Origin of the sequence: Kitasatospora sp. NPDC088346, from assembly GCF_044740765.1 — a bacterium.
In the GTDB taxonomy this organism is placed as follows: Bacteria; Actinomycetota; Actinomycetes; order Streptomycetales; family Streptomycetaceae; genus Kitasatospora.
Genome location: NZ_JBIURH010000001.1, coordinates 282472 through 393596, shown reverse-complemented (window position 1 = coordinate 393596; position 111125 = coordinate 282472). Strand labels below are relative to the sequence as shown.

Here is a 111125-nt window from a genome sequence, read left to right as displayed (position 1 = left end):
GTACTCCCCCCGCTCGACGTGGATGTTGCACAGCACCAGCCGCCCGTACAGCGCCGCGCCGTCCGTGGCGTGCTTGCTGACGAGGATGCCGTCCAGGGCGACCCGCACCAACCGCTCGCCCTCCGCCGGGTCCAGCTCGTACAGGGCCTCGCCGAGCCGGGCCTGGAGCAGCGGCACCTCCTGCGGGGCGCCGAGCTCCTCGGCCAGTTCGATGGCCCGCCGGTAGGCCTCGGTCGCACCGACGGCGTCCCCGCGCTTGGCCACGTTCTCGGCCATCGAGGAGTACGCCTCGGACATCCCCCAGGTGTCGCCGAGCTCGACGGCCAGGGCCAGCGCCTCCTCGCTGTCCCGCACGGCCTGGTCCAGGCCGCCCACCCAGTCGTTCAGCAGCCGGGCCCGGATCTGCAGCACGAAGGCCAGGTCGGTCGGCCGGCCGTGCCGGCGGGCCCCCGCCACGGCGTCGTCCAGCAGGCCGACCAGCTGGTCGACGCCGCCCGACAGGAAGGCGGCGAACACCCGCAGCAGCGCCGGGAAGCGGTACGACTGCGGCAGCTCGGGCGAGTAGGTGGTCAGCACCCGGTTGGCGCGCTCCGCCGTCTCCGCCTCGCCGAGCGCCGAGAGGTTCCCGGTGAAGCGGGCGACCAGCTGCTGGATGTGGAGCTGACGCCTGGCCTCCTCCAGCTGGACCTGCGGCAGCGGCAGCGGCAGCTCCAGCGGGTCGACCTCCAGCGGCACCGGCGCCGGGGCGTCCCCGGCGAACGGGTCCGGGCCGAGCGCGGCCACCTGGTCGTACCAGGAGTACGCCTCCTCGCGGTAGTTGCGCACCGCCCAGAACCAGCTCATCGCCAGGGCGAGGACCAGCGCCTGCGGCTCGTCCCGGGTGTCGACCGCGCGGCGCAGGGCGGCGCGGATGTTGTCCTGCTCGCGTTCGAGCACGCCCAGCAGGTGGATCTGCCGGGGGCCGCGCAGGCCGCGGTCGGCGGTGCGGGCGAGCTCGCGGTAGGCGGCGGTGTGGCGGTCCGCCACCCGGTCGGCCTCGCCGGAGGCGGCGAGGCGCTCGGCGGCGTACTCGTGGATGGTCTCCAGCATCCAGTACCGGGGCTCCTCGCCCAGCCCGGCCACCACCAGCGACTTGTCGACCAGGGAGAGCAGCAGGTCGGCGATCTCCGCGGCGGGCACCTCGGTGTCGTCGGCGAGGACCTGTTCGGCGCTCTCCAGGGTGCAGCCGCCGGCGAAGACCGACAGCCGGCGCAGGACGGCCCGTTCGCGTTTGTCGAGCAGGTCCCAGCTCCAGTCGACGACCGCGCGCAGGGTCTGCTGACGCGGCAGCAGGGTGCGGGAGCCGGCGGTGAGCAGGGCGAAGCGGCCGTCCAGCCGGTCGGCTATCTGGCGGGGGGTCAGGCCGCGCAGCCGGGCGGCGGCGAGCTCGATGGCGAGCGGGAGGCCGTCCAGCCGGCGGCAGATCTCGGCGCAGGCCTGCGGGTCGTCGGCCGGGTCGAAGCCGGGGCGCGCGGCGGCGCCGCGCTCGGCCAGCAGGCGCAGCGCGGCGGCGTCCGGCAGCGGTTCGACCGGCAGCACCCGCTCGCCGGGGACGCCGAGCGGCTCGCGGCTGGTGGCGAGGACGGTCAGGCCCGGGCACTCCGCGAGCAGCTGGTCGGCGAGCTCGGCGGCGGCCTGGACGAGGTGTTCGCAGTTGTCCAGGACCAGCAGCATCCGGCGGCGGGCGCAGTGGTCGACGATCCGGCGCAGCGGGTCTCGATCGCGGGTCTCGATCGCCTCGGCGACGGCGCCGCCGGTGTGCAGGACGGTCTCGCGCAGGCCGAGTGCGGAGACCACGGCGCCGGGCACGGCGGCCGGGTCCTCCAACGGGGCGAGCTCGGCCAGCCAGACGCCGTCCGGCCAGGCGCCGTCGGCCTGGGCCGCGCGGCCGGCCTCGACCGAGAGCCGGGTCTTGCCGGAGCCGCCGGGGCCCGTGAGGGTGGTCAGCCGGCCGTCGGCCAGCGCCCGGCCGAGGGCGGCCAGGTCGTGGTCGCGGCCGACGAAGCTGGTGAGCCGGGGGCGCAGGTTGCCGCCGGTGCGGGCGGTGCGGGGCACGCCGGCCGGGGCCGGGGGCTCGGTCACTGCGGGGGCGGCCGGGGGCTCGGCCGCCGCGGGGGCGGCCGGGGCGAGCAGCTGGCGGTGCAGGTCCTGGAGGGCGCGGCCGGGGTCGGTGCCGAGCCGGTCGGCGAGGGTGCGCCGGGCGGTCTCGTACTGCTGGAGGGCCTCGGCGGTGCGGCCGTCGTGGTGCAGGGCGCGGATCAGCAGGGCGTGCAGCTGCTCGTCCAGCGGGCGCCGGGCGCACAGTTCGGCCAGTTCGGCGGTGAGCAGGCCGGCCCGGCCGAGGGCGAGGTCGGCGGTGATCCGGTGCCGGCGGGCCTCGTCGTGCTGGGCCTCCAGCCGGGCGGCGGGGCCGCCGCGGTCGGGCAGGTCGGCGAGGGCGGGGCCGCGCCACAGGGCGAGGGCGGCGTGCAGGTCCTCGGCGGCGCGGGCGTGCTCACCGCCGGCGAGGGCCCGGCGGCCCTGGTCGGCGAGCCGCTGGAAGTCGCCGACGTCGCTGGTGCCGCCGGTCAGCCAGTAGCCGGCCGGGCCGGAGCCGACCTCGGCGCGGCCCACCGTGCGGCGCAGCCGGCCGACCAGGGTCTGCAGCGAGGCGACGGAGTCCTGCGGCGGGTCGGCGTCCCAGACCTCCTCGACCAGCAGCTCGGCCGGGACGGGCCGGCCCTGGCGCAGCACCAGGGCCGCCAGCAGGGCGCGCAGCCGGGCACCGCCGAGCGGGACCGGGGTGCCGTCGTCGCGGTGGGCCGTGGTGGTGCCGAGGATGCCGTAGTACACGGGGACCATTCTGGTGGACGTCCGGGCGGCCGTACGCCCTTTACCGCCGCCGGAACGGCTCCGGGCCGCCGAACGTTCACCGGGCGTCGCCCCGGTCGGCGGTCGGGAAGGGTTGTCCGCCCGCCCGGTACCCGGCATGATCGTCCCTCTGCCCGTCCCCCCAGGCCCCCGGAGTCCAGCCGCCATGACCTACGCCACCGCCGACCGCCGCAGCGAGCAGAACCGGATCAGTCCGGTCTTCTGGGTGCTGCTCGCGATCCTGGGCACCTCCGCGTGGGCGGTGGCCACCGGCTACGGCAACGCGCGCTTCGGGGTCTTCCTGTTCGTGGTCGCGGGCTGGATGGTCTCGCTGTGCCTGCACGAGTACGCGCACGCGCGCACCGCGCTGCACGGCGGCGACATCACGATCGGGGCGAAGGGGTACCTGACCCTCAACCCGTTCAAGTACGCGCACGCGGTGCTGAGCTTCGTGCTGCCGGTGGTCTTCGTGATCATGGGCGGGATCGGTCTGCCGGGCGGCGCGGTCTTCATCGAGCGGCACCGGATCCAGGGCCGGCTGAAGCACAGCCTGATCTCCGCCGCCGGCCCGCTGGTGAACCTGGCGTTCGGCGTGGTGCTGCTGGTGCTGGTGGGCGGGGGCGTGTTCGACGACCCGTCGATGCCCAGCCGGTTCGACGGGCACGAGCTGCCGGTGTCGCCGTTCCCCGCGGCGCTGGCGTTCCTGGCGTACCTGCAGATCACCGCGGCGATCCTGAACTTCCTGCCGGTCCCTGGCCTGGACGGCTACGGGATCCTGGAGCCGTGGCTCTCGTACCGGACCAGGCGCGCGGTCGAGCCGTACGCCCCCTACGGGATGCTGGCGCTGTTCGTGGTGATCTGGCAGACCGAGGCCGGCAAGTGGCTGAGCGACCTGACGCTGGGGTTCATGGGCCTGTTCGGGGTGCAGGACTACGTGGTGGCCGTCGGGGACGTGCTGTTCCGGTTCTGGAAGTAGCCCCCGGCGGCACGGCGCGGACGGCCCCGCGGGCGGCCCCACGGACGGCGCGGGCCGTCCGGTCCGTCGGCGCTCAGGCCTGCTGCTCGGCGGCGCGGGCGCGCTCGACCCGGTCCTTGCGGACGTAGAACCAGGCCATGTTGCTGGCGACGCCGGCCATCAGCACCCAGACCACCCCGAACCAGTTGCCCTCCACGAAGGAGACGACGGCCGCCGTGACGGCGAGCACGAGGACGATCGAGGCGAGCAGGGCGTTGCGGGGCATGGCGGAGGCTTCCTGGCCGGGGGCGCCCCGGCGGCGGCCGGGGCTGGGTGGTCACCGCCCATTGTCGCCGAAGGGCCGCCCCGGGCCGGCCGAGGGGGCCCTTCGGGTGGTCGCGGCGGCGCGGGCGTGCGCCGCCGCCGGCGCTCAGATGTCGGTGACCCGCAGACCGGCGTGGGCCTTGTAGCGGCGGTTGACCGAGATCAGGTTGGCCACCAGCGACTCCACCTGGTGGGCGTTGCGCAGCCGCCCGGCGAAGACGCCGCGCATGCCGGGGATCCGCTCGGCGAGGGCCTGTACCAGGTCGGTGGCGGCACGCTCGTCGCCGAGCACCATCACGTCGGTGTCGATCCGCTCGACCGTGCGGTCCTGCAGCAGGACCGCGGACAGGTGGTGGAAGGCGGCCGTCACCCGGGAGTCGGGCAGCAGGGCGGCGGCCTGCTGGGCGGCGCTGCCCTCCTCGGGCTTGAGCGCGTAGGCGCCCTGCTTGTCGAAGCCCAGCGGGTTGACGCAGTCGACGACGATCTTGCCGGCCAGCTCGGCGCGGAGCGCGGTGAGGGTGGCGGCGTGGCCGTCCCAGGGCACCGCGATGATCACGATGTCGCTCTCCCGCGCGCAGGTCGCGTTGTCCGCGCCGCGGACGCCCGGGCCCAGCTCGGCGGCGGCGGCCTCGGCCCGGTCGGCCGTCCGGGAGCCGATGATCACCTGCTGGCCGGCGGCGGCGAGCCGGTAGGCGAGGCCCCGGCCCTGGTCGCCGGTGCCCCCGAGGACACCGACCACCAGTTCGGATACCTCGGGCTGCGCGGGGGTGGCGGCGGCAGCGGGCGCGTTCACTGAATCGGGGTGCGTCATGCGGAAGATCCTGCCAAAGCCGGGGCCGCTGCTCCACGCTGTGCCCCATGGACGCACTGAGAGTTTCAGCACTCCGAGCGGCGTTGGCGGGCAGCGGCTGGCCCGAGTCCGCCCGGGACTTCGGCGGGGAGCTGCACCGTTCGGTGACCGGCCGCGGCGGGCGCGGGCTGCTGCTGGTCGGTACGGCCGGGTACGAGCCCTGGCACCTGGCGGCCCATCTGGGTGACGAGGCCCTGCGGTCGGGCGCCGCCGCGCTGGCCCCGACCCTGCTGCGGCACGTCGTGCCGCCGGGCGCGCCGGACCACCTGGCGCACGGTCTGCGGCGGCTGTCCGAGAGCCCCCGCCGGACGACGGTGCTGGTGGTGGCGCCCGACGCGGCCGACGAACGGCTGCTGGAACGGATCCAGGACGCCCGGCGCGGCGGTGCGGCGGTCTTCGCGCTGGACGGCGGCGAGGAGGAGCTCGGCCCGCTGGCCCACCAGCGGCTGGCCGTCCCGGGTGCCACCGAGGAGCCCTTCGACCTGCTCCAGCACCTGGTCGGCAGCGCCGCCGGGTCGGTGCGCCGGCCGCAGCGGTGGTGGCGGCGGCTGGCGGTCCGGATCACCGCCCCGCCGGCCCTGCACTGGTAAATCGTTTGCCCTCGCACCGACCGGGGCCGATGCTCTTGGGTTGTGACCTCCCCAGAACAGGCCTCCCCGGGGGTCTCCCGTGCCCGGGGGCTGCTGCCCGACCTCACCCCCTGGCGCTCCTCCCGGGACTTCCGGCTGCTGTGGAGCTCCGGGTGCATCACCTCGTTCGGCAGCTTCCTGACGTACGTCGCCGTGCCGCTGCAGATCAAGGAGCTCACCGGCTCCTCGTTCGCGGTCGGGCTGGTCGGCGCCTTCGAACTGGTGCCGCTGATCGTCTTCGGGCTGTGGGGCGGCGCGCTCGCCGACGCGATGGACCGGCGCAAGCTGGTGCTCTCCGCCGAGGCCGGACTGGCCCTGCTGACCGGACTGCTCCTGCTGAACGCCCTGCTGCCGCACCCGCTGCTGTGGCCGATCTACCTGGTCGCCGCCCTGGTCGCGGCGGTCGACGGCCTCCAGCGGCCGGCCCTGGACTCGCTCACCCCGCGGATCGTCGCGCACGACCAGCTGACCGCCGCGTTCGCGCTCAACTCGCTGTACCGCAACGTCGGTTCGGTGGCCGGCCCGGCCCTGGCCGGCATCATCGTGGCCACCGCCGGCGTGCAGACGGCGTTCGCCCTGGACGTGGCCACCTTCGGCGCCTCGCTGCTGCTGCTCGCGCGGATGCGGGCGGTGCCGCCGCCCACCGGCGCCGAGAAACCCTCGGTACGGGCCGTCGCCACCGGGGTGAAGTACGCCTGGAGCCGCAAGGACCTGCTGGGCACCTACGTGATCGACACCTGCGCGATGCTGTTCGCCTTCCCGGTGGCGATCTACCCGTTCTTCGCCTCGGAGCTGCACGCCGACTGGGCGCTCGGGCTGATGTACGGCGCGACCGCGGTCGGCGCCCTGGCGGTCTCCGCGACCAGCGGCTGGACCTCGCGGATCCACCGGCACGGCCGGATGCTGGTGCTCGCCGCCCTCGGCTGGGGCGCGGCGATGGCGCTGGCCGGGGTCGCCCCGAACATCTGGCTGGTGCTGCTCTGCCTGGCCCTGGCCGGCGGCGCCGACCAGATCTCCGGCACCGCCCGCTCGACCATGTGGAACCAGTCCATCCCGGACGCGGTGCGCGGCCGGATGGCCGGCGTCGAACTGCTCAGCTACTCCGTCGGCCCGCAGCTCGGCCAGGTCCGGGCCGGCGGCATGGCGGGCCTGGTCGGGGTGCGCGGCTCGATCTGGCTGGGCGGCCTGGCCTGTGTGGCCGGTGTGGTCGCGCTGACCGCGGCGCTGCCCCGGCTGCTCGCGTACGACGACCGCACCGACGCCCACGCGGCCGCGGTGCGGGCCGAGCACGAGGCCCGTCAGGCCGTCCCGGCGGCCTGATCCCGGGGGCCGGCCCGGCCCGCCGGCGGGCGCGGCCGGGTGGGGTCAGCTCGGCCCGTCCGCGGGTGCGTCGTCCTGCCAGCGCGGGTCGTCCTTCCACTCGCGGTTGCGCTCGGCCGCGGTCTCCAGCGCGCGCCCGGCCTCCTCGCGGCCGGCGTACGGGCCGAGCCGGTCCTTGGCCGGGCACTCCGGGCCCTCCTCCACCTTCTGGTGCTTGATGCAGTAGAACCACTCCCCCGGCTTGCCGGAGCCCTTGCGGCCGAATCCCAACGCCATCGTGCGCCTCCCGTTTCCCTCGTCCCGGCCGGACGGCCGTCGTCGGATCGTCCCGACTGATCATTCCCGGCGCCCCGGCCCGCACACGCGGCCGGGGTACCGGCCGGGTACGGCCGATAGACTCGCCGTCATGGCTCTGGTACCCGGCATCGTGTCCCCCACCCGCAAGGTCCCCGCGCACATCGCGCGCCCGGAGTACGTCGGCCGGCCCGCGCCGACCCCGTACACCGGCCCGGAGGTGCAGACCGCGGAGACGGTCGAGAAGATGCGGATCGCCGGGCGGATCGCCGCCCGGGCGATGGAGGAGGCCGCCAAGCTGATCGAGCCCGGCGTCACCACGGACGCGCTGGACGTCGTCGCGCACGAGTACATGTGCGACCACGGCGCCTACCCCTCGGACCTCGGCTACCGGGGCTTCCCCAAGTCGATCTGCACCTCCGTCAACGAGGTGATCTGCCACGGCATCCCGGACTCGACCGTCCTCCAGGACGGCGACATCGTCAACATCGACGCCACCGCCTTCATCCACGGGGTGCACGGCGACCTGAACGCGACCTACCTGTGCGGCGCCGTCGACGAGGAGTCGAAGCTCCTGGTCGAGCGCACCCGCGAGGCGCTGAACCGGGCGATCAAGGCCGTCAAGCCGGGCCGGCAGGTCAACATCATCGGGCGGGTCATCGAGTCCTACGCCAAGCGCTTCGACTACGGCGTGGTCCGCGACTTCACCGGCCACGGGATCAACACCTCGTTCCACTCCGGCCTGATCATCCCGCACTACGACAGCGAGCGGGCGACCGAGGTGATCCGGCCCGGCATGACCTTCACCATCGAGCCGATGCTGACCCTGGGCACCTACGACTACGAGGTCTGGGCCGACGGCTGGACGGTGGTCACCAAGGACCGCAGGCGCACCGCCCAGTTCGAGCACACCCTGCTCGTCACGGCCGACGGCGCGGAGATCCTCACCCTCCCGTAGCCCACGGCCTGCCGTGGCCCCCGGCGCACGACGAAGGGCCGCCCCCCGCGGGGGCGGCCCTTCGTCGGTCCCGTGCGCGGCCCTCAGCCGATCAGCCACTGCTCCTCGGCGACCGCGCCGACCTCGGTGCAGGCGTCGGTGAGCACGTCCAGGACCCGCAACGGGTCCGGCAGCGGCTGCTCGGGGCCGCGCACCCAGCGCACCTGGGTGCCGTCCAGCAGCGCGGCGGGCGGCAGCAGGGTGTACGAGCCGCGGCAGTGCCAGCGCAGGCCCGGGTGCTCGGACATGGTGTCGGGGGTGGAGTCCAGCGCGCTGGTCCACCACTCGTCCTCGTCGGCGGGGGTGCCGCGGGTGGCGGTGAAGAAGAGGTAGCGGTCCTCGCCGACCACGGCGACCGGGCCGCCGATGCCGAGCTCGTCCAGCCGCTCCAGCGCCAGGGTGCCGGCCTCGGCCGGTACGTCGAGGACGTCGTGGGTGCGGCCGGTGGCGGTGATGAAGTTCGCCTGCGGGTCCCGGGAGAGCCAACGGGCCAACTGCTCCGGGTCGGTGGTCGCCTGGGACTGCCAGGCGAAGGACAGCGGGTGCTGCGCGGGCGCGGGACAGCCGACGCGGTCGCAGGAGCACCGGTGCCCGGCGGGGTGCGCCGCGGGTGCCAGCGGGAAGCCCGCCCGCACCGCCCCCAGCAGCAGATCCAACCGGGTCGCCGCGTCCCCACCCGTGACCTGGCGATCCTGCTGCCGGTCACGCCGCCACCAGGTCGTCCACCTGTTGCTGGCTTCCATCGGGCCCCTTCCGCACTGCCGTGACCTGCTGTGCCTGGTGTGACACAACGACCGACGCAACATCCCACGCAACACCGGATCGCGCCCCAGGCTTCCCGGGCGCCCACCGCGCGGTGCGTCCGCCATCGGCCGGGTGCCGGGATCGCCGGGCGGCCGACGCCGGGGTCACGGTACGGAGGAACGAGAGTTGCGGCTCGGCGGGCAGGCGCACAGGCACCCGGCCCGGCCCGTACGGGGCCCGCGGACCCGGGTGAACCCCGGAGGCGTACAGAGCAGGATAAGGGTGCCGCGACCGTCCGGATGACCGGGGGACGTGCTGCGCCGGTCACATCTGCTGCACACGGCCCGCTCCTTACCGGCACGGGAGCCGCCCGACCCGCACGTACTCTGGACGGCGTGAAGAGCAAGGACACCGCATTCCTCGGCGGGCCGCTGGACGGCAGGGTGCTGCCGATCCTGCTGAACCCGTTCCACAACGTCGGCAGGGTCTACCGGGTGCCGGTGCCCGCGCACGGCGACGTGCCCGCGACCGTACTGGTCTACCGCCGGGCCAAGGAGTTCGACCCCAAGGGGCGCTGGCGCTGGCGCTACGAGTACGTCCCGGAGGGCGACGCCGGGACGGCGGGCGGCTGGGCAGACCGGCTGCCGTGGTCCGGCAGGCCGGCCGGCACCCGGCCGTAGGCCCGACCGCGGGCGCCCGGCCGCGGGTCCCGCCGGGGGGCCTCGCCGGGGGCCGGGGCCCGGTCGTGGGCCCGGCTCACCCCTCCTCGGCGAGGATCAGGTAGAGCTTCTTCTTGGCCTCGGCGAGCACCGCCAGGCCCTGGGCCCGCTGGGCGTCACTGCCGGTCGTCATGACCTGCCGCACGGCGTGGTTGACGGCGGCCATCGCCTCGCCGACCTCCTGCACCGCCTCCCAGTCGATCCCCCGGCTCGCCTCGGCCCAGGGCGACTCGTCGCCGGCCTCCGCCTCGGCCCGGCCGGTCTCGGTCAGGTCGAACAGCCGCTTCCCGGAGACCTCCCGGGCCTGGATCATGCCCTGCTCCTCCAGCAGCTGGAGGGTCGGGTAGACCGAACCCGGGCTGGGGCGCCAGGCGCCGCCGGTCCGCTCACCGATCTCGGTGATCATCTCGTAGCCGTGCATCGGCCGCTCCGTGAGCAGGGCGAGCAGCGAGGCGCGCACGTCCCCGCGCCGCGCCCGGCCGCCGCGCCGGCCGCCACCGCGGCCGTGGCCGCCCCGGCCGTGCCCGCCGAAGCCGGGCCCCGGACCGAACGGGCCGGGCCCGAACGGCCCCGGCCCACCCGGGCCGCCGAACGGCCCGAAGGCCGGACGGCCCTCGAAGCCCCCGCCGAACGACTCCTCGAACTCCGGCCGCCGTCCCCGGCGGCCCATTCCGCGTGTCCGCATTCCTGGGCGCATGAGCGCACCACCTTCCAACTCCGGATACCTCCGAGCGAGGCATCTCGATAACTCAACGATATATCGCTGAGTGTCGGAAGGCAACGGTGTTCGCCCTGCCGCCCGGCGGCGCGCCCCGGACGGCCCGTCCCGCGTCCGCCGCCGCGCGCGCCGCACGCACTACGGTGGCCGCATGGCAGGCGAACGCGATCTCCAGAAGCTGCTCAGCGGGATGCGCCCGGTCCTCAACCCGGGCCGCTACGTGTACTGCACCCTCCCCGGCAAGGTCCCCGCCGGGCTGCGGCCGGTGGTCACGGTCAGCGAGGCCGAGGGCCCCACCGTCGTGGTGGCCCAGGAGGAGGCCGACGCGCTGGGCCTGCCGTACGACTACCTGGCCGCCTGGATCACCCTGCAGATCCACTCCGCACTGAACGCCGTCGGCCTGACCGCGGCCGTGGCCGGCCACCTCGCCGACCGTGGCATCAGCTGCAACGTGGTGGCCGGCTTCCACCACGACCACCTCTTCGTCGGCGCCGACGAGGCGGACCGGGCCGTGGCCGCCCTCCAGGAGCTGGCGGCCCGTCAGCCCTGAGGCGCGGCGGCACTCCGGCGCACCCGAGGGGGCGTCACCCGGACGGCTCCGTCCGATTGCACGCCGGGCCGGGCCGGGCCGAAGGTCGGGTGACAGTCCGGCACGGCGAGGAGGAGCCATGAGCACAGCGACCGGTCCGACCGTTCCGCCACCGGCGAGCAGGCCTCCGGAGAGCGGGAACACCGCCTGGGTGACCGGCCTGGTGCTGTTCGCCGCGGTGGTGATGATGGTCAACGGCGTCCTGGAGATCTTCCAGGGGATCATGGCCATCGCCGACGACGACGTGTTCGTCTCCACCCCCCGGTACGTGTTCCGGCTGGACCTGACCAGCTGGGGCTGGATCCACCTGGTCCTCGGCGTCCTGGTGCTGCTGACCGGCCTCGGACTGCTGCGCGCCTCCGCCTGGGCCCGCTACGCGGGCATCTTCTTCGCGTCGCTGAGCATGCTCGGCAGCTTCCTCTCGCTGCCGTACTACCCGCTGTGGTCGCTGGTGGTGCTGACCCTCGACGTGTTCGTGATCTGGGCGCTGTGCGTCTACCGGGCGGATCCGCTCACCTGAGCGCGGCCGTGGCGGCCGCCGGGACCGGCCGCCTGTGAACCGGCCGCCCGTCACCCCTCCCGCCGGCCCTCCCGCCGACCCGCCGGCCGGGGACCGGCCGCCCGCGGTCTCCGCGCGGCGGCTGCTGGCGCTGGTGCTCCCGGCGGCCGTGGTCGGAGCCGGGTCGAGCCTGGTGCTGATCGGGCTGAGCCGGCTGGCCGCCCGCCTGGAGCACCTGTGGTGGAGCTACCTGCCGCAGCAACTCGGCTTCGGCCCCTGGGACCGCTGGTGGATCGTCACCGTGCTGACCGGCACCGGCCTGCTGGTCGGCCTGGCGGTGTGGAAGCTGCCCGGCCACGGCGGGCCCGACCCGGCGACGCTCGGCCTGGTCGACCCGCCGCAGCCGGTGGCGGTCCTGCCCGGCCTGGCCGTGGTGACGATGCTGGCGCTGGCGGGCGGGGTGAGCCTGGGGCCGGAGAACCCGATCGTCATGATCAACGTGGCGCTGACCTACTGGGCCGGGCGCCGGCTGCTGCCCGGCAGCCCGGTCGCGCTGTGGGTCGCGCTGGCGGCCGCCGGCACCATCGGCGCGCTGTTCGGCACCGCGATCGGGGCCGCGCTGATCCTCTCCGAGCTGCCCGCCGGGCGGAACCTCCCCGCCGCCCTGTGGGACCGGCTGTTCGCCCCGCTGGTCTCCGCGTCGGCCGGGTCGCTCACCACGCTGCTGCTGGTCGGCAACGAGTTCGCCGTCGACCTGCCCGTCTATCCGGCCGCCCGGACCGTCGACCTCGGCTGGGCGATGCTGGCCTCCTCCGCCGGGGCCGCGCTCGGCATGGCGGCGGTGTACGCCTTCGCCCCGCTGCACCGGCTGTTCGGACGGCTGCGGAACCCGGTGGTGACGATCACCACCGGCGGCGTGCTGCTGGGCCTGCTGGGCGCCCTCGGCGGGCACCTCACCCTCTTCAAGGGACTGGACCAGCTCAAGGAGCTCAGCACCGAATTCGACCGGTACAGCGTCTGGGCCCTGCTGGGCCTCGCGGTGGTCAAGGTCGCGGCCCTGCTGGTGGCCGGCACCAGCGGGTTCCGCGGCGGGCGGATCTTCCCGTCGGTGTTCGTCGGCGCGGCACTCGGGTACGCGGGGCACGCCGCCGTCCCGTCCGTCCCGGTCGCCCTCGCCGTCTCCTGCGCGATCCTCGGCGTGCTGTTCGCCGTCACCCGGCAGGGCTGGCTCAGCCTGTTCACGGCGGCGGTGGTGGTGCCCGACAGCCACCTGCTGCCGTTCCTGTGCGTCGCGGCGCTGCCGGCCTGGCTGATCGTCACCGGCCGGCCGCTGATGCTGGTCCGGGCCGGGGCCCCGGCCTGAAGCGGGGCCCCGGCCAGAGGGCCGGGCCGGCGGGACGGGCGAGGCCGGCGGGAGGGGCGAGGCCGGCAGGAGGGGCGAGCGGCCGCTACCTGCCGAGCGCCGCGACACCCGCCTGGGCGAACTGCTCGTCCAGGTCCCCGCTGGGCGCGCCCGCCACGCCGACGGCGGCGATCGGCGCGCCCTTGGCCTGCACCGGGGCACCGCCACCGAGGAAGAGCGTGCCCGGGATGTCCTTCAGGTTGGGCGCCGTGGCCAGGCGCTTGACCAGCTCGGAGGTCGGCGCGTTCCAGGACACCGCCGTGAACGCCTTGCGCTCGGCCGACTCCGGCGACTGCGGCCCGGCGCCGTCGCCCTTCAGCAGCACCCGGGTCACGCCGTCGCGGTCCACCACGGCCACCGAGACGTGCTGGCCGTTCTTCTGGGCGGCGTCCAGCGCGGCCTGCGCGGCCCGGGTGGCCGCCTCGACGGTCAGACCGGTGGTCTCGGTGAGGTTCCGGTTCGAGGCGTCCGCCCGGACCACGGCCGGCGCCTGGCCGGTCTCGGCGCTCGCCGACACCGCGCCCAGGGTGCCGGCGGCCAGCGCGGCCACCGCGACGGCACCGGTCAGGACACGCGACCGGGGGCTCATCTTCTTCATGCTTCGGCTCCTGCTCGAATCGGCGGCGGCAACCGCACCGGCTCCCGCTCTGCACCGATCCTCCGACCGCCGACCACTCCCGCGGATCGGCGGACCGGCCCGGGACGGCAGGCATCATGGAGGACACCGGGGTCAGCCGATCGGCTGATGCGCGGGGCCGCCCGACGGGCCACCATGCGAGAGGAAGAGCTGGTCAGGGACGTACCGGCGGACCGGCACAGCAGGTGAGGAGAGCACGTGGACGACACCGGAGCCCCGGCCGGCGACCCCGACGCGGGGTGGCTGGCCACGGTGATGCGGGTCGCCTTCCTGCTGCTGCTGACCGCCTCCCTCACCCGATTCCTGGCCCACCACTGGCACACCCCCCGCACCCCCTGGGTGATCACGCTCGGCCTCGCGCTGGCCGCCGCGCACCTGCTGCTGCCCACCCGCCGCCCCGGCCCCCGTCCCGGCCGCCGCCCCCGCCCCGCCGAACTGGCCGGCCTGCTCGCGGTGCTCGCCAGCTGGGCCGTGCTCGTCCTGCTGGCACCCAGCTTCGCCTGGTGCGCCGTCCCGCTGATCTACACCGTGCTGCGCGCCCTGCCCACTGCGGCCGCGATCCCGGTGGTCGGGGCGATGACCGCGCTGGTGGTGGCCTCCGAACTCCGGCTCGCCGACGGCTTCGACCCCACCCTGCCGCTGCTGCCGCCCACCGTCGCCGGCCTGGCCACGGCCGTCTTCCTGACCATGGAACGCCAGGCCGGCCGCCAACGCGCCCTGATCGACGACCTCATCGGCACCCGCCGCGAACTGGCCGCCACCGGCCGCCGCGAGGGCGCCCTCGCCGAACGCGAACGGCTCGCCATGGAGATCCACGACACCCTCGCCCAGGGCCTGTCCAGCCAGCAGATGCTGCTCCAGGCCGCCGACCGCACCTGGGAACGGGACCGGGACACCGCGCGCGGCCACGTCCGCACCGCCACCGCCATCACCGCCCGCAACCTGGCCGAGGCCCGCCGCTTCGTCCACGACCTCGCCCCCGCCGAGCTCGCCGACGGCGGCACCCTGGACGCCGCCCTGCACGCCCTCGCCGAGCGGGAGAGCACCGAGAGCGGCCGCCCGGTGCGCTGCCACATCGACGGCGTCCCGGCCCCGGTGCCCGCCGCCGCGCAGGCCGCACTGCTGCGGATCGCACAGGGCGCGCTGGCCAACGTCCGCGAGCACGCCGGTGCCCGGACGGCCGCGCTCACCCTCTCCTACCTCGGCGACCAGGCCGTCCTGGACGTCGCCGACGACGGCTGCGGGTTCGTCCCCGGGAGCCCGCCCGGACCGGACGGCGGGCGCGGCCACGGGCTGCCCGCGATGCGGGCCAGGCTGCGCCAGCTCGGCGGCACGCTGACCGTGGAGAGCGCTCCCGGCGAGGGCACCGTGGTCTCCGCCTCGATCCCGCTGTCCACCCCCGGGGAGCACCGGTGAGCGCGACCGTCCGGCTGCTGGTGTGCGACGACCACGCGGTGGTCCGGGCCGGGCTGCTGGCGCTGCTGGCCAGCGCCCCCGGCATCGAGGTGGCCGGCGAGGCCGGCAGCGGCGAGGAGGCGATCACACTGGCCGCCCGGCTGCGGCCCGACGTGGTGCTGATGGACCTCCAGCTCGGGGACGGCATCGACGGCATCGAGGCCACCCGCCGGATCACCGCGGCCTCCACCGCCACCCGGGTCCTGGTGCTCACCACCTACGACACCGACGCGGACATCACCCGCGCGATCGCCGCCGGCGCCACCGGCTACCTGCTCAAGGCGGAGCGGGCCGAGGAACTGTTCGCGGCCATCCACGCCGCCGCCCAGGGCCGTACCGCGCTCTCCCCACCGGTGGCCACCCGGGTGATGGCCCAGATGCGCGCCCCCGCACCCCAGCTCACCGACCGCGAGCACGACATCCTGGCCCAGCTCGCCCGGGGCCACGGCAACCGCGAGATCGCCCGCGCGCTGTTCATCAGCGAGGCCACCGTCAAGACCCACCTGGGACGGATCTACGCGAAACTCGGCGTCGACACCCGCGCGGGCGCCGTCGCCACCGCCACGGAACGACGCCTGCTGCACTGACCCCCGGCGGCCCGTCTGCCGGTGCCGGCGGCTACCGGAGGGCGGCGCGGCGACGGCCCCTGGCCCGTAGCCGCAGCGCACCGCCCACCAGGGCCCGGACCGGCGCGGGCGGGCGGCGCACCCCGAAGGCCGTCCGCAGCGGCTCGTCCAGCAGCGAGGCGGCCACCGCCGGGGCCAACCGGGCCAGCGGGCCCGGAAGCCGGGACGCCAGCAGGCCTCCGGTCGCCTGCCACAGTGCCCGGCCGGCCTCGCTGGGGGCGAAGCTGCGGCGTTCGAACTCCGCCATCCAGGCTTCCAGGGCGGGCAGTCCGGGGGTGCCGGCGGCATCCGCGGCGGCCGTCGGCCCGGGAGTGCCCGGCAGCCCCAGCGCGTCCGCGAGCTGCCGGTGGAAGGCGTACGCGGCCTCCCGTTCCGCCGCGGTGACCGGCCGCGGACCGTGCGCGTCGACGAACCGCAGCGGGCAGACGGTGAAGCAGGCCAGCACGTAGTGCATCAACTCGGGGGTGATGCCCGGCCGGTCGTGGACGCGGCGCAGTTCGGCGACGACCCGCCGCCCCTGCGGGCTGTCCGGGCCGTGGCCGATCAAGGCGAAGATGGCAGCCCCGGTGGCCTTCCCCCGGGCCTTCGGCGCACCGGTCATCCGGCCGGTGCCGTGCAGCACGGCCGCGATCCCGGGCACCGCGAACGTCCGGACGAACCCCAGGGTGAGGCCCACCCGCGACTCCTCCGGCATCGTCTCCAGGACGAGCCGGGCGTAGGCGTCGCGCGCGCCGGCGGGCGCGGTCACCGGGTCGCCCGCGGCGCGCGGGGTCACCGGGTGGCCCCCGCCGCCGCGGCCAGCGCCTCACCGGTGAGCGGCCCGTGCAGGCAGCGGGCCACCCGCACCAGGTGCGCCCGTTCCTCGGCCGGCGCCGCGTCCAGGCCGGGCAGGACCGCCTGGTCCTCGCGCGCCCGCGGCGCGGCCCCGGCGGCGAGGGCCGCCACCGCGGACCGCAGCGCCACCGCCACCGTCAGCGCCGCGCGTTCCGCCACGTCCAGGCCGGCCCGCTCGGCGACACCGGCGGCGGCGTCCAGGACGGCCGGGTCGACCCACGGACGCAGGGTCAACTGCCCGTCCCGGATCTCCAGTCCGCGGCGGGCGGTGCGCCACTCCAGGTCGCGGACGGCGAGGCGCTCGGTGCGGCGCGAACCGGGTGCCTCCAGCGCGAGGCGGCGGTCCGCCCGGTAGACCAGGTCCCAGAGCGGGCGCAGCGCCCGGTAGTCGCGGCGGCGGCGCAGGAAGGCCGCACCGGCCGGACCGGCGAACCCGGCCGTGATGAGCACCGCGCCGGCGGCGGCGAACACCGGGCCGAGGCCGGTGCTCAGCCAGTCCAGTCCGGCCGTGCCGGCGGCGGTCGCCCCGATCGCCACGATCTTGCACAGCACGTACCCGCAGGCGGTGCGGCCGCCGAAGGCGATCAGCCGGATGCCGCGGCGCAGCCAGCCCTCCGGCAGCCTCGCCGCGTGCCCCAGGCAGACCCGGGCGATGTCGAGCAGCGCGAACGCGAACAGGCCCTGGTAGAGCGCGAGGAACAGCGCGGTGGCGGGCCGGGTCGCGTAGGTGGTGTCGAAGGTCAGCGGCGTCTCCGGGCGGTACGGGCCGCCCAGCAGGAACAGTCCGGCCATCGTCGGGGCGAGCACCGCGAAGACGGTGAGCCGGTGACGGGCCCGGCGCCAGGTCGCGGCGGGGGCCGCCGCCCACTCGACCGCCCCGGCCGACCCGGCCGGCGGGGTCCAGATCAGGGCGAGCACCACCGCGGCCGCGGAGAACCCCGTGATGGCGAGGTAGACCAGCAGGGTCGCGAGGTTGCCGACGCCGGTGCCCCGGTCGACCAGCCGGTACAGGACCGGCGAGGCGATCAGGAACGCGGTCGAGGGCGAGGCGATCGCCAGGGCCACCACGAGCAGTCCGCGGGACGGCTCCCGCCGCCAGGCCCGGAGCTTGAGGCCCGCCACCACCCAGGCCGCCGCGCCGATGGCCAGGTAGCCGACGTCGAAGGGCAGTTCAGACATGCTGGCCCCGACGGTGCTCAAGGGCCGGCGCCAGCTGGGAGGTGGTGCCGGCGCCGGGGGCGAGCACCAGGACCCGCATCAGCTCCGCCCCCAGCACCTCGGCCTCCTGCTCGGCCGCGTCGTCGTAGTGCGAGCGGCCGAGGACCAGCCGGAGCATGTCCGGGTTGATGGTGGGGAGTTCGACCGCGGCGGCCTCCCCGTCCGGCGGCGGGACCTCCGCGAGGTGGCCGCAGAGCAGGTGGGCCAGCTCGTGGCAGATGATGTGCGCCCGGTGCAGCCCGGAGGTCTCCTGCTCGAAGTGGATCACGTCGGCGTCGGCCCGGCGCTCGACGAAGCCGGACGGCTCCCCCACCCGCATCCGCCGGGGCGTCAGCCGGACCGGGCGCCCGGAGCGCTCGGCCACCGCCGCGCACAGCTCCTCCACCGTGGTCAGCGGGGGCAGGTCCAGCGCTCTCGCCACGGCGCGCATCCGGCGACGGGTCCGTCCTACAGCCTGCACCTGCTGCTCCCCCTCCGGCAGCCGCCAGTGCCCCAGCGGCATCTCCAGGTAGTCGGTCACGCCACGGGGTTGCCGTCGTCGCGGAGGCCGGCCGCCCTGCGCAGCTGTTCCACAATAGTGAGCGCCGCGTCCTGCATCTCGGGCGGCAGCCCGGCGGCCCGCATCGCGATCCGTTCCACCCGGGCGTCGCGCAGCGCCTCGATCTTGCGCAGGTCCCGTTCGACGGCCTGGGCGGTGGCGGAGTCACTGAAGTAGTCCAGCGGGACCCCGAAGAACTTGGCGATCTTGACCGCGTTCTCCAGGCTCGGCTTCTGGGTGCCCTTGCGGAGGTTGCCGATGTAGGTACCGCTCAGACCGGTGCCCTCGGCGATCTCCGAGTCGCGCCAGGGGCGGCCGAGATCCCTGGGGTAGATCACCGCGATGAGTCTCCGGAAGCGCGCCGAGAACTCCGGTGGGTCGGGCGATTCCGAGGGTGAAATTTCCGTGGACATATGGCGGATCATAGAACGGCCTGACGTGCCGCCAGAATCCGACTTCTGTACTGATCTGCACGATCGTTGCGGACAAATCAGGCAACTGGTGCGATTCTCCCGCCGGCGACCGCCCGATCAATCAACGATAGTTGACACCCCATCACGGCCGGTGCAGGATCAACAGCCTGGGCCGGGCTGACTCAGCCGACCCGTGTGCCCGGGCCTCCCCGCTCCCGAGAGCCCCGGGCGCCGCTGCCCCACGGGGGTGGGCAACGGCGCTCGGCACCCCGCACACGACGGACGGCCCGGCCCACCCGACCGCGCGGCGGGGCCGCGGCGGGGGCGCCACCGGTCCGGCGAATCCACGACCGACACCCGCACCGGCAGGACACCCCGGGACGGTGAGCACCGGGTGTCCGATCGGCCGTGGTCTCCACCGGGCGGGCGACACCCACCACGCGAGTGCCCTCGCCAGTGACGAGGACCGGGCCGACGGTGTCGAGCCAGCAGCGGAGGAACGCGAAGCCCCCACCTGCCAGGGCCTCTGGTTACGCTCGACGGCACGGACGTACGCCCGGGCGACATCGTCCGGACGGCCTCGCCCGAGGCAACGACGGTCGAGACGGCACAGGGACGGGCATGAGCAACCCACTTCAGGATCCGGGCTTCCTCCGCGACCCGTACCCCACCTTCGCGGCGCTCCGTAGTGCTTCGCCGGTGCAGAAGGTGCCGGGTGGGGGAGGGCGGTCGAGCTATCTGGTGACCGGCTACGCCGAAGCCAGAGAGGCGTTCACCCACCCGCACCTCTCCAAGGACACGGCGGCCTTCTTCGCCGGCAAGGACACCGGACGCAACCTGCACCCCGCCGTGTCGCAGAGCATGCTGGCCACCGATCCGCCGCAGCACACACGACTGCGGAGCCTGGTGACGAAGGCATTCACGCCTGGCGCCGTCGCGCGGCTCCGCCCGTACATCGCCAGCGTGGCGGACGAGCTGCTCGACCAGTGGGTGCCCGGCGAGCCGACCGACGCCATCGAGAGCCTCGCCGTCCCGCTACCCGTCACCGTCATCTGCCAACTGCTGGGGGTTCCCAACGCCGACCGCGCGGCGGTACGCACCTGGTCCAACGAACTCTTCGCGGCCGGACAGCCGGAACGGATCGACTCGGCCTCGCACGCCGTCGCCGGCTACCTGGCCGACCTCATCGCGGCCAAGCGTCGCACCCCCGACGACAGCCTGCTCGACGACCTGATCCGTGCCCGCGACGGCGAGGACCGGCTCAGCGAGGACGAGCTGGTGTCCCTCGCGGTGCTCCTTCTGGTGGCCGGGCACGAGACCACCACCAACCTGATCGGCAACGGTCTCCTGGCCCTGCTCCGGACGCCGGATTCGTGGCACCGGCTGTGTGAGGAGCCCGACCTGGTCGACGCGGCCGTGGACGAGCTTCTCCGGTTCGACTCCCCCGTGAGCATGGCCACCTTCCGGTTCGCCACCCAGTCCATCAGCCTCGGCGGCACCGAGATTCCCGCGGGCTCCCCAGTACTCATCGCGCCCGGCGCCGCCAACCGCGACCCCGCGCGCTTCCCCGACCCGGACCGACTCGACCTCGACCGGAACACCAAGGGGCATCTCGCCTTCGGGCACGGCATCCACCGGTGCCTCGGGGCGCCCCTCGCCCGCACCGAGGGCGGAATTGCGCTCCGCGCCCTCGTCACACGCTTTCCGCAGCTCCGGCTCGCCGTGCCCGCCGAGGAGTTGGAGTGGCGACACACAAGGCTGATGCGCGGCCCGGTCTCCCTGCCGATCCTCCCGTGACCGGGGCCTGACACATCAACCGGCATCAGCACTGTCGTCGCCGCTGCCGGCAGCACGTCCGAGAGGCTTTCGGCCGCCTTGCGTTGTGCCGCGTCATGCGCCGGTCCGTCCGCCCGGACCGCCGGGAGTCGGAGGGTGTCGAACGCGAGGGCGAGCAGCTCGCACATCGAGAATCCAGGCCGGGCTGCGTAGCACATGGGGACGAGCTGCCGCAGTGGCAGCAGTTGACCGACGCGGACATCGTCGAGCAGATCGAACGAACAAGCCAGTGCCGTACCAGGCGTTGCCTCCTCCCTCGCCGTGCCACGCTGCCCGAGAACGGCCTAGGGCGAACACGAGGAGTGAGCGATCAAGGACAACCCGGGCGGGTACAGAAAGGCCCCCGACCGGCGAATTCGCAGGTCGGGGGGCCTTTTTCGGCTGGGCGACGGACGAGTCGGCCTGTACGCCGACTTTGGGCCAACCTTGGCGACGATCATGCCACGACCCACCTGACCAGGCACTTTGCGCGCGGTGGAGGGCCCGATCCAGCCACTGGGACTTCTCGGGGACATTCGGCCGAGAGGCTTCGCGTGACGGAGGCGTACGTGCGCCGCAGGACGTGGAACCCTCGTCCATGGCTGGGGCCAGACCCCACTCGGATTCGCTCTGTCCACAGGCCTCGGAAGCCGCAGGATCACCACGGCGGCCGCAGCGAGCTCCAACTGGTACACGGCCTTTCGTCAGTTGCCTGAGGCAAATACCTCGACTTCACACTTCGCCGCGCCGCTGCGCTTGATCCTCGCATCGCCGGTGATCAGCGGCACACCGAGCGCTTCGGCGAGGGCTACGTACTGGGCGTCATAGGCGCTGAGGTTGGCATGTAGCGTCTTCACACGGTCCCAGAAGGGGAGCGTCTCCCGTTTGGTGATCGGGAGGAGCTGGTAAGCGCTGAAAGCCTTTTCGGTCTCCCTCTCCGTGAGCTTGCCGCCGCGCCGCATCCCGAGAAGTGCCGACTGGATCTCGTAGTCCAGCAGCGTGGGAGCGTAGACATCACCTGCTTCAGCGACACGTGTGCGGACGAGGTCTCCGCCAGGGTTGTGCGCGGACAGAACGGTGACGAGGGCCGAGCTGTCGATGACGATCAACGCCCGGTCCTGCCCTCGTCGATCGCCGCGAGAATGTCCGCCGTGCTGACGTCCGCAGTGGCCTCGCGACTCAAGCGCTCCATCATCTCCGCCATGGTGGGCTTCGCGGTCTCCCTCCCGATGAGGTCGAGAAGGTACGCCTGGAGGGACTTGCCGGCCTGGGCAGCCCGGATCTTGAGCGTCTGGATCTGGTCGTCCGGGACATCCCTGATGGTGAGTGCAGTCATGCTGCCAGTCTATCGGCAATGCCTGCAAAGTGCAGACTCCCGATCGGGCGCGGCACGCGTCGCCGCCGAGGCAAGCTCAACGACGAAAACCGGTTGCACGCCACCGGGACGGGCGCCATGATCACGCCCATGATGATCCGAAAGGCTGGCCTCGCGAACTCCCGGTGATCGCGATGGCATACGACATTCCTCAGCAACTCGCCCAGTTCGACCGGCTTCCCCGGCCCGCCCGCCAGGCCGCTCTCGCGCGCCACGCCAGGGCCCTTGCCCCCGACGCGTACGAGGCGCTTCACGCGGCCCTCGACTCGGGCGATACTCAGGCCCGGCACACCGCGCTCTTCCTCGCCGTGGTCCGGCGCGACCTGGTGAGAGTCCGCTCGGCCCTCGATGATCCGTTGCTCCGCGCCCGCGCCCTGGCGGCCGCAGGCCGGCTGCCCGTCCCGGACGAGGTTCTGGCCGATGTCGCCCGCACGGCACCGCGCGCCCACCGGCACGCCCTCTACCGGCTGCTCCGCCGGAGCAGGCGCCACACCCTCGCCGACCGCTTGCTCCCCGAGGTGGACCGGCTTCACGGCGGCCAGGAGGCGGCCCGGCTCCTGCCCGCCTGCACCCCCGCCCTGGTCGACACGTGGCTTCCCCGCCTGCCCGTCCCCGAGGGAGTCCTGCGCTCGCTCGCCCGGACCGCCCCCCGTCCGCTGACGGAGTGCCTGCTGCGCCAGGCCGGGCAACCCGCCGACGCCCAGCTCCCCGTCCGGCAGCGCGATCAGCTGATCGCCGGGGCGACCCGTCGCGACCGCGACGCCGGGCTGACCGTCCTCCACAACCGACCCGACCTACTCCCTGCCGAGGCCGTCGTCGACCTGCTCGCCGAACCGGCAGCGGTGGTCGCCGCCCTTCGGGAGAACGCGGTCGACCTGCCCGTTCCGGTCGGAGAGCTGCCGGAGCGGATCCGCCGGGCCCTGCGCGCCCTGCCCGCCGAGGACCTGGCCCTCCTCGCCAGGACCTGCCGCCCGAAGGCGTCGCTGGGTCCGTTCGGACAGCCGCGGCCCGAACCCGTGCTCCAGCTGCTCGAACCGTCCGAACGGCACCGCGTGGCCCGCGAACTGCTCGCCGCCCATCCACACGACCGCCCGTACGGTCCGCTGCTGCTCGCCCTCGATCCGCAGGAACGAGCCGTCGTCGTGCGCGACTACCTGGCCGGCCGGAGAAGCCGGGAACAGCGCCTGGCCGCCACAGTCAGGTACCTTCCCCTCGCCGAGGCCGAGGAACGGCTCGCCAGGCTGGCCGGGGACCACAGCCGACACATGCGCTGCTACGGCTGGTCGGCACTGCTCCAGTGCGCCGCGCTCAACGGCGATCCCGCCGAGTACGCCCGCGTGCTACGGCGCAGCGAACGGGCCTGGCACGACCACCCCGAGGTCCGGGAGCTGGCGCTGATCCGAGCGGCCGAGACGCCGGAGGAGTTCCTCGCCGCCGTCCCGGAGGACGCCCTGCGCGACGCAGCCCTGACGGTCCTTCAGGCACGCGACTCGACTGCACGTTGCCTCGACGCCACCGCGCGCTGGCTCGCCCGGACGATCCGTCAGGCAGCCGAGGCCCGCGATCTCGACCGGGTCGCCGAACTGCTGGCCGTCCTCGCCCAGGTGCGGGAACATCCGCGCTGCACCGAGCCAATCGGCCCGCTGGTCAGGCACCTGCCCTTCGCGTGGAAGGTCTGGGCACGCCTGCGGACGGACCCCCGGCTGCGCAGGCCGGAGCGGCTGTTGGGTGCGGCGGAGGTGCTTCCCCGCCTGCAGGTGGTCGATCGCTGGTCACGGCAGATCCTCAACGGCGAGGACGGCCTGGCAGTTCGCGCCCGTGCGGTCCGTCTGCTGCTGCGGAAGTGGTGGACCCGTGAGCGGCGCTGCGAGGAGGTGATCCTGGCCCACCCGGCCTTCGCCGAGATGGACGAGGTGTGGAGCGTGCTGGTCCGGCGACGGACCGACCTGATCGGTCCCGCCCTGACGGCTCACCTCCAGAGAGCGGTGCCCTGGGTGCCAGCCCTTCCCGAAGACGCCTCCCGCACGGACCGGGCCCTGCACACCGCGCTAGTGGCACCCCTGGCCCACGATGAGGAACGGACGATCACGCTGCGCACGGCCGCTGCCGCAGTGCTCACCGGCCCCTCCGACCTGCTGGAGGTGATCGACCGGGCGCCGCAGCCGGTGGCCGCCGCCGCCCTGCTGCGGCTGGCGGAGGTCGGCGATCCTGCGAAGACCCTGCCCGTGCTTCTCGCCCAGCTCGGCGGCGGGGTACGCGGCCGGGCCGCCGCCCGGGGCCTGCGCCGCGTGCTTGCCCACACGCCGGACGGCGAGGCTGCGGCGCTGCTGCGCGAGACGCTGCTCGCGCCGGACACCCCGGTCGGCGTCGGCAAGGAACTCGCCCGGGCCCTCGCCGACCTCCCGCCCGACGCGGCTGCACGGACGGCCGTCGCCGTCTGGGACCACCCGAGTCTGCACCGCGATGTGCGAGCGACCCTGGGTGAGCTGATGGTGTGTCTGCTCGACCGGCCCGGCGTGGCCGGCTGGCTCAGCGCATGGCTCGGTGAACCCGCCGTGCGGGAGGCGGTACTGGCGGCGCGCACGGAACCGCTACCCGGATTGGCCCAGGCGGCGTGGGAGGACTTCCTGGCAGCGGCAGCGATCCATCCCGATCCGGACGTCGCGGAGGACGCCTTCGACGCGGTGATCCGGCGCGGCCGTACCGGCGAGGCAGCGGCCCGCGCGGCGGCGGCGCAGCTGCTGACCTTCGGTCAGGCGGGACGGGTCTGGCGGAAGGCCGCGATGGTGTTCTCCCTCCGCCCGGAGGAGCTGGTCGTGCAGGACCGATGGCCGGAGGTGGTTTCCCGGCTGGTCGAGCTGGCCACTGGGAGCGGCGACCAACGGGAGCCGGCCCAGCTGCGGCTGGCCGGGCTGGTCGGTGGCAGATTCGACTCCCTGGCGCCGGAGCTGCTGGACGGAATGGTCGAGCCGCTCACCCGAGCCGGCCTGGCAGGTCGGGCAGCCCGCGCGGCGCAGCTGGTCGCGGTCCGCGCCTTGGCGGTCGGCGACCCGGCGCTCCACCTCTGGGACCGCTGCCTCGACTTGGCGGAGGGCCATCCGCTCCGCTTGGCCCGGGTGGCCGAGGACTCTGGCCTCGCCTGGGGCGACCGCCCGCCACCCGAGGCCACCCTGGCGGTGCTCCACCACCTTCGGGCTCGCGCCACGACCGCCGCCGCCACGCTCGCCGTGGGACTCGTCCGCGCCATCGGCGGGAAGGAGTCCTGGCCACCACACTGGCGCGAGGAACTGGCCTACTGGCAGCGCCACCCGGACCCGGATGTCACGGAGGCGGCCCTGCTGACTCCCTGAGAGGGCATGCGGTCACTCCGGGACCGGCGCCGGCTGCGGCCGGGCGGCTCCGCAGGAGTCGCGGACGGTGATCGCCGGTCGGAGCAGGACGTGTCGGCGGGAGTGCTCCGGGCGTTCGGGCCGGTCCAGCAGCAACACGGCCGCCGTCCGACCCAGCAGCTGCTTGGGCGGTGCCACGGCGGTTAGCGGAACCTCGGCGATGTCGGCGATCTCATCGTCATAGGCGACCAGCGCCAGATCATCGGGGACGCGCAGCCCGGACCGTCGCGCGGCGGCCTACTGCCAGGTACCGGTCTCATGACAGGCGTCCGTCCAGACAAATGGCGTCGGCCCGGGGCCGCGAGGCGGCCCAGATGCTGGTGCATCGGGCCTGGTCAGCGACAGTCAACCAAGATCATTATCGGGGACTTTTCAGGGACTTTCAGCTCTGTCCGAGGGACTTTCAAGGGACTTTCAGCCGCGTAACACGGCAAGCCCCCGAAAGATCGGAAAGGGCCTCCGACGCAGGTCAGAGGCCCTTCCGGGGGCAAAGCCCCTGGTACGGCGGATGGAGCCGGCCTATACGCCGGGTTCTGTCTCCCGGGGTGCTTGCGCGGCCCGGGGAGGCGGCCATCCATCTAGGGCTGCCGTTGCCGACAGCCTCGTGCGGTCTACCCGCGGACTCGGGCGAGCAGCCCTCAGTCATCCGCGCACGGCACCCGAGGGTGCCGATCTTGACCTTGCTCCGAGTGGGGTTTACCTAGCCGGCCGAGTCACCTCGGTCGCTGGTGGTCTCTTACACCACCGTTTCACCCTTACCTGTGGCCGAGGCCGCAGGCGGTCTGTTTTCTGTGGCACTGTCCCGCGGGTCACCCCGGGTGGGCGTTACCCACCACCCTGCTCTGTGGAGCCCGGACGTTCCTCGGCGGGCCCCCGAAGGTGCCCGACGCGGCCGCCCGGCCGGCTCGTCCGCCGTAGTGGTCATCGTAGCGGTTCGCTGCGGCTGCCCTGGACGGGCACCCGCGGGGGGTCGAGGCGGGCGGCCACCTCGGCCGCGGTGCGGGCGGCCCACGGGGTGGTGGAGACCACGCCGAGGACGAGGACGGCGAGCCCCAGGGCGGCCATGATCCACCAGCCGGCGTGGGTGGCCTCGGTGAACCCGGCGGAGGTGGACGCGACGCCGGCGGTGACCACGGTGCCGAGAACGGCGACGCCCAGGGACTGGCCGACCTGCCGGCTGGTGGAGGCGACGGCGGCGGCCACCCCGGCCTGGGCGTCCGGCATGCCGGAGACCGCCGCGTTGGTGATCGGTGCGTTGACCAGGCCGAAGCCGATCCCGAAGAGCGCGTACGCGGTGATCAGCAGGCTCGCCGGGGAGTCGGCGGCCAGCCGGGTGAGCAGCACCCCGCTGGCGGCCATGGTCGCGCCGGCGGCGACCAGCGGCAGCCGGGGCCCGCTGCGGCCGACGATCCGTCCGGACAGCGGGGCGGCGACCAGGGTGAGCCCGGCCATCGGCAGCGTCCACAGGCCGGCTTCGACCGGGGTGCAGCCACGGACGTCCTGGAGGTACAGGGTGTTGAGGAAGAGGAAGCCGCCGAGCGCCGCGAACGCGCAGACCGCGCTGACGGTGGCGCCGGTGAACGGCACGCTGTGGAAGAACCGGGGGTCGATCAGCGGCTGGGCGACCCGGCGCTCCCAGAGCGGGAAGAGCACCAGCGCGGCGAGCGCGACGGCGCAGAGCAGCAGGATGCCGGGCGAGGTCCAGCCGTGCCCCGGGCCCTCGATGATCGCGGCGGTGCCGCAGCCGAGCAGCAGCACCATCAGCAGTTGCCCGACCGGGTCGAACCGGCGCGGCTTCGGCGCCCGTGACTCCGGGACGTACCGCCAGGTCAGCGCGGCGGCGGCGAGGCCGACCGGAACGTTGATCAGGAAGATCGACTGCCAGCCGGCGGACTCGACCAGGGCGCCGCCGATCAGGGGCCCGAGCGCCATGCTGATGCCGACCACACCGCCCCACAGGCCGATCGCCTGGGCCCGTTCGCGCGGTTCGGTGAAGGTGTTGGTGATGATGCTCATGGCGACCGGGTTCAGCATCGAGCCGCCGACGGCCTGGAGCGCGCGGAAGCCGATCAGCCAGTCGAGGCCGGGCGCGAGGCTGCACAGCAGGGATCCGAGGACGAACAGCACCAGGCCGAGCAGGAAGATCCGGCGCCGGCCGACCCGGTCGGCGACGGACCCGGACAGCATCAGCAGCGAGGCGAGCACCAGGGTGTAGGCGTCGATGATCCACTGGAGGCCGGAGGCGGGCGCGTCCAGGTCCTTCTGGATCTCCGGGAGCGCGATGTTCACCACGGTGTTGTCGAGACCGACGATGAACAGGCTGAGACAGCAGATCGCGAGGATCAGCAGGCGGCGGCGTCGGCCCGCACCGGGGTTCTGTGCGCTCACGGAAGGATCATCGCACCGGCGGCGGCCGACCGCGCCCCACCCGCGTCAGGCCGGGGCGAACCGCACCGTGCGGGTGGCCGGGTCCGCCGTGGTGAGCCGGACCCGGATCCGCCCGCCCAGCGGCAGCTGCCCGACACCCTCGCACCGGGCCACCACCGCCGGGTCGCGCAGCTGGACGGTGCCCGTACCGGGCCTGCGCTCGTCGACGTCGATGACGACGGCCTCGAAGTCCTCGCCGACGCGGCCGCGCAGCAGTTCGGCCTCGACCAGGTCGACGCAGGCCCGTTCGACCTCCCGGGCCCGCCGGTCGCCGCTCTCCATCAGCCCGGGGACGCCCGCCAGCGCCTCCTGCACCCATCCGGGGACGTCGGCGCCGCCCGCGACCGCCGCGCAGATCTCTTGGGCGTAGCGGTCTCCGAGCCGCCGCAGCGGGGCGGTGCAGTGGGCGTACGGCGCGGCGAGCGCGGCGTGTCCGGGGTCGGCGGGCGGGTGGGTGCCCCGGGCGGCGTCGAAGGCCCGGTAGCCGGCGCCGCGCAGCAGGCCGGTGCACTCGTTGAGGAAGGCGGCGTCGGTGGTCCTGGCCGGGTCGAGCGAGCGGATCAGCTCGGGGTAGGGCATCCGGTCGGGCCAGTCGACGTGCAGGGCTCGGGCGACCCGGCGGAGCCGGGCGTACGCGGACTCGGGGGCGGCGGGGAGGGTGCGCAGCAGTCCGACGCCGGCGTCCAGCATGAGGTCGGCGGCGGCCATGCCGGTGAGCAGCGAGATCTGGGCGTTCCAGCCGTCGGCGGGGCGGGGGGCGCGGTAGGCGAGCCGGTAGCCGCCGTCGTCGGTCTCCACCTCCTGTTCGGGCAGCGGCAGGCTGACGCCTCCCCTGGCCTGTTCGCGGGCCTCGCGGAGCCGGCCGATCTCGGCGAGCAGGTCGAGCTGGCGGTCGGCGGTGCCGGCGTCGACGGCCTGCTGGACGCCGGCGTAGTCGAGCCGGCGGCGGGAGCGGACCTGGGCGCGGCGGACGTCGGCGAGCAGGACGGCGCCGTCGGAGTCGAGGTCGAGCTGCCAGAGCAGCGCGGGCCGCAGTGCGCCGGGGAGGAGGCTGGCGGCGCCCTCGGAGAGCCGGGCGGGGTGCAGCGGGACGGTGCGGTCGGGGAAGTAGAGGGTCTGGATCCGGCGGTGGGCCTCGGTGTCGACGGCGCCGCCGGGGGCGACGAAGGCGGCGACGTCGGCGATCGCGTAGTGGACCCGGTAGCCGCTGCCGCGCCGGGCGAGGTGCATGGCCTGGTCGAGGTCGAGCGAGCCGGGCGGGTCGAGGGTGAAGAGGTCCAGGTCGGTGGCGTCGAGCTCGGGCAGCCGGGGCAGCGAGGCGGTCCGCTCGGCCTCGGCCAGGACGTCCGCGGGCCACTCGGTACGGATCTCCAACCATCTGCGCAGTTCGGCGAGTTCGGTGTTGATCCGGGCGGTTTCGGCGGCTCGGACCCTCAGGTGTCGACGCGGCATGGTCGCAGCGTACGGCCGACCGGGCCGCTCGGCGCGGCGGGCGCGCGACGGGCGGGGCGGGCGCGGCGGGTGTGCGCCCGTAGGGTGGTGATGGCGAAGACGGTTGCGGCGAAGGGGGTTTGACTGTGGTGGTCAAGGCGACGGGGATCGTGGTGTCGGCCGGGCTGGCGGCGACGGGGGCGCTGCACGCGGTGTGGATGCGCTCGCCCTGGCCGCTGGCCTCGCGGGCGGAGTTCGCGGACGCGGTGGTCGGCGTGGGCGAGGAGCGGGCGCCGACCCCGGCGATGTGCGCCGGGGTGGCGGGCCTGCTGGGGGTGGCGGCGGCGCTGGTGGGCGCGCGGGCCGGGGCGCTGCCGGCGGTCGGTCCGGCCTGGTCGGCGAAGGCGGGCAGCGCGGTCGCCTCGGGGGTGCTGCTGGCGCGCGGGCTGGGCGGGCCGGTGCTGTACGGCAGTGGGCGGATCGCCCGCACGGAGCGGTTCGTGCGGCTGGACCGGCGCTACTACTCGCCGCTGTGCGTGGCGCTGGGTGCGGGGGCGGCGCTGGTGGCCGTCCGGGGGCGGGGCGGGTCCGCGTAGAGTGGCGGGGTCGTCTGCCACAAAGTGTTGAGGGGTGTCGCCGTGCTGGTCCTGCTGCCGCCGTCGGAGGGGAAGGCCGCTTCCGTGGCCGGCGCTCCGGTCGCGCTGGAGTCGCTGTCGCTGCCGGGGCTGACCGGGGCCCGGCGGGCGGTGCTGGACGCGCTGGTCGGGCTCTGCTCGGGGGACGAGGAGCGGGCCCGCGAGGTGCTCGGGCTGAGCCAGGGGCTGCGCGGCGAGGTGCCGCGCAACGCGGCGCTGCCCGGCGCCGGGGCGCTGCCGGCCGGCGAGGTGTACACCGGGGTGCTGTTCGACAACCTGGCGCTGGCCAAGCTGGACGAGGACGCGTACGCGCGGGCCGAGCGCTCGCTGCTGGTGTTCTCGGGGCTGTGGGGCGCGGTGCGGATCGGCGACCGGATCCCGCCGTACCGGTGCTCGATGGGTGTGAAACTGCCCCCGATGGGGGCGCTCGGGGCGTACTGGCGGGGTGCGATGGCCGATGTGCTCCCCACGGTCGCGGACGGGCTGGTGCTGGACCTGCGCAGCTCGGCGTACGCCGCGGCGTGGCGGCCGGCCGGCGAGCTGACGGCGCGGACGGCCACCGTGCGGGTGCTCCAGGAGCGCGAGGTGGACGGCGTGCTCAAGCGTTCGGTGGTCAGCCACTTCAACAAGGCGACCAAGGGGCGGCTGGTGCGGGACCTGCTGACGGCGGGCGCCGAGCCGGCGTCGCCGGGCGAGCTGGTGGACGCGCTGACCGGGCTGGGCCACCGGGTGGAGGTCGCCGCGCGGGGCACCGCGCGCAAGCCCTGGCAGCTGGACGTCGTGGTCACCGACGTCCACTGACGGCGGCGACGACGGCTGCGGAGGCGATCGCGACGGAGGGCCGGGCGGTCGCCCGGCCCCGCGTCAGCGCAGGTGCCCGGTGTCGTTGAGCAGCCGGACCGAGGCGTTGCCGTCCGCGTAGTACTGGACGGCGCACAGCGAGGCGGCCGACAGCTCCATCCGGTAGACCGAGTCCGGCGGGGCGCCGAGCGCCAGCCGTACCAGGGTCTTGATCGGGCTGACGTGCGAGACCATCAGCACGGTCTTCCCGGCGTACCGGGCGAGGGTCTTGTCCCGGGCGACGCCGACCCGGTGGGTCAGGTTGGTGAAGCTCTCGGTGCTGCCGGTGGGCCTGGCCTTGGCCGAGCCGAGCCAGGCGTCGAGGTCCTCCGGGTACTTCTGCTGCACCTCGGCGAAGGTCATCCCCTCCCAGTCGCCGAAGTCCAGCTCGCGCAGGCCCTCCTCGATCCGGACCTCCAGGCCGAGCCGGGCCGCGACGGCCTCGGCGGTCTGCCGGGTGCGCAGCATCGGGGAGCTGACCACGGCCTGCACGGTGCCGCGCTCGGCCAGCGCCGCGGCGGCCCGCTCGGCCTGCCAGCGGCCCCTCTCGGAGAGCTCCGGATCGCTGCCGCCGCTGCCGGAGAACCGCTTCTGCGGGGTGAGCGCGGTCTCGCCGTGCCGGAGCAGCACGAAGGTGGTCGGCGTGCCGAGGTCGGCGGGCGCCGCCCAGCCCGCCTTGGGTGCGGCGGGCTCCGCCAGCGGCTGGTCCTCGGGGACGGCGGCGGCCGGCCGGGCCCTGGGCTCCCAGGCGCGGCCGGCCTGGCCCGCGTCCATCGCCTCGTTGGCCAGCCGGTCGGCGTCCTTGTTCTGCTCGCGCGGGATCCAGCGGTAGGTGACCCGGCCCCGCGGCAGGACGGTGCGGGCCTCGGCGGCCAGCGGCTGCATGTCCGGGTGCTTGATCTTCCAGCGCCCGGACATCTGCTCGACCACCAGTTTGGAGTCCATCCGGACGTCCACGACGGCTTCCGGGTCGAGCTCACGGGCGGCCCGCAGGCCGGCGATCAGCCCCTTGTACTCGGCGACGTTGTTGGTGGCCCGGCCGATGAACTCGGCGGCCTCGGCGATGATCCGGCCGGTGTCGCCGTCGCGGACGACGGCTCCGTAGCCGGCCGGCCCCGGGTTGCCCCGGGAGCCGCCGTCGGCCTCCACGACCAGCCTGCGGGGGGTCACCGGGTCAGGCGCCCGACTCGGCGGTGCGGACCAGGATCCGGCCGCAGTTGTCGCAGCGGATCACGGCGTCGGCCGGCTCGGCCTTGATCGCGTTCAGGTCGGAGACCGCGAACTCCACCCGGCAGCCCTCGCAGCGGCGCTGGTAGAGCCGGGCCGCGCCGACACCGCCCTGCTGCTCGCGCAGTCGGGTGTAGAGCTTGAGCAGGTCGGCGGGGACGGCGGCGGCGACCACCTCGCGGTCGCGCTGGACCTTGGCCGCGTCGGCGTCGATCTCGGCGAACGCCGCGTCCCGGCGGACCTCGGCCTCCTTGAGCACGACCGAGGCGTGCTCCAGACGGGCGGTCAGCTCGGTGACCCGGGTCTCGGCGGACTCCATCCGCTCCATGACCTCCAGGACGACGTCCTCCAGGTCGCCCTGGCGCTTGGCGAGGGAGGCGGTCTCGTGCTGGAGGTTCTCGAGGTCCCGGGGCGAGGTGACGGCGCCGGAGTCCATCCGCTGCTGGTTGCGGGCGGCACGGGCGCGGACCTGCTCGACGTCCTGCTCGGCCTTGACCTGCTCGCGGGTGGTGTCGCCGAGCTGGGCCTGGGCGGCGACGACCAGGTCCTTGAGCGCGGTGTGGTCGGCGCCGGCCTTGTCGATCTCGGCGTGCTCGGGCAGGGTGCGGCGCCGGTGGGCCAGCTGGTCCAGGCGGGAGTCGATGGCCTGCAGGTCGAGCAGGCGGATCTGGTCGGCGGGCGCGGCGTTCAAGCGGAGGGCTCCTGTGTCGATCGGTCAGCTGGTGACGCGGTGGGGACGGTGACGGCGGTCGGACCGCGTCGTGGGTGTCAGGGGGCGGACGGCATCGGCGCGTGCGCCGTCCACGGGTCGGTGACCAGGGTGGAGACCTTGGCCTCCAGCGCCCAGCCGTGCCGGTCGGCGGCGGTGAGCAGTTCACCGGCCGCGAGGTCGAGCCAGGGCCATTCGGTGGCCCAGTGCGCGGCGTCCACCAGGGCGACCGGCGCCGCCTCGGTGGCCTCCGAGGCCGGGTGGTGGCGCAGGTCGGCGGTGACGTAGGCGTCCACCCCGGCCGCCCGGGCCTGGGCCAGGAAACCGTCGCCGGACCCGCCGCAGACGGCGACCCGCTCGACCAGCCGGTCCGGGTCGCCCGCGACGCGGACGCCGGCGGCGGTGGCCGGGAGCCCGGCGGCGACCCGGGCGGCGAAGGCCGACAGCGGCAGCGGGGGCTCCAGCACGCCGATCCGGCCGGTGCCGCGGCGGCCCGCGGGGTCGCTCGGGTCCGGCACGAGCGGGCCGGTGACCCGCAGACCGACGGCGTGCGCCAGCGCGTCGGAGACCCCGGGGTCCGCGTGGTCGGCGTTGGTGTGCGCGACGTGCAGGGCGATCCCGGCGCGGATCAGGGTGTGCACCACCCGGCCCTTGAAGGTGGTCGCGGCGACGCTGGTGGTGCCGCGCAGGTAGAGCGGGTGGTGCGTGACGACCAGGCCCGCGCCCCATGCGACCGCCTCGTCCACCACGGCCTGGACGGGGTCGACGGCGAACAGCACGCGCTCGACCTCGGCCTCGGGATCGCCGCAGACGAGGCCGACGGCGTCCCAGGACTCCGCCCAGCTCGGCGGGTAGACCTCTTCGAGCACGGTGATGACGTCGGACAGTTTCGGCACCTGTCGAGACTACCGCGAAGCGCGGGCGGCCCCGGCCCGTGAACCCGTACAGCTGCTCGTCAACCAGCGCGCGGGGGCGCACCGCAGGTCGGCCGACCGGTCCGGAACCGGCTGAACAGCTGTTCCCGGCCCACAGGGCGGGGGTCGCACGCATTCGAAAACGAACCTGGATCACCCTTACGAGTGAAGTGACCCGATCGGCGTTGAGTCACGTAGGTGCCGATAAGTAACTTCAGTGGTGCAAACGAGAGTTGTCCCCGACCTGGGGGGTCAGGAAAAGGGACGCCCCGTCGAATTGCCCGCCCCCGTCCGCGACCACCGGAAATCACCGGCGGAAGCGGACGGGCCGGGCCGGCGGAGCGGCCGGGGCGCTCTCGTGCTCCACAGGACCGATCGGCGAGGGCCGGCCGGCCCGGGACCACCCAGCACGGGCCCGGGCCGGTACCGACGAAGGGGTGTGAAGCAGATGGGGACGGGCACACCGCTGCTCACGGCCGGGGGGACGGGATCGGTCGGCGACGGGCCGGTAGGAGTGGACGGCGCGTTGGTGGAGGTGGCACGGGCGGCCGTGGCCGGTGCCGGGGGCCGGGGAGGTGACGGCGGTTGGCTGACCGCCGTCGACGGCCACTGGTGCACGGTCCGGCCGCCCGGCCGCGACACGGCCGGCCGGGGCCGGCGCCTGCACATCAGCGCGCCCACCGGGTCGGCCGCGCAGGTACTCGCGGCGGTCGGCGCCGTGCTCGCCGGGGATCCCTGTGCATTCACGTTCGCCACCGACCGGGAGAAACTCCGCGCGGTGAATTCCCGGAACCGCCGGACGGGGGCCGACGGGACATTCATCACGGTCTTTCCCCGGGACGACGCGCAATTCCGCCGGCTCTCCGGGGAACTGCACCGCGCCACCCGCGGTCTGCCCGGCCCGGTGGTGCTCTCCGACCGTCCGTCCGCCTCCCGCGCCGGGTACGGCCTCGCGGCGGGCCCGCGGCGCCGGCCCCGGGCGGTCGACCCCGTCGAGGGGAGGGGGTCGACCGGGCCCACCGGGGTCCGGCCCGCCGGCAGCGTCCTGCTCGGCGGCCGGTACGCGCTGACCGCACCCGTCCGGCGCGACGCCGGCGGCGCGGTGTTCCTCGGCCGGGACACCGCCACCGACACCGAGGTCGTCGTCAAGCAGGCCCGCCCGCGCGGCGCCGACGGCACCGGCGCCGACGGCACCGGCACCGACGCCCGCGCGGCGCTCCGGCACGAGGCCCGGCTGCTGCGGCGGCTGGACGGCCAGGAGCTGGCCCCGCGCCCGCTGGACTTCGTCGAGCAGGACGGCTCGCTGTTCCTCGTGCAGGAGCGCCTCCCCGGCCGGACGCTGGACGCCTGGGTCGCCGCCCGGCTGCGCCGCGACGGCACTCCGGGCGTCCCCTGGGCCGAGGCCGGCCCGATGGCGCTCGCCCTCGTCGACCTGCTGGAGCGGGTGCACGCCCACCGGCTGGTGCTGCGCGACCTCTCCCCCGCCCGGGTGCTGGTCCGGCCCGACGGAGGGCTCTGCCTGGCCGGCCTGGAACTCGCCACCGAGGCCGGCGCGGTGGCCGGTTCGGCCGGCCTCCCCGGCTACCGCGCGCCCGAGCACCACCATCCGCGCCGGATCGTCCGCAGCGAGCCCGCCGCCGACCTGTACGCGCTCGGCGGGCTGTTCCTCCTCCTCGCCACCGGCCACGACCCGCTGCCCGACGACCTGCCGGGGCCGGGCCGGGGCGGGGAACGGCCCGGCCCGGCCCTCCGCGGCGGGGAGACGGCCCGCCGGCTGGCCCCCGTCGTCCGCGGTCTGCGCGCCGACGCCCCGGAGGCCCGCCTGCCGCTCGGCCCGGTCCGCGCCGCACTGGTCACGGCCTCCCGGCGGGTGCCGGCCGGCCGCCCGGCGATGCTCGGCGCCGGCCTGGACCGGCTGATCGACGACGGCCTGCGCCACCTCGCCGGATCCGCCGTCCCGCGGCAGCGTGACCGGCTCCGGCCGGCCGTTCCCGCCGCCGCACGGCACGCCGCACTCGGCCTGCTCGCCCGGGCCTGCGCCGCGCCGCTGCCCGCCGGCACGCACGCGGCTGTCCGCGAGGCCACCCGGACGGCCGCCGGGTGGCTGGAGCGGCACACCCGCGCCGAGCCGGCGGGCCAGCTCGGCACCCACCCCGACCGCTCCGCCACCGCCTGGGCCCTGCTGGACGCCGCCGAGGCACTCGGCGACCGGACGCTCGCCCGGCGCGCCGCCGAGCTGGCCCGCCGGGTGCCGGTGGAGTGGCCCGACCCGGACGTCTGCCACGGCGAGGCCGGCACCGGCCTCCTCCAGCTGCGGCTGCACCGCTCCACCGGCGAGCCCCGGTTCCTGGAGCGCGCCGCCGCGTGCGCCCGCACGCTGCTGTCCGGCGCCCGGCACACGCCGCACGGGACGCTCTGGCCGGTGCCCGGGGAGCTCTGCTCCGACCTGGCCGGCGGCGTCCTGCCCGGGTCCGCCCACGGGGTGGCCGGTGTCGGCGCCTTCCTGCTCGCCGCCGCCGGTGCCACCGGGGACGCGGCGCTGCTGGACGGCGCCCGGCAGGCGGCGGACACGCTCGCCGCGACGGCCCGCCCGGGGGGCGGCGGCGCCCGGTGGCCGTGGAGCACGGGAGAGCCGGCACACGTCCGGCCGGCGCACCGGTGCTCCGGTTCGTCCGGGGCCGGCACCTTCCTGGTCCGGTACTGGCGGGCCACCGGCGACCCGGCCGCCCGCCGGCTGGCGCTGGCCGCCGGGGAGGCGGTGCTGGACGCCCGACGCCACGGCGGGGCGTCCACCTGCCACGGCCCGGCCGCGGACGGCGAGTACCTGCTCGACCTGGCGCTGACCACCGGCGACCCCCGGTTCCGGTCCGGCGCCGAGGAGTTGGCGACCCTGATCACCGCCCGCGCGGCGCTGCGAGAGGGCCTGCTCGTCCTGCCCGACGAGAGCGGAGCGGGCTGCGCCGACGCGTACGGCACCGGTGGCCCGGGGGCGCTCGCCTTCCTGCTGCGGCTGCGTCACGGCGGCCCGCGCAGCTGGGTGGATCCGGAACCGGTCGCCGCCGGCCCGTTCTGACCGTCCGTGTCCCCGCCCGACCGACCACCGAAGGACCAGCCACGGAAGTAGGCGAGCCGCCGATGAGCAGCACCACCGCCCGCACCGCCGCCCAGGCCCTGCGCCGGGCCGGCTTCACCTTCGCGGCCGACGGCTCGCACGCCGCCTGCCTGGCGGCCGGCGCCGACGGCGGCTGGTACCCGGAGACCTGGCGGCTGCCCCTGCACGGCCCCGCCGAACCGACAGCCCTCCCGCTGCCGGGCGACCGCTCGGAGAACCTGCGCTCCCAGCTGGTCTCCCTGCCGGACGGCCGGGTGCTGGTCTGCCGGCACGACGGCGACCGGCACACCCTGGTCCTGCTCTCGGAGGTCGCCGGCCGGGCCGCGGCCGACGAGCAGCAGGTGGCCGTCCTGCGGCTGCCGGGCCTGCGGCTGCTCCCGGTGCCGGGCGCCGGGGCCGGGTTCCCGGTGGCGGTCGCCCTGGGCACCGACGGCCGGCCTGTCACCACGGTCTGGCTGGTCCGGGCCGACGGTTCGGAGCCGGCCCAGATCGCCGAACTGCCCGGGCTGCACGGCGGCGGGGTGTGGCTGGACCGCGGCGGCCGGCTGCTCGCCCTGGACCGGGTCGCCGGCGGCACCGTCAAGTCGGTCGTGCTCGACCTCGAACTCGGCATCACCACACCCCTGTTGGAGATCGGCGAGACCAGCAACGACCGCCTGGTGCTGTTCGACCCGGACACCCGCTTCGGCATGGTCCGCAGCGACGCCCCGGGCGCCGACCGGCTCGGCTGGGGCGTGATCGGCAGCGGCGAGCCGCTGCGCTTCCCGGACTGCCTGCACGTCACCGGGCGGTACCTGCAGCCGATCGCCCTGGCGCCCGCGACCCCCCAGGAACCGGACAGCCCGCGGGTCGCGCTGCAGATCGACCGTGGCGCGGCCTCCACGCTCGCGCTCTGGCAGCCCGGCGGCGGCCTGCGACCGCTCCCCGTCCCGCCCGGCCGGCTCGGCGCGGTCGGCGCCTGGTCCGCGGCCGGCCTGCGGATGCCGTACTCCGCGCCCGACCACCCGGCGGCGCTGGCCACCCTGGAGGTGGACACCCTGCTCGGGCAGGGCCCCGGGACGGTACCCGGCAGCGTCCCCCTCCCGCTGCAGCTGGCGCCGCTGGCGCCCGGCGGCGCCGGACCGGTGCGGTACGCCCGCGGGACGCCCGCCGGCTGGCGGCTCGACGCGAGCGCGGTGCCGGGCGACGGCGGCCACTGGCACCCGGCGCAGAGCCTGGAGCTGGCCGGACCGGCCGGTCCGGTCGAGGCCGTGGTCTACGGCGGTGACGCCTGGCTGAGCACCCCGCACCTGGTGATCGCCCTGCACGGCGGCCCGGCGGACGCCTGGCGGCTGGAGTTCGACCCGGCCCTGCAACGGATGGCCGGGGACGGCATCGCCGTCCTCGCCCCCAACCAGCGCGGCTCCACCGGGTACGGCGCCGAGCACGCGACGGCCGTCAACGGCGCCTGGGGCGGCCCGGACCTGGAGGACGTGCTGCACCTGCTGGAGGGGGTGGCGGGCCAGAGATCGGCGCTCGGCCTCGAACCACCGGCCCTGTTCGGGGTCAGCTACGGCGCGTTCCTCGCGCTGCTGGCGACGGCGCACGCGGCGCACGGGCAGGTGGCGCGTTGCGCGGTGGCCGCTCCGTTCCTGTCCGGTGCCCGGCTGCTCGCCGAGGGGGCCGCCCCCGTCCGGGCCCTGGCCGCCCGGCTCGGCGGCGACCGGCCGCTGGACGACGCCCGCGGCCCGCGCGACGTCCTCGGGCTGGCCCACCGGCTGACCGCACCGCTGCTCATCCTGCACGGCGACCGGGACGAGGTGGTGCCGGTGAGCCAGTCCCGGACGCTGCGCCACGAACTGCTGCGGCTCGGCCGGGTGGAGGGCACCGACTTCCGCTACGTCGAGGCCGTCGGCGCCGGGCACGAGATGCTGGTCGAGGAGGGCGCGGCGGTGCTGCACGAGCTGCTGGCCGGATTCCTGCGCACCGGCCGGCCCGGGTAGCGGGCCGGTGACGGACTGACGGGGAGTCGGCCGGCGGGCCCCGGGAGCTCGGTAAACTGCCGTCCGATCCGCCGTCGTGACGCCCCGGTCCGGGGCGGGCCACGACCGCCCCCATCCGACGCCGCACCAGCGGCACCCGTAATCCCGCACGGAGAAGACGAGCTCATGTCCGACACCAACACCCCCACCGAGCACGGCCACGGCGCCTCCCGCGCCGAGGAGGCTGCCGAGGGCAGCGCGCACGGCCGGCACCGGGGTTCGACCGCGCCCGACGACAGCCAGGAGAGCGACCCGCACGGCCGCCACCGCCGCTGAGACGGTTCCCGTGGTGGCGGGCGGGGCGCGGCACACGCCCGCCCCGCCCGCCCCTCGGACAGCCCGGTCCAGGCCCTAGTCCAGGGTCAGTACCGTGCGCAGCGCCTCACCGCTGCGCATCTGGGCGATCGCCTCGTTGACGCCCTCCAGCGGCAGCCGGTGCGTGATCATGCCGGCCAGGTCCAGCCGCCCGGCCCGCCACAGGTCGATCACCCGCGCGGCGGTCCGCCGGACCTCGCCGCCGCCGTACATCGAGGGCAGCAGGCGCTTCTCGTTGAAGAACAGCTCGGCCATGCTGAACGACACCTGGTCGGCCTTGGCACCGGCGCCGATCACCACCACCGCCCCGCCGCGCCGGGCGGCGTCGTACGCGGCCCGGACGGTGGCCGAGCGGCCGACCGCCTCGAAGACGTAGTCGTAGCCGCCGCCCTCCTGCCCCTTCGCCGCGGCCTTCAGTTCCTCGGGCGCGACGGCGTCCGTGGCGCCGAAGGCCAGCGCCCGCTCGCGCCGCGACTCCACCGGGTCGACCACCGTGATCCGGGCCGCACCGCAGACCCGGGCGCCCTGGACGGCCGCGATGCCGACCCCGCCCGCGCCGATCACCGCGACCGACGAACCCGGCTCGACCCGGGCGGTGTTGACGGCGGCCCCCAGGCCGGTGGTCACCCCGCAGCCGATCAGCGCGGCCAGCTCGTACGGCAGGTCGGCGGGCACGGTGAGCACGCTGTCCGCGGTGACCACCACCTCCTCCGCGAAGGTGCCGGTGCTGTAGAAGCCGTAGGCGTCGGTGCCGCCGAAGCGGAAGTTGGGCACGGACAGCCGGCGCAGGCTCGCCACGCACAGGTGGCCCTGGCCGCGGCCGCAGTGCGCACACCGCCCGCAGGGCGGCATCCAGCACAGCACCACCCGGTCGCCCGCGGCGACGCCGGTGACGCCCTCCCCGACCTCGACCACCTCACCCGCGCCCTCGTGGCCCGGCACGAACGGCGCGGGCTGCGGCATGATCCCGGCCATCGCCGACAGGTCGGAGTGGCACAGGCTGGTGGCCCGCAGCCGGACCCGTACCCGCCCCGGCCCGAAGCCGACCGTCTCGACGTCCTCGCGGACCTCCAGCTTGTCCTGGCCGGTCTCGTGCAGGATCGCTGCGCGCATGGGGTGCTCCCGGGGTTCGCCTACGGGCTGGGCTCTGGCGGTACGAGCGTACGTTCTGCAACACGTTCCAGGAACAGGGCGCTTGCGGCGCGGACGGCGGTTCACCTGCCGCCCGCGGCGCGGAAACCGGTTCTCCTCCCGCCCGCGACCCTGGCATGATCACCGGCCATGCCCACGCTCGCCCGTCCCGAGACCTGCCCCGACTGCACCGCACCCCTGGACGGCGATCCGGGCTTCCCCGTCTGGTGCCCGGGCTGCGAGTGGAACCTGCTGGTGGAACCGGCCGCCGCGCCCGGCCGGCTCACCCCGCGCGAGCAGCGGCGGGCGGCCCGGGCCGAACGCCGCACGGCCGAGCGCGAGCGGGCCGTCCGGGCCCGCTCCGAGCTGGTGTACGAGCAGGTCGCCGGCGGCTCCCCGGCGCACCGCGACCCGGCCGTCCGGCTCGCGGTCGCCCTGGCCGGCCTGGTGCACCTGACGACCCTCCTGGTGCTGGCCGGCTCGGTCGCGCTGCTGGTCGGCGACGCGTGGCCGCTGCGCGTCCTGGGTGCGGTCGGACTGCTGATCGCCTTCGTCCTGCGGCCCCGCCCGGGCCGGCCGGGCGAGAACGACCGGCCGGTGGGACGCGCCGAGGCCCCCGCGCTGTACGCGCTGGCCGACCGGGTCGCCGCCGCGGTGGGTGCCCCGCCGGTGGACGTCATCGTGCTGAGCGACGAGTTCAACGCCTCCTTCGGCCGGACGGGGCTGCGCAACCGCGGCGTCCTGACGATCGGACTGACCCTGTGGACGGTGTTCACCCCGGCGCAGCGGGTGGCGATGCTGGCCCACGAGTTCGGCCACGCCGTCAACGGCGACCACCGGCGCGGACGCTGGCTGGGCTTCGCGCTCAGGGCCCTGCACGAGTGGTACCGGCTGACCGTGCCCGAGCGGCTGACCGCCTCCGGGGACCACTACGTGCTGATCCTCGCCGGTCACCTCCAGCGGCTGGTGATGCTGCTCGTCAACGGCGCGGTGGCGGGCCTGCTGACGGCCCTGGACCGGCTCACCGTCAGGTCCGGGCAGGCCGCCGAGTACCGCGCCGACGCGCTGGCCGCGGCGGTCGCCGGCACCGCGGCCGCCCAGTCGATGCTGGAGTCCCTGCTGCTCGGCACCACCGTCGAGTCGGTCCTGATGCGCCGGCGCAACCGGCTCGTCCGAGCCCGCCGGGACGACCGGGCCGACGCCGCCGAGCTGCGGGCCGACCTGGTCGAGCGGGTCGCCGCCGTCCCCGCGGTGGAGCGCGAACGCCGGCTGCGGCTGTCCGCCCGGACGCTCGGCTCGGTCGATCAGACGCACCCCCCGACCCATCTGCGGGTCCGGCTGGTGGGGCAGCGCCCGCAGGTCACCGAGCCGCTGGTCGTCCTCACGGACGAACAGGGCGCGGCGATCGAGGCCGAACTGGCGCCGCACTGGGAGCGGATGAGCCGCGAACTGCTGCGCGGCTGACGCTCAGCCGCCCGCGGCGAGCAGGTCGCAGTCCTGGAAGTTCATGCAGCCGCAGGCCAGGCAGGCGGCGACGGCGTCCCGCAGTTCCTGGGTGCGACGGATGAACAGGTCGAGTTCCGGGAGCTTGCGTTCGGCCAGCGCCCGCCACTGCCGGGTGGCGCCGCGTCCGGGGTCGTCCGCCAACAGGTCGCCGATCTCGGCCAGTGTGAAGCCGGCCCGCTGGGCCATCCTGATCAGCGCCACCCGGCGCAACGCGGTGGCCGGCCAGACCCGGCGGCCACCCTCGCGGCGGGCCCCCGGGAGCAGACCGAGGCTCTCGTAGTAGCGCAGCGCCGAGGCCCGTACCCCGGCCTGTCGGGCCAACTCGCCGATGCCCAGCTGTCGCACGGCACTCCTCGCTCGTCGCGGGTTGACTTCACGCGCGCTTGAACCGCTTGCCTGTCCCCATGATCTCAGCCCTGCTCCCCCGGCTGGTGCCGCGGGGATACCGCCCCGCCCTCGCCGACCGCCGGTTCCGGCGCCTGCTGCCCGCGCTCGCCGCCTCCGACCTCGGGGACGGGATGAGCACGGTGGCGGTGGCCTGGCTCGCCGTCGAACTGGCCCCGCCGGGCGGAGCCGGCCCGCTGATCGCGGCGGCGCTGGTCGCGTACGTCCTGCCGGGGGCGCTCGGCGGGGTGCTGCTGGGCCGCCGGTTGCAGCCGATGCCCCCGCAGCGGCTGATGCGGGCGGACGCGCTGCTGCGCGCGGTGCTGCTGGGGTGTGTGCCGCTCGGTCAGGTGCTGGGGCTGCTGGACCCGGTGGTGTTCGTCGTGCTGCTGGCCGGCTCCTCGCTGCTGCACGCCTGGGGCGGCGGCGCGCGGTACGCGCTGGTCGCCCGGCTGGTGCCGGCCGAACACCGGCTGGCCGCCAACGCGCTGCTCAGCACGGGTGCCTGGGTGTCCACGGTGATCGGGCCGGCGGTCGCCGGGCTGCTGGCCGGGCCGCTCGGGCCGGCCGGGATCATCGGGCTGGACGCGCTCTCCTTCGGGCTGCTGGCGCTGCGGGCCGGACGCACCGAGGTGCCGCCGCAGGCCCCCGCGCCGGACGGCACCCGGCTGCGGGACGGGCTGCGGGTGCTGCGGGCCCGCCCGGAGCTGCTCGGGCTGACGGCGGTCACCTGGCTGTTCAACCTCTGCTACGGCCCGGTGGAGGTCGCGCTGCCGCTGTTCGTCGCCGAGGAACTGCGGGCCGGGGCCGGCCTGCTGGGCGCGTACTGGGCGGTGTTCGGGCTGGGCGCGGCGGCCGGGGCGGTCACCGCCGGGGCGCTGCGGCGGCTGCCGCTGCGGCCGGTGCTGCTGGCCATCGTCGCCGGCCACGGCGCGGCCATGCTGGCGTTCGGGCCGCACGGTCCGGCGGTCCTGTCGCTGGCCGGCTTCGCCGTGGGCGGGGTGGTCTACGGCCCGTACAGCGCGCTGCTCTCCCACCTGTTCCAGGAGCGCACCCCGCAGGCGTGGCTGACCACGGTGCTGGCGCTGCGCGGCACGGTGCTGCTGACCGCCGCGCCGGCCGGGGCGGCGCTGGGCGGGGTGCTGGCCGGGCCGCTGTCGCCGCGGCAGGTCCTGGTGGGCACCGGGCTGGCGATGCTCGCGGTGGCCGCCGTCGCCGGACCGCTCCTGCTCCGCCGGGGCCCGTCCGCCACCGGTTCCCCGGCGCGCCACCCGGGAGCGGGGCCGCTGCCTACCATCGAGTAGGGTCCAGCCACCGACCCCGGGACCAGCATCGCGAGCAGGGAGCACCACCATGACCGACCTCCTGGCGGCCCACGCCGAGCCGGCACCCGAGGTGCTGGCGGCCTTCGAGGCGGCGACCGGGTTCATGCCGGTGGACGAGGGCCTGGCACTGTACGCGGCCGCGGTGGCCGCCGCCGGGAGCACCGGCCTGCCGCTGCTGGAGATCGGCACGTACTGCGGGCGCTCGGCGATCCTGCTGGCCGACGCCGCCCGCCGGACCGGGACGGTGGCGCTGACGGTCGACCACCACCGGGGCTCGGAGGAGCAGCAGCCCGGCTGGGAGTACCACGACCCGACGCTGGTCGACCCCGAGGTCGGTCTGATGGACACCCTGCCGGTCTTCCGCCGGACCCTGCACCGGGCCGGTCTGGAGGAGCACGTGATCGCGCTGGTCGGCCGCTCGCCGCAGCTGGCCGCGGTCTGGGGCGGCCGGCTCTCGCTGGTCTTCATCGACGGCGGGCACACCGACGAGCACGCCACCGGCGACTACCTGGGCTGGACCCCGCACCTGGCCCCCGAAGGCCTGCTGGTCGTCCACGACGTCTTCCCCGACCCGGCCGACGGCGGCCAGGCCCCCTACCGGGTCTACCTGCGCGCACTCGCCGAGGGCTTCGAGGAGGTCTCGGTCACCGGCTCCCTGCGGGTACTGCGCCGAACCGGACGCTGAGGCCGCGGACTGCGCCGGGTTCCTGCGCGGACGATCAGTGATGCTCTAACGTCGAGCCACACGGCCCGCCCCTCGGGGTACCGTCGTGGCTCGGTGCGGCATCGGCCGGTAGCGTGTCGGCGACAGCCGGGGGGCCGGACGAGCCGGGCCCGCCGCCGGGCACCGGGCCGTACGGGCGGACGGACAGGGTGACAGTCGGCGGGGGCGAGGGCAGGGACATGACGGATCAGGAGAACACTCCGCCGGCGGTCTGGGATCCGACCGCACGCGGAGGCGCGGGCGGCTGGGTACGTCGCAAGGCGGGGCCGGCCGCCGCGGCACCGGGCGCGCCAGACCCTGCGCGGCCGCCGTACCCGGCGCCGCCCCAGCCGCCCCAGCAGGCCGCCCAGGGCTTCCCGCCCGCGGCCTTCCCGCCCGCCGGTGCGCCGTTCGACGGCGCCCCGTTCGCGGGTGCCCCGTTCGACGGCGACCAGCAGCCGACCACCCTGCTGCCGCCGGTGCCCGCCGGGCCCGACGGGCCGCCGCTGTTCCGCTCCCCGGCGCCGCCGAGCGGACCGCCCGCAGGACCGCACGCAGGACCTCACCCGGGAACTCAGGCCGGACCGCACGCCGGACCGCCGCCGGGCTTCCCCGCCCAGACCGGGCAGCCCTTCCCGCCGCACGCCGGCGGCTTCCCGGGCACCGGGCCCGCGGCGCCGGGCCCGTTCCCGGCCTTCGGGCATCCCGATCAGCCCGGCCCGCCGCCGTACCCGCCGCCGGCCGGCGACTACCCGGGTCCGGAGGAGGACGCGCCGCGGCGGCGCCGCACCCCGATGGCCGTCGCGCTCGGCGTGGCGCTGCTCCTGACGATCGGGATCGGGGTGACCTGGGCCGTCCGCAACACCGGCACCGACTCCGCCGACGGATCCGGGGCCACCCCGGCCGGGAGCGCCGCCCAGCAGCCCCCGCCGCAGTCCGGCGCCCCGTCCGCGCCCGCCGCCGGGACGCCGTCCGCCGGTTCCCCGTCCGCCTCGAACCCGGCCGGCGCGGGCAGCGCCGGACCGAACGCGGCGGCCCAGGCGAAGGGCCTGGACGCCCTGCTCGCCCAGGCCGAGAACGCCCGCTCGGGCATCGGCAGCTCGGTGGCCAAGGTCCGCAGCTGCCCGGCCAGGGCGGATGTCGACAGCGCCGTGGCGGTCTTCGACAGCGGCGCCCAGCAGCGCGACCAGCTGATCGCCGCACTGGCCAAGCTGGAGCTGGGCGACGTGCCGGGCGGCGCGGACCTCGCCCGGACGCTGAGCACCGCCTGGCAGCAGTCGGGGGACATCGACCGGGCGTACGCCGCGTGGGGGCGCACCGTCAGCGGCCAGGGGTGCGTGAACGGCACGGCACCCAGCACGGCAGACTACAAACGGGCCGGCGAGCTGAACCCGCAGGCCACCCAGTCGAAGAACGACTTCGCCACCCGGTGGAAGCCGATCGCCGAGGCCTACGGCCTGACCCCTCGCACCGCGGACAGGATCTGAACCACTCGTGACCCGCCCCACCAGCTCTTCCCCGTCACCGGAACCGTCCGCCGAGCCACCCGGCGAGGTGCCGGCCGGTCGCCCGCGCCGCCGAGCCCTCCTGCTCGGATGCGCCGCGGTGCCGATCTGTCTGGGAGGTTGGTTCGGCTGGCAGGCGCTGGCCGACAGCGGCCCCGGCACGCCGGGTGCGTCGGCCGCCCCGGCGGGCGAGGGACACGCGGCCGACCAGGCCGGGCTGCCGACCGGCCCGTCCGGACCGGCGTCCCCCGGCTCGCCGTCGCCGGACACCGCGTCCACCGCCGCCGGCACCACCCCGGCCGCGCCCGGCACCGCCTCCGGCGCGCCCCCGGCCGGCGCCGGGAAGCCGCTGGCCGGCCGTACCGTGCTGCTCGACGCGGGCCACAACACCGGCAACGCGCAGCACACCGGTGAGATCAACCGCCAGGTGGACATCGGCAACGCCCGCAAGGAGTGCGACACCACCGGCACCTCCACCAACAGCGGGTACAGCGAGGCCGAGTACACCCTGGACGTCTCCCGGCGGGCCCGGCAGCTGCTGCAGGACCTCGGGGCCCGGGTGGTGTTCACGCAGGACGGTGACCGCCCGTGGGGGCCGTGCATCGACGAGCGGGCCGCGATCGGCAACGAGGCGAAGGCGGACGTCGCGCTCTCGGTGCACGGGGACGGCGCGCCCGCCTCGGTGAGCGGCTTCCACGTGATCATGCCGGGCAAGGTCACCGCGGGGAAGGCCGACACCTCGGCCATCGTGGAGCCCTCGCACCGCTTCGGGGTGCTGCTGCGCGACCACTTCAAGGCGACGACCGGCGAACCGTACGCCGACTACATCGGCAAGCAGGGCCTGGACACCCGGACCGACCTGGGCGGTCTCAACCTCTCCCGGATCCCGAAGGTCTTCATCGAGTGCGGCAACATGCGCAACGCCGGCGACGCCGGCCGGATGGCCGACCCGCAGTGGCGCCAGCAGGCCGCGCAGGCCATCACCGACGCCCTGACCGCCTATCTCACGACCGGCTGAGAACCCGGCCGATTTTGCAACGACTGCGCCGCATTCCGGAGGGTGCTGTGCACGTCGCAAGTGCTTGGCCCTAGGCTTTTACCCCGATCGGGTAGACCGGCCCGTCCGGTCGGCCGAGTACAACCCGCCGTCCACGACACACCAACGAGGGGAACGTTAGTGAATCTGCGCGCTCTCACCAGGGGAGACGCCGCCGTCGCAGGTGCGGCCGTCCTGCTCTTCGTCTTCTCCTTCCTCCCCTTCTACGAGGCCAACACCTCGGTGGGCGGGCCGGACTGCGGATCGGACTGCTCCTACAACGTCTGGCACGGCGGCTTCCTGACCATCCTGGCCACGCTGTTCTTCACCGGTGTCGCCGGCGCCGCGCTGATCCTGCTGGCCCGCTTCCAGGGCGAGGCCGCGGAGAGCCGGCTGGTCGCCGGCCTGAAGCTGCGCCAGTGGGGCGTCGCGCTCGCGGTGTTCGCCGCCTGGTCCGGCCTGTGGTCGGTGTTCGCCAACGGCGGCGGGTACTTCGCGGCCACCGCGAAGGCCGGCCGGATCGACCCGGCCGACCTGGTCGACCACTCCTTCGGCTCCTGGCTGTCGGTGCTCGCCGTGCTGGTCCTGGCCGCCGCCGCGGTGGCCACCCCGCTGGTGCCGGCGCTCCAGGCGCCGCTGCTCGCCGACAAGCCCGCCGTCCCCCAGCAGCAGGGCTACGCCCCGTACGCGCCCGGCCAGCCGGGGCAGCCCGGCCAGCCCGGTCAGTTCGCCGCGCAGGTCGGCCAGCCCGGCCAGCCGGGCCAGTACGGCTACCCGGGCGGCCCGGCCGGCCAGGGCGACCTCGCTGCCCAGCCCGTCGGGTACGAGGCCGCGCCGCCGGCCGGCGGCTACGGTTACCCGGCCGCCCAGCAGCCGCAGGACCAGATGCAGGCCGCCGCGCCCGCCCCGGCCCCGGCCGCCGCCGCGGCGCCGTTCACCCCGTTCTGGTTCGCCGTCCCGGCCGTCCGGCCGCTGGCGCCCCGCGACAACCCGGCCGGCCCGTCGGTCGGCGACCTCGTCCCGGGCACCTGGTACCTCGCGGTCGAGCAGCGCGGCAACGCCCTGGTCGCCCAGCTCCAGGACGGCACCCACGGTCTGCTCTCCGACACCACGGGCATCCAGCGCGGCTGACGGCTCCCGAGCACGGCGAAGGGGCGGCCCCGGTTCACCCGGGACCGCCCCTTCGCCGTCGGCGCCGCCGGTCAGGCCGTGCAGCAGTCGTTGACCACCAGGCCGCTGGGCAGTTGGTCGCCGCCGAAGACGGCGACGGTGGCGTGGTCACCGCCGAGGGCGGCGACGGCCAGCAGGAGGGCGCCGGCCGTCCAGGTGGTGCGCTCCTCGGGCCAGATGGCGTCGTCCTCGAAGACGTAGCCGGTCCAGTACGAGCCGTCGGTGTGCCGCAGGTGCTGGATCCAGCGGAGGATCTCCACGGCCCGGTCGGACTGGCCGCAGGCCCACAGGGCGAGGGCGAGTTCGGCGCTCTCGCCGCCGGTGACCCAGGGGCGGTCGCTGACGCACCGTGCGCCGAGGCCCGGCACGACGAAGCGGTCCCAGTCCCGGGCGATCCGCTCGGCGGCGGCGGGGCCGCGCAGGGCGGTGCCGAGCACGGGGTAGTACCAGTCCATCGAGTAGCGGTCCTTGTCGAGGAACCGCTCGGGGTGGTGGGCGATCGCGTGGCGCAGCCGGCCGGCGGCCAACTCCCAGTCGGGTTGGGGCTCTTCGAGGTAGTCGGCGATGGCCAGGCCGCACCGCAGGGCGTGCAGGATGCTGGACGAGCCGGTGAGCAGCGCCTCCTGGGGGGCGGTGCCGTCCTCGTCGAGGCGCCAGGCGATCGGGCCGTCCGGCAGCCGCAGGCCGACGGTGAAGTCCAGGGCGCGGCGGACGGTGGGCCACAGCCGTTCCAGGAAGGCGTCGTCGCCGGTGCTGAGGTGGTGGTGCCAGGCGCCGACCGCGACGTAGGCGCAGAAGTTGGTCTCCTTGGAGGCGTTGGTCACCTCGCCCTCGGTGTAGCCGGCGTACCAGGAGCCGTCCGCGTTCTGGTGGTCGGCGAGCCAGCGGTAGGCGGCCTCGGCGGCGGCGTGCTCGCCGGCGGTGTCGAGGGCCATCGCGGCCTCGGTGTGGTCCCACGGGTCGAGGTGGCCGCCGCGGAACCAGGGGATGGCGCCGTCGGGCAGCTGGTCGGCGAGGATGGAGCGGACGGTGGCGGCGGCCTGCTCGGCGTCCAGCACGCCGTCCAGCAGCAGCACCTCCGGGACGGCGGCGGTCACGCGTCGCCCGCCCGGTGCGGCTTGGAGGCGTAGACCACGAAGCTCTTGCCGATGACCGGGTTGAGCGCCTTCTCGGCGGCCTTGGTGAGGGTGCTGATCACCGGGGTGCCGACGATGTCCCAGACCAGCAGCTGGTGGTAGGCCTTGACCGGCAGCGCCTTGTCGTTGTTGACGCCGACCGCGCACTTGATCCACCAGTACGGGGAGTGCAGCGCGTGCGCGTGGTGGCTGCCGTACGGCGTGAGGCCAGCCTCGCGGACCCGCTCCACCAGCTCGTCGCCCTTGTAGATGCGGATGTGGCCGCCCTCGACCTCGTGGTACTCGTCGGAGAGCGCCCAGCAGATCTTCTCCGGCAGCCAGCGCGGCACGGTGACGGCGAGCAGGCCGCCGGGCTTGAGCACCCGGACCATCTCGGCGAGCACGCCCTTGTCGTCCGGGATGTGCTCCATCACCTCGGAGATGATGACCTTGTCGAAGGAGTCGTCCTCGAACGGGAGGGCCAGCGCGTCGCCCTCCATGGCGACCGCGGAGGCGCCGGCCGGGGCCTCGCCCGCGAGCTCCATGGCCGCGAACCACTTGCGGACCTCGGCGATCTCCTCGCTGTTCTGGTCCAGGGCGACCACGTTCGCGCCGCGCCGGTAGGCCTCGAACGCGTGCCGGCCTCCGCCGCAGCCCAGATCGAGCACCCGGTCGCCCGGGGCGATCGGAAATCGGGAGAAATCGACGGTCAGCACTGCGGGGCTCCCATTCGTTGGTGCTGTACTGCTGAGGGTTGAGGGTACGTCCGGGCGGCGAACGGTCAGACGTAGCGCCAGCCGGCCCCGGCGCGGGCCCGCCGGCCGACCCCGGTGGCGAGGGCCGCGCGGTACCGCTCGACGGTCAGTTCGGCCGCCCGCTCCCAGCTGAAGCCGGCCAGCACCCGGGCCCGGCCGGCCGCCCCCAGGCGGGCCCGCAGCGCGGGGTCGTCCAGCAGCCGGCCGAGGGCGTCGGCGAGCGCCCCGGCGTCGCCCGGGGGGACGGCCAGGCAGGTCTCGCCGTCCGGGCCGGCCACCTCGGGGATGGCGCCGCCGGTGGTCGCGACCAGCGGGGTGGCGGTGGCCATCGCCTCGGCGGCGGGCAGCGAGAAGCCCTCGTACAGCGACGGCACGCAGGCCACCTCGGCGGAGCGGTACAGGTCGACCAGCTCCTGGTCGGTGAGGCCGGTGCGGAACTCGATGTGGCGCTCCAGGCCGAACCGCCGGACGGCGTCGGCGACCGGGCCGTCCTCGGCCCGCCGCTTGCCGACCACCACCAGGTGCGCGTCGCGCTCGGTGCGGATCTTGGCCAGCGCCTCGACCAGGTACACCAGGCCCTTGAGCGGGACGTCGGCGCTGGAGGTGGTGACGATGCGCCCGGGCACCACCGGGACAGCGTCGGAGGGCGACCACAACCGGGTGTCGGCGCCGATCGGGACCACCGAGATCGTGCCGGGGGCGGCGCCGAGGTGTTCGGCGATCTCGGCCTTGGAGCTGGCGGAGACGGTGATGATGTGGTCCAGCCGGGCGGCGACCCGGCGCTGCATCCGGGTGAAGCCGTACCAGCGGCGCAGGGACAGCCGGCGCAGCCGGGTGGGGGCCGCGTCCAGCTCCAACTGCCGGTCCACGGTGACCGGGTGGTGCACGGTGGTGATCAGCGGGAAGCCGTGCCGGGCCAGGCCCAGCAGGCCGTAGCCGAGCGTCTGGTTGTCGTGCACCACGTCGTAGCGGCCCTTGTGCCGGGCCAGGTAGCCGCGGGCCCGCAGCGAGAAGGTGAGCGGTTCGGGGAAGCCGCCGGTGCGCATCCCGGCGACCTCCAGCACGTCGACGGCGCCGCGGTACTCGGCCAGCGCCGGGGTGCGGAACGGGTCGTCGGAGCGGTACAGGTCGAGGCTGGGCAGCTCCACCAGCCGGACCGTGCCGGGACCCTCGACCTCGTCCAGCACCGGGTAGGGCTGGGCGCCGATGACGTCCACGTGGTGGCCGAGGCGGGCGAGTTCGCGGGAGAGGTGCCGGACGTACACGCCCTGGCCCCCGCAGAACGGGTCGCCGCGGTAGGACAGCAGGGCGATCCGCAGCGGTCGCGGCAGCGCGGTCATCCTGGCCCCTTATCCCTACTCACCGCAGCGGGCACGGCCGGTAAAGTAGATCACGTTTCATGGTGGTGTGGAGCTCGCTGTTGGGCGGGTGAACAACGAGAGACCTCGAAGATACCGGCCCGTAGCTTCCCGTTCTGAGCCAGGGCGGGTGATTCACGCCACGCTGACACCCCACATCGGAACCAGGCGCCCGGGGGCCCCCTTGACCACCACCACCGCGGCCCACGGACGGCTGTCACCGCGCCAGGCCGAGCGGCGCCGCGGCATCCTGCGGGCCTCCACCGCGCTGGCCGCCCGGGGCGGGTACGAGGCGGTGCAGATGCGCGACGTCGCCGAGGGCGCGCAGGTCGCGCTCGGCACCCTCTACCGCTACTTCCCCTCCAAGGTGCACCTGCTGGTCGCGGTGATGCAGGAGCAGCTGGGGCAGCTGCACGAGCAGGTCGGGCGGCGGCCGCCGGCCGGCGCGGACCCGGCGGCCCGGGTCGCCGAGGCGCTGACCACCGCCTTCCACGCGCTCCAGCGCGAGCCCAGGCTGGCCGAGGCGATGGTGCGGGCGCTGTCCTTCGCGGACCGCTCGGTGAGCCACGAGGTGGACGAGGTGTCCCGGCTGACCTCGGCGATCGTACTGGCGGCCGCCGCGCTGCCCGGGCCGCCGACCGCCGACCAGCAGGCGGCGCTGCGGGTGATCGGGCACACCTGGCACGCCACCCTGCTGGCGTGGCTGTCCGGCCGGGCCTCGCTGGGCGAGGTGCGGGCCGACCTGCACACGGCCGCCCGGCTGCTCACCGCCGGCTGACGGCCCGCCGGCCGACCGCGGCCCGGGGCGGCCCGGGGCGGTCCCGGCTGAGCCGGCGTCCGGTGACCCTCCGTCCGGCGGGCCGGTGCGAGCCGCCTCGGCTTCGGGCGCCCCGGTGCGCGGCGCGGACGCCACGGCCGCACCGGTCGGGGAAGCGGCTGATCAGGCGGCTAGAGTCAGGGGCGACAACTCCATCCGCCTCGCCGCGGGGCCACCGGTGGACCTCCGGCCCGGCCCGTGGCCGTGCGCCCCCGGCCGGGACGCCGGACCGTCCGGAGCGGGGCGAGCGGCCGGCGAGGCACCCGCTCCGGCTCCGCCGGGGTCCACGGGCGGCCCGCCGCGGGTCGCCGCCACGCTCTCCTCCGAAAGGCACCACCCCACCATGCTGACCGCTGCCCGCCCGGTCGCCGCCGTGGCCGGCCTGCTGCTGGCCGGCGTCACCGCGACGCCCGCCCTGGCCGACACCCCGTCCGCCTCGCCCGCCCCGGTGGCCGTGCCCGCCGGGCTGTACGGCAAGGGCGACCCGACCTACGACGGCGTCTGGCGCCAGTCGCTGGCGCTGCTCGCGCTGGCCTCGAACAAGGTCGTGCCGGCCGACTCGGCGGTCGGCTGGCTGACCGGCCAGCAGTGCGCGGACGGCGGCTGGCCCTCGTTCCGGGCCGACACCGCCGCCGCCTGCGACCCGGCGACCGAGGACAGCAACGCCACCGCCGTCGCCGTGCAGGCGCTGGTGCAGCTGGGCAACCACCAGGACGCCGTCGGCAAGGGCGTCCAGTGGCTGAAGGGCAACCAGAACGCGGACGGCACGTGGTCCTACAACCCGGGCGCTCCGGGTGACGCCAACTCGACCGGGCTGGCCGTCAACGCCCTGGTCGCCGCGGGCAGCGACCCGGCGACCACCGCCGCGTCCGGCAAGAGCGCCTACGACGGCCTGGCCACGTTCCAGCTCGGCTGCGCGGCCCCCACCGACCAGCGTGGCGCGTTCGCCTACCAACCCGCGCCGGACGGCTCGCTCGCCCCCAACACGCTGGCCTCCGCGCAGGCCGCGCTCGCCGCCGCGGGCGGCCGCCTGCCGGTCCCCGCCGGCTCCGGCACCGGCCCGGCCCCCAAGCCGCCGGCCTGCCCGGACGGCTCGACCGCGGCCACCGTGCCGCACGCCGACGCCGCCGCGGCCGCCTCCGCGTACCTGGCCGCGCAGCTGGCCACGAACGGGCAGCACCTGGTGCAGAACACGCCCGGCGCGACCCCCGGCCCCGACTACAACGCCACCTCCTGGTCGGTGCTCGGCCTGGTCCGGGCCGGCTACCCGGAGCAGGCGGCCCCGGCCGCCCAGTGGCTGACGGACAACGGCTACGGCTGGGCCGCCGAGGGCAAGAACGGCACCGACGCCGCCGCGGCCGCGACCCTGCTGCTGATGTCCGGCGCGGCCAAGCTCGACCCGTACAGCTTCGGCGGGCACAACCTGGTCCAGCTGCTGATCGACGCGGGCCCGGCCCCGGCGTCCGTGCCGAGCGCCACCAAGGCGCCCGCCGCGGACGTCGCCCCCAGCGACTCCGGCATCTCGACCGGCTGGCTGATCGGCGTCGGCCTGCTGATCGGCATCGGCGGCGGTCTGCTGCTCAGCCTCAGCCGCCGGCGCGGCGCCCGCGCGCTGGGCCCGCACCACCCGCCGGTGCAGCGGCCGGGCGAGCGGCCGACCGAGGACAAGGGCGAGCAGTCCGAGTGACCCGCGCCCCGCGCGGGACGGCGGCGGTGCGCACCGCCGCCGTCCTGGCGCTGCTGACCGCCGTCCTGCTGGGCGCCGTCACCACCCCCGCCCAGGCCGCCGGCTACCGGTACTGGTCGTTCTGGACGTGGTCGGCCGGCACCTGGGCGTACCAGCAGCAGGGCCCGACCACCTACCTCCCGCCGGACGGCAGCGTCGACGGATGGCGGTTCGCCGACAGCCCGGACGGCGGTCGCGAGGCCGCCCGGCCCGGTGCGGCGGGCGACTTCGCGGCGATCTGCGGGACCACCGCGGCCCAGGCCGGGCGCAAGCGGGTCGGCGTGGTGCTGGACTTCGGCACCACCGCCGACGCCCCGCCCGGCGCACTCGCAGGCGGGCAGAACCCGCCGGCGCCGCGCACCGCCTGCGCCTCGGTGGCGCCCGGTGCCAGCTCCGCCGAGGTGCTGGCCGCCGTCGCACCGCCGCTGCGCTACGACTCCTCCGGCATGCTCTGCGCCATCGCGGGCTACCCGCGGGCGGGCTGCGGCGAGCCGGTGAGCGGCCCGTCCGGGTCGTCCGGTGACGGCGGCCCGTCCGTCGGCCTGCTCGCGGGCGCCGCGCTGGTCCTGCTGCTCGGCGCGGGCGCCGTCTGGCAGGCCCGCCGCCGACGCCACTGACCACCAGGACCTCAGCTCGTGCCCCGTACCGCGAAATCAGGAACACGTTCCACCATCGGCCCCCGGCTGCTGCACCCCGGCGCCTGGTGGCTCTGGGCGCTCGGCCTGGCCGCCGCCGCGTCCCGCACCACCAATCCGCTGCTGCTCCTGCTGATCGTCGGCGTCGCCGGGTACGTGGTGGCGGCCCGGCGCGGCGACGCGCCGTGGTCCCGCTCGTACGGGGCCTTCCTGAAGCTGGGCCTGCTGGTGCTCGCCGTCCGGATGGTCTTCGCCGTGCTGCTCGGCTCGCCCGTCCCCGGCAGCCACGTGCTCTTCACGCTGCCCCAACTGCCGCTGCCCGACTGGGCGCGGGGGGTGCGGATCGGCGGGCCGGTCACCCTGGAGGGCCTGCTCTTCGCCTTCTACGACGGACTGAAACTGGCCACCCTGCTGATCTGCGTCGGCGCGGCCAACGCCCTCGCCTCACCGTCCCGTCTGCTGCGCGGCCTCCCGGGGGCGCTGTACGAGGCGGGGGTGGCCGTGGTGGTGGCGATGACCTTCGCCCCGAACCTGGTCGCCGACGTGCAGCGGTTGCGCTCGGCCCGCCGGCTGCGCGGCCGCACCGACCGGGGGGTGCGGGCCGTGCTGAGCGTCGGACTCCCGGTGCTGGAGGGCGCGTTGGAACGGTCGGTGGCTCTGGCCGCCGCGATGGACACCCGTGGGTTCGGCCGGACCGCCGACGTGCCGCGCCGGGTGTCGCGGGCCACCGCGGCGCTCACCCTGCTCGGCCTGCTCGGGGTCTGCTCCGCCTGCTACGGCCTGCTCGCCCCCGGCGGCGCGCTCTGGGCGTTCCCGGTGCTGCTGCTGGGGCTGGCGCTGACCGGCGCGGGCCTGCTGCTGGGCAGCCGCCGGGCGGTGCGCACCCGCTACCGGCCGGATCCGTGGGCGGTGCCCGAGTGGCTGGTCACCGGCTCCGGGGTGGCGGTCGGCGCACTGACCGTCTGGTTCTCCGGCCGCTACCCGGACGCCTTCACGCCGTCCGTGGTGCCGCCCGAAGTCCCGGCCCTTCCCGTGCTGCCGGCCGCCGCCCTGCTGATCGGCCTGATGCCCGCCCTCGTCGCCCCCGAACCGCCCCGGAGCACCCCGTGATCACCTTCGACCAGGTCGGCGTCCGGTACGCCGAGGCCGCCGGACCCGCCCTGAGCGGGGTGGACCTGACCGTCCCCGAGGGCGAACTGTGCCTGCTGGTCGGCCCGTCCGGCTCCGGCAAGTCCACCCTGCTGGGCACCGTCAGCGGGCTCGTCCCGCACTTCACCGGCGGCGAGCTGACCGGCCGGGTCACCGTGGACGGCCGGGACACCCGCACCCACCGGCCGCGCGAACTCGCCGACCTGGTCGGCACGGTGGGACAGGACCCGCTCGCCCACTTCGTCACCGACACGGTCGAGGACGAGCTCGCCTACGGCATGGAGTCCCTCGGCCTGGCCCCCGAGGTGATGCGCCGCCGGGTCGAGGAGACCCTCGACCTGCTCGGGCTCGCCGAGCTGCGCGGGCGCGCCCTGCGCTCGCTCTCCGGCGGCCAGCAGCAGCGGGTGGCGATCGGCTCGGTGCTCACCGTCCACCCCAAGGTGCTGGTGCTGGACGAGCCCACCTCCGCACTCGACCCGGGTGCGGCCGAGGAGGTGCTCGCCGTCCTCCAGCGGCTGGTGCACGACCTCGGCACCACCGTGCTGATGGCCGAACACCGGCTGGAACGCGTGGTCCAGTACGCCGACCGGGTCCTGCTGCTGCCCGGCCGGGGCCTGGCCCCGGTCCTCGGTGAACCGGCCGAGGTGATGGCACACTCCCCCGTCCACCCGCCGGTGGTGACCCTCGGCCGGGCGGCCGGCTGGTCACCGCTGCCGCTGTCGGTCCGCGACGCCCGCCGCAGGGCCGGGCCGCTGCGGACCAGGCTGGCCGGTCGCACCCCGGCGCCCGCCGCCCCCGCCGGCGGCGCCCCGGTCGCGGAGGTGGCCGGCCTCGCGGTGCGGCGCGGGCCGGTGACGGCGCTGCGCGGAGTCGACCTGGCGCTGCGCCCCGGCGAGATCACCGCCCTGATGGGACGCAACGGCGCCGGGAAGTCCACCCTGCTGGGCGCCCTGGTCGGCCTGCACCGGCCGGGCTCCGGCACGGTCCGGGTCGGCGGCCTGGAACCGCACCGGACCAGCCCGAAGGAACTGGTGCGCCAGGTCGGCCTGGTCCCGCAGGACCCGCGCGACCTGCTGTTCGGTGAGAGCGTCGACGCCGAGTGCGCCGCCGCCGACCGGGACGCCGGCGCCGAGCCGGGCAGCTGCCGCGCCCTGGTCGCCCGGCTGCTCCCCGACATCGAGGACGGCCTGCACCCGCGCGACCTCTCCGAAGGCCAGCGGCTGACCCTGGCGCTGGCCGTGGTGCTGACCGCCGGGCCGCCCGTGGTCCTGCTGGACGAGCCCACCCGCGGCCTGGACTACGCGGCCAAGGGCCGGTTGGTCGAGGTGGTCCGCGAGCTCGCCGGGGCCGGCCACGCGGTGCTGCTCGCCACCCACGACGTCGAGCTGGCGGCCGAGTTGGCCCACCGGACGGTGGTGCTGGCGGAGGGCGAGAAGGTCGCGGACGGGCCGACCGCGGAGGTGGTGATCTCCTCGCCGGCCTTCGCGCCGCAGGTCGCCAAGATCCTGGCGCTGCCGGGATTCCTGACGGTCGGCCAGGTCATCGCGGCACTGGCGGAGGAGGGGGCATGAGCGCACCGGAGCCCTCCCGCCCCGAACCCTCCCGCCCCGAACCCGCGCGTCCCAGGACGGCCCGCCCCGAGCTCGGGCGCCCGGTACCGCTCGGCCGGCGGTCGCTGGCCGTCCTCGGTCTGGTCTCGGCGGTCGGCGTGGTCGGCTTCGGCTGGCCGCTGCTGGCCGCCACCGACTCCGCTCTGGTCGGCCACTCCACCGACGCCCCCTGGCTGTTCGCCCTGCTCATGCCGCTGCTGCTGGGCGTCGTCGTGGCGCAGATCTCCGAGGGGCGCGAGGCCGGCGGAGGCCCCGGACTGGAGGCGAAGGCGGTGGCCCTGCTCGGCGTCCTGGCCGCCGCGGGGGCGGCGCTGCGCCCGCTGGGCGCCGGTACCGCGGGCCTGGAGCCGATGTTCTTCCTGATGGTGCTGGGCGGGCGGGCGCTCGGCCCCGGATTCGGCTTCGTCCTCGGCGCCGTGACGCTGTTCGCCTCGGCGCTGCTCACCGGCGGCGTCGGGCCGTGGCTGCCGTTCCAGATGCTGGCGATGGGCTGGGTCAGCCTCGGGGCGGGCCTGCTGCCCGGCCCGGCCACCCTGCGCGGACGCGCCGAACTGACCATGCTGGCCTGCTACGGGGCGATCTCGGCGGTGGCCTACGGAACGGTGATGAACCTCCAGGGCTGGCCCTACATCAGCGGCCTGAGCAGCTCGGTCTCCTTCGTCGCCGGCGACCCGGTGAGCGAGAACCTGGTCCGCTTCGCGGTGTACTGCCTGACCACCTCGCTCGGCTGGGACCTGCCGCGCGCCGCGCTCACCGCCGTGCTCTGCCTCACCGTCGGCGGCCCGGTGCTGCGGGCGCTGCGCCGGGCGACCCGGCGGGCGGCGTTCGCGGCGCCGGTCACCTTCCGCGACCACTGACGGCGACCGCCGACCCGACCACCGGCCCGACCACCGACCCCGACCACCGGCCCGACCACCGACCCCGACCACCGACCGCGACCGGGCGGCGGTGCCGGGCCGGCGCGGCGGCCCGGCCTCAGGCCTTGGGACCGGCCGACTGGACCACCTCGAAGGACCACAACGTCGAGTCGGACGCGGCCGGCCGCCGGGGCGCCTCGCCCTCCGCCGCCGGCGGGCCCTGGCGGTGGGCGGCCTGCATCGGGCCCTCCATCCAGGCCTTGAAGTGCTCCTCGCTCGCCCACCTGGTGTACACCAGGTACTGCTCGGTGCCCTCCACCGGGCGCAGCAGCTCGAACCACTCGAAGCCGTCCGAGCCCTCCACCGCCCCGGCCCGCGCGGCGAAGCGCTTCTCCAGCGTCTCCCGCATCTCGGCGGGGACGGTCAGCACATTGATCTTCACGATGCTCATGTCCCCATCCTGCCGCACGGCCCCGGCGGGCATCGGCAGCGCCCGCCGCGGGCTCAGCCGACCGGCGCCGGCTTGCCCTCGGTGTAGAGCCAGGCCCGGAACAGCGGCCCGAGGTCCTTGCCGGAGATCTCCTCCGCCAGCCGGCGCAGGTCGCGGGTGTCCGCGTTGGCGTGGCGGTACCTCTCCTGCCAGGCGCGCAGCAGCCCGAAGAAGTCGTGGTCGCCGAGGGTGGTGCGCAGGCTCTGCAGGGTCATCGCGCCGCGCAGGTAGACCGCGTTGTAGTCGAACATCCGGTCACGGCCGGGGTCGCCGGTCTTCAGCAGCCAGAACGGGTCGTCCGCGGGCGTGGCGTAGAGCCCGTCGAAGGTCTGCCGGGCGGACGGGCCGCCGTGGTCCTCCTGCCACAGCCACTCCACGTAGGTGGCGAAGCCCTCGTTGAGCCAGATGTCCTGCCAGGACTTCGGGGTGACGCTGTCGCCGAACCACTGGTGCGCGATCTCGTGGACGATCAGCCCCTCGTCGGGCGGGGTCTCGTAGACCGGGCGGCTCTGCGTCTCCAGCGAGTAGCCGACGCCGCTGGGGTCGATGATCCCGCCGACCGAGTCGAACGGGTACCGGCCGAACCGGGCCGCGTCCCAGGTCATCACCTCGCCCGTGGTGCGGTGCAGGAAGGTGTCGTCGCCCTCGCCGGCCGGGTCGTAGGCCGTGGTGTTGGGGATGCCGTCGACCACGCTGCGGGTGACGCGGAAGTTCCCGATGGCCACCATCGACAGGTAGCTGGCCATCGGCTTCGCCATCGCCCAGGTGACGGTGGTCCGGTCGCCGTCGACGACCGGCGCGCCCTGCTGCTCGCCGTTGGCCAGGGCGGTCACCCCGGTCGGGGTGGTGATCCGGAAGGTGTAGCTGGCCTTGTCGCGCATGTCGTCGTTGACCGGGTACCAACTGCGGGCGCCGTCCGGCTCGTTGAGCGCGACCGCGCCGTCCTCGGTGGGGACCCAGCCGTAGACGCCGAGCGCCGGGTCGTCGATCGGGCCGGGTTCGCCGCGGTAGCCGACCCGCACGGTGAAGGTCTCGCCGCGGCAGGGCGCGGCGACCGGGCTGACCACCAGCTTGCGGCCGTCCCACCGGTAGGGCGCCGCCGCACCGTTCACCAGGACCCGTTCGATCGGCGGCCCCGAGTAGTCGAGTCCGAACTCGGGCAGCGTCCGCTCCGCCTCGGCGGTGATGGTCGCCTCGGCGACCAGCAGGTGGGCGGCGGGGGTGTAGTCGAGCCCCAGGTCGTAGTGCTGGACGTCGTAGCCCCGGTTCCCGTCGAGCGGGAAGTACGGGTCCGCGACCGGGCCGTGGCCGCCCTGTGCGGCCGGTGCCGGGGAGGCGGTGAACAGGGCCAGGGCGCAGGCGATGCTCGCCGTCGCCGCCGCGAGGCGCTCTCGTCTTCTCATGTGAGGGATGATCAGACAGCCCGTGCTGCGGCCGCCGGGCGACACTCCGCCGGGCGGTGGCCGGGCCCCGGAGATGGACCGTTCGGCCCCGCCCGGGCCGTTCGGCCCCGCCCGGGCTGTTCGGCCCCGCCCGGGCTGTTCGGACCGTTCGGGCCGTTCAGGCCCGGACGCCGCGCCCGGTCAGGGTGAGCGCCCAGGCCAGGCAGCCGAACGCGGCGGTACCGGCCAGCGCGCGGACCAGGTTCCAGCGGACCCAGACCACCTCGAACCGGGCCCGCACCGCGGCGAGGTCCGCGACCGCCCCGGGATCACCGGCCGCCGCGAGCCGGTCGTTGAGCGGCACGTTCACCACCGTGGTGACCACCAGCAGCACCGCGTAGCACCCGGCCGCCGCGACCGTCCACCACATCGCAGCCCCGCCGCCGGCCCGGTACTGGAGGATCGCGGCGACCACGATCAGCACCATCGCGCCGGCGAAGGACAGCAGGAACCACCCGTTCAGGATCGCCACGTTGATCCGCTGCATCGCGGTGACGAAGGTCCGGTCGTCCGCCTGGCCGAGGCCCGGCATGACCGAGCAGGCGTAGCTGTAGAAGAGGCCCGCACTGAGGCCGGTCGCCAGGGTGGCCGCGACCAGGCTCGCCGTTCGAAGTACCGTCATGCCCCGAGTCAACCGGCATGCCTGCCCCGGACCATGGGCGAGACGCTCGGCCGCATGCGCGGGCGTCTACGCTGGCCCCATGGACGCACTCGCCGGGCTGCTCGCGGGCCCCCGGGCCCGGGGCGCCTTCCTGCTCCGGTCGGTGTTCGAGCCGCCCTGGTCGGTCCGGATCCAGGACGAGGCACCGCTGACCGTCCTGGCGCCGGTCCGCGGCGAGGTCTGGGTGATCCCCGCGCAGGACGCGGCCGTCCTGCTGCGCCCCGGCGACCTCGCGATCGCCCGCGGCCCGCAGCCGTACCCCTACGAACGGGTCGACCGGGGCGCCCAGGCGCTGCGGGCCGCGACGTCGCTCCGGGTCGCGTACGTCGGAGGCAGCAGCAAGGGGAACCTCGACTTCGAGGTCGCCCTGGACGACCGGGGGGACTGCACCGGACGAGTCGACCTGGCCGGCCGGGGCTCCTTCGAGTTCGTCAAGGCCGCGGACCGGCGCTGGATCAGGCCCAGCCCGGAGTACTGGTCGTACCTGGCGCGCCGGCAGAGCGGCGGGGCGGTCCCCGAGAACGCGGCGGGGCGGTACCTGGCCGTCCACGCGGGCAGCCAGGTGGCGGCCGGCTTCGAGTCGATGTGCGATCTCGACCGCCTGCGCACCCGGTTCGGCAGCCTCTCCTCCGGCCTCGGGACGCTCACCGAGGCCGGCACCGAGACCGTCGCCGGGGTCCGCGCCGTGAAGTACCACAGCGCGGGCGCCGAGGAGAAGGACATCTACCTCGCCGCCGACGGCACGCCGTACCCGGTGAAGGTCGAGACCCTCAGCGGCACCGACAGGGGAACGGTCTGGTTCAGCGCGTTCGACCGGCCCGTGACCCCCACCGCACCACCGGCCGACCAGGTGCTGGACGGGGCGAAGGCCAACGTGCCGGGGATTTCCTGACACCGGGTCGACACCGACCGTTCACAACGTTCGTATCGTCATCAACCGGGACATTGGCCACCCGGGCCCCGGACCCGCCTGTCCACGCCCGGCAACCTCCTGCATAATCGGGGCCGTTCGAACACCAGACCCCGAGGAGGACCGGGCCATGCCGGCTGAGCACTGCCCGCTGTGCGGCGCGGCCCGAGGCGCAGGCGGCTGTGCGTGCCACTCCTCGGTCCCCCGCTCCGCCGACGAGACCGTGGTGCTCCCGCAGATGGAGGGGCCTCCGCTGGTCCGGCCGTACGTGCCGGCCGCCGTGCACTACGAGCCCTCGTCCGTCCCCGGCCCCTCCGGCGCCGGCCCCTCCGGCGCCGGCCCGTCAGGCACCGGGCCGTCAGGCACCGACCCGTTCGCCACCGCCGTGCTGCCGCCGGTCCAGGCCGGCCCCGAGCCGGGGTACCCGCACTGGGAGCCGGCGCCCCCGCCGCCCGGCCGGCCCGACCTCGGCTCGTACAGCGTGCACGCGCCGGCCGCGGCCGGTCCGGCCCCCGAGCGCGTCCGGGCCGCCGCCACCCGCCGCCGGGCCGCCGTGGTCGGTGCGGGTCTGGGCATCGTGGCGCTCGGCGCCGGGCTGGCCCTGGCCCTCGCGCCCTCGGACAAGTCCAAGTCGACCGACCACGCGCTGCCGGCGCCGAGCGCCTCCGCACCGGACTCGGCCACCCCGTCGGCCGTGCCGAGCGTCTCCGCGAGCGCGGCGAGCTCGCCGAGCGCCAAGCCGTCCCCCTCCCCGAGCGCGTCCCGGTCCAGCAGCCGGCCGCCGACCAGTGCCGCGCCGTCCAGCGCCGCGCCGAGCCCGAGCCCCAGCCCCTCGGCACCGTCCCCGTCGGCGGCCAGCCCGACCCCCTCGCCGAGCCCGACCGTCCGCGCCGTGCTCCAGCAGGGCGACAAGGGCGCGGACGTCACCGCCATGCAGCAGCGGCTGGTGGCGGTGCTGGACTGGGCGTACGACGACTCCCTGGTGACCGGCACCTTCGACAACCGCACCAAGCAGGCCGTCAGCTACTTCCAGAGCGTCTACGGCCAGAACATCCCGTCGAGCGAACGCGGCGGGAAGTACGGCCCGGTGACCCGGTCCCAGCTGGAGTCGATGAGTTGACCGGCCGGGCCGCTCCCGCGCCGGGTCAGCCGATCACGGCCCGGACCAGGCTGACGCCGCCCAGCAGCAGCATCACGGTCGCCGCCACCCGCACGATCACCCGCATCGGCACGTGCTTCAGCAGCTTCTGCCCGCCCAGGATGGCGATCCCGCTCACCGCGCACAGGGCCAGCCAGGCGCCCAGGCCGACGGCGACCGGGTCGGCGTACTTGGCGGCCAGGTTGGCGGTCATGATCTGGGTCAGGTCGCCGAACTCGGCGACCGCGACCACCACGAAGCTCGCCCCGGCCACCTTCCAGAAACTCCCGGAGGACGGCTCCTTGGCGGCCCGTCCGTCGTCCTCCTCCTCCTTGTGCCACAGCAGCATCGCCGCGCCGGCCAGGAACAGCAGCCCGGTCACGCCCTCGACCCAGCGCTGCGGGAGCAGGGCGAGCAGACTGCCCGCCGCGAGGGCGAGCCCCACCTGGAGGGCGAAGGCGGCGGCGATGCCCGCGAACACGTAGCCCGCGCGGTACTTGGTCCCCAGCACCAGGCTGGCCAGCGCGGTCTTGTCGGGCAGTTCGGCGAGGAAGATGATGCCGAAGGTCAGGGCGGCAACGGTCAGGCTCATCGGAGTGTCGGTCGTCTCTCGGTCGGGCTGCCCGGCCGGAGTGCCACGAGGGGACGCTTCGGCCCGACAGCACTGGACATGTTCACAGCACTGCGGCCGAAGGTCTCGCCAACACCCCGAGAAGCGGGTGTCCCGGGCGCCGGGCCCGCGAGCGGGCCAGTATGTCGACGTTCCGGTGGAGGGCTACTCCCCTTCAACAGCCACCCACCCTACCCCACCCCGCCCGGCCCGTCGGGGGCCAGCCGGCCCCGGCCGACCAGTTCCAGCACGGCCACCACCGCCACCGACTCCACCAGCAGCAGCGCCACCAGGACGAACAGCTGCACCGCCCCCGCCTGGACCGGGGTCGCCCCGCCCAGCAGCATGCCGACGAACGCGCCGGGCAACGTGACCAGGCCGACCGTCCGGGTCTGGTCGAGGGCCGGCACCAGCGAGGTCGCCGCGGCCGTCCGGCAGATCTCCAGCCGGGCGTCGCGCTCCTCGAAGCCGAGCGCGAGGGCCGCCTCCACCTCGCCGCGGCGGGTCCGCAGCTCGTCCAGCGCCCGGCGGCCGGAGAGCGAGGTGGCGCTCAGCGCGCCGCCGATCAGGATGCCGGCCACCGGGATCACCGAGATCCCCTGCCGCGGCAGCAACCCGGAGCCCAGCAGCAGCGCCAGGACGGGCAGCACCCCGGCGCCGATCGGCACCGCCGCCCAGACCCAGCCGGGCCCGGCGGTGATCCGCCGCCCGGCCGTGCGGACCGCGACCGCGAGCATCAGCAGCACGAACGCGGCCGACGTCCAGAGCGAGCCCACCACCCAGGCGATCACCAGCGCCACCGCGGCCAGCTGCACCGCCGCCCGCACTCCGGCCCGCAGCACCGCCCGCCCGTGGCCGAGCCGGCCCCGGCCGGCGACCACCGCCGCCCCGGCCAGCATCAGCGCGCACACCACGCCCAGCAGCGGGGTGACCGGCAGCAGCGCGGTGGAGGACGCCACCGTCAGACCCAGCTGGTGAACCACATCCGGGCCCGCCAGTCGTTCATCGGGATCACCTCGCCCGTGTACAGCGGGTAGAAGAACGCGAAGCAGGCGACGATCGCCAGCACGATCACCCCGGCCCCGGCCGCGCCCCAGCGGCGCCGCTCGGCCGAGCAGCCGGGCGGCCCGACCAGCGCGCCGAGCATCTGCGCGACGGCCAGGCACAGGAACGGCACCAGCACCACCATGTAGAACGAGAAGGTGGTGCGCTCCTGGTAGCGGAACCAGGGCAGGTAGACCCCGGCGACGGCGGCGAGCACCGCGCCCGAGCGCCAGTCCCGGCGGAAGAACCAGCGCCACAGCGCGTACGCCAGCGCGAAGCACGCCGTCCACCACAGCAGCGGGGTGCCGAGCCCGAGGATCTGGCTGGCGCAACCCTCCGGTGCGGTGCAACCGCCCTGGCCCTGCGCCGTCTGCTGCCAGTACATCGAGACCGGGCGGCCCTGGACCAGCCAGCTCCACGGGTTGGACTGGTAGGAGTGCGGGTCGGACAGGCCGGTGTTGAAGTCGTACATCTGCGCGTGGTAGTGCCACAGGCTGCGCAGCGGGGCGGGCACCCAGCCCATCGACACCTGCGGCAGCGGGATGTCCACGACCGGCGTGCGGGGCATCGACAGGCCGTCCCGGCCGTCCGCCCAGTGCCGGTTGTAGCCGCCGCCGGTGGCGAACCAGCCGGTCCAGCTGAGGGTGTACACCACCAGCGCGGCGCCGGCCGTCGACAGGACGGTGGGCAGCGCGTCCCGGCGCAGCATCGAGCGCCACGGCCGGTACGCCCCGGCCCAGCGGCGGCCCGCCCGGTCCCACAGCAGCACCAGGACCACGAACACCGCCAGGATCGGCGCACCGTTCCACTTCACCGCGCAGGCGCAGCCCAGCAGCACCCCGGCGGCCAGCCGCCAGGGCCGCAGCCCCAGCCGGACCCGGTCGCCGGCCGTACCACCCTCGGCGCGGGCCGCACCCAGCCGCTCCCGGGTACGGTCGCGGTCGACCAGCAGGCAGCCGAACGCGCCGAGCACGAAGAACATCTGCACGCCGTCGAGCAGCCCGACCCGGCTCAGCACGAACTGCAGGCCGTCCACCGACATCAGCAGCGCGGCGGTGCAGCCGAGCAGCGTCGAGGAGAACAGCCGCCGGCCGATCCGGGCCAGCATCAGCACGGTGACGGTGCCCAGCAGCGCGACCATGAACCGCCAGCCGAACGGGTGGAGGCCGAACATCCACTCGCCGAGCGAGATCACCCACTTGCCCAGCGGCGGGTGGGCCACGAACTCCGGGTCCGTGCCCAGCGGGATGGCCTGCGGCACCCCGAGGATCCGGTCGTTGGCCTCCTTGGGCCAGGTGCCCTCGTACCCCTGCCGCAGCAGCGACCAGGCGTCCTTGGGGTAGTACGTCTCGTCGAAGACGAAGGCGTGCGGCCGGCCCAGGTCCCAGAACCGCAGCAGACCCGCGAAGAGCGCCACCGCGATCGGCCCCAGCCAGTCGGAGTGCCGGACCATCCAGGGGAACGGGCTGCGGGGAGCCGGGGCGGGGGCCTCGGACGGGACCGGGGTCTCGGTGACTGCCGCGTACGCCATGACCTCGCCGGTTCGATCGGTGGTCCGGGCGGACGGGAGCCGACCGGGCCTGACACTGTGTCGCCTTTCCGTGATCCTAGCCCGCCGGGAGCGGGCGGCCCCGGCCATCCGGTTCCGGCGCGGGGCGGCCCGCGGGTGCCGCCGGGTGCCGCCCGGGCAATGGATTTCGCATTGGGCGCCGCGTGCCGTAAGGTCGTGTTCACCGACGCGGGGTGGAGCAGCTCGGTAGCTCGCTGGGCTCATAACCCAGAGGTCGCAGGTTCAAATCCTGTCCCCGCTACTCAGTGGTAGCAGAGAAGGCCCGGTGCACGGTGTGCGCCGGGCCTTCTCCGTTCCCCGGCGCCGTTTCCGGTCCCGGGTTGACCCTCGACCAGGTCGAGGGGGCACGGTCCTCGGCGTGGAGAACATCATGCGCAGCATCGGTGAGATGGCCCGGGACAGCGGGCTGAGCGTCAGCGCGCTGCGGTTCTACGACGGTGCGGACGTCTTCGGCCCGGCCCGGGTCGACCCGAGGACCGGGTACCGCTGGTACGCGCCGGAGCAGCTCGGCGACGCCCGCCTGCTGGCCAGGCTGCGCCGGGTGGGGATGCCGCTGGCCGACATCCGCCGGGTCCTCGGCGGGGACGCCGGCACGGCGGCGGCCGCGGTCGACACCCATCTGCGCAGGCTGGAGGACGGTCTCGCGGACGCCCGTCGGGAGCTCTCCACGGTCCGAGCACTGATCGACCTGAGGGAGACCGCCATGGGACCGACCCGACTGACCGTACCCGCCGCCGAGTTGGCCGCCGCCCTGGACGCCGTCCGGTTCGCGGCCGCGCCCGGGGCCGGGCACCCGGCGGTGGCCGGGGTGCTGTTCGAGGTGACCGCCGGGACCCTGCGGCTGGTCGCCACCGACCGCTACCGCCTCGCCGTCTCCGAGGCCGCGGTGTCCGGGCTGAGCGGCCCGGAGCGGAGCGTCGTCGTGCCGACCGCCCTGGTGGACGAGGTCCGCGCCCTGCTGACCGGGGCGGCCACCGCCGAACTGGCCGTCGACGGCGACCGGCTGACCGTCACGGCCGGCGCCCGGAGCACGAGCGGTCACCGGATCGACCAGGACTACCCGGACTACCGGGCCCTGGTCCGACTCACCCCGACCCACCGGGTCGAGCTCGCCGCACACCTGCTGCGCGAGGCCCTGGCGGGCGCCCCGGTCCGCCCCGCCCGGCGCGGTCAGGACGGCGTGCCGTACGAGGTGTCGGTCCTCACCGTGGACGCCGACGGGCGGCTCGACCTGTCCGCCGCCGCCCCCGCCGGTGGCCTCCAGGTCCAGGTGAACCGCGACTTCCTGCTGGAGGCGGTCGCCGCGGGCGCCACCGACCAGCTGGTCCTGGAGTTCGGCGGCCCGATCGCCCCGCTGGCCGTCCGCTTCCCGGAGCGCGCGGACACCTTCTCGCTGCTGATGCCGACGGCGCCGTAGCACACGGCCGCCCGGGCCGGGCAGGTCAGGCCGGGGTGATGTTGTGGTTGAGGTGGAAGACGTTGTCGGGGTCGTACTCGCCCTTGACCGCGGCGAGGCGGCGGGCGTTCTGCTCGCCGAGGCCGGCGCGGGTGCGTTCCTCGCCCTCGTCGCCGATGAAGTTGAGGTAGACGGCGCCGATCGACCAGGGCTTCAGGTCCGCGCAGACGGCGCGGGCCCAGGCGCGGCCGCGTTCGTCGTCCGCGGGGTCCTCCCACAGGCCGAAGGGGTGGACGGCCCAGGGCGCGACCCGCCAGGGGACCGGGAAGTCGTCCCGGCCGGCGGCCACCGCGCCGCCGAGCGGGAAGACGACGTGCTGGGAGGGCGACGGCGTGACCATGTCCCGGGCTCGCGCGCAGAACAGGTCAGCCGCCGGGTCTGGGAAGTCCGTCAGGTACTCCGCCGACCAGTAGTTCCGGTACCCGGGAGGGTCGTCGAGCATGCACTGAACGTCGGCGTACGGCATTTCGGCGATCACCTCGCCGACGTGGCCGTGCGCCAGCATGGGTTCGAACACCGGGCGGGCCTGGCCGAGGCCGCCGGTGTAGGTGAGCAGGGCCCCGACCGCGAGCCGGCCGACCAGCTCGGGCGGGACGAAGGGTTCGGGCGGGCCGGTGAGGTAGAGCAGGCCGCCGCCGACCTCGTCCGGTGCCTCGGCCATGTAGTCGCGGTAGCGGCGCAGGATCTCGGGCCCGGCCTCGGCGGGCCACAGCAGCAGGGCGATCGCGAAGGCGGGCAGCGGGTGCAGTCCGAAGGTGAACTCGGTGACGACGCCGAAGTTGCCGCCGCCGCCGTGCAGCGCCCAGAACAGTTCGGGGTTCTCCCTCTCCTCGGCGCGCACCCGGCGGCCGTCGGCGGTGACCACCTCGGCGGCCAGCAGGTTGTCGCACATCAGGCCGAACCTGCGCTCCAGCCAGCCGGATCCGCCGCCGAGGGTGAGGCCGCCGATCCCTGTGGTGGAGGCCCGGCCGCCGGTGGTGGCGAGGGCGTGCGGCTGGGTGGCCCGGTCGAGGTCGGAGACGGTCGCACCGCCGCCCACCCGGGCGGTCCCGGCCTGCGGGTCGACGTCGACGGCGTTCATCCGGCGCAGGTCGACCACCAGGCCCCCGTCGGCGACCGCGGCCCCGGTGACCCCGTGCCCGCCGCCGCGTACCGAGATCTCCAGCCCGTTGGCCCGGGCGAAGGCGACGGCGGCGGCCACGTCCCGGTGGTCCTGGCACTGCGCGACGACCCGGGGCCTCCGGTCGATCATGCCGTTGAACACGGTCCTGGCCTCGTCGTAGGCGGTGTCCCCCGGGACGATCGCCTCCCCGTGCAGGTCTGACCGCAGCCCGTCCAGCGTGCCGGAATCGAGCAGGTCGGAAGTCATGCTCATTCGCCCCTCTCCGGGACGGGGACACTCCGACGCTACCGAGCGTAGCCCCGGCCGGAGCCCGCCCGCATCCGGAGCGGACGGGGGCGGGCGCCGGGCCGGGGCCGGTGCGTCAGGCCGCGGTCTGCAGCTCCCGGACGGGATGCTGAGCGACCGTCAGGTGGCGGACGTTGTCCTGGGCCGGGGTGAGGTGGCCGCGCAGCCGTACCGACAACGCGATGATCAGCAGGGTGCAGCCGGCCATCGCGGCCAGGTAGAGCGGCCAGGTGCCGGAGCCGACCAGCAGGACGCCGACGGCGGGTCCGACCGCGACGGCGATCTGCTTCACCAGGGCGTACCCGGCGTTGTAGGTGCCGAGCAGCCGGCTGGGCGCCAGGTCCGCGACGATCGGGCCGAGGGTGGGCGCGAGCAGCGACTCGCCGACGCCGAACAGCGCGTAGATGGCGACGATCGCGACCGTGGCGGCCATCGCCTCGGTCCGGATCAGCCCGGCGATCAGCGCCATCGCCCAGGCGGCCAGCCAGACCACGCCGGCGGCGGCCATCGCGGTGGTGCGGCGGCGGCGCTCGGTCATCCGCACCACGAACATCTGCAGCACCACGATGGTCAGCGCGTTGGCGCCGATGGCCAGGCCCAGGGTGGACGGCGCGGTGCCGACGGTGTCGGTGGCGAACGCCGCCACACCGGACTCGAACTGGCCGTAGCAGGTGAAGAAGATCAGGCCGGCCAGCAGGCAGAGCCGCAGCATCGCCTTGTCGGCGACCAGGGCGCGCAGCCCGGTGGGTCCGCCGCGGCGGGCTCCGGGCCCCTCGGGCTCGACGGTGGCGGCCGGGATCCGGGCGCTGCCGGTGACGGCGGCGAGGCCGAGGAAGGTCAGCGCCTCGATGGTGAACAGCCGGGTCAGGCTGGCCGGCTCGGCGATGTCCACGATCTGCCCGCCGACCAGCGCGCCGATGCCCATGCCCAGGTTGACCAGCGTGAACTGGAGCGCGAAGGCGCGCGGCCGGTCGGTCTTGGAGGAGCTGCGGACGATCATCGTGGCGAGGGCCGGCTGGCAGGTGGTGACACCGGCTCCGAACAGGAACGAGGCGACCAGCAGGGTCGGCGTGGTGTCGGCCCGGCCGAACGAGAACGCGCCGACCGCGGCCAGCGCGGCGCCCGCCAGCAGCACCGGGCGCGGGCCGTAGCGGTCGATGCCGCGGCCGGTGAACGGCAGCACGGCGAGCGCGGCCAGCGCGAACAGGGTGAAGACCATGCCGGCGGCGAGCGAGCCCAGGCCTCGCACCTGGTCCACGTAGACGAACATGTACGGCATCGTGAAGCCGCTGCCGAACGCGCTGAGCGCGTTGCCGATCTGGACGCGGCGCAGCGGGCCGCCCGCCCCGTAACGCTGCTGCCTCTGCTGCTTCACCGTGCCGGTCACCGTGCACACCCCTTTGCTTGAGACTTCGAGCCTGTCGTGTTTAGGCCGGAAGATTTAAGAGCTAAACTTTAGGCCTGAACTCTAAGGCTCGAAAGGTTGAGACGTCAAAGGCTTAACGCGTGCAGGGTTGCGTGGGACAATGGTCCGCATGAGCGCACGCAGACCCGCGCCGCCGGACGAAGCCGAGCTGGGCATCGCCGAGCAGGTGGCCGTCTACCAGCGGGAATTCCCCACGGTGGACCCTCAGGTGGAGACCATCGTGTCCACCCTGTCCCGCCTCGCCCGGCGGATGAACGTGGCCTACAGCCGGCAGCTCGCCGTGTTGGGGATCACATCCGCGGAGTGGGAGGTGCTCAAGGCACTGGTGATCTCCGGCAGCCCGTACCGGCTCGGCCCCGGCGAGCTCGCCAAGCGCCTCGGGCTCACGCCGGCCGCGATGACCCACCGGATCGACCGCATGGTGACCGACGGCCTGGTCACCCGGGATCGGGACGAGGCCAACCGGGTCCGGGTGATCATCGAGCTCACCGAGGAAGGCCGCGACAAGTGGCTGGAGCTGATGCGGATGGCCGCCGTCTTCGAGGCCGACCTGCTGCAGGACATCACCGCCGAGGAGCGCCCCGCGCTCTCCGCGATGCTCGGCCGGATGATGCGCCGGATCGAGGTGACCCAGCCCGACGCGCTGGGCCGCACCGAGGACCTGGACTGAGCACCGGGCACGGCGCACCGAGCACCACGCACTGAGCGCGACCGTCCCCTTCCCCGGGGCGGACGCCGCGGGGACGGACGCCACGGGGGCGGACGCCGCGCCGGGGAGGGGCGGAACGGCGACAGGGCCCCGGACATCGCGTCCGGGGCCCTGCCTCATGCCCGCGTCAGCCCGGCCGGGCCGTCACGGGTGGTGCTGATGGTGCATGTGGTGCGGGCAGTGCGAGTGGTGCCGGTTCAGCAGGGGCCGTTGTCGGTCCACACGCCCCACTGGCCGGAGGTCGACGGGTCCTCGTTGGTGGTCCACCACTTGTTGGTGTAGGTGTGGCCCTTCCAGCTGACCTTGGTGCCGGCCGTGGCGTAGACGGTGGCGGCGTTCCAGCTCGGCGCGGCGCAGCCGGGCACGCTCGGGGAGGCCGAGGTGCTGGGCGAGGTCGACGGCGAGGAGGACGGCGAGGCCGAGGTGCTGGGCGAGGACGACGGGGTGGGCGAGGCCGAGGACGGCGACGGGGACGGAGCCGCCGGGCAGTCGGCCGCGGAGCCGTTGGTGGCGCTCACCATCTTGTCGAACAGGGCGGTCTTGGTGCCCATGTCGTACAGCGAGAAGGCGAAGGAGCCGCCGAGGCCGTTGCAGTGTGCGTAGTCGACCTTGGCCTGGATCGAACGGGCGTCCTCACCGCTCCAGAAGGTCGTTCCGTCGTAGAAGTACGTGGTCTTCGCGGTGTCGTCCCAGAAGGTCCGGGCCGGGTTGTCGACGAAGCCCGCGAGCTCCTTGTACATCTGGATGCCGGGGACGCTGCCCGACATCGCCGCACCGGCGGCGGGGCCGGTCGCGCTCTGGAAGAGGCCGTTCTTGCCGTTGTTCGGCACGCCCGTCCAACCGCGGTAGTAGAACGGGATGCCCATGTTGATCTTGTTGGCGGGGAAGCCGCCCGCGATGCCGTACTGCGGGTCGCCGACGGTCCAGGCCTTGATGGAGGCGTCGATCGAGTACTTGCCGGTGCCGCCCGGGATCGGGGTCATCGGGTCGTTCGGGCCGGAGTAGAGCGGGGCCTGGTGGTTGGTCGGGCCCTGCGCCTCCCAACCGCCGTGCATGTCGTAGGTCATGACGTCGAGGAAGGTCAGGTACTGGCCGACCTTGTCGGTCTCGACGTTCTTGATCTTGTCCTGGCCGGCGCCGACCGCCGCGGCCAGCGCGTAGGTCTTGTGGTCGGCGGTGCCCTGGGCGTCCAGCTGGGCGCGGAACTCGGCGAGCAGCTTGGTGAAGTTCTGCTTGTCGCTCGGGCTGTCGTGGTTGCCGAGGTGGCCGCCGCCACCCGGGTACTCCCAGTCGATGTCGATGCCGTCGAAGACGCCCGCGGCCGCGCCGGTGCCGCCGTAGCCTGCGTCGACGGGCAGGTTGCCCTTGATGAACATGTCGATGCAGGAGGAGACCAGCTTCTTGCGCGAGGCGTCGGTGGCCGCCGCGTCGGAGAAGTACTTGGAGTAGGTCCAACCGCCTATCGACAGCAGCACCTTGAGGTTCGGGTTCTTCGCCTTCAGCTTCTTCAGCTGGTTGAAGTTGCCCGCGATCGGCTGGCCCCAGACGTCCGCGACGCCGTCGACCGAGATGTCCGCGCCGAAGCTCTTCTGGTAGTCGGCGAACGCGTCGGCCGCACCGTCACCCGCGTTGGGGTTGTTCTCGTCCTGCGAGGCGGCCTTGGTCGCCTCGAAACAGGAGAGGGTGGTGGGGTTGATGTTGGCGAAGTCGTAGATCAGGTAGTCCAGTTTCCCGGCCACGCCGGTGTCCTGGATGGTCTTCGGGTAGTACGCGTTGCCGTAGATCGACCACTGGTCGAAGTAGGCGACCTTGATGCCGCCGCTGGTCGCGGGGGCACCGGTGGAGTTGGTGGGCGCGGCCTGGGCGGAGGCGCCCGAGGTCAGCGCGAGGGCCGTACCGAGCAGTGCGGAGGCGGCGGTGCCGGCCACCAGAGCGGTCAGGCCCTTGGGCCGCCGCCGGTGCGCCGGCCGGGGCGCGGGGACGGAACGAAGCATGGCTGCGTGACTCCTGGTCGTGGGGGATCCCGCCACACCCCTCGGGTGCAACGCCCGGGGTGGGGCCGGACGTCAGGGGCATGACAGTGGAATCGAGCGGGGCCTTCGATGGTGCGCAACGGGTGGAACCGGGTGGAACCGGGTGGAACCGGGTGGAAGCGGTGCCCGGATAGGCCGAACCGGCGCCGCAGGTCGAGACCTCCGGCGCCGGTCCAGGGGCTCCCTGCACCTGGGCACAAAAATGGACTAGACCAACTCCCCCGTCAAGAGCCCCTCTTGACCCTTGAGCCGCCCTTAAGGTTCGCGTCGTCCCGCCCGGCCCCTCCGGTCAGCCGCCGGTCAACGGCTGGTCAGCAGCCCGCCGGCACCACCGCCGTCGCTCCGATCAGTACCGGAGCGCCGACGCGACGTCCGCCTTGACCGTCCCGGACAGGTTGCGGTTGCTGGTCGCGGTGGCCTGCGCGGTGCCCCCGGCGGTCACCTCCGGCACGCTCAGCACCACCACGTCCAGCACGTTGCCGCTCTGATCGGTGAAGTTGACCTGGATCGTGTACTGGTAGCCCTGGGAGCCACCGTTCTTCACCGTGACCGGCACCTTCACCTTCCCGTCGGACGCCGACACCGAGCCCAGCGAGATGTCGCCCTTCGCGTCCAGCCCGCCCTTCACGCTGGCCAGCGCCGAGGAGGCGGCCGCCTGCGCGGACGAGGCCGCCGAGGCCACCGCGGAGGTGGCGTTGGAGGCCAGGCTCTCCGCCGCCGAGGCCGCGGCCGACAGCCCGGACTCGAACACCGAGGAGACCGCGGGCGAGGGCGAGCTCTCCGACGAACAGGCCGCCAGGGCGCCGCCACCCAGCATGGCCGCCGCCATCGCCACCGCGGCCACCCTGACCCGACGCCCTGAACCGACCTGACGACCCGGCACGACCCGACGCTCCATGACCACTCCTCGCTCGGCTGCCCCCACCCCACCACCCTTGGGCCGCCCCACCGGCCCGGCCACCCGGCAGAGCGGTTCGGGTGACCGGGCCCACGGGGCCACCGCCGGCCCGCGGCCGCATACCATGGCGCGGACGGCCGGACGGGCGACGGAAGGGGTACGGCGGTGGTGCGCAGGCTCGGCGATCTGGAGGCGGAGATCATGGACCGGCTCTGGGGCTGGGGCCGTCCGGCCACCGTCCGCGAGGTCGTGGACGACCTCAACCGGCACCGCCCGGTCGCGTACACCACGGTGCTGACCGTCGCCGACATCCTGCACACCAAGGGCCTGGTGAGCCGCGAGAAGTCCGGCCGCGCCTGGGTGTACGCGCCGACCCGCAGCCGCGAGTCCTACACCGCCGAGCTGATGCGCGAGGCGCTCGGCGCGAGCACCGACACCCCGGCCGCGCTGGCCCGCTTCGTGGAACAGATCTCCCCCGATGAGCTGGCCGCACTGCGCCGGGCCCTGGCCGGCCTGGAGGGCGGCGAGCCGGGCGTCCCGGGCGGGCCCGCGTGAGCGCCGCGCTGCTGCTGGCCGGCTGGGCCGCCGCGATGGCCGTCCTGCTGCCGCCGCGGCTGGCCCGGGCGGGCTGGGTGCGGCGGGCACCGGCGCTCGGCGTGCTGGCCTGGCAGGCACTCGGCGTGTCGGCGCTCGCCGCGGTGGCCCTCGGCGTCCGGCAGCTCCTGGACCCGACGCCGCACCACCACGACGGGCTGCTGCACCTGTGCGGGCTCTCGGCTCCCGCGGAGACCGTCTCGCGGGTCGCGCCGGCCGCGGCCGCGGTGGTGGTCATGGTGCCGGTGGGCGTCTTCGCCGTCCGGCTCGCGGCGGCCGCGCGCGGGCGCGCCCGGCACCGTACCGTGCTCGACCTGGCCGCGCGGCGCGGGCTGGTGCCCGGCGCGCTGGTCCTGGAACACCCGGTCCCGGCCGTCTACTGCCTGCCCGGACGGGGCCGGCGGGTGGTGGTCAGCCGCGGCGCGCTGGACGCCCTCACCCCGGAGCAGCTGGCCGCCGCCCTCGCCCACGAGCACGGCCACCTGACCGGCCGCCACCACCTCGCCACCTGCGCGGCCGAGGCCCTCGCCCGGACCTTCGCCGGCCTCCCCCTGGGGCGGCTGGTCCGCGACGAGACCCGGGCCCTGCTGGAGATGGCCGCCGACGACCGCGCCCTGCGGCACCACTCCGCCCGCGCCCTGGCCGGTGCGATGGCCGTGGTGGCGGCCGGCCCCGCACCGTCCGCCGCACTGGCCGCCGGCCACCACGCCGCCGCCCGCGTCTCCCGCCTCGCCGCCGGCCGCCCGCGGCTCCCCCGCACCACCCGCCTGCTCGGCACGGCGTCGGCCGCGGCGCTGGCCGCCGTCCCGCTCGCCCTGGCCTGCGTCCCCCACCTGCTCTGAGCGTCCGCGCCGCAGCGGCGGCGCCCGCCGCCTCAGGGACCGGGAGGCCGTCCCGGCCCACCCCCCGTCCCCCCGCGCCGCCGTCCCGGCTTGCCTTTCCCCGAGGCTCTCTACTAATTTGCTTAGGAGATTAGTAGTACCGTCCGCCCCACCGCGAGGGAGCAGCACCACCATGAGCCGGCACCGCCTCCCCTCCCCCGCCACCCGGCGCCGCCGCACCGTACTCGCCCTGGGCGCGGGCGGCGCCCTGCTGCTGCCCGGGGCCGCCGCGCAGGCCGAGCCCAGGCCCTCGCCGGACCAGGTGCAGCGCCAGGTGGACGCGCTCTACGAGGACGCCGAAGCCGCCACCGAGCAGTACAACGGCCTCCAGGAGCGCCGCGAGCAACTACAGACCCGCACGGGCGGCCTTCAGCAGGAACTCGCCGTCCAGCAGGAGCAGTTCAACGCCCTGCGGGAGACCCTCGGCGCGGTCGCGGCGGCCCAGTACCGGGACGGCGGGATCGACCCGGCGATCCGGCTGATGCTGACCTCGGACGCCGACGGCTACCTGGACCGCGCCGGCCGTCAGGACAGCGCCGCCACCACCCAGGTCGGTGTGTTGCGGCGGCTCCAGGAACAGCAGCGCCGCCTCGACGGGCTGAGGACGGAGGCCGCCGACCGGCTCGCCGAGCTCGACGACGCCCGCCGGGCGGCCGCCGCCAAGAAGGCCGAGGTGCAGGGCCGGCTCGCCGAGGTGCAGCGCGTCCTGGGCGGCCTGAAGGCGGACGAACGCGCCCGGGTGCTGGCCGGCGACCAGCCCGCCGCCTCCCGAGGTTCGGCCCGCACCCCGTACACCGGCCCGGCCACCGGGCGGACCAGGGACATCCTCGACTTCGCCCACGCGCAGCTCGGCAAGCCGTACGTCTACGGCGCCACCGGGCCCGGCTCGTACGACTGCTCGGGCCTCACGCTGAAGGCCTTCGCGGCCGGCGGCGTCGCCCTGCCCCGCACCTCGCAGGCCCAGTTCGCCGCCGGCCAGAAGATCGCCAGGAGTCAACTCCAGCCCGGGGACCTGGTGTTCTACTACTCGGACCTGCACCACGTCGGAATCTACCTGGGCGACGGCAGGCTGCTGCACGCACCGCGCACCGGCAAGACCGTGGAGATCGTCGGTGTCGACGTGATGCCGTACGCGGGAGCCGTCCGCTACTGACGGCGGCCGGCGCCCCCCGCGCCCCCACGGCCCCCACGCCACCGGGGGAGGTGTGTCAGATGGCCGTGACGTTGACCGCGCTCGGGCCCTTCTGGCCGGCCTCGACCTCGAACTCGACGTTCTGGCCCTCGGCGAGGGTCTTGAAGCCGGTGCCCACGATGGCCGAGAAGTGGACGAACACGTCCTTGCTGCCGTCCGCCGGGCTGATGAAGCCGAAGCCCTTCGTCTCGTTGAACCACTTGACCTGGCCCTGGATCTTCGCCATGCCGCTCTCCTCGTACGCTCGTTGGCATGGCCCTGCGGCCGCGCCGGACCGATCATGCCCAGCACGGCACCCCGCTAACCCGCGAGACCCGTCGGTCCGCCCGCCCGTCAGCGACGGGTCAGCATCGAGTCAGCGACGGGTCGGCAGCCGGCCGGTGGCCGACCGGTCGGCGCGGTCAGGACAGACCGCGTCCGGCCTGCTCGGCCGCCTCGTCGGCGGCGCGGGCCTCGCGGCGGCGGACCACGTCCTGCCGGCGGGTCACCACGGCGACCGCGCCGAGCGCCGCGAGGGCGAACGCGAGCACCCCGTGCCGGGGGCGGTCCACCACGTGGCCGAGCGCGTGGTCCAGCGAGTAGCGTCCGGCACCGGCCACGCCCAGCGACAGGCCGCACGCGCCCAGCAGGGCCGGGTACTCGAAGCCCCCGCCGACCGCGAAGAAGCCCGCCGGGGCGTGCACCGCGATGGCGCCGGCCATCGTGCCGGCGACGATCGACCCCGCGACCGGGGTGGCCAGGCCGACGACGAGCAGCGCGCCGCCGCCCGCCTCGCCGAGGCCGGAGGCGACGGCGCTGCGGTGGCCCGGTTCGAAGCCCATGTGCTCCATCGCCTGGGCGGTGCCCTCCAGGCCGCCGCCGCCGAACCAGCCGAACAGCTTCTGGGCGCCGTGGGCGAACAGCACCCCGCCGACGGCGGTGCGCAGGGCCAGCAGGCCGAGGTCCTTGCGGTACAGACTGGTCATGGTGACGCCCCTGGGTCCGGTGGTGCGGCGGACGCCGCATTCGACCTCAATCCCAGCCCAGCGGGCGCACCGACTCGACCCGGGAACGCCATCCGGGCTAATCCGCCGGCCGAGGGAGAGCGATGGGAGCAGCACCTGCGCCCGTGTACGAGCTGCCGGGCGCCGGGATCACCGACGAGGCGTCGTTCTGGGCGGCGCTCGGCCGGGCCGTGGACGCACCGGACGGCTACTACGGCCGCAATCTGGACGCGCTGGCCGACTGCCTGCGCGGCGGCTTCGGGCCCGAGCCGCCGTTCACCCTGCGCTGGCGGGACTCGGCGGTCGCCCGGCGCCGGCTCACCCGCAGGCCCGGCACGGGCCCCGGGGGGCCGGGGCGCAGTTACTTCGAGGAGATCGTCGCGGTGCTGCGGGAGGGCGGGGTGACGGTGCGGCTCGACTGAGCGGGGGACGGGCCGGCCGACGCCGGTCCCGCCCCCCGCTCCCCCCGGAGCCGGTCCCGCCCCGGTCAGTCCGTCCGCCGGGTCGCAGCGACCCGGGAGCGGGTGAACCCGGCGGCGAGCGCCCAGGAGAGCACGGGCAGTGCGAGCAGGACGACCGCCAGGTACGTCCACGGCACCACCAGGGCGTGGGTTCCCGTGAAGATCGCACCGGTCGGGTCGACCTCCGGTGTGCGGCCCAGGTTCTGCACCCGCTGGATCGCGGCCGCCGGCACCAGTCCGGCGGCCGAACCGAGCGCCGCGCCGAGCAGCGCGATCACGGCGCACTGGAAGCCGGAGAGCCTGCGCCGGATCCCGGGGGCGGCGCCGACGGCGGCCAGCGTGGAGAGGTCCCGCTGGGAGTCCGCCGCGGCCAGCCCGGTGGCGATCCCCGCCGCGGCGACCGCCACCGCGACTGCCGCGACCGCGAGGCCGATCCCCACGACGCCGTCGTCGCCGCCCCGGTAGCCGCGCTCGACGCCGATCCCGCCGTGTCCGCCGGCCGCGGTGATCGCCGCGGCCGCGCGCTGCTCGGACACCGTCGAGGGTGCCCGGGCGGGCCGCCACACCGAGCCCGACTCGGCCAGCACCAGCCCGGCCCGCTCGGCCGTCGCGGCCGGCAGCACGGCCCGGACGGCCGGCAGTTCCGCCGTCACCACCACCGCGGGGAGGGCGAGGGTGCTCGCCGTGTTGCCCTCCGGACCGGTGGCGCCGAAGCGGGTGAGCTCCAGCGTCAGCGTGCCGTCCTTGACCAGGCTCGGGTCGAACACCGCGGCCTTGCCGTCCGCGAGCGCCCGGGCGGCCTCGGGCTGGTCCGCGGCCAGCAGGTTGTGCAGCAGCGTGGCGTCGCCGGAGACCAACTCGCCGTACTGGTAGGGCCGTTCCTTGCCCGGGTGGCAGCGCGGGTCGGTCGCGAGCAGCCGCTCCGCCTCGCCCGGGGCGATCCTGGTGCCGTACGCCGAGCCGGGCGGGCCGGCCACCGGCGGGCAGCTGAGCTCCGGTACGACCCTGAGCGCGATCCGGCCGCAGAAGCTGCCGCCGGTGCCGTCGCAGGCCCCGTAGCCGACCCGGCGCAGGTCCGCGCGCGGCCCGAGGTCGGGGACGGTGTGCTCGACGGCGGCGCGCAGGCGTTCGGCGTTGCGGTCGGGGCCGAACGGCAGGGTGACGGCACCGACCGGGGCCGCCGCGAGGTAGTCCGACCGGGCCGCGGCGTCGCCGGTGGTCTGGAAGGTCAGCACGGCGACGGCGCCGGCCACGGCGGCCATCACGGCCGCCACCGCGGGAGCGGTCCGGCCGCGCTGCCGGGTCGCGTCGCGCAGGGCCAGCCGGGGGCTGAGCGGGAGGAAGCGGCCGAGCCGGCCGGCCTGGCCGACCAGGAACGGGGTGCAGGCGACCAGGCCGAGCTCCGCGAGCATCGAGCCCGCTGTCACGACCCGGGTGCGGGCGCCGCTGGTGGCGCCGAGCAGGGCGAGGGCCGTGCCGCCCAGCACGCCGGCCGCGCCGAGCAGGGTGAGCCACCTCGCGGGCGGGCGGGTGGTGCCGCGGCCGGTGAGGGCGTCCACCACGTGCTGCCGCGAGGCCTGGACGGCGGGGACGACGGCGGCCAGCACCCCGGTCAGCATGCCGACGGCGAGGATGCCGAGCAGGTCGGCGGGTTCGAGGGCGAAGTGCCCGAACCGCGCCCCGGCCCTGGTCTCCAGCCAGGACCGGCCCAGCGCCACCGCGACGGCTCCCAGCGCGGTGCCGGCCAGTGCTCCGGCGCCGCCCAGCACGACGCCGCCGGCCAGCACCACGGCGCGGACGTGCCTGCGGTCACCGCCCTGGGCGGCGACCAGTCCGAGCTGGCGCCGGGAGCGGCGCGCGCCGACCGCGAAGGCCGGGCCGGCCAGCAGGACGATCTCCAGCAGGGCCATGCCGGCCACCGTCGCGACCACCGTCGACCGGTTGAGGCCGGCTTCCTCGGTGGCGCCGAGGCGGTCCGGGTCGTCCCGGTAGAGCGGCACGGCGCCGTCCGGCGGCGGGTCGGCGAGCACCGCCCGGGAGGTCACCGAGAAGCCGTACGTGTTGGTGCGCCGGACGTCCTCCCAGCCGAAGGCGGCGCCACCCGGGAGCGAGACCAGCCAGCCGAGCCCGCGCGGGTCCCCGGACTCCGGGCTCCGCCCGGCGGCCGCCAGCAGTCCGGCCAGTTCGCCGGGCCGTCCGACCAGGCGCACGGCGTTCAGCTCGCCCGGGTACTCGACCGCGGCGGTGATCCGCAGCGGCCGGTCGGTGCCGGCCAGGGTCGTGGTCCGGCCGACCTCCAGCCCGGCTTCGGCGAGGAAGGCGGTGGTCGCCGCGACCTCGTACGGGGCGTGCGGCCAGCTGCCCCGCCGGAGGGTCACCAGGCCCTCGGCGCTGGGGTCCGCGAGGTCCACGCCGTAGGCCTGCACCGGCAGTTGGCCGTGGGCGGTGGAGGTGCCGACGAACTCGGACGGCGACTGCACCGGCACCACCCGGGCGCCGGGCGGCAGGGCCTGGGTGAGCAGCAGCTCCGTGGGCTGGGCGGCGCGGGCCGCCTCCTCCTCGGTGGGGACGGGCTTCGCGCCCTGCTGCGAGACGATCGAGATGCCGCCGGCCGGGTCCGGGGCCTGCTGGAGGCGCCAGCCGGGCCGCTGCGCCACCACGTACGCGTCGGCGGCGCCCATCGTCCGGGTGGCCCGTTCCTGCGGGGTCGGCTGACCGCTGCGGGCGGTGATGTCGGCGGCGGTGACGCCGAGGACGGGGAGCGCGATCATGGCGACGACCAGGGCGCTGCGGCCCTTGGCGCGCAGGGCGTCGCGGCGGGCGATCCGCAGGGCGGCCCGCCAGGCGGAGGGCTTCATCGGGCGCCCTCCGCGTCGGAGCCCGCGGCGGCGGCGGCGTGGGCGCCGGCGTCGGCGCCGTCCTCCGCCGTCCGGCCGTCGCGCAGCACCAGCACCCGGTCCACCCAGGCCGCGTGGCGGGGCTCGTGGGTGACCATGACGGCCGCCGCGCCGGCGTCGCAGCGGGCCCGGAGGACGGCGAGGACGGCCTCGCCGGTGGCGGAGTCGAGGGCTCCGGTGGGCTCGTCGGCGAGGACCAGGCGCCGTTCGCCGATCAGGGCGCGGGCGATCGCGACCCGCTGCTGCTGGCCGCCGGACATCTCGTCCGGGAAGCGGTCGGCGAGTTCGCTGATGCCGAGCTCCTCCAGGGCGGCCAGGGCCTCGGCGCGGGCCCGCCGGGCGGGGAGGCCGTCCAGCTCGCGCGGGATCGCCACGTTCTCGGCCGCGGTCAGGGCGGGGACCAGGTTGAAGTCCTGGAACACGTAGCCGACCGCGCGCCGACGGACCGCGGCGACGGCGTTGCGGGAGAGCCCGCCCAGCGGCCGCCCCTCGATCAGCACCTCGCCCGACGTGGCGCGGTCCAGCCCGCCCGCGAGGGTGAGCAGGGTGGACTTGCCGGAGCCGCTCGGCCCCATCACGGCCACGAACTCCCCCGCCCGCACGGTGAGGTCGACCCCGCGCAGTGCGTGGACCTCCGCGGCTCCGCGGCCGTGCACCCGGGACACGTTCCGCAGGTGCAGGACCGCGCCCCCGGTCTCCCGGTGATCTGTCGTCATGTCCCCGTTCCCCCTCGTTGCCGGCGCCTGTCACGGCCGCGCCCCTGGGCGTCGGCCGGGCAGCCGGAATTCCCCGACCGCTAGCGCATACTCGGTATGTATACCCGGTATGGTCGGGATCGACAAGAACCGCCCCGGCCGGCCGGGGCGGTCCTCGGTGTGCGCTCGAACGGCTCCGACCTGCGGCGCAGGCGCGGTCAGCCGAGCGCCGCGGTGAACGCCCGCGCCCGACGGGTGATCTCCGGCCAGTCGGCGGCGGCCACCAGCGACGGGGCGACCACGCCGCTGCCCGCGCAGACCGCGAGGGCGCCGGCCCGCAGGAACGCGGCGGCGTTGCCCGCGTCCACGCCGCCGGAGGCGACCAGCGGGGCGCCGGGGAACGGGCCCCGCAGGTCCGTCAGGTAGCCGGGGCCGAAGGCCCGGGCAGGGAAGACCTTCACCGCGGCGGCGCCCAGGTCGAGCGCCCGCGCGACCTCGCTGGGAGTCAGCGCCCCCAGGACCACCGGCACCGGCGCGGCGGCGACCTCCGGCCGCACCCCCGGGGTGACCAGGTACTCCGCGCCCGCGTCGACGGCCCGCCCGGCCTGCTCGGCGGTCAGCACGGTGCCGGCGCCGATCCGGCAGCCCGTCCCGGCGGCGGCCGCCCGGCGCAGCACCGCGGTGACGTCCGGCGTGGTGAAGGTGAACTCCACCCAGCGGATGCCGCCCTCGGCGAGCGCCGCGCACAGGGCGGCGGGATCGGGCACGGCGGGGGCGCGGACCACCGCGATCACCCGGTCGGCGGCCAGCTCCTGGGGCAGGGTCATCGGGTCTCTCCGGTGGTGCGGCGGCGCAGCGCGCGGCCGGGGCGGGCCCCGGTGGGGCGGGAGTCGTCGATCACGGCCGTGCCGCCGACGAAGACGTACGGGATGCCGGCGGCGGGGCTGCGCGGCCGGTCGAAGGTGGCGGTGTCGCGGACGGTCCGCGGGTCGAAGAGGACCAGGTCGGCGGCGTAGCCGGGGCGGATCAGTCCGCGCCGGTGCAGGCCGAGCCGGCGGGCCGGCCGGCCGGTCATCCGGGCCACCGTCTCCTCCAGGCCGAGCACGCCCGTCTCCCGGCTGTAGTGGCCGAGGTAGCGCGGGAAGGTGCCCCAGGCGCGGGGGTGCGGGCGAGCGCCGGTGAGCAGGCCGTCGCTGCCGACGGTGTGGGCCGGGTGCCGCATGATGGCACGGACGTTGGGCTCGTGGCCGACGTGCTGGAGGACGGTGGTGCCCAGGCCGTCGGCGAGCAGCAGGTCGAGGAAGGCCGCCGTCCCGCCACCGCCCCGGCCGCCGTCCGCGGCGAGTTCGGCCACCGTGCGGCCGACCCGGTCGGCGAGCCGGGGGTCGCGGACCCCGGAGACCTGCACGGTGGACCAGTCGGCGACCACGCCGTGGCAGCCGTCGCTGCCGTGCTCCTCCATGGTGACCCGGATCCGCTCCCGGGCGGCCGGGTCGCGCAGCCGCTCCAGGGTGCGGTCCGGGCCGCCCTCGGTGGCCCAGGAGGGGAGCAGGGCGGCCAGCGCGGTGGAGCCGGGCAGGTAGGGATAGCTGTCCAGGGTGAGGTCGAGCCCGTCGGCCAGCGCGGCGTCCAGCAGGGCGAGGAACTCCGCGGCGCGGCCCCGGTTGACGCCGAAGTTCATGGTGGCGTGGGTGAGGTGCAGCGGGCAGCCGCTGCGCCGGGAGACCTCGATCATCTCGGCGTACGCGTCCAGCGCCCCGACGCCGTAGGAGCGGGTGTGCGGGCAGTGGTAGCCGCCGTGCGCGGCCACCACCCGGCACAGGTCGAGGAGTTCGGCCGTCGGGGCGTACATGCCGGGGGTGTAGGTGAGGCCGCTGGACAGGCCCACGGCGCCCTCGCTCAGCCCCCGGGCGAGCAGCCGGCGCATCCGGGCGAGCTCGTCGGCGGTCGCGGGGCGGTCCTCCCAGCCGACCACCAGGGCGCGCAGGGTGCCGTGCGGCACCAGGTAGCAGGCGTGGGCGGCCAGGCCCGAGCGGTCGAGGCGGTCCAGGTACTCGCCGACGGTGCGCCAGTCCCAGGCGAAGCCCTCCGGGTCGCCGTTCCAGCCGGCGAGCTGGCGGCGCATCCGCTCCAGGGTGGGCCCGTCGACGGGGGCGTAGGACAGGCCGTCCTGGCCGAGCACCTCGCAGGTGACGCCCTGGCTGACCTTGGCGAGGTGCTCGGGCTCGGTGAGCACGGCCAGGTCGGAGTGGGCGTGCATGTCGATGAAGCCGGGGGCGAGGACCAGCCCGTCGGCGTCGACGGTGCGGGCGGCCGGGGTGCCGTCGGGCTCCGTGATGACGCCGCCGGTGACCGCGAGGTCGCCGCGGCGCCGTTCGGCGCCGGTGCCGTCGACGATCCAGGCACCCCGGACCAGCAGGTCGGGCATCAGAAGAAGGTCCTCACCAGGTCGACCACGCGCGGCAGTTCGGCGTCCGCGTCGTCCAGGACCGGGATCATGGTCCACTTGTCGAAGGCGGTGCAGGGGTGCGAGACGCCCAGCCGGACGGTCTCGCCGATCCGCACCCCGGCGTCGCGCAGGAAGGCGTGCTGGTCGTTGAGCGCGGTCACGGTGCCGGTCACCGGGCCCCGGCCGCGGACCAGTTGGGGCTGCGGCAGGCCGAGGTCGTACGGGAAGTCGCGGCGGCCGCCGTCCAGCAGGGCGAGGTTCGGCTCGGGCCGCGAGAGGACCCGGGACCAGCCGTGCAGGGCGGCCCGGAAGGGCTCGGCGCCCTCGGTCCGGCCGAACGGCGAGATGCCCCGGTAGAAGCCGTCGTCGTGGGCGGCGTACGCGCCGGAGCGCAGCACCACCCTGGTCCCCGGCCGGGCCAGCGGCGCGAGGTGGTCGGCGACGGTGTCGAAGAAGGCGCTGCCGCCGGCCGTGACCCAGACCTCCTCGGTCTCGAACCGCCCGACCAGCTCGTGGTGCAGCTCGGCGAGGTGCGCCAGGTAGCGGATGACGGTGGCCACCGAGTCGTCCGAGCCGTCCGGGCCGAGCGGGCCCTCGTAGCCGCTGACGCCGGCCAGCCGCAGGCCGGGCGCGGCGAGCACGGCCTGGGCCACCTCGACGGCCTCGGCGACGGTGCGGGCGCCGGTCCGGCCGCCGGGGGCGCCGAGTTCCACGCAGACGTCGACCGGGGCCGGGGCGCCGCGCAGGGCCCGGTCCATCAGGGCGACGGAGTCGGTGGAGTCGACCCAGGAGGCGAACCGGAAGTCCGGGTCGGCGGCCAGCTCCCCGGAGAGCCAGCGCAGGCCGTCCGGGTCGAGCAGGGTGTTGGCGAGGTGGATGCGGCGCACCCCGAAGGCCCGGCCGACGCGCAGCTGCGACAGGTTGGCCAGGGTGATGGCGACGGCCCCGGCGTCCAGGTGGCGCTGCCACAGGGCGGGGGCCATCGAGGTCTTGCCGTGCGGGGCGAGCTCGACCCCGGCGCGGGCGCACCAGGCGGCCATGGTGCGCAGGTTGTGGTCGAGCGCGCCCGCGTCGAGGGTGACCAGCGGGGTGCCGAGGTCGTCCAGGGTGGGGCCCCCGGCCAGGTACTCGGCGACGGTGCGGCCCCAGGCGGCGGCGGGGACGGCCTTGAAGCGCCAGTCCAGCCGCTCGTCGGCGAGCTCCGCCACCCTGGCTCGGTCGATGGAGTCCACCGGGACCGCCCTCCTATTGCGTCATGTGCAACGGTCGTTGCATCGGTTGTGGACGTGATCTAACCTCAGGTCCAGACCACTGGTCAACGACCGCCCCCACCACCCCGCCAGGAGCCTGCCGGTGACCACCCCTGCCGCCGTGTGCATCGGCGAGTCGATGGCCGTGCTGCTCCCCGAGCGCACCGGCCCGCTGGAGCAGGCCGAGACCTTCCGCCGGGGCTTCGGCGGCGCCGAGTCCAACGTCGCCTGCGCCCTGGCCGGTCTGGGCGTCCCGGCCGCCTGGATCAGCCGGGTCGGCGCGGACGGACTGGGCCGCAGCCTGGTCGCGCAGATAGCCGCGCACGGCGTGGACACCTCCGCGGTGCGTGTCGACCCCGACCGCCCCACCGGGCTCTACCTCAAGGAGACCGGCGACGGCGGCGACCACCCGCACGACCTCGGCGCCGGCCGCAGCCGTCTGCACTACTACCGGCGCGGCTCCGCCGCCTCCGCGATGGGCCCCGAGGTGCTCGCCGACCCGGCCGCCGCACCGCTGCTGGACGGCGCCGCCCTGATCCACCTGACCGGCATCACCCCCGCCCTCTCCGACAGCTGCCACCGGCTGGTCCGCTCGCTGCTGGCGGTGCCCGGCCGGCGGATCAGCTTCGACCTCAACTGGCGGCCCGCCCTGTGGGCCGGCCGGGACCGGCAGGCGCTGCGGTTCCTGATGAACGGGTCGCAGATCGTGCTGCTCGGCGCCGACGAGGCCCGGGAGGTGCTCGGCACCGACGACCCCGAGGGCCTGCGCAGGCTGCTGCCCCGCCCCGAGGTGCTGGTGCTCAAGGACGACGGGCGCCGCTCGACCGCGATCGCCCGGGACGGCTCGGTCCTCGCCGAGCCCGCGCTGCGGGTGGAGGTGGTCGAGCCGACCGGCGCCGGCGACGCCTTCGCGGCCGGCTACCTGGCGGGCGTGGTGCACGGACTGCCGCAGGCCGGGTGCCTGCGGCTCGGCCACCTGTCGGCCGCCTCGGCCCTGACCGTCCGGGGCGACCTGGGCACGGCGCCGCCGCCCGCCCTGGTCGAACGGCTGCTGGCCGCCGGCCCGGCCGAGTGGGCCGCCACCCGGGTCGACGCCGCCGGCTTCCACCCCGCGGATGCGTCATGAGCAGCTCGACGGTGGCCCGGGCGATGCTGCTGCTGGCCGAACTCGGCCGCGGCGAGAGGACCCTGGAGCAGCTCGCGGCCGTCCTGGACGCGCACAAGAGCACCGCGCTGCGGCTGCTGCGCCCGATGGAGGACGCCCGGGTGGTGCAGCGCGACGCCGCCCACCGCTACCGGCTCGGCCCGCAGCTGTTCGCGCTCGCCGGGCAGGCGCTGGAGCAGCGCGGCGTACGGGCGGTCGCGGCGCCGCACCTGCGCGAGCTGAACGCGGCCACCGGCCAGACCGTGCACCTGGCCGCGTACGAGGGCGGCGAGGTGGTCTACATCGACAAGTACGACTCCCGGCACCCGGTGCGGATGTACTCGCGGATCGGGCTGCGCGCCGCGCTGCACTGCGCCGCCGTGTCCAAGGTGCTGCTGGCCGACCTGCCGCCGGCCGAGCGCCGCGCGGTGGCGGCGGGGGTGGAGTTCACCCCGTTCACCGCGAACACGCTGACCACGCCCGAGGCGCTGCTGGCCGAGCTGGAGCGGGTCGCCCGGAAGGGCTGGGCGCAGGACCACGCCGAGCACGAGCCGTTCATCAACTGCGTCGCCGCGCCCGTCCGGGACGCCACCGGACGGGTCGTCGCGGCCGTCTCGGTGTCGGTGCCGGACGTCCTGCTGACCCACGAACAGGTGCTGGCGCTGCTCCCGCGGCTGCTGGCCACCACCGTCGCCGTCTCCGCCGACTGCGGCCACCCCGCGGCCGGCTGACCGGCCCGCGCCCCACCGAACCGAGGAGTACCGGATGAAGACCGAGGTCCGCACCGACGGCGCCCCCGCCCCCGCCTGGGTGTTCTCCCAGGGGGTGCGCAAGGGCCCGCTGCTGCAGGTCTCCGGGCAGGGCCCGCAGGACCCCGCCACCTCCGCCTACCTGCACCCGGGGGACGTGAGGGCGCAGACCCTGCGCACCCTGGAGAACGTGCGGGCGGTGCTGGAGGCGGGCGGCGCGACCGTCGAGGACGTGCTGATGTTCCGGGTCTACCTCACCAGGCGGGAGGACTTCGGCCCGATGAACGAGGTGTACGGCGAGTTCATCGACACGCACGTCCCCGAGGGCGGCGTGAAGCCGTGCCGCACCACGGTCTTCGTGGAGCTGCCGCACGAGGCGATGCTGGTGGAGATCGACGCCCAGGCGTACATCGGCTGACACCGGTCAGGGCGCGACCACCGGCCGCCAGGGCACCGGGCTGGAGAGGATCATCGAGCTGGTCGGCTGTCCGTAGCCGGCCAGCTTGTCGATCAGCCGCTCGAAGGCGGCCATGTCGGGCACCCCGACCAGGAGGGTGCAGCAGGCCCCACCGGTGACCCGGTGCAGTTGGAAGACCTCGGGCCAGCCGGGCACCTCGGGGTCGCGCAGCAGGCAGCGCGGGGCGTTGCACTGGATCGACACCAGGGCCATCACCGTCACGCCGGCCCGGGCCGGGTCGACGTGCGCGTGGTAGCCGGCGATCACCCCGTCGGCCTCCAGCCGGCGGACCCGTTCGGCGACGGCCGGCGCGGAGAGCTTCACCCGGCGGGAGAGCTCGTTGTACGAGAGCCGGGCGTCGGCCTGCAGTTCGGCCAGCAGGAGGCGGTCCACGGCGTCCATCACGGCTCCCGGGGTCGGCTTTGGGTTCGGAAGGCGGCACCGCCCGAAGGCCTTGCGAATGGAAAGCAGCACGGCGGATCGGATGCCCGCCGCCCATTCAAGAGCAGCCTGCGCCACCGCACAATAGGTGCCACCCCGCCGATGGGCGGACGATCCCAGGCACACCAGGAGGAACCGGTATGAACGGGGACGCCGCCGACCGGCCGCACCTCTCCTTCCGTGACGGGGAGGAGCCGGGCACCGGCACCCCGTACGCCCGCTACGTGCACCTCGACACGCTGCACAGCCTCCAGCAGCCGCGCAGCAAGGTGCCGGCCGAGCTGTCGTTCATCATCACCACCCAGGTGATGGAACTGCTCTTCGACCTGCTGCACCACGAGTGGACGGCCGCCCAGCACGCGCTGCGCGAGGACGACCTGACCGCCGCCCTGGCCGCGCTGCGGCGCGGCACCCACGTCCAGGACGTCCTGGTCGAGTCCTGGGACCTCCTGGCCACCATGACCCCCGCCGAGTTCAACGCCTTCCGCTCGGTGCTCGGCGAGGCCTCCGGCTTCCAGTCGGCCGCCTTCCTGCGGCTGGAGTTCATGCTCGGCAACAAGAACGAGTCGCTGCTGCGGATGTACCAGGAGGTCCCGGCCACCCACGCCGACCTGACGGCCGCGCTGCGCTCGCCCAGCCTGTACGACGACGCGCTGGCGCTGCTCGACCGACGCGGCGTCGCCGTCCCGCACGAGCCGGTCACCACCCGGCACCAGCCCAGCGAGGAGGTCAAGCGGGCCTGGCACACGGTCTACTCCGACCCCGAGCTGGCCGAGCTGGCCCGCCTGGGCGAGGCCCTGCTGGACACCGCCGAGCGGGTCACCCGCTGGCGCCAGCGGCACCTGGCGGCCGTCAAGCGCTCGATGGGCGGCAAGCCCGGCACCGGCGGCTCCAGCGGCCTGAAGTGGCTCAAGCACGCCGCCGACCAGGACGTCTTCCCCGAGCTGTGGAACGTGAGGAACGCCCTGTGACCCCCACCCGCGCCGCGTGCCAGGCCCTGGACGCCGCCGACCCGCTGGCCGGCCTGCGCGCCGAGTTCGCGCTCCCCGCCGGAGTGCTCTACCTGGACGGCAACTCACTCGGCGCGCTCCCCCGCGGCACCTCGGAACGGGTCCGCCGGATGGTCGAGCAGGAGTGGGGCGACGGCCTGATCCGCAGCTGGAACGACGCCGGCTGGTACGAGCTGCCGCAGGGCCTCGGCGAGCGGCTCTCCCCGCTGCTCGGCGCCGCCCCCGGCCAGGTCGTGGTCTGCGACTCCACCTCGGTCAACCTGTTCAAGGTGCTCGGCGCCGCGCTGCGGCTGCGCCCCGGCCGCCGCACGGTGCTCGCCGAACGCGCCGCCTTCCCCACCGACCTCTACATCACCGAGGGCGTCACCTCGCTGTTCGACGGCGTCGAGCCGGTCCTGCTGCCGACCGCGGCCGACCTCGACCGGCTGCTCGACACCGACGTCGCGGCCGTCGTCCTCTCCCACGTCGACTACCGCACCGGCGAGCTGCTCGACATGGCCGCCGTCACCGAGCGGGTGCACGCCGCCGGGGCGCTGATGATCTGGGACGTCTGCCACAGCGCGGGCGCCCTGCCGGTCGAGTTCGACCGCTGCGGGGTCGACTTCGCCGTCGGCTGCACCTACAAGTACCTCAACGGCGGCCCCGGCGCGCCCGCCTTCCTGTACGCCGCCGAGCGCCACCAGGCCGACGCCAGGCAGCCGTTGAGCGGCTGGTTCGGACACGCCCGGCCGTTCGCCTTCGAGCCCGGCTACGCCCCGACCGAGGGCGTCCGCCGGTTCCTGACCGGCACGCCCCCGCTGCTCGGCATGGCCGCCCTGGAGGCCAGCCTGGACGTCTGGGCCAAGGTCGACCTGCGCGCGGTGCGGGCCAAGAGCCTGGCGCTGACCAGCCTGTTCCTGGAGCTGGTGGAACCGCTCGGCCTGCCGACCGTCACGCCCCGCGAGGAGTCCCGCCGGGGCAGCCAGGTGTCGCTGCGGCACCCGGACGGCTACGCCGTGATGCAGGCCCTGATCGAGCGCGGGGTGATCGGCGACTTCCGCGCCCCCGACCTGCTGCGGTTCGGCTTCACCCCGCTCTACGTCTCGTACACCGACGTCTGGGACGCCGCCCGGCAGCTGACCGAGGTACTGGAGGGCGGCGAGTGGCGGCAGGAGCGCTTCAGCCGGCGGGGGGCGGTGACGTAGCGAAGGCGTTCTCCAGCGACTCCCAGGACAGCGGCCGGCCGGCCGGGATCCGGGTCTCGTGCGCCACCTGCACGATCCGCACCGCCAGCCGGTGCACGGTCAGCTCGTACGGGCCCCGGCCGCGACCGGTGCGCATCAGGGCGTACAGGCCGCCGGCCAGCGGGTCGCTGCCGGGGCCGGCGTGCTCCAGACCGAGCCGGCGCGCCGGGTCGGGCAGGGCGGCCGCCTCGGTCGGCAGCCACGGCACCGGGACGATCCCACTCGACCAGCCGGCGGCCGTCCGGGGGGACCGCTCGGCCCGGCGGGCGAAGCCGTACCACTCCCGGCCGCAGCGCTCGTCGGCGAAGTAGCGCGGCGAGTAGAGCGGGACGAACACCCGGCAGCCGGCCAGCGCCTCGGTGATCTGCCAGCGGGCCCAGCTGTCCAGCTCCGCGCCGCGGTCCGCGAAACCGGCCGGCACCGAGGCGGGCAGGTCGGTCAGCTGCAGCACCTCCTCGCTCAGGTCGTCGAACAGCTGGTCCACCCAGCGGTCGGCGGCCGGGCCGCGCGAGTAGCTGAGGAAGAAGTACGGCCGGGGCGTCTCCAGCGGCTGGGTCTCCCGGCGCCGCGGCCCGGAGTGCGAGGGCCGGCGCGCCACCGGACCCAGGCCGATCGGGAGCGCGGCGTTGCGCGAGAGCGGGAAGCTGCGCCCGCCCTCCGGCTCGCGGACCCCGAACGACGGCGTGGGCTGCTCGAAGAGCGCCAGCGAGATGACCTGACCGGCCGTCAACTCGCGCCCCAGCGACGGGTCGCCCTGCCGCAGCGCGGCGGCCAGGCAGCCCGCCACCGAGCGCTCGGCCGGATCCCGGACCCCCATCACCAGGTGCCCGTCCAACTGCACGTTCGGCGTCGCCACCGGCTCCGCCGAGGGCTCGGCGAACCCGTCCAGGATCAGCAGCCGCTTGGCCGCCGAGGCACCCGCCACCAGCGCCGCCACCGCCTGCCAGCCGACCGCCGGGGCGCGCTCCCCCGCCGGGACCGCCTCCGCCCCCGGCACCGGCGCCGGACCGCCGAGATGGACGATCAGCGCGTCCTCGGCCTCCTGCGCGGCCCGCCGCAGCGCCCGCAGGAACCCCTCCGGGTCGTCCTCGCCGAGCCAGATGTGCCGCCGGTCCAGCCCCACCAGGTACGGATCGGCCAACGCCTCGGCCAGCGCCGCCAGTTCACGCAGCGCGCGGTACTCGTCCGAGCGCCGCGCCTCACCCGCCTCCGGCCGGGAGGTGGTCAGCAGCAGCACCGCCCGGGAACGCTCCGGGTCGGGCAGGCCCTCCGCCGCCGGCGGCACCGGCGGCGGGTGCGGGGCGCCCGGCCGGACCAGCGGCACCGGCACCGGCTCCGGTTCGGCGGCCGCCTCGAACGGCCGCAGCTCCGCCCCGCCCGGCGCCCCCAGCAGTTGCAGGGCGCCCGGATCGACCAGCGCGAACGGTCGCTGCTCCAGCAGGGCCGCCACCCCGCCCCGGTCGGTGGGGGCCAGCGCCCGGAACGAGCCGAGCGGGGCGGTCGCCCGGTCCGACGCGTCGGCCAGCTCGCCGCCGATCCGGGTCAGCAGATCCACCGCCTGGTGCGCCACCGACCGCGGCACGGTACCCAGCAGCACGTCCCGCACCCCGGCCCGGAAGTCGAAGTAGCCCTGCCGACCGCTGTGTTCCCGCAGCAGGCCGCTCACCACGATCTCGGCCAGGTGCTGCGGCTGCGGCCGGGCGAACCCGGCCCGCTGGAGCAGCCGCATCACCGGCAGCGCCGGGGTGGTCAGCGCGGTCAGCCCGGCCAGCGCGAACGCCTCCCGCGAGGCCGTCGACCGGAACCGCAGCACCAGCTCCTCCGCCGTCAACTGCTCCGGCTCCGGGCCCGGTTCGTCGTCCAGCGCGCACCGGGCCGCGGAGACCAGCAGCGCCGAGCCGAACACCCGGCCACCGGTCGGACTGCCCACCAGCTGCGCCCAGTTGGCCAGCCAGTCGGCGGACGGTTCCAGCACCGGCAGCGGCACCGTCCCGGCCGGCCGCGGCGCCCCCACCGACGCGAAGCCGTACCCGACGGCCGGCTGCCCGGCCTCCGACGCGGTGAACTCGCCGGCCGCCGCCGGCACCGCCGCCAGCCGCCACAGCCGCTCGGGCAACGGCTGCACCACCGCGACCGGCACCCGGCGGGCCATCCCGAGCAGCGTCCGGTGCCAGCTGTCGCCGGCCGGACCGGGCCGCCACTGCGGGCCCATGCAGTCGCTCAGCACCAGCACCGCGCTGCGCCCGTCGGTGGGCCGGCAGTCGGTCAGCGTGCCGGCCGCGCCGAGCCGGGCGGTCGCCACCGTCCGGAAGGCACCGGTCTGCTGGAGCACCGCCCGCAGCTCCCGGGCCAGCGGGCGCCACATCCCCATGGTCGGACCGCAGTCCAGTACCAGGTGCACGTCGAGCCAGCGTTCGGTGTCCGGACGCAGCACCGGCAGCCAGCGCACCGCCGCCGGAGCCCGCGGTGCGGTCGGCGAGCGCAGCGCCTCGGCGAGCCGCTCCGCGGTGGCGGTCTCGTCCAGCAGGCGGCGCCGGGGGTGCGGGACGCGGCGCTTGAGCGGGCGCAGGGCGCGCTGCAGCATCAGCGGCCGGGCCAGCATCGGCGGGCTGGCGGCGGAGACCGGCGCGGCGTCGGCGAGGCGGTCGGCCGGGTCGTCGGAGGGCAGGTGCAGGGCCGTCCTGGCGGGGGAGGCCTCCTTGCCGCCGGCGGCGGCCCAGCCCTCGCCGGCGGCGCCGCCACCACCCGTGCCGTCGCCGTCCTCGTCGCCCTCGCCGGCCGGCACGGCGGCCTCCGGCTCCGCGTCGGCGCCGGCCTCCGCGCCGCGGGCGGCCAGCCAGAGCAGTTCGGCCAGCTCGACCGGCCCCGGCTCGCCCAGCCCCAGCCCGGTGAGCACGGCCGCCAGCCGGTCGAGGGCACCGCCGTCAGTAGACATCGTCGTCCCGGCCGCGGCTGAGGTAGGGCATCACCCGGGCGGCCAGCGCGGCCCGGTCGGCGGCGTCGGCCATCTCCGGCCGGGAGGTCAGGTAGATGGCGTTGAGCAGCTGGTCGGTGGCCAGTTCGCCCTCCTCCCGCCGGGACAGGAACACCTGCACCAGCTCGTCCACCAGCTCCGCATCGGCCGCCGGCAGATGGGACTTGACGATCGCCTCCAGCTCGGGGCCCTCCGGCCGGCGCAGCTCCAGCACCACGCAGCGGCGCAGGAACGCGGCCGGGAACTCGCGCTCCGCGTTGCTGGTGAGCACCGTGAACGGGAACGCCCGGCAGCGCACCCGGCCGCCCCTGATCGGCGCCCGGGTGCCGCCGTCCGCGGTCAGCACCCGCGCCTGCGGCTGCTGGGGCGCCGCGCGGACCAGCTCCTCGATCTCGTACTGCCCCTCCTCCAGGACGTGCAGCAGGTCGTTGGGCAGGTCCAGGTCGCCCTTGTCGATCTCGTCGATCAGCAGCACCCGCGGGTGCTCGTACGGGAGCAGCGCGGTGCCGAGCGGGCCGAGCCGCAGGTGCTCGTCCAGGTCGGAGGAGGGGGCGTCCGGGCCGGCCTGGTTGGCGGCGTACAGACGGGACAGCGGGTCGTACTGGTAGAGGCCGTCACGCAGGCTGGAGCGGCTGGTGATGTTCCAGCGGAGCACCGGGCCGAGCCCGAGCTCGCGGGCCACGGCGTACGGCAGGCTGGACTTGCCGCCGCCCGGCGGGCCGGTGACCAGCAGCGGACGGCGCAGGTGGAGGGCGGCGTTGACCAGTTCGACGGTCTCCCGGGTGGGCCGGAAGGTCTGCGCCCGGTGGCCGACCGGGGTCGGGCCGGCGCCGGTCGGACCGGCCGGCGGGGGCAGTACGGGGGCGCCGTCGAAGGCCCGCCAGGGCGGCGGGGCGGGCAACTCGGCGATGCCGTGGTGGGGTTCGGCGGCGCCGCGGTAGATCCGCTTCAACGGCATGGGTGTGCGCTCCTGATCGGGTGTCGCATCGCTGGTCGTCGGTGTCGGCCGGGGCCCGGGGTGCCCGGTCACGGGTCGGTGGTACGGGTCGGTGGAGCGGTCGGGACGGTGCGGAACGGACGCGCCGGGCTCGGCACGACCGCCGGGTCCTCCCAGAGCAGCACCAGGTCCGCCGCCCAGTGCCCCCGAGGATCGTCACTCTCCTCCGCCCGGTGCCGCAACTCCTTGACCCTGCGCGGGAGATCGAGCGGGGAAACATCGACCAGTTCGTCCGCCAGTCTGGCGAGGAACCGACCCCCGCGACAGGCGCGCTCGGGCGCGTGCTCGGTGGTGCAGGGGCACCGGGCCCACAGCACCGCCGGCGCCCCGGCCTTGAGCGCGGCGGCCAGCAGGCGGTCGTACGGCGCGCCCTGCGGCGGGCCCGGGAAGGCCGGCACCTCGGGCCGCTCGGGCGGGCGCAGGTGGTGGTAGAGCTTCTTGTGGTCCGGCGGGTCGGTGCAGCCGACGGAGTGCAGCCGGGTGGACCGGTGCCCGCGCATCGGCGCCCACTTGCGTTCCAGGTGGAGCCGGTCGGCCGGGTCCGAGCGGCGCTGCTCGTCGACCACCACGACGGCGTGGTCCGCGCCGAGGGGCCCGTAGTCCTGGTCCCGCGCCCAGCCGTGCACGGGTTCGGTGAGCAGCCTGCGGGGCAGCGAGAAGACCACCAGCTCGGCGCCGTCGCTCTCCAGCCGGCCGAGCTCGTGGTCGATCCGTTCCCTGACGAAGGTCCGCATGCCCTCGCCCAGCCCGAGGGCCGCGCTGCTGTGCGGGTCGACCGGCCGGCCGGCCCGGACCGCGGAGACGGTGACCTGGAAGAGGTCCCGGCCGGCGCCGCTGGGGCTGAGCTCCACCAGGATCGGGCGCCAGCGCTCGGCCCGGCGGGCGGCCGGCGGGGGTGCGCCGGGCGGCGGGTCGGCGGGGGGCCGGTGCGGCGGGCGGGTGGGGTGTGACGGGTGCAGCGGGTGCGCGGGATGTGACGGGCGCAACGGGTGTTCCGGGTGGGTTTGGTGGTCCTGGTGGTCCGGGGACCACTCCTCCAGCCAGCGCCGTAAGCCGTCGCCGAGCGGTCCGGCGCCGGCGGCCTCGGCGGCCCGCGCGGTCCGGTCCGCGAACGCCAGCACCGGATGGGCCCGGCCGGGCGGCGCCATCGTCTCGGTGAGCAGGTACCAGCAGGCCTCCCAGAGCCCGGCCGGGCGGCTGGCCGGCTCCTGGCAGCCGAGCGGCCCGACCGCCGCCCGGTACAGCTCCAGCGGGTCCGCCGGCGGCACGGCACCGGCCAGCAGCAGCCGCAACTCCCGTACCGCGGGCGGCGGCAGGGGCAGGTCCGGCAACCGGTCGGCGAGCTGCGGGACGTACCCGGCGATCACCTCGCCGGGCAGCATCCGGCCGAGCCGGACGGTCGGCCGGCCGCGGTCCCCCGGACTGCGCGGGATGCCGACGGTGTCCTGGGCCGCCGTCACCATGCCCACCACCTCCCCCGTGTCGGCGAGCACCACCGGCCCGCCGCTGAAGCCCGGCGAGAGCGGCATCCCGGTGCCCTCGTGCTCCAGCTGGAGCTGCTCGCCGCCGATCCGGAAGGCCCCCCGGGTGAGCCGGACCTCGCTGCTCAGACCGCTGTCGTGGCCGATCGGGAAGCCGTACGCGGCGAGCGGCGCGGGCCGCCGGGCCCAGCGGTGCGGCGCGGCGAACACCGCCGGCCCGGCGACCTCCGGCGGCACCGGGCGGTCGAGCAGCAGCACGGCCACGTCGCCGCCGCCGGCCGGGCGCCCGGGCCACGGCCCGCGCAGCACCACCCCGGCGGGCAGCCCGGGGTGGTCGGGGCGGTTGACCAGCCGGACGGTGGCCCGCCGCGCGCCCTGGACGACGTGGGCGCAGGTGAGCACCTCCCGCTCGGAGATCAGCATCCCGGCCCCGACCGTCGGGACGGCCTCCTCGGTGTCGATCCTGGCCAGCCAGCGAGCCTCCTGCATCGGCGGGCTCAGGTCCGGTCCGCACCGGCAGAACCATCCCTCCCCCAGGAGAGTCTGACGGTCAGGTGCGCCTCGCCACCGGTCCGGGCGATCAGCGCGCCGGCCTCCGCGGTGAGCTTGACCCCGAACTCGATCTCCACGCCGTCGGGGTGCAGCCGGCCGTCCCGGAACACCGCGAGCGCGGACTCGGCCGCGGCCCGGACCCCGCCCAGCGCCTCCTCGAACCCGGCGACGGCCTGCCGGACCTGCCCGCCCGGAGCGCGGCCGACCGGCTGCATGCCGTACGGCCCGTCGTCCGCACCGAGGTGGCCGTCCACGGCGGCGGCGGTCTCGACGCGGACCACGGCGCCCTCGTCGGTCAGGAACTCGATGTAGTCCGGCACGGCACTCCCCCCAAAGACATGTGTGGTGGCGATCCGGCCCCGGGCGGTCGTTGCAGAGCCTGCACCCGCCGGGCAGCGGTCAAACCCGATCGCGGTGTGAGCTGTCCCCCGGACGGTTCACGGGACATGACAGTAAGCCAGCACCCACCACCCGCACCATGCCACCTCCCGCCCGCCGCCGGGGCGCGGGCATCCCGCCCCGCTACGCCTTCGCCGGGGCGCCGCCGCCCCGTGTGCGGGTCTCCAGCCACTCCGCGCAGCGGGAGAGCAGCCAGTTGAGCGCCACGAACACCAACGCGATCTCGAAGTACACCTGGAGGAAGTCGTGGCCGAGGTAGGAGGCCAGAACGTTGCCCTGGTGCATCAGTTCGGGGTAGCTGACCACGTAGCCGAGGGTGGTCTCCTTGAGGGCCCGCACCGCCTGCCCGATGATCGTCGGCAGCAGGGCCCGGACGGCCTGCGGCAGCACGATCAGCCGCATGACCTGCCCGTGCCGCAGGCCGACCGCGTAGCCGGCCTCGCTCTGGCCCCGCGGAAGCGCCAGCACCCCGGCCCGGAAGATCTCCGCGAAGTTGCCCGCGCCGTGCAGCACGATGGGCACGACCAGCTGCCAGAACGGCGACATCCGCACGCCCAGCGCGGGCAGCCCGAGCAGGAAGAAGTAGACCAGGAACAGCAACGGCAGCGACCGCAGCACTTCCACCACCGCCGCCGCGGGCAGCGCGACGGCGCGTCGCCGGGAGAGCCGCAGCAGGCCGAGCAGCGCCCCGGCGGGCAGGCCGATGGCGATCGACACCAGGCCGGCCAGGATCGTGTTGCCGAGGGCGCTGAACAGGAACCGCTGGGCCGGGAGGGTCAGCAGCGGTTGCCACTTGGCCGCGTCGAGCTGGCCGTGCGCGCCGAGTTGGGCGAGCAGCGCGCCGAGCAGCAGTGCGATCAGCGCGCAGGCGCCGGCGGAGGCGATCCGGCGCTGCCGTCGGCCGCGCGGGCCGGGTGGTTCGAACAGGACGCCCGCGGCTCCCTGGAGCGTCGCCGGGGCGACGGCCCGGCGGCGTCCGGCCGTCGGGACCGGCGCGGCCGGCCGGAGGGTGTCGATCACGGCTTCACCTCGTGCGGCGTCGGTCACTTCGGCGTTGGTCACGCGTGCGGCGTTGGTCATCGGTGGATCCGGAAGCGTCGTTCCAGCGCGCCGGTGGCCGTGCCGGCGGCCATGGTGAGCGCGACGTAGAGCAGGGTGGCGGTGCCGAAGAGCGCCAGTGGTTCGACGTACTGGACGTTCAACTGCCGGATCACGCCGGAGAGTTCGTTGACACCGGCGACCGAGCCGACCGCGCTGCCCAGGGCACAGGCGATGAACATGTTGCCCAGCGGCTGGATCATGGCGCGCAGTGCCTGCGGGAGCACGATCAGCCGCAGGCACTGCCCGGTGGTGAGACCCAGCGCCCGGCCCGCCTCGATCTGCCCGACCGGGACGGTCTCCAGGCCGGAGCGCAGGATCTCGCAGACGTACCCGGCCACGTACAGCGAGAGGCCGACGACCAGCGAGGGCCCGAGCGGCAGGGTGAGGCCGAGCTGCGGCAGGACGAACACCGACACCACCACGACCAGCAGCAGCGGCAGGTTGCGGAAGGTGTGGACGTAGACCGCCCCCACCGCGCGCAGGACGCGCAGCGGGGCGACCCGGCACAGGCCGAGCACGGCGCCGAGCAGGAGCGCGGCGGCGTAGCCGGTGACGGTGAGCAGGACGGTCCGGCCGAAGCCGGCCAGGATCTCACCGAAGTGGTCGGCGACGACGTTCACGGCGGCGTTCCGTTCAGGAGGATGCGGAGGGGGCGGGGGCCGGGGTGATGCCCAGGTCGCCGACGGCGGGGGGCGCGGGCGCCGGCGCCTTGGTGAGCGGCGTGACGTTGTCCTCCCAGGCCTGCTTCCACAGCCCGTCCTTCTCGACCTCCGTGAAGAAGTCGTTGACGATCCGGGTGAACGCGGGGTCGTCCTTCGGCAGGCCGACCCCGTACATCGAGGCGCCGTAGGTGAAGGGGAGCATCTCCAGCGCCGGGTCCTTCTTGGCCTGGGCGATGGCGACGGCCTGGTTGTTGACGAAGGCGTCGCCGCGGCCGTCGTGCAGCGCCTGGAGGCACTGGCTGACGGTCTGGAAGACCACCGGTTCGGCGGTGGGCGCCGCCTTCTTCAGGGCCTCCACGGCGGGGCCCGCGGTGGTGATCACCTTGCGGCCGTTGAGGTCGGCGACGCCGGTGAGGCCGGTGGTGCCCTTGCGGACCAGGAGGGCCTGGCCGAGGTTCATGTAGGGGCCGGCGAAGGAGACCTTCTTGAGCCGCTCGGGGGTGATCAGGTAGGTGGAGATGACGACGTCGACGGTGTTGTTCTGGATCAGCGCCTCGCGGGTGTCGGCGGTCACCCCGACGTGTTCGACGGCGGGCTTGCCGAGCAGGTACTTGGCGAGCATCTGGGTGAGGTCGCTCTCGAAGCCCTGGTAGTCGTCGGTCAGCGGGTTCTTCTCGGAGAAGCCGGGGTTGGTGTCGGAGGCTCCGGCGGTCAGGTGGCCGTTGCGGCGGATGCGGTCCAGCGTCGGGCTGGGCGGCAGGTCCTTGCCGACCGGCGCCTTGGAGAGCAGCGAGCCGGCCGAGCCGGTGTCGGAGGGCAGCGGGGCGGAGCCGGAGCTGCAGGCGGTGGTCACCGTGGTGGCGCAGACGACCGCGGCCGCGAGGGCGACGACTCTCCTGACGGTCATGACCTGGTCCTTTCGCTGGCCGCGGAGGGGCGCGGCGGTGGGTGGTGCCGACAGGGCGGGGCGGGGGTCCGGCCTGCCGCGGTCAGTCGCCGCGGCGGCCGTTCTGTCGTACGGACTACAGGATTACTCGAACCGGTAGTAGGCGCTCACCCTAGCCGTCCCCGGCCGCCTGTCAAGGGCCGTTCCACCGGCTCTGCCCGTTCGCCCCTCCCGCACCGGCCGCCCGCCCCCACACGTCCCCGCCCACCCCGCCGCGCCCGCCCGACCCCGCCCCCGCACCCGCCCGACTCGGCCCTCCACCCCGCCCGACTCAGCCCTCCGCGCCCGCGGACCCACGGCGCTGGGCCGCCCGGCGCGGGACGTAGACCGCCGGATCGCGGCCGGTCAGCGCCTCGCGCAGCCGGTTCAGCGTCTCGCCCGCGGCGGCCGCCCGGCCGGTGTCCTCCGCCTGCACGGCCAGCAGGAGGGCGTCGTTGAGCGCGATCGAGGCCAGCTCCTCGCCGGCCAGGCCGCCACTGGAGAACAGCGCCGTCAGCACCACGTCGACCCGGTCCTGGAGGACCGGGCCGAGCGAGTCGGTGACCAGGATCCGGGCGGCCCCCACCTGCGCGGCGCGGTCCAGCACCACCTCCAGGTCGTCCAGCAGCCGGCCGGGCGCGTAGACCACCAGGACGTCCTGCGCGGACAGCGGCAGCAGCGCGTCCGCGAGGTGGAACCCGGTGGACGCGGCGACCCTGGTCCGCCGCCCCAGCCGGCCCAGCCGCAGCGCGAGGTGGCGGGCGACCAGTTCGGAGGCGCCGACCCCGAAGGCCATCACCTCGTGCGCGCCGGAGAGCAGCTCGACCGCCCGCCGGAAGGCCGCCGGGTCGAGCCGGTGGCGGGTCTGCTGGAGGCGGTCCACGGCCTCGTCGAAGACCTGGTCGATCACCGTCCCGGCGTCCCCGTCGACCGGGCGGCGGCGCACCGAGGACGGCCGGCTGCTGTCCACGAAGTGCCGTCCGAGCTCCCGCTTGAGGTCGGGCAGCCCGCTGTAGCCGAGGGCCTTGGCGGTACGCACGACGGTGGCGTCACTGGTGCCGGAGGCGCGGGCGAGCTGCTCCGCGGTGGCGAACGGCACGTCCTGGACGTGGTTGCGCAGGTACTCGGCGACCCGCCGCTCGGCCGGGGAGAGGGTGGCCAGCTGCTCGGCGACCCGGGCGTGGAACCCGGCCGCGCCGGCCTGGTCACCGGTGGAAGTAGTCCTCATGACAGCACTTGACTCCATTGTAGTTTCGGCTACGATCTGGCACCACTACAGCTACGAAATGTGTCGCGCTTGTAGTCGATGCTACAGAGCGGCTCGCTCAGCACCCGAGGGAAGCCCATGCACACACCGCCCATCCCCGTGATCGAGATCTCCGGGCCCCCGCGGGAGCGCGGCCGCACGTACGGGGAGGCCGCCCGCCCGCAGATCGAGGCGGCGCTGGCCTTCTACGGTGAGTCCTTCGCCCGCGGCAGCCGGCTCGACTGGCGCCAGGTCACCGACCGGGCCCGGCTGTGGGTACCGCTGGTCGAGGCCTTCGCGCCCGACCTGCTGGAGGAACTGCGCGGCGTCGCGGAGGGCGCCGGTACGGGCCTGCTCGACCTGATGGCCCTCAACGCCCGCGGCGAGATCGTCTACGACCGCACCTTCGCCCGGATGGGCCGGCCGCCGCAGGCCCCCGGGAGCGAATCCGGGGCCGACCCCGACCCCACCCCCACCCCCGGCCCCGACGCCGACGCCGAGTCCGACTCCGACTCCGGAGCCGCCGACGGCTGCTCCTCGTTCGCCCTGCTGCCCCCCGCCGCCGGCGACGGGCACGTCTGGGCCGGCCAGAACTGGGACTGGCGCACCGGCGCCGGTCGGACCCTGGTCGCCCTGCGCGTGGTGCAGCCGCCGCACCCCACCGTGGTGATGGTGGTCGAGGCCGGGCAGATCGGCCGGCACGGTGCCAACTCCGCGGGCATCGCGCTGAACGCCAACGGGCTCGGCGGCCGCTTCGGCGACGAGATCGGCGTCCCGCAGACCTTCATCCGGCGGCGGATCCTGGACCGGGCGAACTTCAAGGACGCCCTGCAGGTGCCGTTCTCCGTCCACCAGCAGATCCCCACCAACCTGCTGTTCACCCACCGCGACGGCGTCTCGATCGACCTGGAGACCACGCCCGGCCGCCACCGGTGGCTCTACCCGGAGCAGGGCCTGCTGGTCCACGGCAACCACTACCAGGCGGGCGTGCCGGCGCAGTTGGCCGGCAGCTACCGCCCGTTCGCGGTGGACTCGCTCTACCGGGTGCCGCTGATCGAGGCGGCGCTCCGGCGGGCCCGCGACCTCCGCGAGCCGGAGGACGTCCGGGGCGTGATCGAGCAGGCCCTCGGCGACCACTTCGGCCTGCCGCACTCGGTCTGCAACCACCCCGACCCGCACACCGACCCCCTGCTGCAGACCAGCACCATCGCGTCCAACATCGTCGACCTGACCACCGGCGAGTACCACGTCGCGGCGGGTCTCCCGTGCGGCACGCCGTACCGCCCGCTGCCCTGGAACATCTACGACGGCCCCGGGGGCTGCTGACATGACGACCGAATCCCTGGCCGCCGGCCGCCCACCCGCCGAGCCGCTGATCAGCATCCGCGGGGTGTCCAAGCGTTTCGGAGCGGTCCCGGTCCTGCACGATGTCGACCTGGACGTGCACCGCGGTGAGGTGGTCGTGCTGCTCGGCCCGTCCGGGTCCGGCAAGACCACGCTCTGCCGGTGCGTCAACCGGCTGGAGACCCTGGACGCCGGGACGATCACGGTCGGCGGCACCCCGCTGCCGGCCGAGGGCCGGGCGCTGGCCCGGCTGCGGGCGGACGTGGGGATGGTCTTCCAGTCGTTCAACCTGTTCGCGCACCGCACCGTGCTGGACAACGTCACGCTCGGCCCGGTCACGGTGCGCGGCCTGTCCCGCCGGGAGGCCGAGGAGCGCGCCCGCGGGCTGCTGGCCCGGGTCGGCCTGGCCGGGAAGGCCGGGGCCCGGCCCGACGAACTCTCCGGCGGCCAGCAGCAGCGGGTGGCCATCGCCCGGGCGCTGGCGATGGGCCCCACGGCGCTGCTGTTCGACGAGCCGACCTCGGCGCTGGACCCCGAGATGATCAACGAGGTGCTGGACGTCATGGTCTCGCTCGCCGACGAGGGCATGACCATGCTGGTGGTGACGCACGAGATGGGCTTCGCGCGGCGGGCCGCCGACCGGGTGGTGTTCATGGCCGACGGACGGATCGTCGAGACCGCGCCCCCCGAGCGGTTCTTCGCCCACCCGCAGACCGAACGGGCCGCCGAGTTCCTCTCGAAGGTCCTCCAGCACTGACGGCCGGCGCCGGCCCCACCGGCGCCGGCCCGCGGTCAGCTGTGCCGGCCCCTGCGGCGCCGGGCGGCCCAGAGCGCCGTACCGCCCGCGACCAGCAGGCCGCCCGCGGCCGCCCCGGCCGGCAGCAGCGGGCCGCTGCCGGTGGACGGGAGCGGGTGGTGCGTCCGGCTCGCGGACGGGCTCACCACCGGCCGGCCACTGCTGTGGCTCGGGTGCGGAGTGCCGGACGTCGGCTCGGACGGGCTCGGCGACGGCGTCGGACTCGGCGAGTCCGACGGGCTCGGCGACGGACTCGGGCTGGCCGAGTCGGACGGGCTGTTGGACGGCGACGGCGACGGGCTCGGGAAGTCCGGCAGGTCCCCGTTGAAGGGGTAGTCGTGCACCTCGACCCCGCTCCGCGCGGAGTCGTGGACGAGGTTGCCCGCCAGGTAGACCCGGCCGTCCAGCCCGGGCGTGGACAGCGTGGTGGTGCCGGCCGGGTTCCCGCCGAGCACCGAGCCCTGGAACTGGGCACCGCCGGTGATCCTCGCCGTGGCGGCGGCCGGGAAGTTCCACATCAGCTTCGGGCCGAGCGCGGTGAGCTGGTCCCCGGGCAGGGCGGACCCGGTGTTGGTGTTGATCAGCACGTCCGCCGCCGCCAGGTTGACCAGCACGGTCGCCCCGGCCGGGATGCCGGTGAGGACCAGGTCCACGGCCCGGCCGGCGGTGCCGATGTCGCCCGGCACGTCGAAGACCTGCCGGGCGCTGGTGCCGTCACCGGCGAAGGTCACGGTGAAGCCGTCCGAGCGGACCGTCCCGGTGGTGGTGGCCCTCGCGATGCAGGTCGACAGCGCGGTGAGGTACGGGCGCAGCGCCGTGTACGCGTCGCCCGCCGTGTCGTCCTGGAGCGAGCGCCCGTTCGGGGCGATGCCCACGGTGCCGGTGCTGGTGCCTCGGTGGCGCACGTTGCCCCAGGCGGACGGGGCGGCGGGGAACGCCGGGTCGCCCTCGCCGACCAGCAGGGTGGTCCCGGTGGCCACGGTGAGGTTGCCGCCGGTGGTGACGAAGTCGGTGCCGTCCGGCGGGGGGACCCGGGAGCCGACCCCGGCGACGCCCATGTTGTACGAGCCGCCGCCGGTCTTGTCGACGCTGATGTCGCCGAGCACGACGATCCTGCCCTCGGCCTCGGCCGCGCGCCCCCGGACGCTGAAGTCGCCGCCGGTGAAGACGCTGATCGAGGCGTCCCGGCCGGCGAAGGGCCCGTTGTTGTGTCCCGGGAAGGGGTCGGGGCAGGCCGAGCCGGTGCACGCGCCGAGCGGGGGCGGCAGCGGTGCGGCGCCGATCAGGGCGGCGACCCCGATCAGCGGGGCGGTCAGCCCGGTCACCACCGCGACCCGGCGCAGGGTCGTAGTCGGCCGGCGCCGCGGTCGGGCGGGCGGGCGGGTCCGTGCTGGCAAGGGGTGTCTCCGTTCGGGTGCGGGGGTGTCCACGGTCGTCCCCACCACATGCCGCCGCGCCCCCGCACCGGCGGGTGCCACGCCCCGGGCGCCCGCCGGATTCAGCCGCCCGGCCGCACCAATCTTCGACCGGCCGGGACCTACCGAACGGACGTACGGGCAGGTGATGCCACTGCCCGATGCGGCCGGGGACGCGTGGGCACGGGCGGGTAGGTTGGTTCCGCCGAGGACGGCCGGGGGAGGACTGGGGAGGGAGCGGCATGCCGAACGGGACCGAGGAACGGGCGCCACTGGCGATCGTGGCCACCACCGCGGAGGTGCTCGGCCATCCGGACGCCCACCGGAGCCTGCTGAACCAGGTCGAGCGGGACCGGGCCGACCGGTTCCGGCTGGAGTCCAGCCGGCGGGACTTCATCGCCGCGCACATCCTGGTCCGGCTCTGCGCCGCCCGGCTGCTGGGCCTGCGGCCCGGTGAACTCGCCTTCGAGCAGCACTGCCCCGGCTGCGGCCTGCTCGGCCACGGCCGGCCGCGGCTGGCCGACCGGCCGGACGTCTGGCTCAGCCTCTCGCACACCGAGGGCGTGGTCGCGGCCGCGGCCGGCCGGGTGCCGGTCGGCGTCGACGTGGAGGTGCTCACGCGTCCCGCCCCCGACCCGGGCCTGCTCGCCCGGGTGCTCACCGCGGCCGAACGGGCCCAGGTGGCCCGGCACCCCGAGCCGGACCACGCCTTCCTGCGGCAGTGGGTGCGCAAGGAGGCGCTGATCAAGGTCGGCCGGACCACCCTCGACAGCCTGGCCGAACTCGACCTCTCCGCAATGCCGTTGAGCGGGACGGACGGCCCGGCCGACGCCGTCCACCCCTTCGAGGACCTGTACGTCCTGGACCGCACCGACCGGCTGCGCGGCGCCGTCGCCGCCGTCGTCAGCGCGGTTCCGGCGGTGGTCGGGACGGCCTGACGGGGCGCCGCCCGGCCCGCGGCCGCCGGATAAGCGGGTGTTAGCGTGCTGCCGCCCCTGTGTCCCACCGCCCCCGCGGCGGCTCTTTCGCGCGTAAGGAATCCCCGCCCCATGGCCAAGCTCCTGCTGAGCCTGCACGTCCTGGTCTCGGTCCTGTTCATCGGCCCGGTCGCGGTCGCGGTCAGCATGTTCCCGCCCCGGGCCCGGGCCGCGCTCGCCGCCGGCCCCGAGCAGGCCACCGCGGCCGCCTCGGTGCGGCTGCTGCACCGGATCACCAACGTCTACGCCCTGCTCGGGGTCGCCGTCCCGGTCCTCGGGGTGGGCACGGCCCAGGTGATGGGCGTCATCGGCCAGCCCTGGCTGATCGTCTCCATCGTGCTCACTGCGCTGTCCGCCGGCACGCTGCTGCTCTTCGTGGTGCCCGCGCAGCAGGCCACCGTGGACGCCCTGGACGCCGCCGACCCGGCCGGCGAGGACCACGCCCGGGCCGAGCGCTCCCTGCGGCTGCTGCCGATGACGGCCGGGGTGTTCAACCTGCTGTGGGCCGTCGTGGTGGTCATGATGGTGATCCGCCCCGGTTCGACGACCGGCGCGTAGGCCCCTCCCCGACCCCGACGGACCCGCCGTGCCGCCCACCCCGAACGCTCCCGTGATCCGCTGCGACGTCCCCGGGTCCTTCGCCCGGGCCGTCTTCCACGAACGCCACCCCGCCCTCCTGCGGCAGGTCCTGGCGGCGCTGCCCTACGGGCCCGCCCAGCGGGCGGCCCTGCGGCGGCTGCTCGCCGAGAGCACCTCCGGGGAGCTGACCCCGCCGGACCCGCACTGGCCGGACCACGCCCGCTGGCTGGCCTGGGGCGCCGGCATGTGGGGGCGGCCGTGGGGCGAGGCGCCGTTCCTGTGGGCCGAGAGCTGGTTCTACCGGCGGCTGCTGGACGCCACCGGGTACTTCCGGCCGGGCGCCTGGCAGGGGGTGGACCCGTTCGCCCCGTTCAAGAGCGCCGAACTGGCGGGCCCGGCGGTGGACGCGGAGCTGGCCGCGCTCGCCACCCTGCCCGAGGACGGCCGCGCGGACGCCCTGCTGACCTCCGCCCTCTGGGGCAACCGCGCGGACCTGAGCTTCCGGATCACGGCCGGTACGGACGACGGCCCGACCACCGGCGGCCTGCTGGTCGACGACCGAGCCGTGCTGTGGGACGCGCTGGCGGCCGCCGCCGGCGGCCGGGTCTGCGTGGTCGCCGACAACGCCGGACCGGAACTGCTGCCGGACCTGCTGCTGATCGACCACCTGCTGGCCCACGGGTCGGTGGGCTCCGCGGTCCTCTTCGTGAAGCCCCAGCCGTACTTCGTCTCCGACGCCACCATGGCCGACGTACTGGCCACCCTCGAACGGCTGCGCGCCGCACCGGGACCGACCGGCGCACGGCTTCGGCGGGCGCTCGCTGACGGCACCCTGGAGGTGCGCACCCACCCGTTCTTCTGCGCCCCGCTGCCGTACCACGACCTGCCCGCCGACCTGCGGGCCGAGTTCGCGGGCGCCGCCATGACGATCCTCAAGGGCGACCTGAACTACCGACGGCTGGTGGGTGACCGGCACTGGCCGGCCACCACCCCCTTCGCCGACACCGCCGCGCACTTCCCGTCCCCCGTGACGGCCCTGCGCACCCTCAAGTCCGAGGTCGCCGTGGGCCTCCCCGCCCCGCTGGCGGCCCGCCTCGACCGCACCGACCCGACCTGGCGCACCGGCGGACACCACGCCGTGATCCAGTCGCACCCGACCACCTGACGCCGGCCCCCTCCCGCTCCCTCGCGACAGCGCGGGCCGCGGCGGGGCTCGGCGCGGCGCCACCGACCGGGCGGTCGCCGGCTCGGCTCGGCTCGGCTCGGCGGGCCGCGGCTACCCGGCGACCGCCCGGTCGGTGGCGCCCCGCACCTCCAGGCCGTCGAGCAGCCGGGCGGTCGCCTCGGCGACGGCCTGCACCGCCTCCTCGAAGACCTCCCGGTTGTGCGCGGCGGGAGCGCGGAAGCCCGAGATCTTGCGGACGTACTGGAGCGCGGCGGCCCGGATGTCCTCGTCGCTGACGTCGAGGGCCATCGGCGGCCTGAGGGTCCTGATGCTGCGGCACATACCCCCAGTCTGCCGCGCGGCCCCGCGCTTCACGCCCGGCGGGGCAGCACGACCCCGGCCCGTTTCACCGCCCGCGCGACGATCGCCGTCTCCACCCGGTCGACCCCGAGCGGCCCGAGCGTCTCGGTGGTGAACCGGTAGAGCCCGCCGTGGTCGGGGCAGAAGACCGCCGCCATCAGGTTGGCCGGGCCGCTCGTCGCCAGCACGCCGTGCACCTGCGGGTGCCCGGCCAGCGCCTCGCCCACCGCGGCCAGCCGCCCCGGCGGGACGCCCAGCCAGAGGTTGGCGTCGACCGCCATGCCGAGCAGCCGCGGGTCGACGGTGGCGTGCGTCCGCAGCAGGCCGCCGGCCGCCAGCCGGTGCAGCCGCCGCCGGACGGTCGATTCGGGTGCCCCGGCCGCCGCGGCCAGCGCCGCGTGGGACTGCCGGGCGTCGACGGCGAGCGCGGCGAGCAGCCGAAGGTCGAGCCCGTCGGGCTGCGGTGCCGGCGTGCTCGGGGGCGGCGGGGCGAGCGCGGCCTCCTGGGCGGGCGTCAGCCCGCCGGCCCGCCACCGGCCGGCGTCCGCGAACAGGTGCAGCACCGCGTGCGCGGAGGTCTCCACCACGGCGCCGGTGGCGGGCAGTTGGCTGTGCAGCAGGCGGTCCCGGGCGCCGTCCCCGGCCAGCACCACGGCGCCGACCTCCTGGCCGCCGAGCATCACGTCGACGAACGGCACCTCGGGCCGGGCCGCCAACGCGTGCGCGATGGTGTCGACCTTGCCCTTGAGCACCCGTACCCGCAGCAGCACCGCGCCGATCGCCGCCTGTCGGGCGTCCGGCATCAGCACCACCCGGACCAGCCCCGACCCGGTCAGCCGGGCCAGGCGGCGGGTGACGGTACGGGCCGAGACCCCCAGCACCTCCGCGATCCGGCCCGGCTCGGCCCGGCCGTCGACCTGGAGGGCGCAGACCAGCCGCCGGTCCAGCCCGTCGAGCACGGTGGCGGTATCCGCCGTCCCACTGTCCATGGTGTCCGATCTCCGCAGTATCCGGCCCACCGAGCGGCTCACTCGGGCACGGTCACGGTACTTCTTGTCCGGTCGGGAGCACGACCGCCGACCCCACCGCGAAGGAGAACGGACATGACGATCCGCACCGAGACCGTCGAGGCGCTGCACGCCGTCGGGCGGCACCTGGTGGCGGGCCAGGGTCCCGAACCGGTGAGCGCCGCCACGGTCGCCGAGGCGATGGCGGCGTTCGGCGCCGTCGACGGCCCGGCCGCCGGACTGCTGCGCGAGCGGCTGACCGGCCTGCGGCCCACGGCACGGTGGTGGGAGGACGAACTGGCGGACGACGTCCCGGTACGGGGCGAGTGGTGGGTCTGCGACGCCACCGACGGAGCCGTCCAGTACCTCAGCGGGCTGCCGCACTGGGCGGTCACCGCCACCCTGCTGGCGGACGGCGAACCGGTGCTGTCCGTGGTGCACGGCCCCCTGCAGGGGCTCACCTACGACGCCGTACGCGGTGGCGGCGCCCGGCTGAACGGCCGCCCGGTGGCACCGCTCCCCCGGACGCTCGCCGCCTCGGTCGCCGCGACCGCCCAGCCGCCGCTGGTGGCGGGCGACCCGGTGGCGCTGCGCCGGGCCGGCGAGTCGCTGTCCGCGGTGCTCCCCCGGGTACTGGCCGTACGGAACCTGGGGCCGACCGCGCTCCAGGTCGCCCACGTCGGGTCGGGCCACCTCGGCGCGTTCTGGGAGTACGGCCGGGACGCCACCAATCTGCTCCCCGGCGCGCTGGTCGCGCGAGAGGCGGGCGCCGTGGTGACCGACGCCCGAGGTCGGCCGTGGACGCCCGGCGCGGACGGCTTCGTCGCCGCCGCGCCGTCCCTGCACCGGGACCTGCTGGACGCCCTCAGCCGGGTGGCGTGAGGCCGAACAGCCCGGCGGCGTTGTGGTGGCAGACCGCGCGCAGCCAGTCCTCGCCCAGGTCGAGCCGCGCCAGTGCGTGCAGCGCGTGCGGGTAGCCGTACGGGATGTTCGGGAAGTCGCTGCCGAACAGCACGCGGTCCCGGAGCGCGGCCAGACGCGGCAGTTCGGCGGGCGGGAAGGGGGTGGTGCGCTCGGTGAAGTCGGTGAACACCATGGTGGTGTCCAGGTGGACGGACGGGTGGCGTTCGGCCAGGTCGAGGAAGTCGGTGTACTCCGGCAGCCCCAGGTGCGCGACGATCAGCCGCAGCCGCGGATGGCGGCCCAGCAGTGCGCCGATCGGGCCCGGTCCGGTGTGCTTGCCGGGCGCCGGACCGGAGCCGCAGTGCACCACCACCGGCGTGCCGGACTCGGCCAGCAGCCCCCAGACCGGGTCCAGCAGCGGGTCGTTGGGGTCGTACCCGCCGACCTGGACGTGCGCCTTGAACACCCGGGCGCCCCGCTCCAGCGCCGCCGCCGCGTACCGCCCCGCACCGGGCTCGGGGAAGAAGGTGGCGGTGTGCAGGCAGTCGGGCGTGCGGTCGGCGAACCCGGCGGCCCAGCCGTTCAGCCAGGCGGCCATCTCCGGCTTGTGCGGGTAGAGCATCGAGGTGAACGCCCGGACGCCGAACTCCCGCAGGGTGTCCACCCGTTGCTGCTCGTCGTGCCGGTAGGCGATCGGCCACGGCCGGCCGGTCAGCGGACCGGCCGCGTCGAAGTACGCCCAGACCTTGGCCAGCACCCGTTCCGGCATGAAGTGGGTGTGCACGTCGATCAGGCCGGGCAGGCCCAGCTGCGTCCAGAACGAACGGACTTCGGCAGCCTCGCTGCCGGCCGCGACGCGCACGTCGGTGCCGGTCACGGGCGGGCACGGCCGATCACGGCCCCGGTGTCGACCCCGGTGGGCAGGGTGCCGAAGGCCCCGCCGTGGTCGCCGCCGAGCCGGGAGGCGCAGAAGGCGTCGGCCACCGCGGGGTCGCCGTGGCGGACCAGGAGGGCGCCCTGGAAGGCGAGGGCCATCGACTCCACCAGGCGCCGGGTGCGGTACTCGACCTCGGCGGTGTCCCCGAGCTGCTTGCGCAGCGCCGTGACGGCGGCGTCGAGCCGGCGGTCGGCGCCGGCGGCGAGGTCGAGCTCGCCGAGGAACGCCTCGACCGTCTCGGGGCGCCGGGCCATGGCGCGCAGCGCGTCGAGCGCGGCCACGTTGCCGGAGCCCTCCCAGATGGAGACCAGCGGCGCCTCCCGGTAGAGCCGCGGCATGCCCGACTCCTCGACGTAGCCGTTGCCGCCCAGGCACTCCAGGGCCTCGGCCGCGTGGCCGGGGCCGCGCTTGCAGACCCAGTACTTGGCGACGGCCAGGCCGAGCCGCCGCACCAGCACCTCGCCGGCGTCACCGCCGAGCGCCCGGTCGGTGGCCTCGGCCAGCCGCATCGCGACGGCGGTGGCCGCCTCGGACTCCACCACCAGGTCGGCCAGGACGTTGCGCATCAGCGGCTGGTCGATCAGGGCGGCGCCGAACGCCCGCCGGTGGGTGGCGTGCTGGATCGCCCGCACCGCGCCGTAGCGCATGCCGGCGGCGGCGCCGATGGTGCAGTCCAGCCGGGTCATGTTGACCATCTCGATGATGGTCGGCACCCCGCGGCCCTCCTCGCCGACCAACCAGCCGGTCGCGCCGTCGTACTCGATCTCCGCGGAGGCGTTGGACTTGTTGCCGAGCTTGTCCTTGAGCCGCTGGAGCAGCAGCCGGTTGCGGCTGCCGTCCGGCAGCACCCGCGGCAGCATGAAACAGCTGAGGCCGCCGGGTGCCTGGGCCAGGGTGAGGAAGAGGTCGGACATCGGGGCCGAGGTGAACCACTTGTGCCCGGTGAGCCGGTACGTGCCGTCGGCCTGCGGGACGGCGGTGGTGGTGTTGGCCCGGACGTCGGAGCCGCCCTGCTTCTCGGTCATCGACATGCCGGCGATCAGTCCGCGCTTGCCGTGCGGCTCGCGCAGCCCGAAGTCGTAGCTGCGGGCGGCGAGCAGCGGCTCCAGCCACGCGGCCAGCTCCGGGGTGGCCCGCAGGGCGGGGACGGCGGCGTAGGTCATGGAGATCGGGCAGGTGTGGCCGGCCTCGACCTGGCTCCAGACGTGGAACTTGGCCGCCCGCGCGGTGTGGGCGCCGGGGCGGTCGTCGCGCCAGGGGGCCGCGTGCAGGCCGTGGCCGACGGCGACGCCCATCAGCTCGTGCCAGTGGGGGTGGAACTCCACCTCGTCGATCCGGTGGCCGTAGCGGTCGTGGGTGCGCAGCACCGGCGGGTTCTCGTTCGCCAGCCGGCCCCATTCGGCGGCCTGCTCGGAGCCGGCCAGCACGCCGAGCTCGTGCAG

Annotated in this window: 103 protein-coding genes, 1 tRNA gene, 1 other RNA gene and 1 pseudogene (2 of these 106 only partly in view); 50 read left to right on the top strand and 56 right to left on the bottom strand. The window is 75.4% G+C overall.

What is annotated here, in order from left to right; genetic code table 11:
- On the bottom strand, positions 1-2871 hold the 5' portion of the coding sequence (locus ACIOFR_RS01780) for an ATP-binding protein (protein ID WP_400991637.1). Its footprint begins 492 nt before the window's first position; the window shows 2871 of its 3363 coding nt (coding positions 1-2871); it begins with the start codon at positions 2869-2871; its stop codon lies beyond the left edge, outside the window.
- Positions 2872-3055: 184 nt separating this feature from the next.
- Between ACIOFR_RS01780 and ACIOFR_RS01775 the strand changes: the two genes are divergently transcribed.
- Complete coding sequence (locus ACIOFR_RS01775) at positions 3056-3865, top strand: site-2 protease family protein (protein ID WP_400991636.1); 810 nt, start codon at positions 3056-3058, stop codon at positions 3863-3865.
- Positions 3866-3938: 73 nt separating this feature from the next.
- Here the strand turns inward: ACIOFR_RS01775 and ACIOFR_RS01770 are convergent, their stop codons facing one another.
- Together ACIOFR_RS01770 and npdG are read right to left on the bottom strand one after the other, a co-directional pair.
- On the bottom strand, positions 3939-4130 hold the full coding sequence (locus ACIOFR_RS01770) for a hypothetical protein (protein ID WP_400991635.1): 192 nt from the start codon (positions 4128-4130) through the stop codon (positions 3939-3941).
- Between the two features lie 144 nt (positions 4131-4274).
- Positions 4275-4979 carry an NADPH-dependent F420 reductase gene (gene npdG, locus ACIOFR_RS01765; RefSeq protein ID WP_400991634.1) on the bottom strand — a complete coding sequence of 235 codons (705 nt, stop codon included), beginning with the start codon at positions 4977-4979 and terminating at the stop codon, positions 4275-4277.
- A gap of 47 nt (positions 4980-5026) precedes the next feature.
- Here npdG and ACIOFR_RS01760 point away from each other — a divergent pair, with 47 nt between their 5' ends.
- A complete protein-coding gene (locus tag ACIOFR_RS01760) occupies positions 5027-5608 on the top strand; it encodes a hypothetical protein (RefSeq protein WP_400991633.1) in 582 nt (193 codons plus the stop codon).
- 42 nt (positions 5609-5650) lie between these two features.
- A complete protein-coding gene (locus tag ACIOFR_RS01755) occupies positions 5651-6967 on the top strand; it encodes an MFS transporter (RefSeq protein WP_400991632.1) in 1317 nt (438 codons plus the stop codon).
- A 45-nt stretch (positions 6968-7012) separates the two neighbouring features.
- On the opposite strand, the gene ACIOFR_RS01750 is transcribed toward ACIOFR_RS01755, so the two are convergent.
- The gene (locus ACIOFR_RS01750) at positions 7013-7243 is read right to left on the bottom strand and encodes a hypothetical protein (protein WP_400991631.1); all 231 of its coding nucleotides are present in this window, start codon (positions 7241-7243) and stop codon (positions 7013-7015) included.
- Positions 7244-7373: 130 nt separating this feature from the next.
- Here ACIOFR_RS01750 and map point away from each other — a divergent pair, with 130 nt between their 5' ends.
- Entirely contained in the window at positions 7374-8219 is an 846-nt protein-coding gene (gene map, locus ACIOFR_RS01745; protein ID WP_400991630.1) for a type I methionyl aminopeptidase, read from the top strand.
- Positions 8220-8302: 83 nt separating this feature from the next.
- Here map and ACIOFR_RS01740 read toward each other — a convergent pair whose 3' ends face one another.
- The gene (locus ACIOFR_RS01740) at positions 8303-9001 is read right to left on the bottom strand and encodes a bifunctional DNA primase/polymerase (RefSeq protein WP_400991629.1); all 699 of its coding nucleotides are present in this window, start codon (positions 8999-9001) and stop codon (positions 8303-8305) included.
- A gap of 396 nt (positions 9002-9397) precedes the next feature.
- Between ACIOFR_RS01740 and ACIOFR_RS01735 the strand changes: the two genes are divergently transcribed.
- Positions 9398-9682, top strand: coding sequence for a hypothetical protein (locus ACIOFR_RS01735; protein ID WP_400991628.1), 285 nt, complete (start codon positions 9398-9400; stop codon positions 9680-9682).
- 76 nt (positions 9683-9758) lie between these two features.
- Here the strand turns inward: ACIOFR_RS01735 and ACIOFR_RS01730 are convergent, their stop codons facing one another.
- On the bottom strand, positions 9759-10406 hold the full coding sequence (locus tag ACIOFR_RS01730; RefSeq protein ID WP_400991627.1) for a PadR family transcriptional regulator: 648 nt from the start codon (positions 10404-10406) through the stop codon (positions 9759-9761).
- A gap of 184 nt (positions 10407-10590) precedes the next feature.
- Here ACIOFR_RS01730 and ACIOFR_RS01725 point away from each other — a divergent pair, with 184 nt between their 5' ends.
- The 3 genes from ACIOFR_RS01725 (at position 10591) to ACIOFR_RS01715 (ending at position 12890) form a co-directional block, all read left to right on the top strand.
- Positions 10591-10989, top strand: coding sequence for an ACT domain-containing protein (locus tag ACIOFR_RS01725; RefSeq protein WP_400991626.1), 399 nt, complete (start codon positions 10591-10593; stop codon positions 10987-10989).
- A gap of 118 nt (positions 10990-11107) precedes the next feature.
- Positions 11108-11548 (top strand): hypothetical protein, encoded by a 441-nt coding sequence (locus ACIOFR_RS01720; RefSeq protein WP_400991625.1) that lies wholly within the window; start codon positions 11108-11110, stop codon positions 11546-11548.
- Between the two features lie 34 nt (positions 11549-11582).
- Entirely contained in the window at positions 11583-12890 is a 1308-nt protein-coding gene (locus ACIOFR_RS01715) for an ion channel protein (protein ID WP_400991624.1), read from the top strand.
- Between the two features lie 85 nt (positions 12891-12975).
- Here the strand turns inward: ACIOFR_RS01715 and ACIOFR_RS01710 are convergent, their stop codons facing one another.
- Positions 12976-13527, bottom strand: a complete 552-nt coding sequence (locus ACIOFR_RS01710; protein WP_400991623.1) for a heme-binding protein — start codon at positions 13525-13527, stop codon at positions 12976-12978.
- A 294-nt stretch (positions 13528-13821) separates the two neighbouring features.
- Here ACIOFR_RS01710 and ACIOFR_RS01705 point away from each other — a divergent pair, with 294 nt between their 5' ends.
- The gene (locus tag ACIOFR_RS01705) at positions 13822-14982 is read left to right on the top strand and encodes a sensor histidine kinase (protein WP_400992117.1); all 1161 of its coding nucleotides are present in this window, start codon (positions 13822-13824) and stop codon (positions 14980-14982) included.
- Positions 14979-15608, top strand: a complete 630-nt coding sequence (locus ACIOFR_RS01700; RefSeq protein WP_400991622.1) for a response regulator — start codon at positions 14979-14981, stop codon at positions 15606-15608. The genes ACIOFR_RS01705 and ACIOFR_RS01700 overlap by 4 nt, the downstream gene beginning before the upstream one ends.
- 31 nt (positions 15609-15639) lie before the next feature.
- Here ACIOFR_RS01700 and ACIOFR_RS01695 read toward each other — a convergent pair whose 3' ends face one another.
- From ACIOFR_RS01695 to ACIOFR_RS01680, 4 genes are read right to left on the bottom strand one after another with little or no spacing between them, the layout of a single operon-like run.
- Positions 15640-16422, bottom strand: a complete 783-nt coding sequence (locus tag ACIOFR_RS01695; RefSeq protein WP_400991621.1) for an oxygenase MpaB family protein — start codon at positions 16420-16422, stop codon at positions 15640-15642.
- A complete protein-coding gene (locus tag ACIOFR_RS01690) occupies positions 16419-17660 on the bottom strand; it encodes an MAB_1171c family putative transporter (protein WP_400991620.1) in 1242 nt (413 codons plus the stop codon). The genes ACIOFR_RS01695 and ACIOFR_RS01690 overlap by 4 nt, the downstream gene beginning before the upstream one ends.
- The gene (locus ACIOFR_RS01685; protein WP_400991619.1) at positions 17653-18219 is read right to left on the bottom strand and encodes a hypothetical protein; all 567 of its coding nucleotides are present in this window, start codon (positions 18217-18219) and stop codon (positions 17653-17655) included. Before ACIOFR_RS01685 ends, ACIOFR_RS01690 begins: the two co-directional genes overlap by 8 nt.
- Positions 18216-18575, bottom strand: a complete 360-nt coding sequence (locus ACIOFR_RS01680; protein WP_400991618.1) for a helix-turn-helix domain-containing protein — start codon at positions 18573-18575, stop codon at positions 18216-18218. The genes ACIOFR_RS01685 and ACIOFR_RS01680 overlap by 4 nt, the downstream gene beginning before the upstream one ends.
- 696 nt (positions 18576-19271) lie before the next feature.
- On the opposite strand from ACIOFR_RS01680, the gene ACIOFR_RS01675 reads away from it, so the two are divergent.
- Positions 19272-20447 (top strand): cytochrome P450, encoded by a 1176-nt coding sequence (locus ACIOFR_RS01675; RefSeq protein ID WP_400991617.1) that lies wholly within the window; start codon positions 19272-19274, stop codon positions 20445-20447.
- A 722-nt stretch (positions 20448-21169) separates the two neighbouring features.
- Here the strand turns inward: ACIOFR_RS01675 and ACIOFR_RS01670 are convergent.
- Positions 21170-21574 (bottom strand): type II toxin-antitoxin system VapC family toxin, encoded by a 405-nt coding sequence (locus tag ACIOFR_RS01670; RefSeq protein WP_400991616.1) that lies wholly within the window; start codon positions 21572-21574, stop codon positions 21170-21172.
- Positions 21571-21801: a FitA-like ribbon-helix-helix domain-containing protein gene (locus ACIOFR_RS01665; RefSeq protein WP_396313047.1), complete on the bottom strand. Its 231-nt coding sequence runs from the start codon at positions 21799-21801 to the stop codon at positions 21571-21573. The genes ACIOFR_RS01670 and ACIOFR_RS01665 overlap by 4 nt, the downstream gene beginning before the upstream one ends.
- 173 nt (positions 21802-21974) lie before the next feature.
- Between ACIOFR_RS01665 and ACIOFR_RS01660 the strand changes: the two genes are divergently transcribed.
- On the top strand, positions 21975-25190 hold the full coding sequence (locus ACIOFR_RS01660; RefSeq protein ID WP_400991615.1) for a hypothetical protein: 3216 nt from the start codon (positions 21975-21977) through the stop codon (positions 25188-25190).
- A gap of 12 nt (positions 25191-25202) precedes the next feature.
- On the opposite strand, the pseudogene ACIOFR_RS01655 reads toward ACIOFR_RS01660, so the two are convergent.
- From ACIOFR_RS01655 to ACIOFR_RS01640, 4 genes and pseudogenes are all read right to left on the bottom strand, one after another.
- A pseudogene (locus ACIOFR_RS01655) lies at positions 25203-25451 on the bottom strand (substrate-binding domain-containing protein); the annotation flags it as partial.
- 284 nt (positions 25452-25735) lie between these two features.
- Positions 25736-26137: RNase P RNA component class A (rnpB, locus tag ACIOFR_RS01650), an RNA gene on the bottom strand.
- A 13-nt stretch (positions 26138-26150) separates the two neighbouring features.
- Positions 26151-27617, bottom strand: a complete 1467-nt coding sequence (locus ACIOFR_RS01645; RefSeq protein ID WP_400991614.1) for an MFS transporter — start codon at positions 27615-27617, stop codon at positions 26151-26153.
- Between the two features lie 45 nt (positions 27618-27662).
- On the bottom strand, positions 27663-29108 hold the full coding sequence (locus ACIOFR_RS01640; RefSeq protein ID WP_400991613.1) for an RNB domain-containing ribonuclease: 1446 nt from the start codon (positions 29106-29108) through the stop codon (positions 27663-27665).
- 125 nt (positions 29109-29233) lie between these two features.
- Between ACIOFR_RS01640 and ACIOFR_RS01635 the strand changes: the two genes are divergently transcribed.
- Together ACIOFR_RS01635 and yaaA are read left to right on the top strand one after the other, a co-directional pair.
- Positions 29234-29683, top strand: coding sequence for a DUF3995 domain-containing protein (locus ACIOFR_RS01635; protein ID WP_400992115.1), 450 nt, complete (start codon positions 29234-29236; stop codon positions 29681-29683).
- A gap of 42 nt (positions 29684-29725) precedes the next feature.
- Positions 29726-30523: a peroxide stress protein YaaA gene (gene yaaA, locus ACIOFR_RS01630; protein ID WP_400991612.1), complete on the top strand. Its 798-nt coding sequence runs from the start codon at positions 29726-29728 to the stop codon at positions 30521-30523.
- A 63-nt stretch (positions 30524-30586) separates the two neighbouring features.
- On the opposite strand, the gene ACIOFR_RS01625 is transcribed toward yaaA, so the two are convergent.
- The 3 genes from ACIOFR_RS01625 to ACIOFR_RS01615 form a co-directional block, all read right to left on the bottom strand.
- On the bottom strand, positions 30587-31732 hold the full coding sequence (locus ACIOFR_RS01625; RefSeq protein ID WP_400991611.1) for a bifunctional RNase H/acid phosphatase: 1146 nt from the start codon (positions 31730-31732) through the stop codon (positions 30587-30589).
- Between the two features lie 4 nt (positions 31733-31736).
- Entirely contained in the window at positions 31737-32480 is a 744-nt protein-coding gene (locus ACIOFR_RS01620; RefSeq protein WP_400991610.1) for a zinc ribbon domain-containing protein, read from the bottom strand.
- 77 nt (positions 32481-32557) lie between these two features.
- Positions 32558-33394, bottom strand: coding sequence for a Nif3-like dinuclear metal center hexameric protein (locus tag ACIOFR_RS01615; protein ID WP_400991609.1), 837 nt, complete (start codon positions 33392-33394; stop codon positions 32558-32560).
- A gap of 466 nt (positions 33395-33860) precedes the next feature.
- Between ACIOFR_RS01615 and ACIOFR_RS01610 the strand changes: the two genes are divergently transcribed.
- The 3 genes from ACIOFR_RS01610 to ACIOFR_RS01600 all read left to right on the top strand — a co-directional run bounded on the left by ACIOFR_RS01610 (position 33861) and on the right by ACIOFR_RS01600 (position 38821).
- A complete protein-coding gene (locus tag ACIOFR_RS01610) occupies positions 33861-36485 on the top strand; it encodes a lanthionine synthetase LanC family protein (RefSeq protein WP_400991608.1) in 2625 nt (874 codons plus the stop codon).
- A gap of 62 nt (positions 36486-36547) precedes the next feature.
- Entirely contained in the window at positions 36548-38506 is a 1959-nt protein-coding gene (locus ACIOFR_RS01605) for an alpha/beta hydrolase family protein (protein ID WP_400991607.1), read from the top strand.
- A 165-nt stretch (positions 38507-38671) separates the two neighbouring features.
- Positions 38672-38821 carry a hypothetical protein gene (locus ACIOFR_RS01600; RefSeq protein ID WP_400991606.1) on the top strand — a complete coding sequence of 50 codons (150 nt, stop codon included), beginning with the start codon at positions 38672-38674 and terminating at the stop codon, positions 38819-38821.
- A gap of 75 nt (positions 38822-38896) precedes the next feature.
- Here ACIOFR_RS01600 and ACIOFR_RS01595 read toward each other — a convergent pair whose 3' ends face one another.
- The gene (locus ACIOFR_RS01595) at positions 38897-39973 is read right to left on the bottom strand and encodes an alcohol dehydrogenase catalytic domain-containing protein (RefSeq protein ID WP_400991605.1); all 1077 of its coding nucleotides are present in this window, start codon (positions 39971-39973) and stop codon (positions 38897-38899) included.
- Between the two features lie 168 nt (positions 39974-40141).
- Here ACIOFR_RS01595 and ACIOFR_RS01590 point away from each other — a divergent pair, with 168 nt between their 5' ends.
- Positions 40142-41455, top strand: coding sequence for a M48 family metallopeptidase (locus ACIOFR_RS01590; RefSeq protein ID WP_400991604.1), 1314 nt, complete (start codon positions 40142-40144; stop codon positions 41453-41455).
- A 3-nt stretch (positions 41456-41458) separates the two neighbouring features.
- On the opposite strand, the gene ACIOFR_RS01585 is transcribed toward ACIOFR_RS01590, so the two are convergent.
- A complete protein-coding gene (locus tag ACIOFR_RS01585) occupies positions 41459-41842 on the bottom strand; it encodes a MerR family transcriptional regulator (protein ID WP_400991603.1) in 384 nt (127 codons plus the stop codon).
- A 59-nt stretch (positions 41843-41901) separates the two neighbouring features.
- On the opposite strand from ACIOFR_RS01585, the gene ACIOFR_RS01580 reads away from it, so the two are divergent.
- The 5 genes from ACIOFR_RS01580 (at position 41902) to ACIOFR_RS01560 (ending at position 47581) form a co-directional block, all read left to right on the top strand.
- The gene (locus ACIOFR_RS01580) at positions 41902-43185 is read left to right on the top strand and encodes an MFS transporter (protein WP_400991602.1); all 1284 of its coding nucleotides are present in this window, start codon (positions 41902-41904) and stop codon (positions 43183-43185) included.
- 49 nt (positions 43186-43234) lie between these two features.
- A complete protein-coding gene (locus ACIOFR_RS01575; protein WP_400991601.1) occupies positions 43235-43891 on the top strand; it encodes a class I SAM-dependent methyltransferase in 657 nt (218 codons plus the stop codon).
- Between the two features lie 218 nt (positions 43892-44109).
- Positions 44110-45396, top strand: coding sequence for a hypothetical protein (locus ACIOFR_RS01570; RefSeq protein ID WP_400991600.1), 1287 nt, complete (start codon positions 44110-44112; stop codon positions 45394-45396).
- A gap of 118 nt (positions 45397-45514) precedes the next feature.
- Positions 45515-46432 carry an N-acetylmuramoyl-L-alanine amidase gene (locus ACIOFR_RS01565; RefSeq protein WP_400991599.1) on the top strand — a complete coding sequence of 306 codons (918 nt, stop codon included), beginning with the start codon at positions 45515-45517 and terminating at the stop codon, positions 46430-46432.
- 159 nt (positions 46433-46591) lie between these two features.
- On the top strand, positions 46592-47581 hold the full coding sequence (locus ACIOFR_RS01560; RefSeq protein ID WP_400991598.1) for a hypothetical protein: 990 nt from the start codon (positions 46592-46594) through the stop codon (positions 47579-47581).
- A 71-nt stretch (positions 47582-47652) separates the two neighbouring features.
- Here the strand turns inward: ACIOFR_RS01560 and ACIOFR_RS01555 are convergent, their stop codons facing one another.
- The 3 genes from ACIOFR_RS01555 to ACIOFR_RS01545 all read right to left on the bottom strand — a co-directional run bounded on the left by ACIOFR_RS01555 (position 47653) and on the right by ACIOFR_RS01545 (position 50830).
- A complete protein-coding gene (locus tag ACIOFR_RS01555) occupies positions 47653-48717 on the bottom strand; it encodes a prenyltransferase (protein WP_400991597.1) in 1065 nt (354 codons plus the stop codon).
- Positions 48714-49451, bottom strand: coding sequence for a class I SAM-dependent methyltransferase (locus ACIOFR_RS01550; RefSeq protein ID WP_400991596.1), 738 nt, complete (start codon positions 49449-49451; stop codon positions 48714-48716). The genes ACIOFR_RS01555 and ACIOFR_RS01550 overlap by 4 nt, the downstream gene beginning before the upstream one ends.
- 65 nt (positions 49452-49516) lie before the next feature.
- Positions 49517-50830 (bottom strand): glycosyltransferase family 4 protein, encoded by a 1314-nt coding sequence (locus ACIOFR_RS01545; protein ID WP_400991595.1) that lies wholly within the window; start codon positions 50828-50830, stop codon positions 49517-49519.
- A 202-nt stretch (positions 50831-51032) separates the two neighbouring features.
- On the opposite strand from ACIOFR_RS01545, the gene ACIOFR_RS01540 reads away from it, so the two are divergent.
- From ACIOFR_RS01540 to ACIOFR_RS01515, 6 genes are all read left to right on the top strand, one after another.
- On the top strand, positions 51033-51626 hold the full coding sequence (locus ACIOFR_RS01540) for a TetR family transcriptional regulator (RefSeq protein ID WP_400991594.1): 594 nt from the start codon (positions 51033-51035) through the stop codon (positions 51624-51626).
- 382 nt (positions 51627-52008) lie between these two features.
- The gene (locus ACIOFR_RS01535) at positions 52009-53352 is read left to right on the top strand and encodes a prenyltransferase/squalene oxidase repeat-containing protein (RefSeq protein WP_400991593.1); all 1344 of its coding nucleotides are present in this window, start codon (positions 52009-52011) and stop codon (positions 53350-53352) included.
- Positions 53349-54008, top strand: a complete 660-nt coding sequence (locus ACIOFR_RS01530) for an SCO2322 family protein (RefSeq protein ID WP_400991592.1) — start codon at positions 53349-53351, stop codon at positions 54006-54008. The genes ACIOFR_RS01535 and ACIOFR_RS01530 overlap by 4 nt, the downstream gene beginning before the upstream one ends.
- Before the next feature lie 18 nt (positions 54009-54026).
- Complete coding sequence (locus ACIOFR_RS01525; RefSeq protein WP_400991591.1) at positions 54027-55136, top strand: energy-coupling factor transporter transmembrane component T; 1110 nt, start codon at positions 54027-54029, stop codon at positions 55134-55136.
- Complete coding sequence (locus ACIOFR_RS01520; protein WP_400991590.1) at positions 55133-56746, top strand: ABC transporter ATP-binding protein; 1614 nt, start codon at positions 55133-55135, stop codon at positions 56744-56746. Before ACIOFR_RS01525 ends, ACIOFR_RS01520 begins: the two co-directional genes overlap by 4 nt.
- Positions 56743-57642: an ECF transporter S component gene (locus tag ACIOFR_RS01515; protein ID WP_400991589.1), complete on the top strand. Its 900-nt coding sequence runs from the start codon at positions 56743-56745 to the stop codon at positions 57640-57642. The genes ACIOFR_RS01520 and ACIOFR_RS01515 overlap by 4 nt, the downstream gene beginning before the upstream one ends.
- A 118-nt stretch (positions 57643-57760) precedes the next feature.
- Here the strand turns inward: ACIOFR_RS01515 and ACIOFR_RS01510 are convergent, their stop codons facing one another.
- The 3 genes from ACIOFR_RS01510 to ACIOFR_RS01500 form a co-directional block, all read right to left on the bottom strand.
- On the bottom strand, positions 57761-58093 hold the full coding sequence (locus tag ACIOFR_RS01510) for an antibiotic biosynthesis monooxygenase family protein (RefSeq protein WP_400991588.1): 333 nt from the start codon (positions 58091-58093) through the stop codon (positions 57761-57763).
- 53 nt (positions 58094-58146) lie between these two features.
- A complete protein-coding gene (locus ACIOFR_RS01505) occupies positions 58147-59535 on the bottom strand; it encodes a M1 family metallopeptidase (RefSeq protein ID WP_400991587.1) in 1389 nt (462 codons plus the stop codon).
- A gap of 157 nt (positions 59536-59692) precedes the next feature.
- Positions 59693-60196: a DUF1772 domain-containing protein gene (locus ACIOFR_RS01500; protein ID WP_400991586.1), complete on the bottom strand. Its 504-nt coding sequence runs from the start codon at positions 60194-60196 to the stop codon at positions 59693-59695.
- A 79-nt stretch (positions 60197-60275) separates the two neighbouring features.
- On the opposite strand from ACIOFR_RS01500, the gene ACIOFR_RS01495 reads away from it, so the two are divergent.
- Complete coding sequence (locus ACIOFR_RS01495; RefSeq protein WP_400991585.1) at positions 60276-61127, top strand: cupin domain-containing protein; 852 nt, start codon at positions 60276-60278, stop codon at positions 61125-61127.
- A gap of 148 nt (positions 61128-61275) precedes the next feature.
- Positions 61276-62265, top strand: coding sequence for a peptidoglycan-binding protein (locus ACIOFR_RS01490; RefSeq protein WP_400991584.1), 990 nt, complete (start codon positions 61276-61278; stop codon positions 62263-62265).
- 25 nt (positions 62266-62290) lie between these two features.
- Here the strand turns inward: ACIOFR_RS01490 and ACIOFR_RS01485 are convergent, their stop codons facing one another.
- From ACIOFR_RS01485 to ACIOFR_RS01475, 3 genes are all read right to left on the bottom strand, one after another.
- Positions 62291-62875, bottom strand: coding sequence for a TMEM165/GDT1 family protein (locus ACIOFR_RS01485; protein WP_400991583.1), 585 nt, complete (start codon positions 62873-62875; stop codon positions 62291-62293).
- A 209-nt stretch (positions 62876-63084) separates the two neighbouring features.
- Positions 63085-63792 carry an ABC transporter permease gene (locus ACIOFR_RS01480; protein WP_400992113.1) on the bottom strand — a complete coding sequence of 236 codons (708 nt, stop codon included), beginning with the start codon at positions 63790-63792 and terminating at the stop codon, positions 63085-63087.
- Between the two features lie 62 nt (positions 63793-63854).
- Positions 63855-65390 (bottom strand): dolichyl-phosphate-mannose--protein mannosyltransferase, encoded by a 1536-nt coding sequence (locus tag ACIOFR_RS01475; RefSeq protein ID WP_400992112.1) that lies wholly within the window; start codon positions 65388-65390, stop codon positions 63855-63857.
- A gap of 284 nt (positions 65391-65674) precedes the next feature.
- Between ACIOFR_RS01475 and ACIOFR_RS01470 the strand changes: the two genes are divergently transcribed.
- Positions 65675-65748, top strand: a tRNA-Met gene (locus ACIOFR_RS01470).
- A 117-nt stretch (positions 65749-65865) separates the two neighbouring features.
- Entirely contained in the window at positions 65866-66924 is a 1059-nt protein-coding gene (locus tag ACIOFR_RS01465) for a MerR family transcriptional regulator (RefSeq protein ID WP_400991582.1), read from the top strand.
- Between the two features lie 25 nt (positions 66925-66949).
- On the opposite strand, the gene ACIOFR_RS01460 is transcribed toward ACIOFR_RS01465, so the two are convergent.
- A complete protein-coding gene (locus ACIOFR_RS01460; RefSeq protein ID WP_400992111.1) occupies positions 66950-68332 on the bottom strand; it encodes an FAD-binding oxidoreductase in 1383 nt (460 codons plus the stop codon).
- 115 nt (positions 68333-68447) lie between these two features.
- Entirely contained in the window at positions 68448-69746 is a 1299-nt protein-coding gene (locus ACIOFR_RS01455) for an MFS transporter (RefSeq protein ID WP_400991581.1), read from the bottom strand.
- Between the two features lie 160 nt (positions 69747-69906).
- Here ACIOFR_RS01455 and ACIOFR_RS01450 point away from each other — a divergent pair, with 160 nt between their 5' ends.
- Entirely contained in the window at positions 69907-70467 is a 561-nt protein-coding gene (locus tag ACIOFR_RS01450) for a MarR family winged helix-turn-helix transcriptional regulator (protein WP_400991580.1), read from the top strand.
- A gap of 236 nt (positions 70468-70703) precedes the next feature.
- Here the strand turns inward: ACIOFR_RS01450 and ACIOFR_RS01445 are convergent, their stop codons facing one another.
- Positions 70704-72500 (bottom strand): glycosyl hydrolase family 18 protein, encoded by a 1797-nt coding sequence (locus ACIOFR_RS01445; RefSeq protein ID WP_400991579.1) that lies wholly within the window; start codon positions 72498-72500, stop codon positions 70704-70706.
- 385 nt (positions 72501-72885) lie between these two features.
- Positions 72886-73083 (bottom strand): hypothetical protein, encoded by a 198-nt coding sequence (locus tag ACIOFR_RS01440; protein WP_400991578.1) that lies wholly within the window; start codon positions 73081-73083, stop codon positions 72886-72888.
- Position 73084: 1 nt separating this feature from the next.
- On the opposite strand from ACIOFR_RS01440, the gene ACIOFR_RS01435 reads away from it, so the two are divergent.
- The 4 genes from ACIOFR_RS01435 to ACIOFR_RS01420 all read left to right on the top strand — a co-directional run bounded on the left by ACIOFR_RS01435 (position 73085) and on the right by ACIOFR_RS01420 (position 76065).
- Positions 73085-73411 carry a hypothetical protein gene (locus tag ACIOFR_RS01435; RefSeq protein ID WP_400991577.1) on the top strand — a complete coding sequence of 109 codons (327 nt, stop codon included), beginning with the start codon at positions 73085-73087 and terminating at the stop codon, positions 73409-73411.
- 194 nt (positions 73412-73605) lie between these two features.
- Positions 73606-73992 (top strand): BlaI/MecI/CopY family transcriptional regulator, encoded by a 387-nt coding sequence (locus ACIOFR_RS01430; RefSeq protein WP_400992109.1) that lies wholly within the window; start codon positions 73606-73608, stop codon positions 73990-73992.
- A complete protein-coding gene (locus ACIOFR_RS01425; protein WP_400991576.1) occupies positions 73989-74873 on the top strand; it encodes a M56 family metallopeptidase in 885 nt (294 codons plus the stop codon). The genes ACIOFR_RS01430 and ACIOFR_RS01425 overlap by 4 nt, the downstream gene beginning before the upstream one ends.
- A gap of 172 nt (positions 74874-75045) precedes the next feature.
- Positions 75046-76065, top strand: a complete 1020-nt coding sequence (locus tag ACIOFR_RS01420; RefSeq protein WP_400991575.1) for an NlpC/P60 family protein — start codon at positions 75046-75048, stop codon at positions 76063-76065.
- Between the two features lie 55 nt (positions 76066-76120).
- On the opposite strand, the gene cspC is transcribed toward ACIOFR_RS01420, so the two are convergent.
- Both cspC and ACIOFR_RS01410 read right to left on the bottom strand, forming a co-directional pair.
- A complete protein-coding gene (gene cspC, locus ACIOFR_RS01415) occupies positions 76121-76330 on the bottom strand; it encodes a cold shock-like protein CspC (RefSeq protein WP_400991574.1) in 210 nt (69 codons plus the stop codon).
- A 175-nt stretch (positions 76331-76505) separates the two neighbouring features.
- Complete coding sequence (locus tag ACIOFR_RS01410; protein ID WP_400991573.1) at positions 76506-77069, bottom strand: DoxX family protein; 564 nt, start codon at positions 77067-77069, stop codon at positions 76506-76508.
- Positions 77070-77191: 122 nt separating this feature from the next.
- Here ACIOFR_RS01410 and ACIOFR_RS01405 point away from each other — a divergent pair, with 122 nt between their 5' ends.
- Positions 77192-77509 carry a barstar family protein gene (locus ACIOFR_RS01405; protein ID WP_400991572.1) on the top strand — a complete coding sequence of 106 codons (318 nt, stop codon included), beginning with the start codon at positions 77192-77194 and terminating at the stop codon, positions 77507-77509.
- A 65-nt stretch (positions 77510-77574) separates the two neighbouring features.
- On the opposite strand, the gene ACIOFR_RS01400 is transcribed toward ACIOFR_RS01405, so the two are convergent.
- The 5 genes from ACIOFR_RS01400 to ACIOFR_RS01380 form a co-directional block, all read right to left on the bottom strand.
- Positions 77575-80406: an FtsX-like permease family protein gene (locus ACIOFR_RS01400; RefSeq protein ID WP_400991571.1), complete on the bottom strand. Its 2832-nt coding sequence runs from the start codon at positions 80404-80406 to the stop codon at positions 77575-77577.
- Entirely contained in the window at positions 80403-81161 is a 759-nt protein-coding gene (locus ACIOFR_RS01395) for an ABC transporter ATP-binding protein (protein ID WP_400991570.1), read from the bottom strand. The genes ACIOFR_RS01400 and ACIOFR_RS01395 overlap by 4 nt, the downstream gene beginning before the upstream one ends.
- A gap of 197 nt (positions 81162-81358) precedes the next feature.
- The gene (locus tag ACIOFR_RS01390; RefSeq protein WP_400991569.1) at positions 81359-81967 is read right to left on the bottom strand and encodes a bifunctional 4-hydroxy-2-oxoglutarate aldolase/2-dehydro-3-deoxy-phosphogluconate aldolase; all 609 of its coding nucleotides are present in this window, start codon (positions 81965-81967) and stop codon (positions 81359-81361) included.
- The gene (locus ACIOFR_RS01385) at positions 81964-83568 is read right to left on the bottom strand and encodes an amidohydrolase family protein (protein WP_400991568.1); all 1605 of its coding nucleotides are present in this window, start codon (positions 83566-83568) and stop codon (positions 81964-81966) included. Before ACIOFR_RS01385 ends, ACIOFR_RS01390 begins: the two co-directional genes overlap by 4 nt.
- Positions 83568-84821 (bottom strand): alanine racemase, encoded by a 1254-nt coding sequence (locus ACIOFR_RS01380; protein ID WP_400991567.1) that lies wholly within the window; start codon positions 84819-84821, stop codon positions 83568-83570. The genes ACIOFR_RS01385 and ACIOFR_RS01380 overlap by 1 nt, the downstream gene beginning before the upstream one ends.
- A gap of 121 nt (positions 84822-84942) precedes the next feature.
- On the opposite strand from ACIOFR_RS01380, the gene ACIOFR_RS01375 reads away from it, so the two are divergent.
- From ACIOFR_RS01375 to ACIOFR_RS01365, 3 genes are read left to right on the top strand one after another with little or no spacing between them, the layout of a single operon-like run.
- Complete coding sequence (locus ACIOFR_RS01375; RefSeq protein ID WP_400991566.1) at positions 84943-85965, top strand: sugar kinase; 1023 nt, start codon at positions 84943-84945, stop codon at positions 85963-85965.
- A complete protein-coding gene (locus tag ACIOFR_RS01370; protein WP_400991565.1) occupies positions 85962-86714 on the top strand; it encodes an IclR family transcriptional regulator in 753 nt (250 codons plus the stop codon). The genes ACIOFR_RS01375 and ACIOFR_RS01370 overlap by 4 nt, the downstream gene beginning before the upstream one ends.
- A gap of 34 nt (positions 86715-86748) precedes the next feature.
- Positions 86749-87150 (top strand): RidA family protein, encoded by a 402-nt coding sequence (locus ACIOFR_RS01365; protein WP_400991564.1) that lies wholly within the window; start codon positions 86749-86751, stop codon positions 87148-87150.
- Positions 87151-87156: 6 nt separating this feature from the next.
- Here the strand turns inward: ACIOFR_RS01365 and ACIOFR_RS01360 are convergent, their stop codons facing one another.
- Entirely contained in the window at positions 87157-87591 is a 435-nt protein-coding gene (locus ACIOFR_RS01360; RefSeq protein WP_400991563.1) for an Lrp/AsnC family transcriptional regulator, read from the bottom strand.
- 179 nt (positions 87592-87770) lie between these two features.
- Here ACIOFR_RS01360 and ACIOFR_RS01355 point away from each other — a divergent pair, with 179 nt between their 5' ends.
- Both ACIOFR_RS01355 and kynU read left to right on the top strand, forming a co-directional pair.
- The gene (locus ACIOFR_RS01355; RefSeq protein ID WP_400991562.1) at positions 87771-88601 is read left to right on the top strand and encodes a tryptophan 2,3-dioxygenase; all 831 of its coding nucleotides are present in this window, start codon (positions 87771-87773) and stop codon (positions 88599-88601) included.
- Entirely contained in the window at positions 88598-89824 is a 1227-nt protein-coding gene (gene kynU, locus ACIOFR_RS01350; protein ID WP_400991561.1) for a kynureninase, read from the top strand. Before ACIOFR_RS01355 ends, kynU begins: the two co-directional genes overlap by 4 nt.
- Here the strand turns inward: kynU and ACIOFR_RS01345 are convergent.
- The 8 genes from ACIOFR_RS01345 to ACIOFR_RS01310 form a co-directional block, all read right to left on the bottom strand.
- A complete protein-coding gene (locus ACIOFR_RS01345; RefSeq protein ID WP_400991560.1) occupies positions 89799-92798 on the bottom strand; it encodes a TIR-like protein FxsC in 3000 nt (999 codons plus the stop codon). The two genes, kynU and ACIOFR_RS01345, sit on opposite strands and share 26 nt — an antisense overlap.
- The gene (locus tag ACIOFR_RS01340) at positions 92788-93795 is read right to left on the bottom strand and encodes an AAA family ATPase (RefSeq protein WP_400991559.1); all 1008 of its coding nucleotides are present in this window, start codon (positions 93793-93795) and stop codon (positions 92788-92790) included. The genes ACIOFR_RS01345 and ACIOFR_RS01340 overlap by 11 nt, the downstream gene beginning before the upstream one ends.
- A gap of 68 nt (positions 93796-93863) precedes the next feature.
- Positions 93864-95804, bottom strand: coding sequence for a trypsin-like peptidase domain-containing protein (locus ACIOFR_RS01335; protein ID WP_400991558.1), 1941 nt, complete (start codon positions 95802-95804; stop codon positions 93864-93866).
- An 8-nt stretch (positions 95805-95812) separates the two neighbouring features.
- Positions 95813-96187, bottom strand: a complete 375-nt coding sequence (locus ACIOFR_RS01330; RefSeq protein ID WP_400991557.1) for a CU044_2847 family protein — start codon at positions 96185-96187, stop codon at positions 95813-95815.
- Positions 96188-96389: 202 nt separating this feature from the next.
- Positions 96390-97346 (bottom strand): amino acid ABC transporter permease, encoded by a 957-nt coding sequence (locus ACIOFR_RS01325; RefSeq protein WP_400991556.1) that lies wholly within the window; start codon positions 97344-97346, stop codon positions 96390-96392.
- Positions 97343-97987 carry an amino acid ABC transporter permease gene (locus ACIOFR_RS01320; protein WP_400991555.1) on the bottom strand — a complete coding sequence of 215 codons (645 nt, stop codon included), beginning with the start codon at positions 97985-97987 and terminating at the stop codon, positions 97343-97345. The genes ACIOFR_RS01325 and ACIOFR_RS01320 overlap by 4 nt, the downstream gene beginning before the upstream one ends.
- 13 nt (positions 97988-98000) lie before the next feature.
- Entirely contained in the window at positions 98001-98936 is a 936-nt protein-coding gene (locus tag ACIOFR_RS01315; RefSeq protein WP_400991554.1) for a transporter substrate-binding domain-containing protein, read from the bottom strand.
- Between the two features lie 310 nt (positions 98937-99246).
- On the bottom strand, positions 99247-100182 hold the full coding sequence (locus ACIOFR_RS01310; RefSeq protein WP_400991553.1) for a MurR/RpiR family transcriptional regulator: 936 nt from the start codon (positions 100180-100182) through the stop codon (positions 99247-99249).
- 117 nt (positions 100183-100299) lie between these two features.
- Between ACIOFR_RS01310 and ACIOFR_RS01305 the strand changes: the two genes are divergently transcribed.
- Both ACIOFR_RS01305 and ACIOFR_RS01300 read left to right on the top strand, forming a co-directional pair.
- Positions 100300-101526, top strand: coding sequence for a C45 family autoproteolytic acyltransferase/hydolase (locus tag ACIOFR_RS01305; protein ID WP_400991552.1), 1227 nt, complete (start codon positions 100300-100302; stop codon positions 101524-101526).
- A 1-nt stretch (position 101527) separates the two neighbouring features.
- Positions 101528-102301 carry an amino acid ABC transporter ATP-binding protein gene (locus tag ACIOFR_RS01300; protein ID WP_400991551.1) on the top strand — a complete coding sequence of 258 codons (774 nt, stop codon included), beginning with the start codon at positions 101528-101530 and terminating at the stop codon, positions 102299-102301.
- Between the two features lie 35 nt (positions 102302-102336).
- Here ACIOFR_RS01300 and ACIOFR_RS01295 read toward each other — a convergent pair whose 3' ends face one another.
- Positions 102337-103737: a choice-of-anchor A family protein gene (locus tag ACIOFR_RS01295; RefSeq protein WP_400991550.1), complete on the bottom strand. Its 1401-nt coding sequence runs from the start codon at positions 103735-103737 to the stop codon at positions 102337-102339.
- A 260-nt stretch (positions 103738-103997) separates the two neighbouring features.
- Here ACIOFR_RS01295 and ACIOFR_RS01290 point away from each other — a divergent pair, with 260 nt between their 5' ends.
- From ACIOFR_RS01290 to ACIOFR_RS01280, 3 genes are all read left to right on the top strand, one after another.
- Positions 103998-104693 carry a 4'-phosphopantetheinyl transferase family protein gene (locus tag ACIOFR_RS01290; RefSeq protein WP_400991549.1) on the top strand — a complete coding sequence of 232 codons (696 nt, stop codon included), beginning with the start codon at positions 103998-104000 and terminating at the stop codon, positions 104691-104693.
- 111 nt (positions 104694-104804) lie between these two features.
- The gene (locus ACIOFR_RS01285) at positions 104805-105290 is read left to right on the top strand and encodes a DUF2269 family protein (RefSeq protein ID WP_400991548.1); all 486 of its coding nucleotides are present in this window, start codon (positions 104805-104807) and stop codon (positions 105288-105290) included.
- A gap of 28 nt (positions 105291-105318) precedes the next feature.
- Positions 105319-106476, top strand: coding sequence for a damage-control phosphatase ARMT1 family protein (locus tag ACIOFR_RS01280; RefSeq protein ID WP_400991547.1), 1158 nt, complete (start codon positions 105319-105321; stop codon positions 106474-106476).
- Positions 106477-106587: 111 nt separating this feature from the next.
- Here the strand turns inward: ACIOFR_RS01280 and ACIOFR_RS01275 are convergent, their stop codons facing one another.
- Both ACIOFR_RS01275 and ACIOFR_RS01270 read right to left on the bottom strand, forming a co-directional pair.
- A complete protein-coding gene (locus ACIOFR_RS01275) occupies positions 106588-106818 on the bottom strand; it encodes a DUF2277 domain-containing protein (protein ID WP_400991546.1) in 231 nt (76 codons plus the stop codon).
- 29 nt (positions 106819-106847) lie between these two features.
- Complete coding sequence (locus ACIOFR_RS01270; protein WP_400991545.1) at positions 106848-107825, bottom strand: Lrp/AsnC family transcriptional regulator; 978 nt, start codon at positions 107823-107825, stop codon at positions 106848-106850.
- 114 nt (positions 107826-107939) lie between these two features.
- Here ACIOFR_RS01270 and ACIOFR_RS01265 point away from each other — a divergent pair, with 114 nt between their 5' ends.
- Positions 107940-108725: an inositol monophosphatase family protein gene (locus ACIOFR_RS01265; protein WP_400991544.1), complete on the top strand. Its 786-nt coding sequence runs from the start codon at positions 107940-107942 to the stop codon at positions 108723-108725.
- On the opposite strand, the gene ACIOFR_RS01260 is transcribed toward ACIOFR_RS01265, so the two are convergent.
- Together ACIOFR_RS01260 and ACIOFR_RS01255 are read right to left on the bottom strand one after the other, a co-directional pair.
- Complete coding sequence (locus ACIOFR_RS01260; protein ID WP_400991543.1) at positions 108709-109623, bottom strand: amidohydrolase family protein; 915 nt, start codon at positions 109621-109623, stop codon at positions 108709-108711. The genes ACIOFR_RS01265 and ACIOFR_RS01260 overlap by 17 nt on opposite strands.
- Positions 109620-111125, bottom strand: the 3' portion of a protein-coding gene (locus ACIOFR_RS01255; protein WP_400991542.1) for an acyl-CoA dehydrogenase family protein. 120 nt of this gene lie beyond the right edge of the window; only the last 1506 of its 1626 coding nucleotides appear in the window; its start codon lies beyond the right edge, outside the window; it ends in the stop codon at positions 109620-109622. Before ACIOFR_RS01255 ends, ACIOFR_RS01260 begins: the two co-directional genes overlap by 4 nt.

Excerpts from the sequence above, each read along its gene's own strand:
- ACIOFR_RS01775 (WP_400991636.1), top strand. The coding sequence starts at position 3,056 with ATGACCTACGCCACCGCCGACCGCCGCAGCGAGCAGAACCGGATCAGT.
- ACIOFR_RS01275 (WP_400991546.1), bottom strand. The coding sequence starts at position 106,818 with ATGTGCCGCAGCATCAGGACCCTCAGGCCGCCGATGGCCCTCGACGTC.
- ACIOFR_RS01300 (WP_400991551.1), top strand. The coding sequence starts at position 101,528 with ATGACGACCGAATCCCTGGCCGCCGGCCGCCCACCCGCCGAGCCGCTG.
- npdG (WP_400991634.1), bottom strand. The coding sequence starts at position 4,979 with ATGACGCACCCCGATTCAGTGAACGCGCCCGCTGCCGCCGCCACCCCC.
- ACIOFR_RS01660 (WP_400991615.1), top strand. The coding sequence starts at position 21,975 with ATGGCATACGACATTCCTCAGCAACTCGCCCAGTTCGACCGGCTTCCC.
- ACIOFR_RS01445 (WP_400991579.1), bottom strand. The coding sequence starts at position 72,500 with ATGCTTCGTTCCGTCCCCGCGCCCCGGCCGGCGCACCGGCGGCGGCCC.
- ACIOFR_RS01610 (WP_400991608.1), top strand. The coding sequence starts at position 33,861 with ATGGGGACGGGCACACCGCTGCTCACGGCCGGGGGGACGGGATCGGTC.
- ACIOFR_RS01480 (WP_400992113.1), bottom strand. The coding sequence starts at position 63,792 with ATGCTGGCCGGGGCGGCGGTGGTCGCCGGCCGGGGCCGGCTCGGCCAC.
- ACIOFR_RS01385 (WP_400991568.1), bottom strand. The coding sequence starts at position 83,568 with ATGCCCGACCTGCTGGTCCGGGGTGCCTGGATCGTCGACGGCACCGGC.
- ACIOFR_RS01315 (WP_400991554.1), bottom strand. The coding sequence starts at position 98,936 with ATGACCGTCAGGAGAGTCGTCGCCCTCGCGGCCGCGGTCGTCTGCGCC.
- ACIOFR_RS01450 (WP_400991580.1), top strand. The coding sequence starts at position 69,907 with ATGAGCGCACGCAGACCCGCGCCGCCGGACGAAGCCGAGCTGGGCATC.
- ACIOFR_RS01495 (WP_400991585.1), top strand. The coding sequence starts at position 60,276 with ATGGACGCACTCGCCGGGCTGCTCGCGGGCCCCCGGGCCCGGGGCGCC.
- ACIOFR_RS01510 (WP_400991588.1), bottom strand. The coding sequence starts at position 58,093 with ATGAGCATCGTGAAGATCAATGTGCTGACCGTCCCCGCCGAGATGCGG.
- ACIOFR_RS01405 (WP_400991572.1), top strand. The coding sequence starts at position 77,192 with ATGGGAGCAGCACCTGCGCCCGTGTACGAGCTGCCGGGCGCCGGGATC.
- ACIOFR_RS01665 (WP_396313047.1), bottom strand. The coding sequence starts at position 21,801 with ATGACTGCACTCACCATCAGGGATGTCCCGGACGACCAGATCCAGACG.
- ACIOFR_RS01340 (WP_400991559.1), bottom strand. The coding sequence starts at position 93,795 with ATGCCGTTGAAGCGGATCTACCGCGGCGCCGCCGAACCCCACCACGGC.
- ACIOFR_RS01535 (WP_400991593.1), top strand. The coding sequence starts at position 52,009 with ATGCTGACCGCTGCCCGCCCGGTCGCCGCCGTGGCCGGCCTGCTGCTG.
- ACIOFR_RS01475 (WP_400992112.1), bottom strand. The coding sequence starts at position 65,390 with ATGGTCCGGCACTCCGACTGGCTGGGGCCGATCGCGGTGGCGCTCTTC.
- ACIOFR_RS01365 (WP_400991564.1), top strand. The coding sequence starts at position 86,749 with ATGAAGACCGAGGTCCGCACCGACGGCGCCCCCGCCCCCGCCTGGGTG.
- ACIOFR_RS01675 (WP_400991617.1), top strand. The coding sequence starts at position 19,272 with ATGAGCAACCCACTTCAGGATCCGGGCTTCCTCCGCGACCCGTACCCC.
- ACIOFR_RS01395 (WP_400991570.1), bottom strand. The coding sequence starts at position 81,161 with ATGACGACAGATCACCGGGAGACCGGGGGCGCGGTCCTGCACCTGCGG.
- ACIOFR_RS01705 (WP_400992117.1), top strand. The coding sequence starts at position 13,822 with ATGCGGGTCGCCTTCCTGCTGCTGCTGACCGCCTCCCTCACCCGATTC.
- ACIOFR_RS01515 (WP_400991589.1), top strand. The coding sequence starts at position 56,743 with ATGAGCGCACCGGAGCCCTCCCGCCCCGAACCCTCCCGCCCCGAACCC.
- ACIOFR_RS01290 (WP_400991549.1), top strand. The coding sequence starts at position 103,998 with ATGCCGAACGGGACCGAGGAACGGGCGCCACTGGCGATCGTGGCCACC.
- ACIOFR_RS01760 (WP_400991633.1), top strand. The coding sequence starts at position 5,027 with ATGGACGCACTGAGAGTTTCAGCACTCCGAGCGGCGTTGGCGGGCAGC.
- ACIOFR_RS01285 (WP_400991548.1), top strand. The coding sequence starts at position 104,805 with ATGGCCAAGCTCCTGCTGAGCCTGCACGTCCTGGTCTCGGTCCTGTTC.
- ACIOFR_RS01420 (WP_400991575.1), top strand. The coding sequence starts at position 75,046 with ATGAGCCGGCACCGCCTCCCCTCCCCCGCCACCCGGCGCCGCCGCACC.
- ACIOFR_RS01410 (WP_400991573.1), bottom strand. The coding sequence starts at position 77,069 with ATGACCAGTCTGTACCGCAAGGACCTCGGCCTGCTGGCCCTGCGCACC.
- ACIOFR_RS01570 (WP_400991600.1), top strand. The coding sequence starts at position 44,110 with ATGACGGATCAGGAGAACACTCCGCCGGCGGTCTGGGATCCGACCGCA.
- ACIOFR_RS01335 (WP_400991558.1), bottom strand. The coding sequence starts at position 95,804 with ATGCAGGAGGCTCGCTGGCTGGCCAGGATCGACACCGAGGAGGCCGTC.
- ACIOFR_RS01640 (WP_400991613.1), bottom strand. The coding sequence starts at position 29,108 with ATGCCGCGTCGACACCTGAGGGTCCGAGCCGCCGAAACCGCCCGGATC.
- map (WP_400991630.1), top strand. The coding sequence starts at position 7,374 with ATGGCTCTGGTACCCGGCATCGTGTCCCCCACCCGCAAGGTCCCCGCG.
- ACIOFR_RS01500 (WP_400991586.1), bottom strand. The coding sequence starts at position 60,196 with ATGACGGTACTTCGAACGGCGAGCCTGGTCGCGGCCACCCTGGCGACC.
- ACIOFR_RS01710 (WP_400991623.1), bottom strand. The coding sequence starts at position 13,527 with ATGAAGAAGATGAGCCCCCGGTCGCGTGTCCTGACCGGTGCCGTCGCG.
- ACIOFR_RS01390 (WP_400991569.1), bottom strand. The coding sequence starts at position 81,967 with ATGACCCTGCCCCAGGAGCTGGCCGCCGACCGGGTGATCGCGGTGGTC.
- ACIOFR_RS01690 (WP_400991620.1), bottom strand. The coding sequence starts at position 17,660 with ATGTCTGAACTGCCCTTCGACGTCGGCTACCTGGCCATCGGCGCGGCG.
- ACIOFR_RS01305 (WP_400991552.1), top strand. The coding sequence starts at position 100,300 with ATGCACACACCGCCCATCCCCGTGATCGAGATCTCCGGGCCCCCGCGG.
- ACIOFR_RS01265 (WP_400991544.1), top strand. The coding sequence starts at position 107,940 with ATGACGATCCGCACCGAGACCGTCGAGGCGCTGCACGCCGTCGGGCGG.
- ACIOFR_RS01270 (WP_400991545.1), bottom strand. The coding sequence starts at position 107,825 with ATGGACAGTGGGACGGCGGATACCGCCACCGTGCTCGACGGGCTGGAC.
- ACIOFR_RS01605 (WP_400991607.1), top strand. The coding sequence starts at position 36,548 with ATGAGCAGCACCACCGCCCGCACCGCCGCCCAGGCCCTGCGCCGGGCC.
- ACIOFR_RS01485 (WP_400991583.1), bottom strand. The coding sequence starts at position 62,875 with ATGAGCCTGACCGTTGCCGCCCTGACCTTCGGCATCATCTTCCTCGCC.
- ACIOFR_RS01725 (WP_400991626.1), top strand. The coding sequence starts at position 10,591 with ATGGCAGGCGAACGCGATCTCCAGAAGCTGCTCAGCGGGATGCGCCCG.
- cspC (WP_400991574.1), bottom strand. The coding sequence starts at position 76,330 with ATGGCGAAGATCCAGGGCCAGGTCAAGTGGTTCAACGAGACGAAGGGC.
- ACIOFR_RS01575 (WP_400991601.1), top strand. The coding sequence starts at position 43,235 with ATGACCGACCTCCTGGCGGCCCACGCCGAGCCGGCACCCGAGGTGCTG.
- ACIOFR_RS01600 (WP_400991606.1), top strand. The coding sequence starts at position 38,672 with ATGTCCGACACCAACACCCCCACCGAGCACGGCCACGGCGCCTCCCGC.
- ACIOFR_RS01360 (WP_400991563.1), bottom strand. The coding sequence starts at position 87,591 with ATGGACGCCGTGGACCGCCTCCTGCTGGCCGAACTGCAGGCCGACGCC.
- ACIOFR_RS01460 (WP_400992111.1), bottom strand. The coding sequence starts at position 68,332 with ATGACTTCCGACCTGCTCGATTCCGGCACGCTGGACGGGCTGCGGTCA.
- ACIOFR_RS01370 (WP_400991565.1), top strand. The coding sequence starts at position 85,962 with ATGAGCAGCTCGACGGTGGCCCGGGCGATGCTGCTGCTGGCCGAACTC.
- ACIOFR_RS01720 (WP_400991625.1), top strand. The coding sequence starts at position 11,108 with ATGAGCACAGCGACCGGTCCGACCGTTCCGCCACCGGCGAGCAGGCCT.
- ACIOFR_RS01355 (WP_400991562.1), top strand. The coding sequence starts at position 87,771 with ATGAACGGGGACGCCGCCGACCGGCCGCACCTCTCCTTCCGTGACGGG.
- ACIOFR_RS01400 (WP_400991571.1), bottom strand. The coding sequence starts at position 80,406 with ATGAAGCCCTCCGCCTGGCGGGCCGCCCTGCGGATCGCCCGCCGCGAC.
- ACIOFR_RS01590 (WP_400991604.1), top strand. The coding sequence starts at position 40,142 with ATGCCCACGCTCGCCCGTCCCGAGACCTGCCCCGACTGCACCGCACCC.
- ACIOFR_RS01595 (WP_400991605.1), bottom strand. The coding sequence starts at position 39,973 with ATGCGCGCAGCGATCCTGCACGAGACCGGCCAGGACAAGCTGGAGGTC.
- ACIOFR_RS01750 (WP_400991631.1), bottom strand. The coding sequence starts at position 7,243 with ATGGCGTTGGGATTCGGCCGCAAGGGCTCCGGCAAGCCGGGGGAGTGG.
- ACIOFR_RS01325 (WP_400991556.1), bottom strand. The coding sequence starts at position 97,346 with ATGACCAACGCCGCACGCGTGACCAACGCCGAAGTGACCGACGCCGCA.
- ACIOFR_RS01505 (WP_400991587.1), bottom strand. The coding sequence starts at position 59,535 with ATGAGAAGACGAGAGCGCCTCGCGGCGGCGACGGCGAGCATCGCCTGC.
- ACIOFR_RS01545 (WP_400991595.1), bottom strand. The coding sequence starts at position 50,830 with ATGACCGCGCTGCCGCGACCGCTGCGGATCGCCCTGCTGTCCTACCGC.
- ACIOFR_RS01730 (WP_400991627.1), bottom strand. The coding sequence starts at position 10,406 with ATGCGGACACGCGGAATGGGCCGCCGGGGACGGCGGCCGGAGTTCGAG.
- ACIOFR_RS01770 (WP_400991635.1), bottom strand. The coding sequence starts at position 4,130 with ATGCCCCGCAACGCCCTGCTCGCCTCGATCGTCCTCGTGCTCGCCGTC.
- ACIOFR_RS01490 (WP_400991584.1), top strand. The coding sequence starts at position 61,276 with ATGCCGGCTGAGCACTGCCCGCTGTGCGGCGCGGCCCGAGGCGCAGGC.
- ACIOFR_RS01740 (WP_400991629.1), bottom strand. The coding sequence starts at position 9,001 with ATGGAAGCCAGCAACAGGTGGACGACCTGGTGGCGGCGTGACCGGCAG.
- ACIOFR_RS01580 (WP_400991602.1), top strand. The coding sequence starts at position 41,902 with ATGATCTCAGCCCTGCTCCCCCGGCTGGTGCCGCGGGGATACCGCCCC.
- ACIOFR_RS01345 (WP_400991560.1), bottom strand. The coding sequence starts at position 92,798 with ATGTCTACTGACGGCGGTGCCCTCGACCGGCTGGCGGCCGTGCTCACC.
- ACIOFR_RS01310 (WP_400991553.1), bottom strand. The coding sequence starts at position 100,182 with ATGAGGACTACTTCCACCGGTGACCAGGCCGGCGCGGCCGGGTTCCAC.